At 71.0% G+C, this 114,068-nt stretch carries 100 protein-coding genes, 2 other RNA genes, 1 pseudogene and 1 riboswitch (2 of these 104 running past the window's edge); of the genes and pseudogenes, 45 read left to right on the top strand and 58 right to left on the bottom strand.

Translation table 11 applies throughout. The features are described 5' to 3' along the window. A protein-coding gene (gene pglW, locus ABT137_RS17925) for a BREX system serine/threonine kinase PglW (RefSeq protein WP_351709597.1) crosses the window boundary here: on the bottom strand, window positions 1–646 show its 5' portion. Its footprint begins 3,797 nt before the window's first position; only the first 646 of its 4,443 coding nucleotides appear in the window; it begins with the start codon at window positions 644–646; its stop codon lies beyond the left edge, outside the window. Window positions 647–943: 297 nt separating this feature from the next. Here pglW and ABT137_RS17930 point away from each other — a divergent pair, with 297 nt between their 5' ends. Beyond that, window positions 944–1,909 (top strand): hypothetical protein, encoded by a 966-nt coding sequence (locus ABT137_RS17930; protein ID WP_334580650.1) that lies wholly within the window; start codon window positions 944–946, stop codon window positions 1,907–1,909. Between the two features lie 35 nt (window positions 1,910–1,944). After that, on the top strand, window positions 1,945–2,496 hold the full coding sequence (locus tag ABT137_RS17935) for a hypothetical protein (RefSeq protein ID WP_351709599.1): 552 nt from the start codon (window positions 1,945–1,947) through the stop codon (window positions 2,494–2,496). Window positions 2,497–2,575: 79 nt separating this feature from the next. Here ABT137_RS17935 and ABT137_RS17940 read toward each other — a convergent pair whose 3' ends face one another. Genes ABT137_RS17940 through ABT137_RS17955 form a run of 4 tightly spaced genes read right to left on the bottom strand, consistent with a single transcriptional unit; the run spans window position 2,576 to window position 7,546 of the window. Further along, window positions 2,576–3,859: a hypothetical protein gene (locus ABT137_RS17940; protein ID WP_240634507.1), complete on the bottom strand. Its 1,284-nt coding sequence runs from the start codon at window positions 3,857–3,859 to the stop codon at window positions 2,576–2,578. Beyond that, entirely contained in the window at window positions 3,856–4,089 is a 234-nt protein-coding gene (locus ABT137_RS17945; RefSeq protein WP_351709602.1) for a hypothetical protein, read from the bottom strand. Before ABT137_RS17945 ends, ABT137_RS17940 begins: the two co-directional genes overlap by 4 nt. Window positions 4,090–4,118: 29 nt before the next feature. Further along, window positions 4,119–6,773, bottom strand: a complete 2,655-nt coding sequence (locus ABT137_RS17950) for an SUMF1/EgtB/PvdO family nonheme iron enzyme (protein ID WP_351709605.1) — start codon at window positions 6,771–6,773, stop codon at window positions 4,119–4,121. Next, window positions 6,770–7,546, bottom strand: a complete 777-nt coding sequence (locus ABT137_RS17955) for a class I SAM-dependent methyltransferase (RefSeq protein ID WP_351709608.1) — start codon at window positions 7,544–7,546, stop codon at window positions 6,770–6,772. The genes ABT137_RS17950 and ABT137_RS17955 overlap by 4 nt, the downstream gene beginning before the upstream one ends. A gap of 308 nt (window positions 7,547–7,854) precedes the next feature. Here ABT137_RS17955 and ABT137_RS17960 point away from each other — a divergent pair, with 308 nt between their 5' ends. Next, window positions 7,855–8,241 (top strand): hypothetical protein, encoded by a 387-nt coding sequence (locus tag ABT137_RS17960; RefSeq protein WP_351709611.1) that lies wholly within the window; start codon window positions 7,855–7,857, stop codon window positions 8,239–8,241. A 25-nt stretch (window positions 8,242–8,266) separates the two neighbouring features. Here ABT137_RS17960 and ABT137_RS17965 read toward each other — a convergent pair whose 3' ends face one another. Both ABT137_RS17965 and ABT137_RS17970 read right to left on the bottom strand, forming a co-directional pair. Then, on the bottom strand, window positions 8,267–8,971 hold the full coding sequence (locus ABT137_RS17965) for a restriction endonuclease (RefSeq protein ID WP_351709614.1): 705 nt from the start codon (window positions 8,969–8,971) through the stop codon (window positions 8,267–8,269). Window positions 8,972–9,283: 312 nt separating this feature from the next. Further along, window positions 9,284–9,901 carry an NYN domain-containing protein gene (locus ABT137_RS17970; protein WP_351709617.1) on the bottom strand — a complete coding sequence of 206 codons (618 nt, stop codon included), beginning with the start codon at window positions 9,899–9,901 and terminating at the stop codon, window positions 9,284–9,286. Window positions 9,902–10,072: 171 nt separating this feature from the next. Between ABT137_RS17970 and ABT137_RS17975 the strand changes: the two genes are divergently transcribed. Together ABT137_RS17975 and ABT137_RS17980 are read left to right on the top strand one after the other, a co-directional pair. Next, entirely contained in the window at window positions 10,073–14,107 is a 4,035-nt protein-coding gene (locus ABT137_RS17975; protein WP_351709620.1) for a helix-turn-helix domain-containing protein, read from the top strand. A gap of 273 nt (window positions 14,108–14,380) precedes the next feature. Next, the gene (locus ABT137_RS17980) at window positions 14,381–16,165 is read left to right on the top strand and encodes a hypothetical protein (protein ID WP_351709623.1); all 1,785 of its coding nucleotides are present in this window, start codon (window positions 14,381–14,383) and stop codon (window positions 16,163–16,165) included. Between the two features lie 169 nt (window positions 16,166–16,334). Here the strand turns inward: ABT137_RS17980 and rnpB (ABT137_RS17985) are convergent. The 11 genes and pseudogenes from rnpB (ABT137_RS17985) to ABT137_RS18035 all read right to left on the bottom strand — a co-directional run bounded on the left by rnpB (ABT137_RS17985) (window position 16,335) and on the right by ABT137_RS18035 (window position 28,748). After that, window positions 16,335–16,739, bottom strand: an RNA gene (rnpB, locus tag ABT137_RS17985) — RNase P RNA component class A. 52 nt (window positions 16,740–16,791) lie between these two features. After that, window positions 16,792–18,750: a zinc-ribbon domain-containing protein gene (locus ABT137_RS17990; RefSeq protein WP_351709626.1), complete on the bottom strand. Its 1,959-nt coding sequence runs from the start codon at window positions 18,748–18,750 to the stop codon at window positions 16,792–16,794. Window positions 18,751–19,247: 497 nt separating this feature from the next. After that, on the bottom strand, window positions 19,248–19,811 hold the full coding sequence (locus ABT137_RS17995; protein ID WP_351709629.1) for a hypothetical protein: 564 nt from the start codon (window positions 19,809–19,811) through the stop codon (window positions 19,248–19,250). 9 nt (window positions 19,812–19,820) lie between these two features. Next, on the bottom strand, window positions 19,821–24,257 hold the full coding sequence (locus tag ABT137_RS18000) for a DUF6531 domain-containing protein (protein ID WP_351709632.1): 4,437 nt from the start codon (window positions 24,255–24,257) through the stop codon (window positions 19,821–19,823). A gap of 7 nt (window positions 24,258–24,264) precedes the next feature. Continuing rightward, window positions 24,265–24,576: a hypothetical protein gene (locus tag ABT137_RS18005; protein WP_351709635.1), complete on the bottom strand. Its 312-nt coding sequence runs from the start codon at window positions 24,574–24,576 to the stop codon at window positions 24,265–24,267. A gap of 321 nt (window positions 24,577–24,897) precedes the next feature. Continuing rightward, an RNA gene (gene rnpB, locus ABT137_RS18010) (RNase P RNA component class A) lies at window positions 24,898–25,299 on the bottom strand. Window positions 25,300–25,414: 115 nt separating this feature from the next. Then, window positions 25,415–26,200: pseudogene (locus ABT137_RS18015) on the bottom strand (DMT family transporter); the annotation flags it as partial. A 16-nt stretch (window positions 26,201–26,216) separates the two neighbouring features. Further along, on the bottom strand, window positions 26,217–26,984 hold the full coding sequence (locus ABT137_RS18020) for an AraC family transcriptional regulator (RefSeq protein ID WP_351709970.1): 768 nt from the start codon (window positions 26,982–26,984) through the stop codon (window positions 26,217–26,219). Window positions 26,985–27,062: 78 nt separating this feature from the next. After that, entirely contained in the window at window positions 27,063–27,581 is a 519-nt protein-coding gene (locus ABT137_RS18025; protein ID WP_502984535.1) for a TetR/AcrR family transcriptional regulator, read from the bottom strand. Between the two features lie 31 nt (window positions 27,582–27,612). Further along, entirely contained in the window at window positions 27,613–28,035 is a 423-nt protein-coding gene (locus ABT137_RS18030) for a DUF4260 family protein (RefSeq protein ID WP_351709638.1), read from the bottom strand. 92 nt (window positions 28,036–28,127) lie between these two features. Continuing rightward, window positions 28,128–28,748 carry a TetR/AcrR family transcriptional regulator gene (locus tag ABT137_RS18035; protein ID WP_351709641.1) on the bottom strand — a complete coding sequence of 207 codons (621 nt, stop codon included), beginning with the start codon at window positions 28,746–28,748 and terminating at the stop codon, window positions 28,128–28,130. Window positions 28,749–28,795: 47 nt separating this feature from the next. Here ABT137_RS18035 and ABT137_RS18040 point away from each other — a divergent pair, with 47 nt between their 5' ends. From ABT137_RS18040 to ABT137_RS18050, 3 genes are all read left to right on the top strand, one after another. Then, window positions 28,796–30,394 carry an FAD-dependent monooxygenase gene (locus ABT137_RS18040; RefSeq protein WP_351709644.1) on the top strand — a complete coding sequence of 533 codons (1,599 nt, stop codon included), beginning with the start codon at window positions 28,796–28,798 and terminating at the stop codon, window positions 30,392–30,394. Between the two features lie 75 nt (window positions 30,395–30,469). Beyond that, window positions 30,470–31,222, top strand: coding sequence for a MerR family transcriptional regulator (locus ABT137_RS18045; RefSeq protein ID WP_351709647.1), 753 nt, complete (start codon window positions 30,470–30,472; stop codon window positions 31,220–31,222). Beyond that, entirely contained in the window at window positions 31,219–31,905 is a 687-nt protein-coding gene (locus tag ABT137_RS18050) for a hypothetical protein (protein WP_351709650.1), read from the top strand. The genes ABT137_RS18045 and ABT137_RS18050 overlap by 4 nt, the downstream gene beginning before the upstream one ends. Here the strand turns inward: ABT137_RS18050 and ABT137_RS18055 are convergent. Beyond that, window positions 31,796–33,232, bottom strand: a complete 1,437-nt coding sequence (locus ABT137_RS18055; protein WP_351709653.1) for an RNB domain-containing ribonuclease — start codon at window positions 33,230–33,232, stop codon at window positions 31,796–31,798. The genes ABT137_RS18050 and ABT137_RS18055 overlap by 110 nt on opposite strands. A gap of 123 nt (window positions 33,233–33,355) precedes the next feature. Between ABT137_RS18055 and yaaA the strand changes: the two genes are divergently transcribed. Then, window positions 33,356–34,138, top strand: a complete 783-nt coding sequence (yaaA, locus tag ABT137_RS18060) for a peroxide stress protein YaaA (RefSeq protein WP_351709656.1) — start codon at window positions 33,356–33,358, stop codon at window positions 34,136–34,138. Window positions 34,139–34,212: 74 nt separating this feature from the next. Then, window positions 34,213–34,863 carry a bifunctional 4-hydroxy-2-oxoglutarate aldolase/2-dehydro-3-deoxy-phosphogluconate aldolase gene (gene eda / locus ABT137_RS18065; RefSeq protein ID WP_351709659.1) on the top strand — a complete coding sequence of 217 codons (651 nt, stop codon included), beginning with the start codon at window positions 34,213–34,215 and terminating at the stop codon, window positions 34,861–34,863. Here the strand turns inward: eda and ABT137_RS18070 are convergent. From ABT137_RS18070 to ABT137_RS18080, 3 genes are read right to left on the bottom strand one after another with little or no spacing between them, the layout of a single operon-like run. Then, window positions 34,835–36,088, bottom strand: coding sequence for a bifunctional RNase H/acid phosphatase (locus tag ABT137_RS18070; protein WP_351709662.1), 1,254 nt, complete (start codon window positions 36,086–36,088; stop codon window positions 34,835–34,837). The two genes, eda and ABT137_RS18070, sit on opposite strands and share 29 nt — an antisense overlap. Window positions 36,089–36,107: 19 nt before the next feature. Beyond that, entirely contained in the window at window positions 36,108–36,851 is a 744-nt protein-coding gene (locus ABT137_RS18075) for a zinc ribbon domain-containing protein (RefSeq protein WP_351709976.1), read from the bottom strand. Next, window positions 36,848–37,687 carry a Nif3-like dinuclear metal center hexameric protein gene (locus tag ABT137_RS18080; protein ID WP_351709665.1) on the bottom strand — a complete coding sequence of 280 codons (840 nt, stop codon included), beginning with the start codon at window positions 37,685–37,687 and terminating at the stop codon, window positions 36,848–36,850. The genes ABT137_RS18075 and ABT137_RS18080 overlap by 4 nt, the downstream gene beginning before the upstream one ends. 187 nt (window positions 37,688–37,874) lie before the next feature. On the opposite strand from ABT137_RS18080, the gene ABT137_RS18085 reads away from it, so the two are divergent. Beyond that, a complete protein-coding gene (locus tag ABT137_RS18085) occupies window positions 37,875–39,089 on the top strand; it encodes a hypothetical protein (RefSeq protein WP_351709979.1) in 1,215 nt (404 codons plus the stop codon). A gap of 95 nt (window positions 39,090–39,184) precedes the next feature. Continuing rightward, complete coding sequence (locus ABT137_RS18090; protein WP_351709668.1) at window positions 39,185–39,337, top strand: hypothetical protein; 153 nt, start codon at window positions 39,185–39,187, stop codon at window positions 39,335–39,337. Window positions 39,338–39,433: 96 nt separating this feature from the next. Here the strand turns inward: ABT137_RS18090 and ABT137_RS18095 are convergent, their stop codons facing one another. Genes ABT137_RS18095 through chsH3 form a run of 3 tightly spaced genes read right to left on the bottom strand, consistent with a single transcriptional unit; the run spans window position 39,434 to window position 42,361 of the window. Continuing rightward, complete coding sequence (locus ABT137_RS18095) at window positions 39,434–40,378, bottom strand: 3-oxoacyl-ACP reductase (RefSeq protein ID WP_351709671.1); 945 nt, start codon at window positions 40,376–40,378, stop codon at window positions 39,434–39,436. An 11-nt stretch (window positions 40,379–40,389) separates the two neighbouring features. Next, window positions 40,390–41,466 (bottom strand): Zn-dependent alcohol dehydrogenase, encoded by a 1,077-nt coding sequence (locus tag ABT137_RS18100; protein WP_351709674.1) that lies wholly within the window; start codon window positions 41,464–41,466, stop codon window positions 40,390–40,392. A 37-nt stretch (window positions 41,467–41,503) separates the two neighbouring features. After that, the gene (chsH3, locus tag ABT137_RS18105) at window positions 41,504–42,361 is read right to left on the bottom strand and encodes an enoyl-CoA hydratase ChsH3 (protein ID WP_351709677.1); all 858 of its coding nucleotides are present in this window, start codon (window positions 42,359–42,361) and stop codon (window positions 41,504–41,506) included. Window positions 42,362–42,681: 320 nt separating this feature from the next. On the opposite strand from chsH3, the gene ABT137_RS18110 reads away from it, so the two are divergent. Then, the gene (locus tag ABT137_RS18110; protein WP_351709680.1) at window positions 42,682–43,953 is read left to right on the top strand and encodes a sensor histidine kinase; all 1,272 of its coding nucleotides are present in this window, start codon (window positions 42,682–42,684) and stop codon (window positions 43,951–43,953) included. Here ABT137_RS18110 and ABT137_RS18115 read toward each other — a convergent pair. Beyond that, window positions 43,931–45,502 (bottom strand): alpha-L-arabinofuranosidase B, encoded by a 1,572-nt coding sequence (locus ABT137_RS18115; RefSeq protein ID WP_351709683.1) that lies wholly within the window; start codon window positions 45,500–45,502, stop codon window positions 43,931–43,933. The two genes, ABT137_RS18110 and ABT137_RS18115, sit on opposite strands and share 23 nt — an antisense overlap. A gap of 259 nt (window positions 45,503–45,761) precedes the next feature. Here ABT137_RS18115 and ABT137_RS18120 point away from each other — a divergent pair, with 259 nt between their 5' ends. Beyond that, entirely contained in the window at window positions 45,762–46,394 is a 633-nt protein-coding gene (locus tag ABT137_RS18120) for a response regulator (RefSeq protein WP_351709982.1), read from the top strand. Between the two features lie 19 nt (window positions 46,395–46,413). Here ABT137_RS18120 and ABT137_RS18125 read toward each other — a convergent pair whose 3' ends face one another. The 4 genes from ABT137_RS18125 to ABT137_RS18140 form a co-directional block, all read right to left on the bottom strand. After that, window positions 46,414–47,232, bottom strand: a complete 819-nt coding sequence (locus tag ABT137_RS18125; RefSeq protein WP_351709686.1) for a hypothetical protein — start codon at window positions 47,230–47,232, stop codon at window positions 46,414–46,416. Then, entirely contained in the window at window positions 47,232–47,771 is a 540-nt protein-coding gene (locus tag ABT137_RS18130) for a SigE family RNA polymerase sigma factor (protein ID WP_351709689.1), read from the bottom strand. The genes ABT137_RS18125 and ABT137_RS18130 overlap by 1 nt, the downstream gene beginning before the upstream one ends. Before the next feature lie 94 nt (window positions 47,772–47,865). Continuing rightward, the gene (locus tag ABT137_RS18135) at window positions 47,866–49,287 is read right to left on the bottom strand and encodes an MFS transporter (protein ID WP_502984532.1); all 1,422 of its coding nucleotides are present in this window, start codon (window positions 49,285–49,287) and stop codon (window positions 47,866–47,868) included. Window positions 49,288–49,383: 96 nt separating this feature from the next. Then, window positions 49,384–50,583 carry a lipid-transfer protein gene (locus ABT137_RS18140; RefSeq protein ID WP_351709695.1) on the bottom strand — a complete coding sequence of 400 codons (1,200 nt, stop codon included), beginning with the start codon at window positions 50,581–50,583 and terminating at the stop codon, window positions 49,384–49,386. A 195-nt stretch (window positions 50,584–50,778) separates the two neighbouring features. Here ABT137_RS18140 and ABT137_RS18145 point away from each other — a divergent pair, with 195 nt between their 5' ends. After that, window positions 50,779–52,530, top strand: coding sequence for an MFS transporter (locus tag ABT137_RS18145; RefSeq protein ID WP_351709698.1), 1,752 nt, complete (start codon window positions 50,779–50,781; stop codon window positions 52,528–52,530). 118 nt (window positions 52,531–52,648) lie between these two features. On the opposite strand, the gene ABT137_RS18150 is transcribed toward ABT137_RS18145, so the two are convergent. After that, window positions 52,649–53,701 (bottom strand): aldo/keto reductase, encoded by a 1,053-nt coding sequence (locus ABT137_RS18150; RefSeq protein ID WP_351709701.1) that lies wholly within the window; start codon window positions 53,699–53,701, stop codon window positions 52,649–52,651. Window positions 53,702–53,881: 180 nt separating this feature from the next. Between ABT137_RS18150 and ABT137_RS18155 the strand changes: the two genes are divergently transcribed. The 4 genes from ABT137_RS18155 to ABT137_RS18170 all read left to right on the top strand — a co-directional run bounded on the left by ABT137_RS18155 (window position 53,882) and on the right by ABT137_RS18170 (window position 57,547). Beyond that, window positions 53,882–54,535: a class I SAM-dependent methyltransferase gene (locus tag ABT137_RS18155; RefSeq protein ID WP_351709704.1), complete on the top strand. Its 654-nt coding sequence runs from the start codon at window positions 53,882–53,884 to the stop codon at window positions 54,533–54,535. 22 nt (window positions 54,536–54,557) lie between these two features. Continuing rightward, entirely contained in the window at window positions 54,558–55,490 is a 933-nt protein-coding gene (locus ABT137_RS18160; RefSeq protein ID WP_351709707.1) for an N-acetylmuramoyl-L-alanine amidase, read from the top strand. A gap of 144 nt (window positions 55,491–55,634) precedes the next feature. Continuing rightward, entirely contained in the window at window positions 55,635–56,441 is an 807-nt protein-coding gene (locus ABT137_RS18165) for a hypothetical protein (protein ID WP_351709710.1), read from the top strand. A gap of 95 nt (window positions 56,442–56,536) precedes the next feature. Continuing rightward, window positions 56,537–57,547, top strand: coding sequence for an LLM class F420-dependent oxidoreductase (locus tag ABT137_RS18170; RefSeq protein WP_351709713.1), 1,011 nt, complete (start codon window positions 56,537–56,539; stop codon window positions 57,545–57,547). 22 nt (window positions 57,548–57,569) lie between these two features. Here ABT137_RS18170 and ABT137_RS18175 read toward each other — a convergent pair whose 3' ends face one another. The 4 genes from ABT137_RS18175 to ABT137_RS18190 form a co-directional block, all read right to left on the bottom strand. After that, window positions 57,570–58,349 (bottom strand): hypothetical protein, encoded by a 780-nt coding sequence (locus tag ABT137_RS18175; RefSeq protein WP_351709716.1) that lies wholly within the window; start codon window positions 58,347–58,349, stop codon window positions 57,570–57,572. After that, window positions 58,336–59,931 carry a substrate-binding domain-containing protein gene (locus ABT137_RS18180; protein ID WP_351709719.1) on the bottom strand — a complete coding sequence of 532 codons (1,596 nt, stop codon included), beginning with the start codon at window positions 59,929–59,931 and terminating at the stop codon, window positions 58,336–58,338. The genes ABT137_RS18175 and ABT137_RS18180 overlap by 14 nt, the downstream gene beginning before the upstream one ends. Continuing rightward, window positions 59,928–61,205 carry a hypothetical protein gene (locus tag ABT137_RS18185; RefSeq protein WP_351709722.1) on the bottom strand — a complete coding sequence of 426 codons (1,278 nt, stop codon included), beginning with the start codon at window positions 61,203–61,205 and terminating at the stop codon, window positions 59,928–59,930. The genes ABT137_RS18180 and ABT137_RS18185 overlap by 4 nt, the downstream gene beginning before the upstream one ends. A 128-nt stretch (window positions 61,206–61,333) precedes the next feature. Next, a complete protein-coding gene (locus ABT137_RS18190) occupies window positions 61,334–61,897 on the bottom strand; it encodes a hypothetical protein (RefSeq protein WP_351709724.1) in 564 nt (187 codons plus the stop codon). A gap of 136 nt (window positions 61,898–62,033) precedes the next feature. On the opposite strand from ABT137_RS18190, the gene ABT137_RS18195 reads away from it, so the two are divergent. Continuing rightward, window positions 62,034–62,321 (top strand): hypothetical protein, encoded by a 288-nt coding sequence (locus ABT137_RS18195; RefSeq protein WP_351709727.1) that lies wholly within the window; start codon window positions 62,034–62,036, stop codon window positions 62,319–62,321. An 83-nt stretch (window positions 62,322–62,404) separates the two neighbouring features. On the opposite strand, the gene ABT137_RS18200 is transcribed toward ABT137_RS18195, so the two are convergent. Genes ABT137_RS18200 through ABT137_RS18210 form a run of 3 tightly spaced genes read right to left on the bottom strand, consistent with a single transcriptional unit; the run spans window position 62,405 to window position 65,666 of the window. Continuing rightward, window positions 62,405–63,475: a prenyltransferase/squalene oxidase repeat-containing protein gene (locus ABT137_RS18200; RefSeq protein WP_351709730.1), complete on the bottom strand. Its 1,071-nt coding sequence runs from the start codon at window positions 63,473–63,475 to the stop codon at window positions 62,405–62,407. Further along, window positions 63,472–64,251 carry a class I SAM-dependent methyltransferase gene (locus ABT137_RS18205; protein WP_351709733.1) on the bottom strand — a complete coding sequence of 260 codons (780 nt, stop codon included), beginning with the start codon at window positions 64,249–64,251 and terminating at the stop codon, window positions 63,472–63,474. Before ABT137_RS18205 ends, ABT137_RS18200 begins: the two co-directional genes overlap by 4 nt. Continuing rightward, window positions 64,245–65,666 (bottom strand): glycosyltransferase family 4 protein, encoded by a 1,422-nt coding sequence (locus ABT137_RS18210; protein WP_351709736.1) that lies wholly within the window; start codon window positions 65,664–65,666, stop codon window positions 64,245–64,247. Before ABT137_RS18210 ends, ABT137_RS18205 begins: the two co-directional genes overlap by 7 nt. Before the next feature lie 220 nt (window positions 65,667–65,886). Between ABT137_RS18210 and ABT137_RS18215 the strand changes: the two genes are divergently transcribed. Next, window positions 65,887–66,516, top strand: coding sequence for a TetR family transcriptional regulator (locus tag ABT137_RS18215; protein ID WP_351709739.1), 630 nt, complete (start codon window positions 65,887–65,889; stop codon window positions 66,514–66,516). 301 nt (window positions 66,517–66,817) lie between these two features. On the opposite strand, the gene ABT137_RS18220 is transcribed toward ABT137_RS18215, so the two are convergent. Next, window positions 66,818–67,681: a tetratricopeptide repeat protein gene (locus ABT137_RS18220; protein WP_351709742.1), complete on the bottom strand. Its 864-nt coding sequence runs from the start codon at window positions 67,679–67,681 to the stop codon at window positions 66,818–66,820. Between the two features lie 124 nt (window positions 67,682–67,805). Between ABT137_RS18220 and ABT137_RS18225 the strand changes: the two genes are divergently transcribed. Beyond that, window positions 67,806–68,441 carry a maltokinase N-terminal cap-like domain-containing protein gene (locus ABT137_RS18225; RefSeq protein ID WP_351709745.1) on the top strand — a complete coding sequence of 212 codons (636 nt, stop codon included), beginning with the start codon at window positions 67,806–67,808 and terminating at the stop codon, window positions 68,439–68,441. Here ABT137_RS18225 and ABT137_RS18230 read toward each other — a convergent pair. The 4 genes from ABT137_RS18230 to ABT137_RS18245 all read right to left on the bottom strand — a co-directional run bounded on the left by ABT137_RS18230 (window position 68,438) and on the right by ABT137_RS18245 (window position 73,168). Further along, entirely contained in the window at window positions 68,438–68,671 is a 234-nt protein-coding gene (locus ABT137_RS18230) for a ferredoxin (RefSeq protein ID WP_046728337.1), read from the bottom strand. The genes ABT137_RS18225 and ABT137_RS18230 overlap by 4 nt on opposite strands. Window positions 68,672–68,677: 6 nt before the next feature. Next, on the bottom strand, window positions 68,678–70,135 hold the full coding sequence (locus tag ABT137_RS18235) for an aldehyde dehydrogenase (RefSeq protein ID WP_351709748.1): 1,458 nt from the start codon (window positions 70,133–70,135) through the stop codon (window positions 68,678–68,680). Window positions 70,136–70,303: 168 nt separating this feature from the next. Beyond that, the gene (locus ABT137_RS18240) at window positions 70,304–72,424 is read right to left on the bottom strand and encodes a S9 family peptidase (protein ID WP_351709751.1); all 2,121 of its coding nucleotides are present in this window, start codon (window positions 72,422–72,424) and stop codon (window positions 70,304–70,306) included. 201 nt (window positions 72,425–72,625) lie between these two features. Then, window positions 72,626–73,168, bottom strand: coding sequence for a GNAT family N-acetyltransferase (locus ABT137_RS18245; RefSeq protein WP_351709754.1), 543 nt, complete (start codon window positions 73,166–73,168; stop codon window positions 72,626–72,628). A gap of 164 nt (window positions 73,169–73,332) precedes the next feature. Here ABT137_RS18245 and ABT137_RS18250 point away from each other — a divergent pair, with 164 nt between their 5' ends. Continuing rightward, the gene (locus ABT137_RS18250; RefSeq protein ID WP_351709757.1) at window positions 73,333–74,412 is read left to right on the top strand and encodes a Strvi_7410 family MBL fold metallo-hydrolase; all 1,080 of its coding nucleotides are present in this window, start codon (window positions 73,333–73,335) and stop codon (window positions 74,410–74,412) included. 89 nt (window positions 74,413–74,501) lie between these two features. Here ABT137_RS18250 and ABT137_RS18255 read toward each other — a convergent pair whose 3' ends face one another. The 4 genes from ABT137_RS18255 to ABT137_RS18270 all read right to left on the bottom strand — a co-directional run bounded on the left by ABT137_RS18255 (window position 74,502) and on the right by ABT137_RS18270 (window position 78,447). Continuing rightward, entirely contained in the window at window positions 74,502–75,920 is a 1,419-nt protein-coding gene (locus ABT137_RS18255) for an FAD-dependent monooxygenase (protein WP_351709759.1), read from the bottom strand. Continuing rightward, window positions 75,913–77,190 carry an MAB_1171c family putative transporter gene (locus ABT137_RS18260; RefSeq protein WP_351709762.1) on the bottom strand — a complete coding sequence of 426 codons (1,278 nt, stop codon included), beginning with the start codon at window positions 77,188–77,190 and terminating at the stop codon, window positions 75,913–75,915. The genes ABT137_RS18255 and ABT137_RS18260 overlap by 8 nt, the downstream gene beginning before the upstream one ends. After that, window positions 77,190–77,762: a M10 family metallopeptidase domain-containing protein gene (locus ABT137_RS18265; protein WP_351709765.1), complete on the bottom strand. Its 573-nt coding sequence runs from the start codon at window positions 77,760–77,762 to the stop codon at window positions 77,190–77,192. Before ABT137_RS18265 ends, ABT137_RS18260 begins: the two co-directional genes overlap by 1 nt. Before the next feature lie 103 nt (window positions 77,763–77,865). After that, window positions 77,866–78,447, bottom strand: coding sequence for a helix-turn-helix domain-containing protein (locus tag ABT137_RS18270; protein ID WP_351709768.1), 582 nt, complete (start codon window positions 78,445–78,447; stop codon window positions 77,866–77,868). A gap of 266 nt (window positions 78,448–78,713) precedes the next feature. Here ABT137_RS18270 and ABT137_RS18275 point away from each other — a divergent pair, with 266 nt between their 5' ends. Further along, complete coding sequence (locus ABT137_RS18275) at window positions 78,714–79,754, top strand: ATP-grasp domain-containing protein (RefSeq protein ID WP_351709771.1); 1,041 nt, start codon at window positions 78,714–78,716, stop codon at window positions 79,752–79,754. Between the two features lie 98 nt (window positions 79,755–79,852). Beyond that, a complete protein-coding gene (locus ABT137_RS18280) occupies window positions 79,853–80,233 on the top strand; it encodes an antibiotic biosynthesis monooxygenase family protein (RefSeq protein WP_351709774.1) in 381 nt (126 codons plus the stop codon). 28 nt (window positions 80,234–80,261) lie between these two features. Here the strand turns inward: ABT137_RS18280 and ABT137_RS18285 are convergent, their stop codons facing one another. Continuing rightward, the gene (locus ABT137_RS18285) at window positions 80,262–80,912 is read right to left on the bottom strand and encodes a phosphotransferase family protein (RefSeq protein WP_351709777.1); all 651 of its coding nucleotides are present in this window, start codon (window positions 80,910–80,912) and stop codon (window positions 80,262–80,264) included. 37 nt (window positions 80,913–80,949) lie between these two features. Then, window positions 80,950–81,092: riboswitch (cobalamin riboswitch) on the top strand. Between the two features lie 114 nt (window positions 81,093–81,206). On the opposite strand from ABT137_RS18285, the gene ABT137_RS18290 reads away from it, so the two are divergent. The 6 genes from ABT137_RS18290 to ABT137_RS18315 all read left to right on the top strand — a co-directional run bounded on the left by ABT137_RS18290 (window position 81,207) and on the right by ABT137_RS18315 (window position 87,533). Then, a complete protein-coding gene (locus ABT137_RS18290) occupies window positions 81,207–82,430 on the top strand; it encodes an SCO2321 family membrane protein (protein WP_351709780.1) in 1,224 nt (407 codons plus the stop codon). Beyond that, entirely contained in the window at window positions 82,427–83,053 is a 627-nt protein-coding gene (locus tag ABT137_RS18295) for an SCO2322 family protein (RefSeq protein WP_351709783.1), read from the top strand. The genes ABT137_RS18290 and ABT137_RS18295 overlap by 4 nt, the downstream gene beginning before the upstream one ends. Before the next feature lie 94 nt (window positions 83,054–83,147). Further along, a complete protein-coding gene (locus ABT137_RS18300; protein WP_351709786.1) occupies window positions 83,148–84,356 on the top strand; it encodes an energy-coupling factor transporter transmembrane component T in 1,209 nt (402 codons plus the stop codon). Next, window positions 84,353–85,975 carry an ABC transporter ATP-binding protein gene (locus ABT137_RS18305; RefSeq protein ID WP_351709789.1) on the top strand — a complete coding sequence of 541 codons (1,623 nt, stop codon included), beginning with the start codon at window positions 84,353–84,355 and terminating at the stop codon, window positions 85,973–85,975. The genes ABT137_RS18300 and ABT137_RS18305 overlap by 4 nt, the downstream gene beginning before the upstream one ends. Then, a complete protein-coding gene (locus tag ABT137_RS18310; RefSeq protein ID WP_351709792.1) occupies window positions 85,972–86,781 on the top strand; it encodes an ECF transporter S component in 810 nt (269 codons plus the stop codon). Before ABT137_RS18305 ends, ABT137_RS18310 begins: the two co-directional genes overlap by 4 nt. A gap of 338 nt (window positions 86,782–87,119) precedes the next feature. Continuing rightward, window positions 87,120–87,533 carry an aggregation-promoting factor C-terminal-like domain-containing protein gene (locus ABT137_RS18315; protein WP_351709795.1) on the top strand — a complete coding sequence of 138 codons (414 nt, stop codon included), beginning with the start codon at window positions 87,120–87,122 and terminating at the stop codon, window positions 87,531–87,533. Between the two features lie 294 nt (window positions 87,534–87,827). On the opposite strand, the gene ABT137_RS18320 is transcribed toward ABT137_RS18315, so the two are convergent. Next, the gene (locus ABT137_RS18320) at window positions 87,828–89,063 is read right to left on the bottom strand and encodes a cytochrome P450 (RefSeq protein ID WP_351709798.1); all 1,236 of its coding nucleotides are present in this window, start codon (window positions 89,061–89,063) and stop codon (window positions 87,828–87,830) included. Between the two features lie 287 nt (window positions 89,064–89,350). On the opposite strand from ABT137_RS18320, the gene ABT137_RS18325 reads away from it, so the two are divergent. After that, a complete protein-coding gene (locus ABT137_RS18325) occupies window positions 89,351–90,520 on the top strand; it encodes a steroid 3-ketoacyl-CoA thiolase (RefSeq protein ID WP_351709801.1) in 1,170 nt (389 codons plus the stop codon). 150 nt (window positions 90,521–90,670) lie between these two features. Here ABT137_RS18325 and ABT137_RS18330 read toward each other — a convergent pair whose 3' ends face one another. Further along, entirely contained in the window at window positions 90,671–92,722 is a 2,052-nt protein-coding gene (locus ABT137_RS18330; protein WP_351709804.1) for a bifunctional glycosyltransferase 87/phosphatase PAP2 family protein, read from the bottom strand. Between the two features lie 383 nt (window positions 92,723–93,105). Here ABT137_RS18330 and ABT137_RS18335 point away from each other — a divergent pair, with 383 nt between their 5' ends. The 4 genes from ABT137_RS18335 (at window position 93,106) to ABT137_RS18350 (ending at window position 97,932) form a co-directional block, all read left to right on the top strand. Next, entirely contained in the window at window positions 93,106–94,488 is a 1,383-nt protein-coding gene (locus ABT137_RS18335; protein ID WP_351709807.1) for an MFS transporter, read from the top strand. Window positions 94,489–94,662: 174 nt separating this feature from the next. Beyond that, on the top strand, window positions 94,663–95,835 hold the full coding sequence (locus tag ABT137_RS18340) for a DUF2330 domain-containing protein (RefSeq protein WP_351709810.1): 1,173 nt from the start codon (window positions 94,663–94,665) through the stop codon (window positions 95,833–95,835). Window positions 95,836–95,944: 109 nt separating this feature from the next. Continuing rightward, complete coding sequence (locus ABT137_RS18345; RefSeq protein WP_351709985.1) at window positions 95,945–97,198, top strand: RNA-guided endonuclease InsQ/TnpB family protein; 1,254 nt, start codon at window positions 95,945–95,947, stop codon at window positions 97,196–97,198. Window positions 97,199–97,260: 62 nt separating this feature from the next. Further along, window positions 97,261–97,932 carry an O-methyltransferase gene (locus ABT137_RS18350; RefSeq protein WP_351709813.1) on the top strand — a complete coding sequence of 224 codons (672 nt, stop codon included), beginning with the start codon at window positions 97,261–97,263 and terminating at the stop codon, window positions 97,930–97,932. 58 nt (window positions 97,933–97,990) lie between these two features. Here the strand turns inward: ABT137_RS18350 and ABT137_RS18355 are convergent, their stop codons facing one another. Then, window positions 97,991–98,380 carry a hypothetical protein gene (locus ABT137_RS18355; protein WP_351494300.1) on the bottom strand — a complete coding sequence of 130 codons (390 nt, stop codon included), beginning with the start codon at window positions 98,378–98,380 and terminating at the stop codon, window positions 97,991–97,993. 91 nt (window positions 98,381–98,471) lie between these two features. Between ABT137_RS18355 and ABT137_RS18360 the strand changes: the two genes are divergently transcribed. Further along, entirely contained in the window at window positions 98,472–98,915 is a 444-nt protein-coding gene (locus ABT137_RS18360; protein ID WP_351709816.1) for a DnaJ family domain-containing protein, read from the top strand. Window positions 98,916–98,943: 28 nt separating this feature from the next. On the opposite strand, the gene ABT137_RS18365 is transcribed toward ABT137_RS18360, so the two are convergent. Then, the gene (locus ABT137_RS18365; protein ID WP_351709819.1) at window positions 98,944–99,459 is read right to left on the bottom strand and encodes a hypothetical protein; all 516 of its coding nucleotides are present in this window, start codon (window positions 99,457–99,459) and stop codon (window positions 98,944–98,946) included. A 5-nt stretch (window positions 99,460–99,464) separates the two neighbouring features. After that, window positions 99,465–100,112: a hypothetical protein gene (locus tag ABT137_RS18370; RefSeq protein WP_351709822.1), complete on the bottom strand. Its 648-nt coding sequence runs from the start codon at window positions 100,110–100,112 to the stop codon at window positions 99,465–99,467. Window positions 100,113–100,288: 176 nt separating this feature from the next. Between ABT137_RS18370 and ABT137_RS18375 the strand changes: the two genes are divergently transcribed. Then, the gene (locus tag ABT137_RS18375; protein ID WP_351709825.1) at window positions 100,289–100,786 is read left to right on the top strand and encodes a GNAT family N-acetyltransferase; all 498 of its coding nucleotides are present in this window, start codon (window positions 100,289–100,291) and stop codon (window positions 100,784–100,786) included. On the opposite strand, the gene ABT137_RS18380 is transcribed toward ABT137_RS18375, so the two are convergent. Next, window positions 100,779–102,815 (bottom strand): MDR family MFS transporter, encoded by a 2,037-nt coding sequence (locus ABT137_RS18380; protein WP_351709828.1) that lies wholly within the window; start codon window positions 102,813–102,815, stop codon window positions 100,779–100,781. The genes ABT137_RS18375 and ABT137_RS18380 overlap by 8 nt on opposite strands. A 170-nt stretch (window positions 102,816–102,985) precedes the next feature. Here ABT137_RS18380 and ABT137_RS18385 point away from each other — a divergent pair, with 170 nt between their 5' ends. Continuing rightward, entirely contained in the window at window positions 102,986–103,921 is a 936-nt protein-coding gene (locus ABT137_RS18385) for a peptidoglycan-binding domain-containing protein (protein WP_351709831.1), read from the top strand. A 213-nt stretch (window positions 103,922–104,134) separates the two neighbouring features. Here ABT137_RS18385 and ABT137_RS18390 read toward each other — a convergent pair whose 3' ends face one another. Next, window positions 104,135–104,794: an HAD-IA family hydrolase gene (locus tag ABT137_RS18390; protein ID WP_351709834.1), complete on the bottom strand. Its 660-nt coding sequence runs from the start codon at window positions 104,792–104,794 to the stop codon at window positions 104,135–104,137. Window positions 104,795–105,013: 219 nt separating this feature from the next. Further along, entirely contained in the window at window positions 105,014–105,595 is a 582-nt protein-coding gene (locus tag ABT137_RS18395; protein ID WP_351709837.1) for a TMEM165/GDT1 family protein, read from the bottom strand. Window positions 105,596–106,016: 421 nt separating this feature from the next. Here ABT137_RS18395 and ABT137_RS18400 point away from each other — a divergent pair, with 421 nt between their 5' ends. The 4 genes from ABT137_RS18400 (at window position 106,017) to ABT137_RS18415 (ending at window position 111,349) form a co-directional block, all read left to right on the top strand. Then, on the top strand, window positions 106,017–106,661 hold the full coding sequence (locus ABT137_RS18400) for an HNH endonuclease family protein (RefSeq protein WP_351709840.1): 645 nt from the start codon (window positions 106,017–106,019) through the stop codon (window positions 106,659–106,661). 174 nt (window positions 106,662–106,835) lie between these two features. Beyond that, window positions 106,836–108,461 carry an alkaline phosphatase D family protein gene (locus ABT137_RS18405; protein WP_351709843.1) on the top strand — a complete coding sequence of 542 codons (1,626 nt, stop codon included), beginning with the start codon at window positions 106,836–106,838 and terminating at the stop codon, window positions 108,459–108,461. A gap of 139 nt (window positions 108,462–108,600) precedes the next feature. Next, window positions 108,601–110,589: an FAD/NAD(P)-binding protein gene (locus ABT137_RS18410; protein ID WP_351709846.1), complete on the top strand. Its 1,989-nt coding sequence runs from the start codon at window positions 108,601–108,603 to the stop codon at window positions 110,587–110,589. A gap of 190 nt (window positions 110,590–110,779) precedes the next feature. Continuing rightward, a complete protein-coding gene (locus tag ABT137_RS18415) occupies window positions 110,780–111,349 on the top strand; it encodes a DedA family protein (RefSeq protein ID WP_502984533.1) in 570 nt (189 codons plus the stop codon). A 27-nt stretch (window positions 111,350–111,376) separates the two neighbouring features. Here ABT137_RS18415 and ABT137_RS18420 read toward each other — a convergent pair whose 3' ends face one another. Next, window positions 111,377–111,619: a DUF2277 domain-containing protein gene (locus ABT137_RS18420; RefSeq protein WP_351709852.1), complete on the bottom strand. Its 243-nt coding sequence runs from the start codon at window positions 111,617–111,619 to the stop codon at window positions 111,377–111,379. Between the two features lie 91 nt (window positions 111,620–111,710). On the opposite strand from ABT137_RS18420, the gene ABT137_RS18425 reads away from it, so the two are divergent. Continuing rightward, window positions 111,711–112,631 (top strand): ketopantoate reductase family protein, encoded by a 921-nt coding sequence (locus ABT137_RS18425; RefSeq protein ID WP_351709855.1) that lies wholly within the window; start codon window positions 111,711–111,713, stop codon window positions 112,629–112,631. Here the strand turns inward: ABT137_RS18425 and ABT137_RS18430 are convergent. After that, on the bottom strand, window positions 112,628–113,203 hold the full coding sequence (locus ABT137_RS18430; protein WP_351709858.1) for a phosphoribosylanthranilate isomerase: 576 nt from the start codon (window positions 113,201–113,203) through the stop codon (window positions 112,628–112,630). The genes ABT137_RS18425 and ABT137_RS18430 overlap by 4 nt on opposite strands. Window positions 113,204–113,677: 474 nt before the next feature. Here ABT137_RS18430 and ABT137_RS18435 point away from each other — a divergent pair, with 474 nt between their 5' ends. Beyond that, on the top strand, window positions 113,678–114,068 hold the beginning of the coding sequence (locus ABT137_RS18435; protein ID WP_351709861.1) for an alpha/beta hydrolase family protein. Its footprint extends 956 nt past the window's final position; 391 of the gene's 1,347 nt are visible here — the first part of the coding sequence; its start codon is at window positions 113,678–113,680; the stop codon falls past the right edge of the window.

A 114,068-nucleotide genomic window follows, 5' to 3' on the forward strand; every position in this document is an offset into this window, starting at 1 on the left:
AAGCCCGCACCCCGATCTTCTGCATCAGCTTCGGGAGGTATCTGGTGAAATCCTCACGAACACGCCAATTTTCACGCTCCGGGGGCTGACTGAGCAGATCCCCCCAGATCGCGGGAAGGCCTGTCTCGTATCCGTCACGTCCGTAGACCCGTGTGCGCTGCACCATGTCGAGCTCGCTGCGCAGCTGCGAATCGGACAGGAAGACCACCGGCTCTATACGGGGAACACGGAGCTCACGGCCTTCCGGTCGCAGATCGTTCAGTGCCCACTGGAGCCGGTACCTGAGCTCCTTGGACTTCAGGTCCGTGAGATGCAGCGGGTTCCTGATGGTACGGATCCGGCCATCCGGAGCGTGGAAAGACCAGGTGTCGCCGTTGTTGATCACCCGCCCCGGGTGCCCCTTGAGCTCGACGAGATACAGGCCACGCGGCACGGCGATGAAGAGGTCGCACTCGTTTATGCGGCCCGAAGCCGCGGTGAAGGAGAACGTCGCCCACGCGTAGTGCGGAGCGGTGGCGGGCATCAGCCGACGAATGTGGTCGAGGGCGGTCTGCTCCCAGAGGTACGGCGACTGCCGGGTCTGGTACCAGCGCTTCACCTTGGGTGGACCTGGCTTGGGGATCGCCGAGCCACCTGTTGCCGCCACCGTGTTCACCGCACCTTTCCACCGCCGCGGATCCGCTCATCGTCCGGATCCGTGTCGGCTGATGGTATGAGGCGAATCGTGGCTTCCAGAAATCGTCGTAGTCGATCCGGACCCGGCAATCCTGCCAGGCGGAGCGCGACGGCGCAGCGGTCGGGGCGAACATCGGAAAGATGGGGCCCGCGACGGTATGGCGCGTGACACTGTCGGATCAAGCCATTGCCCAGAGCATGTGCAGCGCCTCACAGGAACGCACAGTTACGATCACAAAGACGATGAGCGGAACGGCAGGGGGCGGACATGGCTGGGACGGTGCGGAAACGCACGGTGTTCTTCTTCGAGATCGTCGAGGCGAAGAACGGTCAGCCGCGTATGGAACCCCAGCCGTGGCGGTCGTTCCTGGACGGAATAGCAACCGCGCAGCCACACGAGCGTGTTGTGCAGAGCGGAGACGACAGACTGGTCGGAGTCGTAGATCCGGCCAACCCCGCCGATCATCTCCAGCTCGCTAAGATCACCGGTGAGGTGCCCCACCAGCTGGACCACAGCAACGGCACCATCGAGGCACTGCAGGTCGCCGTCGGCAAGGACGTCGTTCATGTTACGACGATCTGCTTTCTGGAATTCGGCAACATCATCGGCACCCTGCACGGCGGCTTCTCTGCACCCCGCGTCAGCGCCATCACCAAGTGGCTGAACGGTGTCGGCCTGCCGTGTGGCGAAGTTGCGCTCAAGCCGGTCATCCACGCGCGGGCACGCGAGAAGCTAAACCGTATCGAGGCGGTGTCGGAGTTCACCGTCAGGCTGGAAGGCGCCCCGGCGGACACCATCAGCGCGCTGCGGGCGAGCAGCGAGGTCGGGGACTCCCTGCAGCGGGTCGGTAGGCGTCATCCCGACACCGACATCACTCTCACCATGAAGGTGCCCAGGCGCGGCGGCCGGCTGAGCCGGATCCGCAGAAACCGTGCCCTGACCGAGCTCCGACGTGACGTCCTGGAGTTCATCCCCGACCTCGACGAGTGGGTCGACGAGTCCGGAGTGGTACGTGACGTCAATGGTCGGGTCGCGATCCGCGACCCCCACCGGCAGTCTCTCCAGTACGAGCCGCTCGATTTCCTGGCCCACCGCATCACGGCCCAGTGTGACGTACCTATCGGCTTCACTGACGGACGCTCGGTGGACCTGGGCTTCGCGGTCAACGCCGTCTTCGACGCCGCTGCCGATCATCGGCAGGAGCTGGAGGACGCTGTCAGACCGGGCGGCTAACCTGAGCAGCAGTTCAGGGGAGGCTGGGGGACGTCGTGTATGAGGACACTCTGCTGCGCCGGCTGTGGACCCGCTGGCTGGGGCGGCCAGGCCTGGACTGGCTGATTGTCCTAGTGATCACCGGGACGCATCTGGGCGCCGTGTTGATCAGCGGTGGTGGGGATGTACTCGCCTGGCCGGGACGCGAACAACGGATCACTGTCTACACCGGGATCGCCACGGTCGCAGCCCTCGTCGGCAGTTTCATCACCGCTGCCATCGCCCAGTACGCCTCCTCCACCGGCGTGCGCATGCAGACATTGCGCGCCCATCCCAGGCAAGGAGCCCAGTTCCGTCGCAACTGGGTCGGCATCCTCGGTGCGACGCTGGTCGTCTCGGGGCTCTGTCTGCTGGCTGCGATCCTGGACACCACAGAGAAAGACCCCGGCGGCGTGCACTGGCTGGCAGAGGCCGCACTTCTTCTGGGGACGGTGCGCGCGATACGACTGGTGTGGTTGTTCGGCCGTGTCATCGCGGCCGCGGACGTGGACCTCGCTGACACGCCGGCGCCATCGCCCCCAGCGCCGGTGAGACGACCTGGATCATAGGGCGAAACGAGAGGCCGCCAACTTCGATCCGGACCCGCAGGCGACCTGCTACTGATGCAGCCGATCACAGTGTCGCGTCCTAAGCCTTGCCCTCCCCACCCCGCAAGGATGATACGACCAGGCGCCCATATCGTGTGGTGAGGGCTCCGGCTGTGGCGGCGACCGACAGGGTGAGCGCGATGAGCAGGTGTGTCACAGCGTGGTCGTCGAGCACTTGCAGGATGCTGAGGGCCGTCCCGAGTGGCAGGCCGAGAATGGTGAGGACGCCCAGGGCCCCGCTGATCTGCTGGCTTTCCTGGGTCTGTACGAGTCTGCTGTAGTCGGCTGCTTCGTCGAGGATTTCGTCAAACCGTGCGGGGAGCCGGTGCTGATTCTGGAAGGCGAGCAGCAGGTCGTTGGCTGCGCCGTGTGCGGTGAGGTGCTGTCGCCAGTAGGTGCTGCGGAAGACGGCGATGTTCCGCTCCAGTGTGGCGACCCGGTGTGCCAGCCGTGAGGAGTTGAAGACCTCGGAGAGTTCGTCGGTGAGTTCGTCGATGTGGTCGCGTTGGAGTGAGCCGAGGAGCAGGGCGTCGAGATAGACGGTGCGGGAGTGCAGCGCGCCGAACTCGAAGAAGTCGCCCGCTCCGGTGTCGGTGCGGTGGCCGAGGAAGGCGGCCCCTTGGCGCAGCACCAGGGCGCTCCAGTCGGCGGAGATCCTTACGGCGTCCTTGAGTTGTTCGTCGGCGGTCTCCGGAGGCAGGGGGAAGTCCTCGGGTGTGGAGCGTGAGGCCAGTTGCCACAGCCAGCGATCCGCGGTAGCGGGCAGTGCCCCTTCCGGGCCGGTGCGGAGGGCGGGGGACTGCTGCGAGGTGGGGGTCATGAAGGCGATCGTGTAAGGCCGGGCGATGGCGAACGGTGCGTCGGGATCTCGGACGTCGGCGATGCCGTCGAGGAGCCCCGCTGGGTCCAACGGCCCGGTGAGGGGCTCGTCGACCAAACTCGATCGCCGCCCGGCCAAGGCCCGCAGTATCGGCAGCAGCGGTCTTTCCACGCTCAAGTGCAGGACGGCGAGGGCGTGTTCCGGGTTGCGAGCGGTGGCCGCGCGCAGAAGTTCCAGGCCCAGCAGGTGCAGGCCGTCCTGCTTGACGTCCAGCGGCAGGTGCCAGCGGCGCGGGCGTCCGGGTGCTCCGTAGAGTGCGCGGGCGGAGGCCGGGGCGAAGTAGGTGGAGCGAGTCTGCGCGTCGGTGCGGCGGTTGCCCAGCTCGAATGGGAAGGGCCCTTCGGGCCAGTTGGGGACACGGAGCAGCCGCACGGGCAGGACGACGGTCAGTTCCTGGCGCGCACCCGTGACATCCTCGAGCAGCGAGGCCTCGTGGGTGGTCACTGGTAGTACTCGGCCGGGTCGGGCTGGTCGAGGCGGATGACGAACTCCGCCCGGTCGGGGCTTTCCGCGCTGACGTGGAAGCGGACGCGTTCGCCTGTGCGGATGGTCCGGAACCCTTCGGTCACGATCTGCCGGTAGTCGAAGCCGTAGTACCGCTCGTCCTCGTCGTCCCGGACGACGTAGGAGCCGAGCGCACCGCTGAGCCCTCCGCCGCTGGGACGCCTGTCCACGATGGTTCCGTGACGCTGACCGCCAGCGCTCATGCCGTCGTCCCTCCTGTCCCGGACGTGTCGATGTCCTGCACGCAGCGGAAGCCGACCGCGTTGCTTCCGCCGCGCTTGCGGTAGATGCCCTTGCTACTGGTCTGCACTGCACGCATCGGGTTGTCGTAGCTGCCGCCGCAGATGACGGCCTCGCCGGGGTCATTCAGGCTGGTGGACGTCCATTCCCAGCAGTTGCCCACCATGTCGAGGACACCGAACGGGGAGCGGTTGCCTGGTCGTTCGTCGGCGGGTGTCGCCCCGGCCCGCCGGACGGCGTCACCAGCGAAATCCCGGTACCAGGCCTGATACGTCACGACGGGCCGCCCGACCCATGTATCGGCGCAGTTGACACGGGTGCTGTCGGGGGTGTCGCCCCACGGGAAGAGACGCCCGTCAGTTCCACGTGCGGCTGCCTCCCACTCGAGGGAGGTCGGCAGGCGCTTGCCCTCAAATGCGGCGAAGGCGTAGGCGCTCCACCAGCTGACACAGGTGGCTGGGTGGGCATCGTAGCGAGGATTTTCGTAGTAGTCGGGACGCCGCAGCCGGTCGGTCCAGGGGCGGTGTGTGACGTCGGCCGGCTGGTCGGGGTGGTCCCACTGCGAGGTGCCGTCCGCGTCAAGGACGTCGAGGAAGCGACGGTAGCGCGCGACGGTCACGGCATGGCGGTCGAAGCGTACGGGGCGCTCGACGCGGTGAATCAGCAGCCGTTCGGCCGGCCCAACCAGATATGCCCCGGCAGGCAGCACGCAGTCGTCGGTCTCCTGGGTGGTGAGTGTTCCGGCGAGGAATGCGCGCACCTGTTCGGTGAGGTAGGCACCGGGGAGAAGGTCGGTTGCCAGGTCCCGGTTCGCCGGCTCGGTCAGGTATCTGGCAGCCAGGAGTTCTTGGTACGCCGTGTGCACGAAGGCGACGTGATCGGGTCCGGCTGGCCGCAGCAACGGTGCGAGGACACAGGCGTCGAGATCGAGGCGTCCGTCCTTGAAGGCGTCGGCCCCCAGCTGCCGGTGGATGTCGAGGAGCGAGAACACGGTGCGGTCGGTGAGGAAGGCATGCCCGAATGCGGTGGGCAGCCGCTGCTCCAGATCGGGCCGCCCGCCCTCGGCCAACGTCCGCGCGATGTGAACGCCGAGGATGTTCGCGAGCGGTTTGCCCGCTGGAAGGCTCAGAGCTGTGGTGAGGCGCTTCTCCAGAGGGGTTGCCTCGGGTTCGGCCAGGCGTACGACGTGGAAGTGCGGTACGCGGGACGGGTCGAGGCCGTTGGCGTACATCTGCTCGACTAGTTGCTCGGAGCGGCCCGCGCCACTGTCCAGCAGCTGACGCACCTGGGGTGAGTCCGCGAGGAAGGACACCCGTGAACTCATGACCACCGCCGATTCGGCGGACAGGACGGCCGCGAGATCGGTGAAGAGGCGTAGGAAACCGGCCGCGCTCGGTTCCTCGACACCTTCGTCGACGGCGTCAAGCACGCACAGCGCGGTCCCGGACCGGATCAGGTAGAGGAAGAGTTCGTAGGCGCGCGAGCGGTCCGCCGTCATGGCCGGCGCGAGGAGGCGGGCGGCGTACTCGGAGAACGGTTCGTCCTTCGGTTTGAGACCGAGATCGAAGTAGAAGCGGAAGCGGCGGATCTCCGAGTCGACGGCTAGCGAGCGCAGGAGCGTACTCTTGCCGCTTCCCGGACGACCGGTGACCAGGACGTTCGCACTGCCGTGCGCCAGGCGGGTCACGAGCTGTGCCGCGTCGCCGGACTGCTCCATAGTCGACTCGCCGGTGCGCGGGTCGATGGTCAGCGCCGCCGCGGCGATCGCGGCCCGTGGCTCCGTCGGGTTGCCGACGGAGTCGAGTGCGGCGAGGTGGGCGTCGAGATTGACGATCGTGTCGACGAAGCCGTCGTACCGCACGATCCGGAAGTCCAGCCCTAGCATCTGATGGAGGGCGCCGGGCTGCGGGCCACCGTCGTCGTCCAGAACGACGAACCGGGTGAGCTTGGGCAGCCTGGTGCGCAGCAACTCCCCGCCGCTGGAGGCAAGGACGGTACTCAGGTCGTCGGCGTCACGGGAGAGCATCAGCTCCACGTACTCCAGCCGCATTCCCGACTCGCGGCAGAACAGCTGGTACACGGTGTCCGGGCTGAGGACGAACCGCTTGGCCTGCCGATATCCGAGGGTGACGTACACCCCGGCGAGAAACTCGCAGCGGCGCGCGACCTCGGGCGCCATGTCGAGCTCACCACCGAGAAGGGCCGCACTGCCGGTGTCGGTGAACCAGACCAGGACGTCCACGAGCCTGCGGACCGCGAGCAGCCCGTCCTCGTCGCTGATGTCGTATCCGTCGTGCGTGGACCGGTTGCGCAGTCGTCGGATGTCGTCGAGGGCATCCAGCACCGTGCTGCTGCGAATGTACGGGCGGCATCGCTTGACCAGGTCGTTCAGGGCCTTCGTCGCAGGGTCGCCCTCGACGCCGTGGTGGCGCCACAACTCCTTGAGTAGCTTCTCGGTCAGTTTCCCGACCAGGGCGACTGCGTTCTCGGGGTAGCCATCGTTGAGGGACCGTAACGGTCGTTCCAGATCGAGGCCCAGTCGATCAGCGATCCGCGAGTGGTCGTCGAGTTCACTCCGCAGGCGCCGCAGCCGTTCGTCGACCACGGCGTTCACGCCGACTCCCCACACCGTCGGCCGAGGACGAACGCGAACCGGTCGGGAAACACCAGCACGGGCTCCGGATGAGCGACTCGCATCTCGTCGATGCCCTTCTCGATCTCACTCTCGCTGAAGGTGGAGAGCAGGGACATGTAACGGGCGCGCACCATACCGAAGTACTTGTCCCGGTCGATGCGCAGCTCATGCTCGACGTGGCTGAGACCGGCTTCCAGCCCGGCCGCCCGCAGATGGCCCTCAATGAGGGCCGGGTCCGGCTGCAACTCCTCGAAACGCGCGAGGGCCGCCTCGAACAGGGGGTACTGGATGCTGGCCGGCAGCATCACCACCAGCAGCCGTCCTCCGGGCGCCAGCCGATCGGCCAGGCCGCGAAGCGTGCGCGCCGGATCGGCCACGTGGTGCACCGACTCTTTCAGCCACATCGCATCGAGCTGCTCGTACGGCAGACGGGTGCTTCCTTCGGCGATGTCCTCGGCGGAAGCAACGATCGGCGTCAGATCCGCCGGGGGCGGCGTGCCGAGCTGCCGGAGCATCGCCTCGGACGGATCGACGCACAGAACGGGATGGCGAGGCCGTAGATGCTTGGCCACTTCCTTGGCGAACAGGCCCGTGCCGGAGCCGATGTCGGCGATCCGGTCCGTGGGATCGAGCCGCAGGGCAGCGGCAATCCGGCCGGACATCCAGGGAACATGATCAGGGCCGTAGATCCAGTGCTCGTCGTACTCGGCCGCCAGCTCCTCGTAGTGTCCTCGCACGTCGCGCCGCTCCACGATCCCCCTCGTGTCCTCGCGTGTCGCCGGTTGTACTGGACAGGTAGGTTATCGCGGGTGCTTGGGCGACAACAGTGTGTAATTCGACGACTGTTGGAGCTGGCAGACCGGTCGTGGGCGCACGCGTAGTCGTAGACGGCAAGCTGGGGACGTGATGGCGATGGTCGTCGAAATCCCGGAGGTGAGCGCGACGTCATGGTCTTCTCCCTCGTCGCTGGTGAAGGAATGCACGACAGCGCGATCGGCTGGGTCCACTGCCAGCTCAACCTCTGGAACGTCGCCATCACCCGCGCCCGCAGCACCTCATCGTGGTCGGCGACATGAACCTGTGGCGCAAGTGGGGCGGTGTCGCCACCGAACTCCTGACCGCCGCCACCACGACCGGGCCTCGCATCGAAGAGCATGCGGCAGACGACCTGCTGCAGCGCCTCTACCAGGTCATGTCCACACAGCCGGGAACAACAGCAGCACTCGGCGAGAGCGTCCACGGCCACCCCGTCGACGTCCTGGTACGAACCCAGGATGCTGCCCGTCCACAGGCCGTGCTGCTCGACCGCGGGCTGGACGAAGGCGCTGACGAAGCTCGCCACCTGCGCCTGATGCTCCATCGTCGTCAGCTCGTGGGCTGCACCGAAGAAGGCGGTCAGGCCCTGCGGTATCCGGCGTGGCGACTGTACGACACGAGCACCCGCTGACCGGTGAACGGCTCTTGGACGCCGGTCACTTCCCGTAGGCCTGCTTCCAACGCGCCCGGTGACGGGAGTCCCCCTGGCCGCGACCGTTCACACGGCTCAGCGCCAGAAGGGACGCTCCGTTGTTCCACAAGCCGAGGTGATCGCGGTGCACAGCGAGAATGCCGTGCTCCACGGCAAACCTCTCGGAAGGACGGCTGAACCTGGTGGTCGTCACAAACACCGCCACGTCGGCTTGGAAGTGGACCTTGGCACCCAGCAGATCACGTAGCTCACGGCTGGCGATGGTGCTGCTGGGCGCGTACCGCTTGCACTGGATCACGAACGTCCGACCATCCGGCAGACGACCGACGACGTCGGCACCGTTGTCGTGCGAACCGCCCACCCGCCGGACCTCCGTACACCCGTCCCTACGGCACAAGTCGGCGACCAGCTCCTCGAACTCGGTGCCCGTCATCGCATCCACCTCGGCCAGGGTCCGCCGACCGGCCTTCACCGCCTCGTCCTGGCGCCAACGGCGGTCCCGAGCACGCGCCCTCCGGTCGGTGCGCCACAGCCACCAGCCCACGGCTCCGATTCCGCCGAGGACTACACTCCCAACGACGTACGACCACACCTCCGACCAGAACACCATCATCACGATGAGCAGGCCGCCTCCGCCGAGCACGATCGGCTTTGCTCCTGTGGCCCGCCCGCGACGACGAGCCGGATTCCGTCCACGTTGAACAGCCATCTCACTCTCCCCCGAACCTTCCTGAAGCGAGAGTCTCGGCAACGCAGGACAGTCCCGGAAGAGCGCAAGTCAGTCATGACCGATTCCGCTCAGCCGGATCGAGCAGCCGATGCGACCATGTGCTGATGCAGCAGCGTGGCTGTCAGTGCGCTACTCGTAGAGCGGGGAGAAGCTGATGCTGCCGTATGCCGGGACGGGTCCCGTGACACTGAAGCCGGAGCGGGTGTCGACGAGACGGGCCGGCCCCTGTGGGACATAGGACTGGTTCGCCGGCCCAGCCGACGAGAGTTGGCAGACGCCACCCTGGGTGCCCTACTGCCAATAGGCAGGGCGCAAGTACTTGGCCCCCGTGACAGAGTCTGTTACGACGGGAGGCAGCTGGGACTGTCGCAGCTTCGTCTCGCTGATCGTGAAGGCGGACGGCAGCAGCGCCCTCAGCTCGCCTGAGCGCCGGTGCGGCGGAAAGGCTGGGACGATGGTCAACTGCGGATTCACCCTACGAGCCGACCGAACAGCCGGGCACAGGTCACTGTCTGCGCTGACGACGAGCACCGTGTCGACCGTGGGCAATGCCGCGATCTCCATAAGGGCGACGGCGATGTTGACGTCCGTCTCCTTCTCCTCGTAGCTGATCCAGTACGTACCACAGGCATGGCAGTGCATGCGCTTGCGCTGGTATCGGCCCTCCACGACGGTCAGCACTCCGGGGTTGTGGGCCTTGAGCGCTTCCAGATAGGTCTGCTGGCGACCGGCCGCCGCGGCATCGTCCAGCACGGGAGCGGTGAAGTAGCGGACGTCGACAATCTGGTCCCGTCGCCGCAGACGCGAGGCCAGCGCAACGTGGTCCAGCCACAGATGGCGACGCCCGCGCTGCTTCTTCATACCGTGGTACAGGTTGAAGCCGTCGACAAGGACAGCCGTCCTCCCCATGCGCGCTCCCTCGCGTCAGCCATGCCACGCTGGAGAGGGCTTGTGCTAACATGCAGCCATACCCCCCCGAGAGCGCAAGCACTCGGGTTGACGGCCCCGCAAGGGGCCGTTTTTGTTGCGCCACCCACAGTAGCAGAAGAATCATACGCAGAGACTGCGTATGATTCCTTCATGGGTGACATTTCGGCTGGCGAGATCCGAGCCGCACGCGAGGCACGAGGTTGGGACCAGGCAGAACTGGCCCGTCGGCTCGGCATCGGGCAGCAGACGGTGAGCCGCTGGGAACGCGGACAGACCGCACCAAGAGGAGAGCGACTCCAGCTTCTGCGCGCGACGCTCGGCATCGACGGTGCCGCCACCCCTCCGCGCCGTCCACTTCTGGAGGAGCTGCCCTTCAACCGCCTCGACGCCTACCAGTTCGAGGCCTTCTGCGACGCTCTCGCCTCGCGGGTGTATCCGGACGCCCGGGAGGTCCTGCGGTTCGGGGTCAGCGGAGACAAACAGCACGGCATCGACATCCGCGTCGTCACGGCCAGTGGGGAACGCATCGGCATCCAGTGCAAGAAGTACGAGAAGTTCCAGCCCGCCTCGTTCACGAAGGCCGTGGCAGAGCTGGACCGTGCTCAAGCCCGGGTCGACCGCTGCGTCCTCTTTCTTTCCACTCACGCGACCGCTGCCGTAGTGAAAGCCTGCGACGAGCTGGAAGAGTGGGCGATCTGGGACTCCCGTGTCCTCTCCCGTGAGGTCAGCAAGCTCCCCTGTGACCAGGCACTGACCCTGATTGACCGCTTCTTTCCGGACATGCGGGAGGAGTTCTTGGGGGTACGGAACTCCAGCGTCTGGCAGACCGCGGACGAGGCGTTCCCGAGCTCCCTGCCCAGCCCGGTCTACTCCCACGAGTTCCAGCTCGTCGGCCGGACCAACCTTCTGGAGGCCATGACCGCGTTCGCTGCCAGCAGCGAGGGCTCGCGGATCGGCGTCCTGACCGGTGTCGCGGGACAGGGCAAGAGCCGTCTGCTGTGCCAGCTGGCACGTGAATACGCTGCCGGCCACGGAGGGAGCATCCGCGTTCTGCAGCCCGGCCCGTTCACTCCGGAGGAGTTCGACCATCTCCCGATGAGCGATCGACTGCTCGTGCTGATCGAGGACGCGCACGAGCGAGTGCACGACCTCGCCCTGGTGGTGACCGGAGTACTCCGCGCGAGGCCCGGCGCCCGCTTGGTGATTGCGACCCGACCATACGGCAGGCATGTGGTCCAGCAGGCTCTTCGCGCTGCGAAAGTGGATGAAAGCGAGATTCCGCGATGGGAGCTGTCGGCGCTGGGCAGTGACGAGGCACTCGTGCTCGCCTCCGAGATCCTCGGAGAGGGGCAAGAACACGCCGCTCGCGTCGTGGCGCACGTGGCCGCTGACTCGCCGTTGTTGCTCGTGAATGCCGCGAGTGCCCTACGGCGAGGGAGGCTGGACATCCATGCCTTGCAAAGCAGTACCGACGTGCACCGGCTGCTCCTGGACGTGTTCGTCCAGTCCGCCCTCTCACAGTCGCAGCAGCCCGAAGACGACCGGGCGCTACTGCATGCCCTGGCAGCCCTGCAGCCCGTCGCGACGGACGTGCCGCAATTCCAGAACGCCCTGTCGAGCATCTTGCAGATGCCGTTCTCCAGGATCAGCCCTCGGCTCCTGCACCTGGAGGGCACAGGCATCGTCGTGCGGCGCGGCGCCTCGATCCGGATTTCCCCCGACCTGCTCGGCGATGTCCTTCTCGCCGAGGCGGCCCTGAATCCGCACGATGGCTCTCCCAATGAGTACCTCAGGGAGCTCCGTGAATCCGCCGACGGTGACGCGCTGGCGAATGCCCTCCTCAACGCCGGCCGTGTCGACTGGCAGTGGAACGGTATGGGCTCCCACCGTGGGGGTGTACTCGATCCCTTGTGGGCCGTCTTGAGTGACGAGTTCAAACAAGGCGGTGCGTACACCCGTACGGCGCTTCTGCGTCTCCTGTTGCGAATCGCACCCTTCCAGCCTCAGCGCGTTCTCGCCTTGACGCGATGGGCTCTGGACAACCCGACGGACCAGGACGACCGGCCGAGCAGCATCGATTGGATGCCCGGCAAATACAGTCAGGCCGATGTCTTGCGCGAAGTACCGCGTGTGCTGGAGGCAGTGGCCGTCGACCTGGACCAGCTGCGCGGCGTGTACGACCTCCTGTGGTCCTTGGGCCGGGACGACGAACGGCCGCTCAATCAGAACCCCGACGCCCCCCTGCGTGTTCTCCTCGACCTGGCCTCGTACGGCCCGGGCAAGCCGGTGGAGTATCAGGAGATCTTGCTCGACGCGGTGTCGGACTGGATGGACGAGGCCGCACCGAACCCCGCGAACCGTATGCCCCTCGCGCTGCTCGATCCGTTGTTCTCCAGCACGGCGGAGGGGCGAAGGATGGAAGGCTGGACTCTCACACTCAGCCGGTATCCGGTCCGAGTGGAGGTAGTCGCGCCGGTCAGGCAGCGTGCGGCAACAACCCTCCTCGACCAGTACACGTCCGGGCATGAGCGGCGGGCAGCCGTGGCCGCCGCGTCTTTGGAAGAAGTCCTTCGCGATCAGCGCGAGGAATTCGAGCCGTACAACATCGAGTTGCTCCGTGAACTGGCCACCAGGGTTGCCGCGACGCAGCCGGGTCCTGTGGTGTCGCTCGCGACCCGGCGCTCGCTGAGCTGGGCCGTCAAGCACGGTTCCGCTCCGACGCGTGAGGCGGCGCAGACAGTGGTCGACGCATTGCCGGACAACACCGAAGACCGTCTGGCACTCCTGCTTCACACAAGTCCCTACGACGAATCTCTGGTGCCCGGCTCTGAAGACACTGAATCCCTGGAAGACGTTCAAAGTCACTGGGCGGCGCTGCGCCACCAGACGGTCGGTGAGTTGCGGAGGCAGCCTGCCGGCCAGGCAGCTGACCTACTCGTATCGCTGATCGAAGCGGGCCACCGGGTGCTGGCCAGTCACTCAGAGGGAGCCCACGTGGTAGTCACGGAAGCGCTACAAGGATTCCCTGACCTTGTCCCGGCTCTTCTCGACCGGCTCGCCCGCGCGGAGGAGGGAGCTGCCTGTGTCATGCTGCCCTCGGTGCTGCACGCATCATTCGAACAGGACGTGCCCCGCACTATGGCGACATGCCGTGGGCTCGTTGCCGACGGGAGGACTGTCGGAGTCCGGGCAGTCGCCGAGGCTCTCCAGCAGTACATCCCAGAACCATCGGTGCGGGAGGCCGGTGCACTCGCACTCGCGCGCGCCCTGGCCGACCATCCCGACCCCACAGTGCGCGCGGGAGTCCTCGGTATGGCCGTGTCGATGCTGCCCACCTCGAAGGACACGGCTCTGGAATTGCTCACCTCTGTGCCATTCGGTGAGACGGGGGCAGTGCCTTATCGCCTCTGGTGGGCCTTCACGATGGATCGCCTCCTGTCCTGGGACCAAATCACGGACAGCCAGCGCAGCTTCTTCCTGTCCCAGTTGACCGCTCTTCCCACACTGAATGATCACACGGTGCAGCAGTTCGTGGCTCATCTCGCCGAGGCCGACCCGGAAGCAACAGTCGGGCTCCTGCGCGGACGGATCGAGCGCTGGGAGCAGGACCCCGCAAAGAAGCGCTTCGACCCCCTGCCCTATCAGTGGAGTGTTCCGCTCCCCTTCTCTGGCAGTCCTGCACGGCTTGACCTGATGCGATCGGTGCTGAACTGGCTGGCACAACCCCGCGAAAACCCATGGCGCCGTGAACTGCACGCGCCGGAGCTCTTCTGGACTGTCGCCGGCCCGGCCGATGATCTGGCCCTCAGTCTCCTCCTCGAGCCTTACCAGGAAGGGAATAGCGATCTGGCGCACGCCGCCGCCCCACTTCTGAGCAAGTTGCCCAAGTACATCGTCTGGGAACACGTCGACTACGTGACCGTACTGCTGCAGACAGCGTCCCGGCTGTCGGAAGATCTCTTCCGCCGTACCGCGGGAAACCTGCACGCCGCAGTCGTCTCCGGCTTCCGGTCCGGCACACCGGGCCAGCCCTACCCGGAAGACCTCGACATCCGCGAACGCGCCCAGCGCATCCGTGCCAGCCTGCCACGAGGTTCTGCCGTCGACCTCTTCTACAAGGCACTCGTGGACAGTGCGCAGCACAACGTCGACCGCGCGATCGCCGACGACTTCAGCGACCGCTAATCGCTCCGTCAGCCAGCCCCTACATTAGGAACGGAGGGGATAAATCGCTCGCGGAAGCTTGCACGCAAGATCCGCATGCAATCCAAGCAAGGTCAGCAAGGCCCGAGAATGCGGTGCCGAACGCCTGGCGGTAACCGCCTCCACCGCCAGAGGTGGATGAACGCAAGTGTCCCAGGCCTGATAGAACTCGGCATACCAGGATAGCGCCTGCACCTGTTCGTAAACGCAGATAGTCGGATGCTCCTCACCGGAAGCGCGGTATAATAATCCATTATGGATTCAAGCACAGAGGACGGCCGAATCGGCGATGCAGCGCGACACGTTTCGGCGCTTGAGGTTGTTTCCCTACCGTGGGTATTCACTCAGCATCATCCGCTTGATTCAAAAGATTTCATCAGGCAAGCCAAGGATCGCGGCGTCAACCTGGATGAGCGCAAGTTGCGCGAGTTGTACCGGCAAGGGCTTCTGATTCCAATAGTGGCAGTCACATCCCGCCGGAAAATTGAACCTCGGTTCATGGAAGAGCCTGAACCGCAGCGCGCGGGAACTCTTCTCCACGAACTGCGAAAAGCCCGTGAACGTGGCCGACTGCTTGACTTGAAAACCGAGCCGTTCCTGCCGAGGCTATACTTCACACCCCCAAAGCCCAATCAGCCCCACTGGTGGAATGGACTGATCTACTCCCAACATCAGCTCGCCGTTCTACCAAAGATTGACCCACTACTCGCGAAGTTCCGTTACTCATATCGAAATCGTCAAAGCTATCCGCGTCTTCCAGAACCCAACTCTTTCCTTAAGTATTGGGCCAGCTGGTATCACCGGATTGCACTCATGGCGACAGCTCTCGAAGCCCGATATCTGCCAGTCCTTGACCCAGAGTGGGTACACCTGGTGAATGCGGACTTCGAAGCCTACGATCACTACCGACGTGACTTTGATCCTAGGGCGATGAGCGAGCACCTCAAGTATCCAGTCGAGCAAGTACGCAAGGATGCGGAGGAGTTGCTGCTATTGGCTCATTCTATCGATCCGATGGGCGGGAGGTGGAGTCAACTCTTGCGGCGCGCCCCGCGCAACAAGTGGAAGGATCTTAAGGGTGCCGCTCGATCAGCAATGGATTTGCGCGAGACCGCGGAGATCTTGCTCCGATTCTATGAGGACCTGACCGAGCGCGGCCACGCACAGCCATTGCCCGGGATCCCAGAATATTCCTGGCATCCTCTCCACGAAAGACTGAGCACCAAGAGCGAGACGCTCGACCAAGACTTGATGCACTTGGGCCTCTCGCCCCATCCGCGAGTAATCTTTGCGGTTGAAGGTGAAAGCGAAGCTCTTCACGTGCCACTTATCTGGCGCAAGCTAGGTTATCCGGAATCGCCGGAACTGGTGCGTCTCTTGAAGCTCGGAGGCACTAGCAAAGATCTGGCGAAGATTGCTGGACTTGCGGCAACACCCTTGGTTACGCAGAAAGCCCCAGGGGGAAAATACTGGCAGGTGGCCAGACCGCCCACGAGGTTCATGGTCGTTGCCGATCCCGAGAACGACTATTCGGCCACGAGAATTGATCGAACCCGAGAGCTCATGCTAGAAGAGATCAGGAGTGGCTTGGCTGCACAAGGCGCAGGGACAAGCGAAACTGAGCTGAATGAACTTATCGAGATTCGAACCTGGGATGAGTCCTGCTACGAGTTTGCACACTTCAGTGACGAAGAACTCGCCGACGGAATTTCGCAGGTGCACAACACTTGCAATGGCTGGACTAGAGATGAGCTGATCAGTGCACTCGCCTATCGGCGCGGCCGCAACGAAGACATTAAGCAGGTATGGGAGGGCGGGCGTAGAGACGGTACCCGCAAAGGAGCTGCCGAGAAGTGGTCGTACAAGGTAAGCAAGACCAAGCTCGCGGAAGTTTTGTGGCCAGTACTCGAACAGAAGATTGACGCAAACAAGTTGGGCTCTAAGGCCCCTGTCCCTCCTATGGTCCAGGCGGTCGTGGATGCTTTTGTGACAGCACAGAATTGGCGTTACAAGTCGTTTGTCCTGACTGCGGTTGACTAACGGATTTCATCTGGGATTTTTCTAGCGAGGTGCGACCGAAATTGGCACCCAGAACGCCCGGATATGCCGCACGGGCAGTAGACAGAAGCTGCGATACCTACGGGCCGGATTCGACCGTGAGGGCTTGCTTATTCGGTAAGTATCGCCTCTGACCTGCGAAAATACGTGGCAGACGAGTCGGGCTGTACGCCGGATTTTGTCACCCGGTCGCCTCGCGGCGGCCGGGGAGACGGCCATCCATCTAGGGCCAACGTTGCCGCTGGCCTCGTGCGGTCTACCCGCGGACTCGGGCGGGCAGCCCTCAAACGTCCGCGCAGAGCACTTTTTGCGGCGCTCCTTTTGACCTTGCTCCGGGTGGGGTTTACCTAGCTGCCCAGGTCACCCTGGGCACTGGTGGTCTCTTACACCACCGTTTCACCCTTACCCGGCACCGAAGTGCTGGGCGGTTTGTTTTCTGTGGCACTGTCCCGCGGGTCACCCCGGGTGGCCGTTAGCCATCACCCTGCCGTGTGGAGTCCGGACGTTCCTCGGGGAGCCCCTCAAGGGGACTCCACGCGGCCGTCCGCCCGGCTCGTCTGCCGTATCGGCCATGGTAGCCGACCACGCGCGGCTCCTTGTTCCTTCGATCAGCGACCAACTAGCGGATCCGGCGTCTCCGTGGTCTGCGGCTCAGCCGCAAGCTCCTTCGTGGAGTAGTCGAGCCAGAGCTCTCCGGTCAGCCTGCCCCTCACGCCCAGCTGGCGCCCTGCAGACACTGCCCACTCGCGAACGCGTGCCTCGTCGAGCAGCCCGTCCGGGCCGAGCAGGTCGTCGCGCCCGGCTTGGTCGAGCCGGAAGGAAGCCGTGACCCGGTCCGGGACCCGTCCGCTGCCGCCGATGACTATCCGCCGCTGCTGAGCCCAGGCTCGGACGGCGTGCGTCTCAGCTTTGGAGACAGCTGGTCGCGGACGCTGCCTGGCCTGTGTGACCAGACATCCGCAACTACGGGTGTTTCCGGAAGTAACCTGGGACTGGACAGCGGTGAAGACCTCGGGATTGCCGCAGTCGCACCGGTAGTCACGGAGGATGTCATTCGGACTTTCCGGATTCCGGTAGGGCTCGGAAACGGGTGACAGCAGGCTGTCTGCGTGTGGAGCCGTTGGCGAGAGGCGGCGTGGTGTCGGTGAAGCTGCCTTCTTCGGCTTTCGGCGCGGGGGCCGCAGTTCGCCCCAGACCGCGGTGATGTAGGCATCAGCAGCGGCCTGATGCTGAGCCCTGCCGCTGTTGAGGTATGCGGAGAGGCTCGGCGCAGCCTCTGGGAAGCGTGCGCAGAGGGCCGAGGCCACCGCGCTCGCCTGCTGGTACGCCGTGGCTCGTTCGGGCACCGTCACGACCAGAGCGTGGGGAGCCTCCATCTCTGGCAGATTGCCGATTCTCACGTGAATGAGCAGGTCCAGAAGCCCTGCTTCAACCAGCACCCGGCTCTTTTCGTTTTCGTACTGGCGGCGGTCCCGCTGCCTTACCGAGTGGTGGAACGCTCCGTCGTACTCAAGGCCGACGCGGACGCCATGAGGCAGATGGAAGACCGCGTCGACCTCGACGTCCTTGTAGCGCCAGTGGGCCGGCTTGTGCTCCGGCGGGACAGTGAGACGGTGGGAGGCGAAGTCGGGCACACCGTCCGACAGCCTGGGATCCCGGCTCTCCGGCGGTACGAGGTCGATGAGTCCCGCGAGTTCAGCGACCAGCCGTACCTGCTCTTTCGATATCCCGGAAGTCGAGCAGTCGCCGCAGCCGGTGCCCTGGACACGGTTGAGGATTGTGGCCTTCCAGCTGTGGCCGTGACGGCATTTCCAAGGCAGAGTGACATACACCCCGTGGCTCTCCACCTCGGCAGCCTGCTTCCGAGGAATGTTGTGCTGGCTCGTAGGCAGCCGACGTGGGTCGAGGTCCGGTGCATCCAACTCGTCCGCGATTTCCGGGAACCAGGTGAACAGCGAGTTCGTGTCGTCGATCACGTACCCTGCGCAGACCAGACAGCCGTTCCCCTGAAGAGCCCGCTCTTTGACCATCGCTTCGAAACGGTGCTCAACCGGCTGCCACACTCCGGCACTTGGATCGACCGCCCATGTCCGGCAGATCCACGGCACCCTCTCGTGTGACGCGTGAGTGATGTCGCTCGCTGGTATCTGTCCACCGTACTGAGCAGCCAGCGTCGGAAGGTCCGCGAGCCGCGTCAATCGACGGCACTCGGGACACCCGGCGCCCTTCTGGATGCGGTCCTTGGGCCATGCCGGCCACGGCTCATGACCGAAGCCAAGGGGGCATTGCCACAGGTGAGGGCTGGCCTGGCCGCGTCTCTGAGCTGTCGCCGAGACGTTCTTCGGGCGGACTAGGTTGTATTGGTGCCACTGCGCCGCGACCTCAGGTATGTCCGCGACGGTGGCTTCTCCACGTGCACTGGCACGGCTGTTCCACCGGCCCACGACTGTGGACTTGTGTCGATTCCAGTAAGCGGTGACTTCGGCCTGCCGGGCCCGGGCCACTGCGAGTTCCTTCTTGATCTGCTCACGGCGGACCCCGTTGAAGTCGTCCCAGACGGACCGCATCTGACGGAGAATCCTTAACCGGTCCTCGCGCCCACCGCTCCCGATGTCGAGGGGCGTCGGCCGAGGTGGCCAGGCGGCGAGTGCTGCTGCGTCACTCCCGGACGCGTCTGAACCTTGAGTTGCGATCACGGCGTGAGGATACGAGCGAGGTCTGACAGAGCCGTACCGATGTCCAGATCATCCGCATTTAACCGAGCCGGACACGTCGGACGATATTTTTATATCGTCCGACGTGTCCGGCTGCCGGATGCTTTTCCGCTGGTCACAGCACTTTCACCGTTTGGCGCCTCAGGCGGCGAACGTCGCTCTGCGCTCGCACGGCGAAATTCGACCCGGATTCGACCCGGCCTGCCAATCTTGGCTTGCCGTACATGCTCTGACCTGGGCTTATGCCGGACGGGAACGAGACTCGGATGTTACGCCGGGTTCTGTACCCCGGTCCCTCGCGGGAGCCGGGGCGACGGCCATCCATCCAGGGCCGGTGTTGCCACCGTCCGTCACCGACCGCGCACCTCGGACGCCCACGTACCCGTCTTGTGGACTTCCGGTCCCTCGACGTGTGTGGCACCGGCCGTGTACAGCAGCCACAGCAGATCAAGGGAGCCGAAGAAGGACTCCCCCCAGCTGTCGACCCAGACACGGAGCCGCGACGGCCCCACCTGGACCATGTCCCAGAACTCCCAGCCGCGAGAATCCTCTTCCGGGTCGAACCGATAGATCCAGTTCTGCAGGGACCAGGGGCCTCCACCGCTACGGTCCACGTACGCGGTGCGGCCGTGTCGGGCGAATTCCTGTGGCGGCGCCTCACCGTCCCGGACGGAGACCGTCTTGAACCAGTCGGGGAACTCGTCCGTCGGCAGATCTTCGTCGCCGAACTCCGCCGTGCAGGCCAGGTGGAGGGCGGCCGACAGGACGTGACGTACGCGTAGCGCGTACGCCTCGGGGGTCCCCTCGAATACATCGACAGTGAAAGCGGCCAGAACCGGCGGAGCCGAATCGGTCGCGGGGTGCTGCCCAACGCGGTCCAGTTCGGCAGCGACACTCTCCTCGCTGTGAATCATCGCGCGATCCTATCTTTCCTGTACGACATCTCCGGAGCCCTTGAAGATGTTGTCGCGGAGTTCATCGAGGAGCTTGGCCGGGATTCCGTAGAGGTCCTTCCCCTTGGTCGGATCGGAGATTTCCGGGTACTCCTGGAGCAGGCCTTTCCATTCCGTGCGGGTGAAGGCATCACCATCAGGATGATCATCCTTGTTCTGCGGCAGAGCGGACTCGCGGATCTTGATCAGGTAATCTTCGGGGATCTTGAAGGTGACAATCTGACCGTCGGCACCCCGGTATTCCAACGTGTGCTTGATATTGCCGCTCATGTTCAGATAGAGCTTGCCCTTGCCGGTGATTGTCACCTCGCCGTTCTCACCGATGTGAATCCGCTGGCTCAGCGGGTGGTCGGTCTGTTTGCGGTAGACCGAGATCAGGTCCTCGCCGCACTCTTCGAGACCGAGTGGATCGGTCCTGGTGTACGGGTTGTGGACGTAGGTGTTGGGGTTGGGGGCGGGAGCGAGACCGAGGGGGTCAGGGGTGAGGTAGCGGGCGGTTTCGGGGTCGTAGTGGCGGAAGTAGTTGTAATGGAGGCCGGTTTCGGGATCGTTGTACTGCCCGGGGAAGCGGAGGGGGGTGTAGGTGGTGGCATCGCTGCTCCAGGTGGTGGCGCCCCAGAGGGTGCTGCGGGCGCGCCAGGCGATGTCCCCTTGTTCGTCGACGAGTTCACGGGGAGAGCCCACGAGATCCGTGACGATCGCGAAGAAGCGGGAGTCGATCTCCTGTTGAGGTGCATCGGCCGCGGTGATGCGTTCGGTCTGGGCGATGGGTTTGAGGCCCTGGTGATCCCAGGTAAGGGTGACGGGGTTCGGGAGGTCGGCGGATTGCGTGGTCTGTTCGCAGAGTGTCGCGCCGTCCCACGTGAAGTCGACACGCTCCGCGACGGTTTCGCCGTCCGTCGCGAGGCGGAGTTTGGCAGTACGGCGGCCCAGAGGGTCGTAGGTGTAGCGCCAACGGGTGCCGTCGGGGGTGGTGACCTGGGTGAGGCGGTCTTCCGCGTCCCATTGGTAGTGCCAGGTGTCGGGTTTGCGGGACAGCCGGGTCTTCTGCCGCAGGGTGATGCGGCCGAGGGCGTCGTGTTCATAGCGGACGTTGCCCGCGCGGGTGATCCGGGTGCCGGTGTAGGTGCGGGCGCCCGTGGCCTCGTGGCCGGGGTGTTGGGCGGGCCAGGTGGCGTGTGTCTGGTTGCCGGCGCTGTCGTAGGCGTAGGTCTCGGTCCAGTCGTGGGCGTGGACTGCGGTGACGCGGCCGGTCGGGTCGAGGTCGAAGTGGCGGGTGCCGTTGAGCTGATCGTCGATGCTGGTCACATAGCCGTCGGCTCGGTAGCTGTAGGCCCGGTGCTGTAGCGTGCGGCCGTCCGCTCGGGTCACCGACTGGGTGGTCAGGCGGCCCAGGGCGTCGAAGCCGTGTTCAAGGGTGGCTGTCCCGCCGATGCGGCGCATCAGTTCCCGGCCTGCTTCGTCGTAGGCGAAGTCGATACTGCGGCCGGAGACCTGCATCCCGGTGGGGCGGCCGGTGGCGTCGTAGGACCAGGTGGTGGTGGCGCCGGTGGGGGTGGTGCGGCTGGTCCGGCGGCCCAGGATGTCGTAGGTGTAGGTCTGAGTGCGGCCGTTGACCGTCTCCGAGCTCAGGCGTCCATCGCGGTCGTTGAGCAGCGTGAGGGTGGTGCCGTCCGTACCGGTGGCCCGGGCAAGCTGATCGGTCAGGTCGTACGCGTAGGTGGTGTGCCGGCCGGCCACGTCCTTGAGGGTTGTGCGGCCCAGTACGTCACGTTCGAAGCGGATCGTCTCGCCGAGCACGTTGGTGCGACTGGTGAGCTGGCCCGCCGCATCGTAGGTGTAGGTCAGGGTGCGGCCGTCGAAATCTGTCTCCGTGACCAGCCGTCCGGCGGCGTCGCGCTCGTACCTCCAGGTCAGACCCTGGGGGTTGGTGACCCCGGTCAGGCGCAACTCGGTGTCGTAGGCGAAGGTGTACCGAACGCCGTCCGGGCCGGTACGCGCCGACAACAGGTCGAAGTACGTGTACTCGAAGCGGGAGACGGCGCCCACGGCATCGGTGTGGCCGGTGCGGTTTCCCTGGTCGTCGTAGGTCCACGACTCGGTGGTGCCGTCCGCGGTAATGCTGCGAGCCAGCTTCCCCTCGACGGTCCACTCCAGGCGAGTCACGTTGCCGAGCGGGTCGGTGAGTGTGACGGGACGGCCGAACGCGTCCAGCGTGTGCCAGGTCGAAGCTCCGCACGGGTCGGTGATGTGTTCGGGAACTCCGGCGGCGTTGGAGTGGACGCGGGTGGTGTGCCCGAGTGCGTCGGTGACGCTGGTGAGGCGGCCGGCTCGGTCGTAGACGGACTTCCTCACGGCTCCCGACGGGGCTGTGGCCGAGGTCAGATTTCCGCGCTCGTCGTATGCACAGTCCCACTGCCTGCCGTCCGTACCGACGACGGTGACCGGCAGCCCCAGGTCGCCGTAGACGACTTGAGCCGTCCGGCCGTCCGGTCGGCCGGCGGAGACGACCCGCCCGTTCTCGTCCCGTTCGTAGCGGACGGTGCGGCCGAGCGGGTCCGTCTCCGAGAGGAGTTGGAGGTCGTCGTCCCACTCCTGGCGGGTGGAGTTGCCGAGCGGGTCCGTTTCACGGATCAGGCGCAGCGCCTCGTTGTGTTCGTAGGTGCGGACGTGGCCGAGGGAGTCGGTGACGCGGGTCGTGCGTGATGCCTCGTCGTACGCGAGGGTGGAGGCGAGGGCGCCTCCGGTGCCGCCGGTGGCGGTGACTCGGCCTCGGTCGTCGTACCGGTACCAGTAGGTCGTGTTGTTGCGGTCGGTCCAAGAGGTGATGCGGCCTTCGGGGTCGTAGGTGTAACGCCGTGGCAGGCCAGAGGAGTTGGTCTCCTCGGTGAGGTGGCCGTCCTCGTAGCCGAAGGTGACCAGGGTGGTGCCGGGCCGGTCCGGGTGGGCGGGGTCCGTCAGGCGCAGGCCGGTGATGCGGGAGCGAGCGGGGTCGTGGTCGAGAACGATGCGGTAGCCGCCGGAGTGGACGACGGCTCCGGGGATGTCACCCGCCTTGTACTCGATGGTGACGCGGTTGCCGTTGCGGTCCTGGATGTACTGCAACGGCAGGTCGACGGCCATGCCGTCGGCCGCGGGCACAGGGCTGTGGAAGACGTGGTCCAGGCCCGCGTCGGGGTCATGGACGCGGATACCGCCGTCGGTCTCGGTGTCCCAGGACAGCAGCAGGCGGGAGCCGGGGGTGTCCGGTCGGACGGGTTCGCCGGTGTCGGGGCCAGGGACCGGGAAGCAGAGACGTGCGCCGTCCGCGGCCGCGTAGACGAAGCCCTCGTCGTCGGCCTGGACGCGCTGGTCGAGGGTGGAGGCCCAAGTGGGGCCGAACCAGCCACCATGGCGGTAGGACGATACGTGCGTGCGCTCCAGGACCAACGGCAACACGCCCGGAAGGATCACGTCGGTGCGGGGCAGGGCCATGTCGCCGGTGGCCACGTCGATCGGGTCCCGCACGAACGTCTTGACCATGTTGCGGACCGAAGCGGGCAGCTTGTTGAAGCCCGGGTTCAGCTTCAGCCGTTCGAACGCGGCGCAGTCCAGCCCCATCGACTTGCTGAGCCTTGCCAGCGCCGCCGGCCCCAGCGCCTTGAGCCCCTTGCCCAGCGCCTTGCCCAGCACCCCGAACCCGACGCCCATCAGCGCGCCCTCGGCGAGGACGCCGGCCAGTTTCTCCGGGTCCTTGAACGCGCCGGGATCCTCCAGCAGCGTGGTGAACGCGGAGAAGGCCGCGCCCTGCTTGGCCAGCTTGGCGACCTCGGCGACCCCGCGGATCTCCTTGAGCGCCTTCAGCGCCCGCTCCACGTCCCGGATGACCTCCATGATCCCGCGCACGGCGGTCCCGAGGGCGGTGCCCTCCTCCTCGATCCGGCCGACCAGCGCCACCACCTTCAGCGCCCGCTCGCCCGCCATCAGCGTGGCGGCCACGTCCGAGGCGCCCGCGGTCAGCACCGACAGCGCCAGTCCCGCGATCTCGAACTCGGCGATCTCCGCCAGCATCACGCCGATCTCGGACAGCAACTCGTGCGCCTTGTCCGCGAAGTCGTCCAGCGCCTCGGCACCCTCACGCAGCGCGTGCGCCATCTCCGTGGCCTGCTTACGGGCCGCCTTGGAACGCTTGTCGAACGCCTTGGCGGTCTTGCCCTCCCACGCCACGCCCCGCAGCGCCCGCTCGGCCGCGGTCGCGGCGTCGTCCAGTCCCGAGGCCAGGCTCCGCCACTTCTTCGCGATCTCCCGCACCCCGTCCGGGTCCACCGCCGGATCCGAGATGCCCAGGAACTCAAGACCACTGGCGACCGAGTCGCCGAACATGTGATTGAACTTGCTGATGTAGTGCAAAGGGTTGAGGTCGACCACGCCCGGGTCAGCCCTTCTTTTCCTGGGCCGCGGCCGCGATCAACACGTCCAGCAGATCGAAGGCATCGGAAACCTCGCCGATCAGCTTCGCCTCCGCGTCCCACTCCTCGCCCAGCTGCTTGGTGAGCTTGGCCAGGGTGGTCATGCCCTGCTCTATCTCACCCTTCGCCCCCAGCAATGAGCCGAGTGCTCCCAGCGCGCCCAGGTCATGGGACTGCGCCTCGAACTGCTGCAACGGCTTCGCCGTGTGATGCCCCACGCCACGCAGCCCCGAGGACGCCTTGTGCATGGATGCGGCTTCCTTCTTCAGGTCCGACATGCCGCCCACCCCCGTACTTCACTCTGTGCACATGCCAACCCAAGAGACTATGGAGGGCGGTTATGCGGGAGGTATGGGTGACACCAAGGGACGGCAAAGATCGGCAGGCGCGCCGGGCTGCAGTCGCGAGACTCCACGTCTCTCGCGACTGCGGCCGCACAGGACCCGTTCCCACAGCGGCCGCGCGGCAACTCGTCTCAGCCTGCGGGGTAGCGCGTTCCCCCAGTGATCGGCACCGTGGCCACCTGGTCCCGCCGAGCAGAGGGCAATCCAAATGCCAGGGACTTTTCGCTGGCTTCAAGGAAAAGCTGCATGTAGCGGCAGACGAGTCGGGCTGTACGCCGGGTTCTGTACCCCGGTCCCTCGCGGGAGCCGGGGCGACGGCCATCCATCTAGGGCCGGTGTTGCCACCGGCCTCGTGCGGTCTACCCGCGGACTCGGGCGGGCAGCCCTCGAACGTCCGCGCAGAAACACCGGGGTGTTTCCTCTTGACCTTGCTCCGGGTGGGGTTTACCTAGCTGCCCAGGTCGCCCTGGGCACTGGTGGTCTCTTACACCACCGTTTCACCCTTACCCAGCGCCTGAGCGCTGGGCGGTCTGCTTTCTGTGGCACTGTCCCGCGAGTCGCCTCGGGTGGCCGTTAGCCACCACCCTGCCCTGTGGAGCCCGGACGTTCCTCGGGAAGCCCCCTAAGGGGACTCCACGCGGCCGTCCGCCCGGCTCGTCTGCCGTGTCGACCATGCTACCCGGCGTGCCGCCCCCTTCGGTGCCGAGGCCATCGTCGCCAGCACCGACCCCGTCAGGATCAGCGCGAAGGACACGGCGATCGTCGGGGTGAAGCTCTCGCCCAGGAAGAGGGCACCCGCCGCCACCGCCACCGCCGGGTTGACGTACGTGATCACCGTCGAGCGGGTCGGCCCTATCTCCTTGATCAGCTCCAGGAAGGCCACGAAGGCCACCGCCGTGCACAGGACGCCCAGGGCGAGGAGGGAGAGCAGCGCGTTCGTCGAGGGCATGGCGGAAGGCCAGGTGGCCGCTGCGGCCGGCGCGTAGACCAAGGTCGCCAGGGTCAGGCACGGTGCTATCAGCTGCAGCGTCGGGACGTCCTTCAGGCGGCGGGCGGCTATCAGGGGCGCCGTCGCGTAGCCGATCACCGTCAACAGGACTTCGCCCAGCGAGCGGGCGTCGCCGCCGGTCAGATGGGGGACGGTCAGGACGCCCACTCCCGCGAGGCCGATCAGGAGGCCCGCGATCCGGCGTACGCCCAGGTGCTCGCGCTCGCCGCCGAAGTACCGCGCCGCCACCACGCCGACGATCGGTACGCCCGCTATCAGCAGGCCCGCCGTGGAGCTGGACAGGTGGCGTTCCGCGTCGGTGAGCGTGAACCACGGGCCCATGATCTCTATGCACGCGAAGGCCAGCATCGGGCGCCAGTGGGTGCGGATGGTGAGGAACAGGCCGCCCTGGCGGATCGCCAGGGGGAGGAGGAGCAGGGCGCCCACCGCGCACCGCGCGAACACCACCGTCGACGGGGACACCTCGTCCACCGCCACCTTGATCATCAGATAGGGGATGCCCCAGATCACTCCCATGAGGGAGAACAGGAACCAGCCGCGTGCAGTCATGCGGACAGCTTCGCTGTCAGTACCGTGCCGCGTCTTGAACGCTGTTGCGGTAGGCCGCCGGGGTCACCCCCAGCACCCGGCGGAACCAGCGGGTCATGTGGGCCTGGTCCGCGAAGCCCACCAGCGTGGCCGCCTCCGCGGGGCGCAGGCCCGCCTCCAGCAGGCCGCGGGCGCGGTTCACCCGGTACTGGGCCAGCCAGGCGTACGGCGGGACGCCCATCGTCGTACGGAAGGCCCGCAGGAGCTGGTAGCGGGAGAGGCCGAGGTCGGCCGCCAGGTCGGCGAGGGTCGGCGGGGAGGTGAGTTCGTCGGCGAGGCGGTCCCGGACGAGGAGGGATATGCCGTGGGCGCCGGGGATCTCGTCCCTCGCCGGTCGCGCCGTGGAGTGGCGGTGGGACAGAGCGGTCAGCAGCCAGGGGAGGCGGGTCTCGGCCTCCAGGGGGTCCGGGCAGGCGGCCAGCTCGGTGTGGGCCTGGCGGAAGGCCGCGGCCAGTTCCGGGTCGTCGACGACCGGGTCCCGGAAGTGCGGTACGGCGTCCAGGGTGCCGTCCGCCAGCAGGGACGGGTCCGCGTACAGGGCGCGGTAGGCGTAACCGTCGGTCGGGGTGGCCGGGCCGCCGGTGTGCATCTCGCCGGGGGCCAGGACGACGATGGAGCCGGGGCCGGTGTGGATGTGGCCGCCCCGGTAGGCGATCACCTCGGAGCCGTCGACGCACACTCCGATCGTGAACTCGGCGTGCGCGTGCGGGGCGTACACGTGTTTGTCGAAGCGGGCCGTCAGCATGTCGAGCGGCGGGCCGCAGCGACCCAGCCGTGCTCGTGTCCACCGTGCGTGTTCAGCCACCTTCGGCACCCCCTTGCGCTAAGGGTGCAACGACTTCAGGCCCCGTTTCCATGCCGCGTCCAGGTCGGCGTCCTCCGGGAAGCGGCCGTGGATCTCCAGGACCACCATGCCGTGGGCGAACGCCCAGGTGGCGCGGGCCAGGTCCAGGTCGCCGCCGCAGGCCCGCAGCAACGGCGCGGCCGCCCGGTCCTCCAGGCCGGCGGGCAGCGCGGCACGCGGGAGGGGGCGTTCCGTGGCCAGGCAGTAGAGGTGGGGGTGGGTCAGCGCGTACATGCGGTAGGCCCTGGCCAGCGCCTCCAGCGAACCGGGGGTGCGGGACTCCGCCGCCTCCGCCGCCTCCAGTGCCTCGGCCGACTCCTCCAGCATCCGCGCGGTGAGTTCGACCTCCACGGCGTGCTTGTCGGGGAAGTGCTTGTAGAGCGACGGCGCCTTGATGCCGAGGCGGTCGGCGAGGGTGCGCATGGTGAGGACGGCGGGGCCGGACTCCTCCAGCAGGTCCCGGGCCGCCGCCACGATCTCCCGCGCCCTCGGCGTCAGCCGGTCCGTCACGTGGGTCACGTGGGTCGCGTCAGTCACGCTGGAAGCCCTCCTTCGTCCGCAGCCCGTACCCGAAGGCGCGATCGTACGAGATGTGGGCCAGCCAGCCGCAGAGCGCGGCGAACGCCGGGGGCCAGGAGAAGAGGGGCTGCACCGCGTACGCCGTGAGCAGTCCCAGCGGGACCAGCGCCCGGTGCATCGCGTTGTAGTACGGCACCGCGCGCGGCGCCAGCTGCCCCTTCGCCATCCGGGGCGCCTCGTCGAGGGCGACCAGGAAGGTGAGGTCCGGGAGGATCAGGAAGAGCAGGGCGAGGGAGCCGGCGAGCCAGCCGTGGTTCATGCCCTCCAGGATCGCGAACGCCGTCCAGAACAGGGCACCGGCCAGCCAGGCCGTGCGGCGGGCCACCGTGGTGGCGGTGCGGAGGGAGGGGGTGACGTTGGTGGTGCTGGTCATGGCTGCCTCCAGTGGGCAATATTCAGCTAACGCCGTTAGCCACAACGGTAGGGCTAACGGCGTTAGCCGTCAAGGGAGGGCGGGCAGGCCGGTTACCGCACCATCCGCTCCAGCGCGTCGAACGCCGCCCCCATCCGCTCCCGGTGGTCCTCGACGATCTCCGCGAACGGGTCGCCCGCCAGCTGGCGGCTCACAGAGGTGACGCACACCGAGCGGTACGCGGCCACGGTCACGGCGGCCACCAGTTCCGGGTCGGCGAGCCCGGCCTCGGCGAGCGCTCCGGCCAGCGCCCGCTCCACCTCCTCGACCGCCTCACGGGCACGGGCCCGCAGCGCCGGCGAGTCCGCGACGACCGGCCAGAAGCCCACGAAGTTCTCACCCACACCGCCCAGCGGATGCCGCGCGTCGACGAACCGGAAGGCCAGGCGGCGCAGGGCCGCGAGCGGCGGCTCGCCGGGCGCGCGGTCCCGCACCGCACCGGCGAAGGCCGCGACGGCCTCCGGGATGCGGTCGAGGAACAGGTCCTCCTTGCGCGGGAAGTAGTTGAACACGGTCATCGCCGACACCCCGGCCGCCCGCGCGACCTCCGCGACCGTCACCTGGTCGAAGCCGTGCTCCCGGAACATCACCGTCGCGACGTTCGAGATCCGCTGCCGCGTCTCCCGCTTCTTGCGCTCCCTCAGGGACTCCCCCGGCCTGTTTTCATCGATCACGAGAAAAACTATAGCGGCTCGAAAGTTTTAGTGACTACAGTGAAGCCATGAGCGAAAGCATCGAAAGCATGGCGACGGCAGACAGCAAGAACGGCACCGACTACGACGTGGTGGTGGCCGGCGGTGGGCCCGTCGGGCTCTTCCTCGCCGGCGAGCTGCGGCTCGGCGGCGCGAACGTGCTGGTCGTGGAGCGGCTGGCCGAGGTGGACGAGACCATCAAGGCGGGCGGGATCAACACGGCCGGCGCGGTGAGCCTCTACCGGCGCGGGCTGCTGCCCGACCTCGTGGCGGCCTGGGAGCGGAACCGGTGGCGAATGCGGGCCTTCCTCGGGGACCGGGACCGGGACCGGGAGCAGGGCGCCGACGCGCCCCGGACTCCCCCGAAGTTCGCCGGGCACTTCGCCGGGATCATGATGCGCGGCGACCTGTTCGACGACTCCGACCCGGCGTTCGCCGACATCGGCCCCGCCGACGGCGTCGGCCTCGGGGTGCCGCAGGTGGAGCTGGAGCGGATCCTGGGGGCCCGTGCCGAGCGGCTCGGTGTCGAGGTGCGCCGGGGCGTGGAGCTGACCGGCTTCGACGCCGACGAGGACGCCGGCGAGGTCGTCGTACGCCTCGGAAGCGGCGAAGACGTCCGCGCCGGGTGGCTGGTGGGCTGCGACGGCGGCCGGAGCACCGTCCGCAAGCTCGCCGGGTTCGACTTCCCCGGGACCGAGCCGGAGATCACCGGCTATCAGGCGGTCGTCGAGATGAGCGGGGGCGAGCGGCTGGGCGTCGGGTGGAACACCACCGACGTGGGGACGTACGTCAACGGGCCCTTCCCCGGCCGGATCCTCACCGTCGAGTTCGACGGGCCGCCCGCCGACCGCTCCGCGCCCGTCACCGCCGGGGAGTTGCAGGCCGCCCTGCGCCGGGTGTCGGGCGTGGACGAGGTGACCATCCACGAGGTGCACTCCTCGACCCGGTTCACCGACAACGCCCGGCAGGCGAGCGGCTATCGCAAGGGCCGGGTGCTGCTCGCGGGGGACGCGGCGCACGTGCACTCGCCGTTCGGCGGGCAGGGGCTCAACCTCGGGCTCGGCGACGCCATGAACCTCGGCTGGAAGCTGGCCGCCGTGGTGCGCGGGACGGCCCCCGGCTCCCTTCTCGACAGCTACACCGCCGAACGGCACCCGATCGGCGCCTGGGTGCTGGACTGGACCCGCGCCCAGATCGCCGTGATGCGCCCCGACCGGCACGCCCGCGCCCTGCGCCGGGTGGTCACCGATCTCGCGCTGACGGCGACCGGGACGACGTACCTCGTCAAGCAGATCTCCGGTGTCTGGCAGCACTACGACCTGCCCGGCGACCACCCGCTGACCGGCCAGAGCGCCCCGGACCTGGAACTCTCCGACGGCACCCGGCTCGGCGACCACCTGCACGCCGGCCGTGCGCTGCTCCTCGACCTCGCCGACGACCCGAAGCTGCGCGCCCGCGCGGAGGGGTACGGCGACCGGGTGGACGTCGTCACCGTGGCCTGCCCGGGGCGGCCGGAGCTGACCGGTCTCCTCGTCCGGCCCGACGGGTTCGTGGCCTGGGCCGCGGACGGAAGCGACCAGGGAGACGATCTCGACACCGTCCTGACCCGCTGGTTCGTCGCAGCCTGAGCCCGCGGACCGGCGGCTCCGGCCCGCGGACCGGCCGCTTGACCCTGCCGCAACGTCAACGTCTCTACTGGTCCCATGCGGATCGGAGAACTCGCCGCCGCCGTCGGCGTCACCACGCGCACGGTGCGGCACTACCACCATCAGGGCCTGCTGCCCGAGCCCGAGCGGCTCGCCAACGGCTACCGGGACTACACCCTCCGGCACGCCGTCGTCCTCGCCCGGATCCGGCGGCTGACCGAACTGGGGCTCGGGCTCGCCGAGGTGCGGGACGTGCTCGCGGATGACGCCGGCAAGGACCTCGTCGAGGTGCTCACCGAACTCGACGAGGACCTTGCCCGGCAGGAGGCCGGGATCCGGGAGCGGCGGCAGCGGCTGCGGGCCCTGCTGGACGCGGGCGAGCTGCCCGCCGAGGGGCCCGTCTCGCCCGAGCTGGCCGCCCTGTTCGCCGAGACGGCCCCGCGGTTCGCCGGCTCCCCGATGGCGGCCAGGGACCGTGAGGTGTTCGCCCTGATGGACACGGTGGCCGACCCGGCGGCCCGGGAACGGCTGATGTCCCTCGCCGGCGCCATCGCCGGGTCGCCGCAGGCCACGGCACGCGTGAAGGAGGCCTACGCGCTGCTCGACGCGCTCGCCGACGCGGACCTCGGCGACCCACGGGTGGCCGAGGCCGCCCACGTCCTGGCCGGCTGCATCCCCCAGGACATGGTCCCGGGCGGCGCCGTCGACCACGAGGACGGCTTCCTGCGCGCCCTCTACGCCGACCTCGCCCCGGCCCAGGCCGCGGCGATCCGCCGGGCCCTGGACATCGTCAGTGGCGAGCGGCCGTGAGGGCAGCGTACGCCGTCGTCCGGCACGAGGTACGGCTGCTGGCCAGTCTGGTGCTGTGGGCCGCCCGGCGGACCAGCGGGACGGGGGTGCGCTTCGGGTACGCCCAGGGGCAGGGCGCCATGATCTTCGGGCTCGCGTTCGTGTGCGTGATCGAGACGATCGGCATGTCGGTCCTGCTGCGCGGCTGGCCGGCCGTGCACCTCGTCGTCCTCGTCCTGGACGTCTACACGGTCCTCTTCGTCGTCGGCCTGCACGCCGCCGCCGTGGTCCACCCGCACCTGCTGACCCCGGACGCGCTGCACGTCCGCGGCGGTGTCCGGCTGGACCTGCGCATACCGCTGGACGCGATCACGGCGGTACGGCGCGAGACGCGCTACCGGCACGAGAAGACGGCCGGCGAACTCGACGTGCCCATCGGCTCGCAGACCTCGGTGACCCTCGAACTGGCCGAGCCCGTCGCCCACTTCAGCCTGCTGGGCCGCCGGCAGGAGGTGCGCGTCGTCCGCTTCCACGCAGACGACGCCACCGGCCTCGTACGACAGCTCAAAGCACAGCAGTTGACGGCACAGCAGCTCACGCAGGCGCGAACCGTACCTTCGTCGTCCCCGGGTCGGCCTCCGTCAGCCGCACCGGCAGCCGCTCGCCCAGCGGAAGAGGATCGGCGGCCTCGATCCGGCCTATGACGGCGGGCTGCTGCAACAGCACCTTCCCCACGGTCGGCCGGCGCGCCTCGACCTCCACCACGCACCCGTCGAAGACCTCCCCGACCCGGTCCTTGAGCAGGGCCGCCTCCACGATGTCGACGCACTCCCGCTCCACCGTGCCCGAGCGCCGCGCCCCTTCGGCCATCTGCTTGGGAAGCGTGTCCAGCGCCATCAGCACCCAGTCGGGCGGGTCCTCGCCCGCGGCCGCCGCCAGGCACAGCTCCGAGGCGTAGCGGTCGGCCAGCCGGCGCAGTGGCGCGGTGCAGTGGGCGTAGGGGGCGGCGACGGCCGCGTGGGTGGTGTTCGAGGGGAGGACACCGTCCCGGAAGACCGTGTAGCCGGCGCCGCGCAGCAGCGTGGTGCACTCCTGGAGGAAGGCCGCGTGGCGGGGGCGGCGCGGGTTCAGGGAGCGGATCAGCGCGGCGTACGAGACATGGTGCGGCCACTCGATGCGCAGCGCGTGCGCGGTACGGCGCAGGCGGGCGACCGCGCCGTCGGGGGCGGTCGGCAGGGTGCGCAGCACGCCGGTGCCGTGGGCCAGCATCATGTCGGCCGCGGCCATGCCGGTGAGCAGGGAGATCTGGGCGTTCCAGGCGTCGGCGGGCAGCGGGGCGCGGTAGGTCAGCTCGTAGGTGTGGTCGTACTCGACGATCTCCTGTTCCGGCACGTTGAGGGAGATGCCGCCGCGCGCCACCTCCAGGCGTTCACGGGCCTCGCCGATCTCCCTGAGCAGGGCGACGGGCTCCTCGGCGGTCCCCTCGTCGATCCGCTTCTGCACGCCCGCGTAGTCGAGCTTGGCCCGGCTGCGGACGAGGGCCCGGCGGACGTCGGCGGCCACGGTCCGCCCGTCCCCGTCCAGGTCGATGGTCCAGAGCACGGCCGGGGTGGTCTGGCCGGGCAGCAGGCTGGCCGCGCCCTCGCTCAGCACGGGCGGGTGCAGGGGGACCTTCTCGTCCGGGAAGTAGAGCGTGGTCACGCGGTGGTGCGCCTCGGAGTCCAGCGCGCCGCCGGGTACGACGAAGGCGGCGACGTCGGCGATGGCGTACCGGACGCGGTAGCCGCCGCCGTGCCGGGACAGGTGCATCGCCTGGTCCAGGTCGTTCGCGGTGGGCGGGTCGACCGTGAAGAAGGGGATGTCGGTCGCGTCGTGGCCGGGCACGGCCGGGAACCTGGCGGTGCTCTCGGCCTCCGCGAGGACCTCGGACCGGAAGGTCTCGGGGACGCCGAGGTCGGCCCGGAGGGCGGCGAGCGCGGCCCGGAGGGGAGCCTCGGGGGCACCCTTGACACGGATGTGGCGGCTGGGCATAGGACGAGCGTAGTCACATCGCACCGCTCAGGCGCTTTACGCTGGCGCGAAGCGTTGATGATGAACGCCGATGAACGGCGTTGGTGAAGTCGTTGGTGAAGTCGTTGGTGAAGAGGAGTACCCGTGCTGGTCCTGCTGCCGCCCTCGGAAGGCAAGGCGTCCTCGGGCCGTGGTGCCCCGCTGAAGCCGGAGTCGCTGTCCCTTCCGGGGCTCGCGGCGGCGCGCGAGGCGGTGCTCGGCGAGCTGGTCGACCTGTGCGCCGGTGACGAGGAGAAGGCGCGCGAGGTGCTCGGGCTGAGCGAGGGGCTGCGTGGCGAGGTCGCCAAGAACGCGGCGCTGCGGACGGCGGGCACTCGGCCGGCCGGGGAGATCTACACCGGGGTGCTGTACGACGCCCTGGGCCTGGCCTCCCTGGACGCGGCCGCGAAGCGGCGGGCCGCGCGGTCGCTGCTGGTCTTCTCGGGGCTGTGGGGTGCGGTCCGGGTGACGGACCGGATCCCGTCGTACCGCTGCTCGATGGGGGTGAAGCTGCCGGGTCTCGGCGCGCTGGGCGCGCACTGGCGCGGGCCGATGGCCGAGGTGCTGCCGGAGGCGGCCGGGACGGGGCTGGTGCTGGACCTGCGGTCGGCGGCCTACGCGGCCGCGTGGAAGCCGAAGGGCGAGGTGGCCGGGCGGACGGCGACCGTGCGGGTGCTGCACGCGCCGACGCGGAAGGTGGTCAGCCACTTCAACAAGGCGACGAAGGGGCGGATGGTGCGGAGTCTGCTGGCCGCCGGGATCGCGCCGGCCGGTCCGGGTGAGCTGGTGGAGGCGTTGCGGGAGCTGGGGTACGAGGTGGAGGCGGAGGCGCCCGCGAAGGCCGGGCAGGCGTGGGCGCTGGATGTGCTGGTGACCGAGGTCCACTGAGGCGTCCGTAAGTCCTGTTGCAGCATGTGCAATGCCCTTTGCGTGCTCTGCATCGCGTGGGCAGGATGTTCGTCATGCCCACCTCCGTGCTGGATCTCGCGCCCGTCGTGCCCGTCGTCGTGATCGAGGACGCCGCCGATGCCGTGCCGCTGGCGCGGGCGCTGGTGGACGGCGGGCTGCCCGTCATCGAGGTGACGCTGCGGACGCCGGCCGCGCTCGACGCGATCCGGGCCGTCGCCGCCGCGGTGCCGGACGCGGTGGTCGGTGCGGGTACGGTCCTCACGCCCGCGCAGGTGACGGAGTGTGTGGCGGCCGGGGCGCGGTTCCTGGTCAGTCCCGGGTGGACGGACGGGCTGCTGACGGCGATGACCGCGTCCGGGGTGCCGTACCTGCCGGGGGTGTCGACCGCCTCGGAGGTGGTGGCGCTGCTCGAACGCGGGGTGCGGGAGATGAAGTTCTTCCCGGCGCAGGCCGCCGGCGGCACGGCCTACCTCAGGTCGCTCGCCGGTCCGCTGCCGCAGGCCCGCTTCTGTCCCACCGGAGGGATCGGCCCGGACAACGCACCGGAGTACCTCGCCCTGCCCAACGTCGGCTGCGTCGGCGGCACCTGGATGGTCCCGGCGGACGCGGTCGCCGCCGGGGACTGGGCCCGGGTCCGGGAGCTGGCCCGGGCCGCGGCGGGGCTGCGGACCGGGCTCAGGGACGCAGGTGGGACGTGTCGTTGAAGAGCCGTACGCTCGCGTTGCCGTCCGCGTAGTACGCCACCGCCGACAGCGAGGCCGCCGACAGTTCCATGCGGAACAGGGACTGGAGCGGGGCGCCGAGGGCGAGTTGCACGAACGTCTTGATCGGCGTGACGTGCGTGACGAGCAGGACCGTGCGGCCCGCGTAGGCCGCGATCAGCTTGTCGCGGGTGGCCGCGATGCGTGCCGCCGTCTCGGCGAAGCTCTCGCCGCCGCCGGTGGGGTGGGCCGACGGGTCGGCCAGCCAGGTGGTCAGGTCGTCGGGGTAGCGCTCGCGGACCTCGCCGAACGTCAGGCCCTCCCAGGCGCCGAAGTCCGTCTCCTTGATCCCTTCCTCGATCGTGACGTCGAGGCCGAGGCGTTCGGCGACGGCCGCGGCGGTCTGCCGGGTGCGGGTGAGGGGGGAGGCGAGGATCGTCTCGATCGTGCCGCGCCGGGCGAGGGCCTCGGCGGCGCGCTGCGCCTGCTCCAGGCCGACGGGAGACAGTTCCGGATTGGTGCCGCCGCTGCCGGAGAAGCGTTTCTGGGGGGTGAGGGGGGTTTCGCCGTGGCGGAGCAGCACGAAAGTGGCGGGAGCGCCGAGGTCGGGGGCGGAACTCCAGCCGGGGCTGGCTACGTTGCGCGCGGCGCGTGAGTCGAGGCCGACTGCCTCCGCGGTCGTCACAGTGCCGGCCGGTGGGGGCTGGTCGCGCCCACGCGGCGGAGCCGCAAATGTCTCAGCCCCGCGCCCCTTACGGGGCGCTGTGGCGCGGGCGTCGAATTCCGCAGTAGACCCCGAAGCCGACCACTGCTCGCCCCGCTTGCCCGCGTCCATCGCCTCGTTGGCCAAGCGGTCGGCGTGTTTGTTCTGCTCGCGCGGGATCCACTCGTACGTGACCTGGGCCGCCGGTAGCACCCGGGCCGCCTCCGCCGCCAGGGGCTTCATGTCGGGGTGCTTGATCTTCCAGCGGCCGGACATCTGCTCGATGACCAGCTTGGAGTCCATGCGGACGTGGACGGTCGCGGCGGGGTCGAGGTCCCGCGCGGCGCGCAGGCCCGCCAGCAGGCCCCGGTATTCGGCGACGTTGTTGGTGACGACGCCGAGGTACTCGGCCGCCTCCGCCAGCGTCTCGCCGGTCGCCGCGTCGACGACCACCGCGCCGTAGCCGGCCGGCCCCGGGTTGCCCCGGGAGCCGCCGTCCGCCTCGACGATGAACTCCCTTGCCACGTACGCCCCTTAAGTGTTCCTACAGACCCGACTCGGACGTGCGCACCAGGATGCGACGGCAGTTCTCGCAGCGCACGACCGTGTCAGGCGCGGCCGAGCGGATCTCGGCCAGCTCGGTGATGGCGAGTTCCTGGCGGCAGCCCTGGCAGGTGCGGGCGTAGAGCCTGGCCGCGCCGATGCCGCCCTGCTGCTCGCGCAGCTTGTCGTAGAGCTTGAGGAGATCGGCCGGGACCGAGCCCGCGATGACCTCGCGCTCCTTGCCGACCGTCGCCGCCTCGGCGTCGATCTCCCCGGACGCGGCGTTGCGGCGGCCGGTCGCCTCGTCGATCCGGCCCTGGACCGCGCCGACCCGCTCGGTCAGCTCGGCGACCCGCTCCTGCGCGGACTCCCGGCGCTCCATGACCTCCAGGACGACGTCCTCCAGGTCGCCCTGGCGCTTGGCGAGGGAGACGATCTCCTTCTGGAGGTTCTCCAGGTCCTTCGGGGAGGTGACCGCGCCGGAGTCCAAGCGCTGCTGGTCACGGGCGGCGCGCTGGCGCACCTGGTCCACGTCCTGCTCGGCCTTGGTCTGCTCGCGGGCGGTGTCGCTCTCCTCGGTCTGCGCGGCCACGAGCAGGTCGCGCAGCTGGGTGAGGTCCTTGGTCAGCGACTCGATTTCGGCGTGCTCGGGCAGCGACTTCCGCTTGTGCGCCAGCTGCTGGAGGCGTACGTCCAGGGCCTGGACGTCGAGGAGTCGGATCTGGTCGGCGGGCGCTGCGTTCAGTTGGGGGCTCCAAGGGAGGGAGAGTGGCCGGTCCAGGGGTCGGTGACCGTCTTGGAGACGTGCACGCGAAGGTCCCAGCCGTGGCGGTCGGAGATTTCGTCGAGCTGGGTCGCGGCCAGCTCGCACCAGGGCCATTCGGTGGCCCAGTGCGCCGCGTCGAGCAGCGCGAGGGGGCTGTGGGCGACCGCTTCCGACGCCGGGTGGTGGCGCAGGTCGGCGGTGAGGAAGGCGTCCACGCCGGCGGCGCGTACGACGTCGAAGAGGCTGTCGCCGGAGCCGCCGCTGACGGCGACCGTACGGACGAGGGCCTCGGGGTCGCCGGCGACGCGGATGCCCTGCGCGGTGGCGGGGAGGCGGGCCGCGGCCCGTTCCGCCAGCTCCCGGACGGTGACGGGGTGGTCCAGCTCGCAGACGCGGCCCAGCCCCCGGCGGCCCTCCGGGTCGGTCGGGTCCGCGACGAGGGGCCGTACGACCCGCAGGTCCAGGGCGCCCGCGAGCGCGTCGGAGACGCCCGGGTCGGCGGTGTCGGCGTTGGTGTGGGCGACGTGCAGCGCGATGTCGTTCTTGATCAGGGTGTGCACGACCCGGCCCTTGAAGTGCGAGGCCGCGACCGTCGTCGTACCGCGCAGGTAGAGCGGGTGGTGGGTGACCAGCAGGTCGGCGCCGAGCTTCACCGCCTCGTCGACGATGTCCTGGACCGGGTCGACGGCGAAGAGGACCCGCGTGACCTCGTGGTCCGGGTCGCCCACGACCGTACCGACCGCGTCCCAGGACTCGGCCCGCTCGGCGGGCCACAGGTTCTCCAGCGCGGCGATGACTTCTGACAGACGGGGCACGGGGAAAAGGCTACCTGCCTGTTCCGCGGGGCCGTACCTGCTCACCCACGGGAGGCAACGCGCAGCACACCCGTCCCCGTTTCCTCAGGCGAATCGCCGAGTGTGCACCCGTATGTGTGAAGTCGGCGTCTGCCGGTCCCCGCCTGTGCGTACGAAAACTAGCTTCGTGGCCGGAGGTGACCGGACGATGACGGCCTGTGCGATCGAACCCCCGGCAGCGGACGAGGACGACAGCGCGCCGGGGGCGGGCTGCACCATCACGGTGGACGGGTCGTACGCGGCCCGGCTGGCCCAGCAGGAAGGTTCCTGGTACCCCGAGCGGTGGACGCTGGACGGCCCCGAGCCCTACGCCGTACCGCTCCCCGGCAACCAGCCGGAGGAGCCGGACACGGAGGTGCAGCCGCTGGGCGACGGGCGGGTGCTCATCCGCCGGCTGGTGGACGGGCGGCACCACTTCGCCCTCCTCTATCCGACCGGGCCGGTCACCGGTGAGCTGCCGCTGGGCGCGGTGGAGTGCCCGGACGAGGGTGCCTCGCTACGGCTGCTGCCGCCGGCGCCGGGGGGTGCGCACGCCTACGCGCTCGCCGTGGGGCCGCGCTCCTCCGCCGTCTTGCTGGTGGCGGGCGGGGCCTTCGGGCCGGAGCAGCTCGCGGTGGTGCCGGGGCGGTGTTCGGGCGGGGTCTGGCTGGACCGGGCCGGGCGGATGCTGGCCGTGGACCGGGAGCTGGGCGGGCGGACCAAGGCGGTCGTGGTCGATCTGGAGCGCGGGGGCGAGGTGTCGCCGCTGCTGCAGATCGCGGCGGACAGCGACGACCGGCTGCTGCTCGCCGACCTGGACAGCGGGCTGATCCTGGTCGGCTCGGACGCGCCCAGCCCCGGGCAGGAACGGTTGGGCTGGGGTGTCCTCGGCAGCACGCTGCCGGTGCGCTTCCCGGAGAGCCTGCGGGTGCCGGAGTGCCCGGACTGCGTGGTGACGCCGTTCGCCGTCCAGCCGGGGCAGGTGCTGGTGCCGGAGAACTGCGGGGTGGCGCTGCGGATCGACGGTGCGCTCGGCAGCTGGGTGGGGGCCTGGCGGCCGAGAGCCCGCAGGATGTGTCATCTCCCGGCGCCCGAGGGGTGGTTGACGGGTGCCGGGGTGTGGACGCAGGACGGGGTGCTGCGACTGCCGTACGCCACGGGGGAGGTCCCGTGCGGTGTGGCGGCGGTGGCGGTGCCCTGGGGGGAGACGGGGGAACACGGGGGGCCGCGGGACGCGGGCCCGGGGGATCCGGTTCGGGACGGCGCGGCTGCCGGGGCGTCGGGTACGCCCGGGGAGCCGACGGAACCGGACCCTCCGGGACCTGTCGTGGCCCGGCCGGTGCCCCTCCAACAGGCCCCGCTGGCACGGCTTGTAACGAACTAGCAGCGGTCGGCGTGCCCGCCTGGATTCGCCCCGTGGTGGGCCCGATAAACTCACCGGGCTGTAGAAAGATCATGTTGACGGGGTGAATTCTTCCGATGAGCGACGCCAGCACGTCCCAGCCGCTGTCCGCCGACCTTCAGGAAACGGACGGCCACGGCAAGCACCGCGGTCATGTCTCGGGGCAGGACAGCGAAACGGCCCCCAGCGGCCGGCACCGCAAGCCGGAGCCGGTCGAGGCGGCGGCCTGACGGTAGGTAGGCAAGGGGAGGGGCCCACCGGGTGACCGGTGGGCCCCTCTTCTGTGTCTTGTGCGCGGCGGCACACCACCAGTGGTATGTCACATGTCACTGCCTCTTCAGCCCCAGCACCTCCGCCGCCGCGAACGTCTCCCCCACCCCCCGCTCCGCATAGTGCGGCGTGAGCACGGCGTCGAGTTCGGCGTAGTCGAAGGTGTCCTGCTTGCTGTCGAACTTGGCCTGCACGCGCGGGCGTTCCACGATGGCGACCATGCCGCCGTGGACCACGAGCAGCTGGCCGTTGATTCGTTCGGCGGCCGGGGAGGCCAGGTAGCCGACGAGCGGGGCGACGTGCTCGGGGGCGAGGGGGTCGAGGCCGTCGGCGGGCTGTTCGAAGCCGGCGAAGACGTCCTCGGTCATCCGGGTGCGGGCGCGTGGGCAGATCGCGTTGGCGGTGACGCCGTACTTGGCGAGGGCGAGGGCCGTGGAGGTGGTCAGGCCGACGATGCCGCCTTTCGCGGCCGCGTAGTTGGGCTGGCCCGCGGAGCCGGCGAGGAAGGCCTCGGAGGAGGTGTTCACGATCCGGCCGTAGACCATCCGGCCGCCCGCCGCCTTGGCGCGGTCCCGCCAGTGCGTCGCCGCGAAGTGAGTGGTGTTGAAGTGGCCCTTGAGGTGGACCCGGATCACCGAGTCCCACTCGTCCTCGGTCATGGAGAAGACCATGCGGTCGCGCAGGATCCCGGCGTTGTTGACGAGGATGTCCAGCTTTCCGTAATGGGTTGTCGCAAGCGTGAGAAGGTCCCGCGCCTGGGAGAAGTCGGCGATGTCCCCGGTGTGGGCGACGGCCTGACCGCCCGCCGCGCGGATCTCCTCGGCGACCTGCTCGGCGGGCGCCGCGGAGGCCGCCCCCGAGCCGTCCCGGCCCGGCTGACCGAAGTCGTTGACGACGACGGCCGCGCCCAGCCGGGCCAGTTCGAGCGCCTCGGCCCGGCCGAGACCCCGACCGGCCCCCGTGACGACGGCGGTCAGCCCTTCCAGTGGCCTCTCCTGCATACGGCGGCCCCTCAGATCTCTATGCAGGTACGCAGGGCGGTGCCCGTGCGCATCTGGTCCAGGGCCTCGTTGATCTCGGCCAGCGGCACCCGGTGGGTGATCAGGCCCTCCAGGTCGATCCGGCCCGCCCGCCACAGGGCGATCGTCCGCTCGTAGGAGCGGACCACGTCCCCGCCGCCGTACATGGACGGCAGGATCCGCTTCTCGTCGAAGAACAGCTCGAACATGTTGAGCTGGAGGAAGTCGTCCATGGCGCCCGCGCCGACGACCACGAGGGTGCCGCCGCGCCGGGTGTTCTCGTAGGCGGTCCGGGCGGTGGCGGACTTGCCGACGACCTCGAAGACGTAGTCGAAGCCCTCGCCCGCGGTGACCTCCTGCTTGGCGCCGGGCAGCTCGTCGGGCGAGACCGCCTTCGTCGCCCCGAACCTGAGCGCCGACTCGCGCCGCGACTCGACCGGGTCGACGGCGACGATCTCGGCCGCGCCCTTGAGCCGCGCCCCCTGGATCGCCGAGATCCCGACGCCTCCGCAGCCGATGACGGCGACCGACGAACCGGCCTCCACGTCGGCCGTGTTGAGGGCCGCGCCGAGTCCGGTGGTGACCCCGCAGCCGATCAGCGCGGCGATGTCGAAGGGCACGTCGTCCGGGATCGGCACCGCGCACCCGGCGTCGACCACGACCTCCTCGGTGAAGGTGCCGGTGCCCGCGAAGCCGAAGACGTCTCCGCCGGGGCGCCGGAAGTTGGGGGTGCCGGCGTTCATGAACCCGGCGAGGCAGAGCTCGGTCTGCCCGCGCCTGCAGGCGGGACAGGCACCGCAGGCCGGGAGCCAGCAGACGACCACCCGGTCGCCGGGCTTCACCCGGGTGACGCCCTCCCCCACCTCCAGGACCTCGCCCGCGCCCTCGTGGCCCGGCACGAACGGTCCCGGCTGCGGCAGCACCCCGCTCATCGCCGACAGGTCCGAGTGGCACAGCCCCGTGGCGCGCACCCTGATCCGCACCCTGCCGGGCCCGAATCCCACCGCCTCGACGTCGTCGAGGACGTCCAGCTTCTCCTGGCCGATCTCGTGCAGTACGGCTGCGCGCATGGTGCGGCTCCCCTCAACTGCTCAGCTGCTCAACTGATCAAGAGTGTTCGACGATCGTGTCGGCGAGGACGGGCGCGTCCTCGCGCTCTACGGCGCTCACGGCGACCCGGACCTGCGAGTCGCCCTGCCACATGCGGATGCGCAGGGTCTCCCCCGGGTACACCACCCCGGCGAACCGCGTCCCGTACGACCGCACCCGGCTCACGTCCCCGCCGAGCACCGTGTCCACGACCGCCTTGAGCGTGATCCCGTAGGTGCACAACCCGTGCAGGATGGGCCGGTCGAAGCCGGCGAGCTTGGCGAACTCGGGGTCGGCGTGCAGCGGGTTGTAGTCGCCGGAGAGGCGGTACAGCAGGGCCTGGTCCTCGCGCACCGGGCGCTCGACGGTCCGGTCCGGCTCGCCGGTGGGCGGCTCCAGCCGGGTCGAGGGGCCGCGGTCGCCGCCCCAGCCGCCCTCACCGCGTACGAAGATCTGCGCGTCGTTGGTCCACAGCGGGCCGTCGGCGTCCGCGACCTCGGTGCGCATCACCAGGACGGCCGCCTTGCCCTTGTCGTACACCGCGGCGATGCGCCCCGTGGCGGTGGCGGTGCCCGCGGCCGGGATGGGGCGATGCAGGGTGAGGGACTGGCCGCCGTGCAGCACCTTGGCGAGGTCGACGTCGATGCCGGGCATGGACAGTCCGCTGATCACTCCGGGGGAGCCGGCGCCCGCGACGGTGGCGAAGCTGGGCAGGACGTGCAGCCGGGTCTCCAGGGTGTAGCGGAGTTCGTCGGGGTCGGTGGCGGGGCGGCCCGCGCCGATGCCGAGGTGGTAGAGCTGGACGTCCCGGCGCTCCCAGCGGATCTCCCCGGACCTGGGTTCGGCGGCGAGGGCCTTGGCTGCGTCGATGGGCATACGGCTCCTGAGGTGTCTCAAGACCTCGGCACGGCCGTCCGCACCGTCGGCCGCACCGAGGTCGTCCACGGGTGCAGATCTAGAACGCGTTCCATTCCAGCGCACCTTGTATAGCCCAGCGCTCCGTACTTGTGAAGGCTCCTGACGTCGTGTCAGATGCGGCAGCGCCGGACCATGACATTTGTCCTGCCCGCGGCCGTACATCCGCCTCTGCCGAACCGGCGCCGCCTTCCGTAGGGTCGTACCGCTGGACAGTACGGCCGGACGGAACAGGGCGCATCAGATCGTTGTAGATCGCATCAGATCGGGGGAAGAGTGGCATGGCGTGGTGGCAGCAGGTGAAGTGCCAGGCGGACGGGTGGCGGACGGCGCGTGCCCAGTGGCGGGAGGACATGGCCCGCTTCAGGGAACAGCAGAAGGCCGCTCGGAAGAATGGTGCGGTGCCCGAGCACGCGGGTCCGCCGCCCTCCGGGTTCGCCCTGCTCCCGTGGCTGCTGATGGGGCTGGGCTCCCTGTCCAACCTGCTCCAGGGCAAGACGGCCAACCCGTGGATCGGCGGGTTCGGCCTGCTCGCCTTCAACTCCCTCTACATCTACGTGACCTTCCGCTCCTTCCACAAGGAGGCCCGGGAGGCCGTCTCCACCCGCGTCGCGCTGCTGCTGATGGGCCTGCTCACCACCGGCCTGGCCCTCGGCTACGGCGGCAACTGGCTGATGTTCTTCCCGCTGCTGGGCCTCGCCACCGGCGCGGTGCTGCGCGGACCCTGGCTGGGCCGGACCGGCATCCTGCTGGCCTGCTTCGCGGGCGCGGTCTCCTGGTACCGGGACGGCTCCGACGCCATCACCATCGCCTACGGCACCTTCCTGTCGACGATGATCACCGCCGCGATCCTCTCCCTCTCCGAGGCGGTGCGGGAGCTGCGCGCCGCCCGCGAGGAACTGGCCCGGCGGGCGGTGGAGAAGGAGCGGCTGCGCTTCTCGCGGGATCTGCACGACCTGCTCGGGCACACCCTCTCGGTGATCGTCGTGAAGTCGGAGGCGGCCCGGCGGGTCGCTCCCCGGGACCTGGACGCGGCACTGTCGCAGATCTCCGACATCGAGTCGGTCGGCAGGCAGGCGCTGACCGAGATCCGCGAGGCGGTGACCGGCTACCGGGAGGGCAGCCTGGCCGCGGATCTCGTCCGGGCCCGCTCGGCCCTGACGGCGGCGGGCGTCGAGCCGGTGGTCCGGCAGTCGGGGGCGCCGCTCGTCCCGCAGACCGAGACGCTGCTCGGCTGGGTGGTGCGCGAGGCGGTCACCAACGTGGTCCGGCACAGCGACGCCACGCGCTGCGAGATCACCGTCGACAGCGCCGCCGGACGGGCCCGGCTGACGGTCACCGACGACGGCTCGGGCGCGGTGGCCGCCGAGCCCTGCCGGGAGGGCATCGGCGGCACCGGCCTGAAGGGGCTGACCGAGCGCCTCGCGGCGGCGGGCGGCTCCCTCCGGGCCGGCCCGTCACCGCGCGGCGGCTTCACGGTCACCGCGGAACTTCCCACCGAGGCGCTGGAACTGCTGGCCCCGGTGGCCGCTACGGCGCCCAGGGCGAGCTGACGACCCAGCTGACGTCGTCGGTCCAGGACGTGGCGCTGTCCCAGGCGTTGGAGCCGCCGTCGCTCGCTATGTAGAGGTTGTAGTTGTAGTGGCGCAGGTATTTCGTCGGATAGTTGTACGAGGCGAAGGACGTGCCCGTGCCACTCTTGCCGGTCGTCGGACAGAAGGTGGCGTCCTGCCTGAACGTGGTGGTGCCGTCCATGGGCTGCCGGTAGATCTTGTAGTTGTAGTGGCGCAGGTAGTCGCCGGGGTAGTTCCGGGACTCGAAGGAGACGCAGGAGCTGTCGGCGAGGCCGGGGCGGACGATCCAGGTGGCGTCGTTCTTGTCGAGGGTGGAACTGCTGGAGGTGATGGCGGACAGCACGCCGGCGTTGTTCTGGTGGCGGACGTAGTCGGTGCTGCAGCAGGAGGTGGTGGCCCGGAGGGAGATCTCCGAGGCGGAGTTGAGGGTGCCGGTGGAGCCGGTCGCGCCGCCGTAGCCGACGGAGACGATGTTGGACTGGACGGTGTCGTCGGCGGCGTCGGTCGGGATGCCGGAGGTCATCACGCCCTCGAAGAACGAGCCGATGGAGCCGTTGCTGTTGTCGCCGCCGGTACCGAGGACGATCGCGCCCTCCTGGTGCATCGGCGAGTAACCGCTGCTGGTGCTGGGCTCACTGCCGGAATAGGTGGTGGTGAGACCGCCTGATTGCGCGTTTCCCCATTTCAGTGCGAAATGGTCCTGCCCGTTGTTCTTCAGCAACGCGGTGACGAACGGTATCGCGCCGGTGCCCGTGTTGGACGAGTTGGTGCTGTAGCCGAGGTTGGACTCGAACAGCCCGTTCTCCAGGTCCGCCTGGACCCAGGGGCCGGAGCCGTAGCAGGGCGAGAACCAGCACTCGGTGCCGAAGTTGATGGCGTCCATGTGGCCGTTGCCGGTGTCCTTGTTGTTCGTCTCGGCGTTGCCGTAGTCGAAGCAGCAGCTGCCGTTCACGTGGGTGCCGGAGGTGACCATGTACATCCCCTCGGCGGCGCCGTTGGTGGCGACCCCCGAGGTGGCGTCGTTGCGGTAGCCCATGCCGGCCGAGATCTCCAGGCCGTAGACCTGGTGCCCGCCGACGGTTACCGGCAGCGCGTCCGCCGGGGACCCGACATCGGCCGCGCCGGCCCCGCCCGCGCCCTCGACGGTGAGGTCGTTGTGCTTGCTGGACTGGTCGTAGATCCTGGTGATGATGCAGGTCGTACCGGCGCAGAAGGAGTTCTGCGCGGCCGCGTCGGCGTAGCCGCCGGTGGCCAGCAGACCGATGGTGGCCGTGGCGCTGTCCGAGGCGCGCTGCACCTGGTAGAGGGAGCCGCTGTACGACGAGTACAGCGCCCTGACCATGCTGTGCGCGGCGACGCACGGGGTGCCGGCGGCGGCGTAGACGTCACAGGGCAGCGAGCTCGCGGCGGACGCCTCCGGGGCGCCGGCCCCGACGACGAGCGCGGCGACGGTCACGAACGCGGCGAGCGCGGACAGGACGGCTCTCCGGATGCGCGGCGGACAGGAGCGCAGGGCTCGTACAGGCACTGAGAACACGGTGCACCTCTTCTTGGTTCCTCGTAGGGCGGTGCGGGTTCTTGGTCGGTATACCGAACGTCGTTCGACCGAAATACCGAACCTATTCAGCTGTCGAAATACCGACCGTTCGCCGGCCATTCGGGGAATTGCAGAGGTGATTGTTTGAGCACGGTCAACCGCCGTCAAGACCTGCGGCGCGGAACAATAACCACTCTTTAATGGCCGGGCCCGGGGCTACGCTTGGGCTGTGTACGAGCCTGCGAACGAGATGCCCCGGGACCACCGGCCCGCGAAGTCCATCAGGGTGCTCCTCGCCGAGGACCAGGGGATGATGCGCGGGGCTCTCGCCTTACTGCTCGGGATGGAACCGGACATCGAGGTCGTCGCCCAGGTCGGGACGGGCGACGCGATCGTGGACGCCGCGCTGGTCCACCGGCCCGACGTGGCCCTCCTCGACATCGAACTGCCGGGCCTGAGCGGCCTGGACGCGGCGGCGGAGCTGCGCGAACAGGCGCCGGACTGCCGGGTGCTGATCCTCACCACCTTCGGCCGGCCCGGCTACCTGCGCCGGGCGATGGAGGCCGGGGCGGCCGGGTTCCTCGTCAAGGACGGGCCGGTCGAGGAACTGGCCCGGGCGATCCGGCGGGTGCTCACCGGGGAGACCGTCGTCGACCCGGCGCTCGCCACCGCCGCGCTCACCGCCGGGCCGAACCCGCTCACCGCCCGCGAGTGCGACGTGCTGAAGGCGTCGGTGGACGGCGCGACCGTCGCCGACATCGCGGCGAAACTGCATCTGTCGGAGTCGACGGTCCGCAACTACCTCTCCGCCGCGATCGGCAAGACCGGCACCCGCAACCGGGCGGAGGCGGTACGGGAGGCCCGGCAGCAGGGGTGGCTGTGACCTCCCGCCACGGCTTCCGCTACTTCGTCACCTCCGCCGACGCGTAGGACGTGCCGACCGGTGCCGTGCACACGAACCAGTTGGCCCCCTGGAAGCCGTCGACCACGCGGATCGCCGATCCCGTGTCGTGGGCGGAGAACCCGGCAGTCGGCACGGCCACGGCCGTCGTGCCGTCCTTCCAGCGGCAGGTGACCTGCCGGGCGGACTTGGCGACCTTGCCGATCACCAGTCGTCCGGAGCTCTCACCGCCGATTCCCAGACGGGTCGCCATGGACTCCATGTCCGTGCCCGAGAAGTGCTCGAACTGCTCGACGGTGTCGAACATGACCTGCTGCGGGTGCTCCTCGCCCCAGCCCCGGGTCGCGAAGTACGAGATCTTGCCGATCAGATCGGCGGGCACACGGACATCCGCCGGCTTCAGCCCCATGGCGTCCATGGCGTCGAACTGCCGATCCGCCTCGGCCTCGTTGCGCGGTGCTCCCCAGACCTGGACAGCGACGCTCCATTCCCCGCCCTGGTAGGTCCCCCGGGCCAGTTCGGTCCGCTGCGGGTCGTACACGTGCCGCGCCTCCGCCGATGCCGGCGGCTTCGCCACGGTCGCGTGCCGGTCCCCGCCGCCCGGCAGCCCCGTCACCGCCAGCGTCGCCCCCGCCGACCCCGCCAGCACCGCCACCGCCGTGGCCGCCGCCACCGCCCACCGCCGCGCCCGGCGCCGCCGGCCGCCGCGCATCACCGCCTGCACCGGGGCTATACCGATCTCGACCTCGTCCGCGGCGTCCGCGAGGAGGAAGGCGATGTCCGTCTGTGTCATGTCGTGGTTCTCCCGGTCCGCGCTCATCAGTTACGCCCTCCCTGCGTCACCATGTCGGCCAGTCCCGGTATGGCACGGAGTTTCGCGATCCCCTTGGCCGCGTTGCTCTTGACCGTGCCGGCCGAACAGCCCATCGCCTGCGCCGCCTGGGTCTCCGTGAGGTCCTCCCAGTAGCGCAGCACCACCGCCTGCCGCTGCCGTGGCGGCAGTTGGGCGAGTGCCTTGAGCAGGGCGCTGCGGTCGTCGGCCTGGGCGATCCGGTCCCCCGTGTCCGGCACCTCGCGCACCAGGCCCGAGTCGTCCTTCGGTGCGAGGAACTCCTTGAGTTTCCTTCTGTGCCGGCGCGCGTGCGCGTTGATCATCACGCGCCGTACGTACGCCTCCGGATCGTCGGCCGAGCCGACCTTCCGCCAGGCGACGAAGACCTGTTCGAGCGTCGACTGGACCAGGTCCTCGGCGGCGTGCTGCTCCCCCGTGAGGAGAAATGCCGTACGCATCAGCCGCGGCCAGCGGCCGATCATGAAGCTCTGGAACTCCTCGTTCCGAGCGTCCTTCCGCTCCCCCATGGGCACCTCCTAGATGTAAAGAGGAGTCCACGAGCCACCCGGACCGTTGCCTGCCGCGCCAGAATTCTCCGGCCCACTTCGCGTCGGCCCCTGCCTACTTCGCGGCGGCCCTCCGCCGCGGCAGCCACAGCAGCATCAGCACCGACCCGGCCAGCAGCACCCCCGTGCTGGTGCGGAAGGCGGCCGCGTACCCCTCCGTGAGGGCGGCCGCCCCGCCGTCCTCGCCCGTCCGGGCCGCCGCGATCGTCGACATCACCGCGAGCCCCAGCGAACCGCCCATCGTGCGCGAGGTGTTGATGAGCCCGGACAGCAGTCCGGCCTCCGCCGGCGCCGCCCCGGACGTGGCCAGCGCGGCCAGCGGGGTCGCGGCCAGGCCCGCGCCGAGCATCATCAGGATCCCGGGGAACATGATGGCCGTCGGATAGGCGCCGTGCGGGCCCATCGTCGACTGCCAGGCGAACCCGGTCGCCGCGACCAGCGTGCCGGACACCGCCACCGTCCGCGTCCCCGCCCGCCGCATCAGCCACGGCGCCGTCTTGGAGCCGACGAGCACCGCGACCGAGCTGGGCACCAGGGCGAGACCGGCCTCCAGCGGGGTGTAGCCGAGGACGTTCTGGACGTAGAGCGTCATGAAGTACCACATGCAGAACATCGCCGAACCGGAGATCAGCATGGCCGCGTTGGCGGACGCCACCGGCCGCCGGCCGAGCAGCCTGAGCGGCATCAGCGGGGCCGCCGTACGCGCCTCGACGGCCAGGAACAGGGCGAGCAGCGCGAGCCCGGCGGCGAGCGGGACCAGCGTGGCGGACGCCGTCCATCCCTCCGCCTCGGTCTGCGAGATGCCGTAGGCCAGCGTCCCGAGGCCCGCCGTCACCAGCAGGGCGCCGGGCAGGTCGAGGCGCCGTCCGTCGCCGGCCCGACTGTCCGTCAGCCACAGCACGGACCCGGCGAGGACCAGCGCGCCCACCGGCACGTTGATCAGCAGCACCCAGCGCCAGGACAGCACGTCCACCAGCACCCCGCCGACCAGTCCGCCGGCCGCCCCGCCGCCGGCGCCGACCGCCGTCCAGGTGGCGATCGCCCGTGCCCGGGCCGGCCCCTCCGGCACGGCGGCCGTCAGCAGGGTCAGCGTCGAGGGCGCGAGCACCGCGGCGCCCAGCCCCTGCACGGCGCGGGCGAGCAGCAGCTGCCAGCCGTCCTGGGCGAGCCCGCCGCCGAGCGAGGCCAGCGTGAACAGGCCGAGCCCGACCAGGAACATCCGCTTGCGGCCGTACAGGTCGCCGGCCCGGCCGCCGAGCAACATGAACCCGGCGAAGGCGATGGCGTACGCGTTCACCACCCATTGCAGGCCCGACGCGCTCAGCCCCAGGTCGGTCCGCATCGACGGCAGCGCCACGTTCACAACGGACACGTCGAGCACGACCAGGAACTGCCCGGCACACGCCAGTGACACCACCAGCCAGGTGGGGGGCGCGGTACGGCGGGATATGTGTGAGGTGTCCGCGGCTTCGAGCATGGATGTCATGCTCTCAAGCCGGTTACGGTCCTTGCATCGGCTTTTCGGCCCACGTGGCCCACGCGGCCCTCGGTCGCCGGCCCTCGGTCGTACGGCCTACGCCGCCCGCCGGAACAGCGTGACCACCGCCGCCCCGCCCAGTCCGATGTTGTGCGCGAGTCCCACCCGGGCCCCGGGCACCTGCCGGTCACCGGCCGTGCCGCGCAGCTGCCAGACAAGTTCGGCGGTCTGTGCGAGCCCGGTCGCGCCCAGCGGATGCCCCTTGGAGATGAGCCCGCCGGAGGGGTTCACCACCCACCGGCCGCCGTACGTGGTCGCGCCGGACTCGACGAGCTTGCCCGACTCGCCGACGGCGCACATGCCGAGCGCCTCGTAGGTCAGCAGCTCGTTGACGGAGAAGCAGTCGTGGAGCTCGACGACGTCGACGTCCTCGATGCCGAGGCCGGAGCGGTCGTACACCTGCCGGGCCGCGGCCCGTGACATGGGCTGTCCGACGACGTCGATGCACGAGCCCGACGCGAAGGACTCCTCGGTGTCGGTCGTCATCGCCTGCGCGACGATCTCGACAAGACCGGTGAGGCCGCGCCGTTCGGCGAACCGTTCGGAGACGACCACGGCCGCCGCCGCGCCGTCGGAGGTGGGCGAGCACTGGAGTTTGGTGAGCGGGCGGTGGACGGTGCGGGCGGCGAGGATGCCGGCCACGTCGTACACGTCCTGGAACTGGGCGTACGGGTTGTCCGCGGAGTGCCGGTGGTTCTTGGCGGCCACGGCGGCGAGCTGTGCCTCGGTCGTGCCGTACCGCTCCATGTGCTCACGGGCCGCGTCGCCGAAGATCTGCGCGGTGGGCGGGGTCATCTCGAAGCCGTGCCGGGCGGCCATGACGCCGTAGTGCCGGGCGACGGGCGAGGTGGAGAAGTCACCGCCGTCGGCCCCGCCGCCCAGCGCGCCCCTCTTCATCTTCTCGAAGCCGAGGGCCAGGACGCAGTCGGCCGCCCCGCCCTCGACCAGTTGGCGGGCGAGCATCAGGGCGGTCGCGCCGGTGGCGCAGTTGTTGTTGACGTTGTAGACGGGGACGCCGGTGAGACCCAGCTCATAGGCGGCGCGCTGACCGGCGGTGGAGGGCTGGAAGCAGTAGCCGACGGGAACCTGTTCCACATCGGCATAGGAGACCCCGGCGTCGGCGAGCGCGGAGCCGCCGGCCTCCCGGACCATGTCCCAGTACTGCCAGTCACGACTCTCGGGCTTCTCGAACTTGGTCATCCCGACCCCGGCGACATACGCCTTCACAGCAGCCATGACGCGGGAGACTAGAACACGTTCCACAAACAGGCCAGACCCTGACGGGAGATCAGAAACCCATGGGAGGGTCAAGGATTCGTTAGCAGCTCGAAGCAACGGAATAGTTGCCTGTGCATACGAGGTTTACCGAGCACTTATTCCGCACGCACGCCGTTACTTCCCGTCACTCTCTCGGCCCGGAGGCCTCACTCAATGACGCACACGACGACCGACCAGCCCGCCCGGGGCGCGAGCGGGGCCGTGGTCCCGGTCCTCGCCTTCGCGGGCATCGTGGTCGCGGTGATGCAGACCCTGCTCGTTCCGGTCATCAAGGACCTCCCGCAGCTGCTGGCCACCGAACCCAGCAACGCCACCTGGGTCCTGACCTCGACACTGCTGTCGGGCGCCGTGGCGACCCCGATCATGGGCCGCCTCGGCGACCTCTACGGCAAGCGGCGGATGCTGGTCCTGAGTCTCGCCGTGATGGTGGTCGGCGCGCTGATCAGCGCGCTCACCAGCGACCTGCTCACGATGATCGTGGGCCGGACCCTCCAGGGCTTCGCCATGGGCGCGATCCCGCTGGGCATCGGCCTGATGCGCGACATGCTGCCGCGCGAGAAGCTCGGCTCGGCGATGGCGCTGATGAGCTCCTCGATCGGCGTCGGCGGCGGCCTCGCGCTGCCCGCCGCGGCCCTGGTCGCGCAGCACATGGACTGGCACGCCCTGTTCTACGGCGCCGCCGGCCTCGGCGTGCTCTCCATAGCCCTGACCCTCCTCGTCGTACCGGAATCCCCGATGCGCGCTGAGGGCTCCTTCGACGTGCCCGGCGCGATCGGCCTGTCGGCCGGTCTGGTGCTGCTCCTGCTGCCCATCACCAAGGGCAGCGACTGGGGCTGGTCGTCCGGCACCACGCTGGGCCTGTTCGCCGCCTCGGTGACCGTCCTGCTGCTGTGGGGCGTGTTCGAGCTGCGCCACTCGGCCCCGCTGGTCGACCTGCGCACCACGGCCCGCCCGGCGGTGCTCTTCACCAACCTCGCCTCGATCATGGTCGGCGTCAGCTTCTACGTCGTCTCGCTGGTCCTGCCGCAGCTGCTCCAGCTCCCGAAGGCCACCGGCTACGGCCTCGGCCAGTCGATGGTCAGCGCCGGCCTGCTGGTCGCCCCGCTGGGCCTGACGATGATGTTCACGGCCCCCGTCTACGCCCGCCTCTCCGCCAAGTACGGCCCCAAGACCACCCTGATCCTCGGCATGCTGATCATCGCCATCGGCTACGGCGCCGGTCTCGGCCTGATGAGCGCGGCCTGGCAGAGCCTGGTCATCGCGGTCGTCCTCGGCGCGGGCATCGGCCTCGCCTACTCCTCGCTGCCGGCGCTCATCGTCGGCGCGGTCCCGGCCTCGGAGACCGGCGCGGCGAACGGCCTCAACACGCTGATGCGGTCCATCGGTACGTCCGTGTCCAGCGCCGTCATCGGCATGGTGCTGGCCAACACGGCGAACCACGTGGGCGGCGTCGCCATCCCGACCATGCACGGCTTCCGGGTCTCGTTCCTGATCGCCACCGGAGCGGTCGCGGTGGGTCTGGTCCTCGCCCTGCTGCTGCCGAAGCGGGGCCGGCCGGCCGAGGTCGCCCAGCACACGCAGCTGCGGGCGAGCAGCGAGGAGGAGGCGGTGCTCGCAGGCGCCGAGGAGGTGCTGCGCGGCTTCCGCGGCCGCGTCCTGGACGCCACGGGCGTGCCGGTGGCCCGCGCCAAGGTGACCCTGATCGACCGGCGGGGGCGGCAGGCGGGCGCCACGCTGTCCGGCGAGGACGGCACCTACGCGCTCGCGGTACCGGCCGAGGGGGCGTACGTGCTGGCCGCGAAGGCGGCGGGTCACGGCCCGCTCGCCTCGTCGGCGACCCACGCCGGGGACGACCGGGCGGTTGACCTGGACCTGGCACTCCCCGGGGAGACGGTCAGCGCGTGACACTCCGTGGGGGGCGGCCGCGAGTACGACGCGGCCGCCCCCCACTTGCTACGGGACCCGTCCAGTTTGCGGCGGGGCCCTCCTGCTTGCCACAGGACCCCTCCGGCGTGCGCCCGGGTCAGCCCGCGGCCGCGCGCTCCCCGGTCGGGCGCCTGCGGGCGGCCGAGTCGGTGAGGGACGGCGGCTGCCAGACGCCGTCGGCCCGGTAGAGGTCGGTGCCGGGGGCCACGATCTCGTCGATGCGGTCGAGTACTTCGTCGTCGAGGACCAGCTCGGCCCCCTTGAGCAGCCCGGTGAGCTGGTCCATGGTGCGCGGGCCGATGATCACCGACGTCACGGCCGGGTGCACCAGCGGAAACGCGACGGCCAGCTCCGGCAGGGTGCAGCCCACCTCCTCGGTGAGGGCGATGAGCTGCTCGACGGCCGCGTACTTCGCGGCGTTGCCGGGCGCGGCGGGGTCGAAGCGCTGCGGGGAGAGCTTGGCCCGGCCGGTGGTGAGGTCGACCGGCCGGCCCTCGCGGTGGGCGCCGGACAGGAACCCGGAGGCGAGCGGCGACCAGGTCAGCACGCCCATGCCCAGGCGCTGCGCGGTGGGCAGTACGGCCCGCTCGATGCCGCGGGCCAGCAGCGAGTACGGCGGCTGCTCGGTGCGCATCCGCATCAGCCCGCGCCGCTCCGCCACGTGGTGCGCCTCGACGAGGTCCTCGGCGGGGAACGTGGAGCAGCCGAACGCCCGGATCTTCCCCGCCGTCACCAGGTCGCCGAGGACGGACAGGGTCTCCTCGATGTCGGTGGTGTGGTCGGGGCGGTGCACCTGGTAGAGGTCGATCCAGTCGGTGTCCAGCCGCCGCAGACTGTCCTCGACGGCCTTGAGGATCCAGCGCCGCGAGTTGCCGCTGCGGTTGCGCCCCTCCCCCAGCGGAAAGTGCACCTTCGTGGCGAGCACCACGTCGTCGCGCCTGCCCTTGAGCGCCTTGCCGACGATCTCCTCGCACTCACCGGCCGAGTACATGTCGGCGGTGTCCACGAAGTTGATGCCGGCGTCGAGCGCCGCGTCGATGACGCGGGCACCGTCCTCGTGGTCGGGGTTGCCCACGCCTCCGAACATCATCGTGCCGAGGCAGTGGGTGCTGACCTCGATGCCGGTCTTGCCGAGGACGCGGTAGCGCATGTCGGAACTCCGTTGCAGGTGGGGCGGGTTGGCGGCGTCAGTGTAGGAGTTGGAGTGCGCTTGAGGGCCAGCCCCGCGACCGATTCGGCCGGCGCACACCCCTGTCGACGGGCCGGCAGAGCAGGTACGGCAGCATGGACGCCCGGACAGTCGTACGAGTGAATGAGGGAGAGGACGCCCATGACCGCGGCAGCCCCCAAGCCCGAGATCCTGGCCGCGTTCGAGGCGGCGAAGGGGTTCATGCCCGTCGGCGAGGGACTCGCGTTGTACGCGGCCGCCGTCGAGGCGGGGCGGCTCGGCCTGCCGTTGCTGGAGGTCGGGACGTACTGCGGGCGCTCGACGATCCTGCTCGCCGACGCGGCCCGCGCGGCCGGGGTCACCGCGCTCACCGTCGACCACCACCGGGGCAGCGAGGAGCAGCAGCCGGGCTGGGACTACCACGACCCGGAGACGGTCGACCCGGAGATCGGGCTGATGGACACGCTGCCCACGTTCCGGCGCACCCTGCACCGGGCGGGCCTGGAGGACCACGTCGTCGCCGTCGTCGGCCGCTCCCCGCAGATCGCCGCGTTCTGGAACTCCCCGCTCGGCTTCGTCTTCGTCGACGGCGGCCACACCGACGAGCACGCCACCGCCGACTACGAGGGCTGGGCCCCTCATCTGGCCCAAGGCGGGCTCCTCCTGATCCACGACGTCTTCCCGGACCCGAAGGACGAGTTCACCGGCCAGGCCCCTTACCGCGTCTACCTCCGCGCCCTGGAGTCGGGCGCCTTCACGGAGGTCGCGGCCCACGACTCGCTGCGTGTCCTGCGGCGAACGGGGGCGGGGATCTGAGGGCGCGGTTAGAGTCACAGACGTGTCGTACACAGGCCCGGAATTCGATTCCCCGCAGCAGCGCCGGTTCCGGCGGGCGCCGCTCGCCGTCGGTCTTGCCGCGCTGGTGCCCGGTGCGCTGCTCGGATGGGTGGTGTACGAGGGGGTGGGCAAGCCCGGCGGGAGCTCCGGCGGGAGCGCTGCCGGGCAGGCGGACGCGGCGACGCCCAAGTCGGCGGCCGCGGCGCCGAGCGACGACGCCAAGGTGCCCGGTGCGAGCCCGAGCCCGAGCGCGGCCCGCCCGCTGCAGGGCAAGGTCGTCGTCATCGACCCGGGGCACAACCCGGGGAACTTCCAGCACACGTCCGAGATCAACCAGAAGGTGAACATCGGGACGAACTGGAAGGAGTGCGACACGACGGGCACGTCCACCAACGCCGGGTACAGCGAGGCCCGCTTCTCCCTCGACGTCGCGCACCGGCTGCGTACCCTGCTGGAGCGGCAGGGCGCCACGGTGAAGCTGACGCACGACGGGGACCAGCCGGCCTGGGGGCCGTGCGTGACCAAGCGCGCGGAGATCGGCAACGCCGCGCACGCCGACGCGGCCATCTCCATCCACGCCGACGGAGCACCCGAGGGCGACCGCGGCTTCCACGTCATCCTCCCGGCCTCCGTGCACTCCGGCGCCGCCGACACCCGCCCGATCGTCGACTCCTCCCGCACCCTCGGCGAGCACATCGAGACCGACTTCGCGAAGGTCACGGGCAGCGCGCCGTCCAACTACGTCGGCAACGGCACCGGCCTCGACGTACGCAAGGATCTCGGCGGTCTCAATCTGTCAACGGTTCCCAAGGTGTTCATCGAGTGCGGCAACATGCGCGATAGCAAGGACGCGGCACTGCTGACCAGCGGGGCCTGGCGGCAGAAGGCGGCACAGGGGATGTCTGAGGGAATCGTGAGTTTCCTGCGCGGGTAGGCACCGGCAGGCCCCTCCGGGCGGACACCCTGATCGTTCGGACGATAGTGTCCTTCCTACGATTCCTACGATCGATTCCTAGGACGAGGGGCACACTCCCGCGACGCCTCCTCCGCCGACGAGACGACCCACGAAGGACCTGAAGTGAATATCCGCTCCCTCACTAGAGGCGACGGCGCGGTGATCGGAGCAGCGGTGTTGCTGTTCATCGCGTCGTTCCTCGACACGTTCGACAAGTCCGGCCCGAACGCCTGGGACAACCTCGGCCTCGTGATGAGCATGTACGTCGGCGGCATCGCCGGCGCGGTCCTGATCGTCCTCGCCCGCGCACTGCCGCAGCCGTTCAAGTTCGTCGGGCTCGACCTGGGCCAGATCGGCGTCGGCCTCACCGTGTTCTCCCTGTGGACCGCGTTCTGGTCGACCATCGACCCGCTGGGCGCGTTCTCCGACCAGTTGGGCGGCGCCGACGTCGGTGCGGGCTCCGGCCTGATCCTCGGTCTGATCGCGGCGCTGGTCCTGGCCGCGGCCGCGATCGCCACCCCGCTGGTCCCGGCGCTCCAGGCGGCCCTGGTCCCGGCCCCCAAGCCGCAGGCCCCGCAGCCCTACGGCGCCCAGCCCCCCGGCGGCTACGGCTACCCCGGTGCCGCCGCCCCGCAGCCCGGCCAGCCCTACGGCGCGCAGCCGCAGCCGCAGCCCGGTCAGCCCTTCGGCCAGCAGCAGCCCCCGGCCGCCGCACAGCAGCCGCCGGCCCCCGACTTCTCGCCGTTCTGGTTCGCCGTACCGGTGTCGCGACCGCTGTTCGCGGAGGACGGCTCGACCGCGCCGATCGCCGAACTCGCGCCCGGCACCTGGTACTTGGCGGTCGAGCAGCGGGGCGCCGCCCTGGTGGCGCAGACCCAGGACGGCCGCCGCGGCGTGCTCCAGGACACCTCCGGGATCCAGCGCGGCTGAACAGCCCCGCACGTACGGCCCCTTGCCCTTCCGGGTGAGGGGCCGTTGTCGTACAGTCGCCCGGCGATTGTCTGACGCAACGTCAGGAGGTGGCCATGCGGCTCGGGTTGGCACTCGGCTACTGGGGGCGCGGGCCCTCCGCGGACCATGTGCCGCTGGCGCGGGAGGCGGAGCGGCTCGGGTACGACTCGGTGTGGACGGCGGAGTCCTGGGGCTCGGACGCCTTCACCCCGCTCACCTGGATCGCCGCGCAGACGTCGACGATCAGGCTGGGCACGGCCGTCGCCCAGATGGCGGCCCGGTCGCCGACCACCACCGCGATGCACGCGCTGACCCTGGACCATCTGTCCGGTGGCCGGATGCTGCTCGGGCTCGGGCTGTCCGGGCCGCAGGTCGTCGAGGGCTGGTACGGCCGCCCGTTCCCGAAGTCGCCGCTGACCGCGACACGGGAGTACGTGGACGTCGTACGGCAGGTGCTGCGCCGGGAGGGGCCGGTGGCGGTGGACGGCCGCTTCCACCCGCTCCCGTACCGGGGGCCGGACGCGACCGGTCTCGGCAAGCCGCTGAAGCCGATCACCCACCCCCTCCGGGCCGGCCTGCCGGTACTGCTCGGTGCCGAGGGGCCGAAGAACGTCGCGCAGACGGTCCGGATCGCCGACGGCTGGCTGCCGCTGTACTGGGCGCCGAGCCGGCCCGAGGTGTACGGCCCGGCGGTCGCCGACCTCCCGGAGGGCTTCCTGGTCGCCCCCATGGCCCAGGTCAAGGTCTGCGACGACGTGGCGGCCGGACTCCTTCCCGTCAAGGCCATGCTCGGCTTCTACATCGGCGGCATGGGCCACGCCGCCCGCAACTTCCACGCCGACCTCATGGCCCGCATGGGGTACGAGGAGGAGGCGCGGCGGATCCAGGAACTGTTCCTGTCCGGGCGGCGCGAAGAGGCCGTGCTGGCGGTGCCGGACGCGTTCGCCGACGAGATCTCGCTGGTCGGCCCCCGCGAACGCATCGCCGAGCGGCTGGAGTTGTGGCGCAAGGGCCCGGTGACGGACCTGCTGGCCCTGGCACCCGACCCGCACACCCTGCGGGTGCTGGCCGAGCTCAACTCCTAGGGGCCCAGGAGCTGTCCGGCGCTCAGCGGAAGACGGCGAGCGGGTCCAGGGTCAGCTCCCGGGCCTGGCGGTTCCAGCTGCGCACCTTGCCCAGGCAACGGGCCTGGAACTCGACGCCGTCCGGGTACTCCTCGTCCCGGAACTCCTCACGGACCCCGGAGACCGAGCAGGTCATCTTGACGTGGGCGGGCTCGTCCGGGGCCGCCCCGTAGCCGGCCCGCAGCACGAGGGTGCGGTCGCCCAGCCTGCGGGCGGTGAAGCGGCCGGTGACCCAGACGAACTCCGACATCACGTCGCTCAGCGCGACCCGCTCGGCACGCCGCTCCCGCAGCCGTTCGCCGAGCGCCCGGTTGGGCACGAGCCGGTCGGCGAGCAGGTCGGCGTCCACGACCACGTCCTCCTTGCGCATCGTGTCCATGAGCAGCCGTATCACCGTGATCGGGGTGTTCTGCGTGACGTACGTCGTGACGCGCTCCCGGGTGATGTCCTGGGTCGCTCCCCCGTCCCCGAAACCGAGCCGGCCCTTGAGGCCGAACCCGGTGGTGACGTTGGTGCGGTCGGCGACCTCCTGTTCCAGGGCCGCCGCGAAACCGCCGCTCTGAAAGAGGTCCATCACCCGCTGCTCGTGCAGGTAGAAGCACATGCCGTGGACGGTCCGCCCGCCCCCGCGGCTGCGTTGCCGGCGGACGAAGGCCGTCACGCCGTACCCTGCGAGGACCGCCCAGCCCACTGCCGTCAGCGCCCACAGGAGGGCCCACGGCCACCCCCACGCGCCCCACCACTCGCTGTCAATGGCAGCCACGGATCTCCTTGAACGCCTCGGAGAGGGAGGAGAGCCCGGCGTCGACCATGCGGCCCCCGGTGGCCGTGGCGGCCCGCGCCAGGGCGCCGGCGTCGGCCTCTCCGAACGGAACGGTGAACGTCGGCACCGCCTTGGCCGCGTCGCCGAGCGCGTCGTACCGGCGCCGGAACTCCTCGTAGAACAGGCCCGAGTTGCTCTCGCCGTCGGTCATCAGGACGATCGCCACCGGCCGTTCGGGCTTTGCGCGCACGGCGCCGACGGCGATCCGGTAGCCGCGGTCGAGCGCCGACCACACGGCGGTGGCGTCGTCGAAGCCGCCGTCGGCGACCACCCTGTCGAGGGCGCGCAGATCACCGTCGTCGCGGACGGTCACCGTGCGCTCCTGCAGGACGTGCCCGCCGAAGCGGACCACAGTGAGCCGCTCCCCGCGGTAGAACCGGGTGAACTTGCCGCCGGTGGACGTGTCCGCACCGCTCAACCCGGTGAAGGCGGCGCGCAGTTCGGCGATCCGCCGGCCGCGCATCGAGGTGGAGAAGTCCAGCACGAACACCACCTGGTCGGCGGTCGGGTCGGCGGGATCGCCGTAGTCGTCGACCAGTTGCTCGACGACGGCCAGGCGGTCGGGGAAGGACAGCGCGTTGCCGACGGAGGTGCGCAGGGCGGGTGCCGGGGTGACGTCCGGGTCGACCGGCCGCCGGTAGGTCGTCTCCATCAGCTTCCGCTGCGCGTCGGCGCCGAGCAGCCAGTCCACCACCTTGCGGTACGCCTCCCGTTGCGCCGGGTCGAGGAGCAGCAGCGGGAAGTCGGAGAGCACCATCCCGTCGTCGGGGTGGACGATCTCCAACGGCTCGCGCAGCTTCTCCGTGGCGTTCAGGGCGAGCAGTTCGGACTCGTGGGCGATCAGGGCGTCGGCCCGGTCCTGGTGGGCCGGGTAGCCGGCCAGCAGGTCGCGCGAGCTGGCACCGGTCAGGGTCTGGCCGGAGCGGAAGCCGCGCAACCGGTCGCAGGAGACGTCCTGTGCGCGCAGCGCGCTGCCGGTGCCGGCCGCCGCCGTGGCCACGCCGACCAGGGCGGCCCGCCCGGTGTCGCTGCGCCGCGGGTCGGCCATCCCGAACCGGACGATCCCGCGGGCGGCCGCGTCCGCGATGTCCGCCCAGGTCAGCCGGCCACCGGGCACCCCCTTGCGGAGCCGCTCGGCGACCGAGGGGGTGAGCCCGACCACGACCGGGGAGCGCATGATCGGCGTCGACTCGGGCCGCGCCGCGCTCTTCCCGGACGCCTGCAACCGCAGCAGGAACGACCGGTCCGAGACCGGCCAGGCGAGGTCGTACGACGATGTCCCGGCGGCGGGCGGCTGCCCGGCGAGGTCGGCGGTGGCCTCGTACGACATGTCGAGGCGGACCCCGGTGTCGGCCGCCAGTTCGTCCAGCAGCGGTGCCATGTCGGCGAGTTCGGGGCTGGCGAGGACGCGCAGGGTGACCCGGTCCTCGTCGTTCTGGCCGCACCCGGTGGTGAGGGCGGCGGGCAGGAAGAGGGCCAGGGCCAGACAGGCGGTGCGGACCGCCCGCGGGTACCGCCTCATTCGTCGTCCCGGACCGGCGGCGGGCAGTCGCCCACGTAGGTGATGATGTCCTCCAGGACGTCCAGGGCGGGCTCGTACACCTTGGTCTCGTCGTTGTTCTGCCGTGGCGCCTGGATGCCGTGGTCGCGCAGGTACGCGTTGAGCCGCTCGCTGGTGCCGTCCTCGCCGCTGAACCGTACCCGGAAGCCGAGTTCCACGGCGCGGTCGCGCAGTTCGGGGTCGTTCTGCATCAGCTCGGTGAGCCGGTCGCCCTCGGGGCTCAGGGAGATCAGCTGGGGTTCGGTGAGGGCGTAGGGGGTGGGGTAGAGCAGGACCCGGTCGGTGTCCTGCCGGTGGTGCCTGTCGTGGTACTCGACCTGGTGGGCCAGGTACTGGTGCTCGTAGATCACCGAGACGGGTGCGATGCTCTCGCCCAGGTCGGAGAAGTAGCTGTCGGCCTGTTCGTCGGCCCACATGCCCTGGAGGTCGATCAGGGGCTTGATCTTCTCGGCGAGGCTGCGTACGGCGCCTTCGGGGTTGCCGGTGTCCGTGGTGCCGGGGGTGGTGTTCCCGCCGGCGACGAAGGCCAGGATGCTCAGATAGGTGCCGGCCGAGTTGGACTCGCAGACGCTGGAGGTGCGCACCAGCACCCGGCCGCTGTTGCTGTGCCCGCTGACCTCGCGGTAGCCGATGCCGTTCCAGGTGTCGGCCGTACGGCCGGAGCCGTCCTTGAGGTTCTTCCGGTCGTCCTTGCCGTCGAGCAGGCCCATGAAGCGGCGCATGTCGAGGTCGTAGTAGAGCGTGTGGGCCGCGTCCGAGCCGGGCTGGGGGCGCGCCACCCCGGCCTTCACCAGGGTCTCGGCGTAGTCCCGGAAGGTCGCGAGGACCAGCGGGGTGACGAAGGGGCGGGCGGACTTCGCGGTCATGCCCTGCTGCCGGTCGAGGATCATCTTGGCGGCGGGCTGGCCGGACGGGAAGACGACGTCCATGCCCTTGAGGGACTGGGTGGCGATGCCCCGGGAGCCGAGGCGGTGGATGTCCACCCGGATGCCGTGCTTGAGCAGCAGCCGCTGGACCTCGCGGTCCTTGAAGAAGTCCGACTTGGAGGCCATCTTGGCCTCGATGGTGACGACGCTCCGGTAGGGCCGGGGCACGTCGGCGGGCAGCAGCAGGGAGAGCGGGCCGGCGAGGGCCAGGGGAAGGGCGAGCAGGACGTGGCGGGGGAAGTGACGCCGGGGTCTTCGGCCTATGCCGAGCCGGGGCTCGCCGGCGGTGACGGGTCTGGAGTCGGACACCTGAGCTCCTGCCTCTCCGGGGGCAGGATCATCGGGCACCGCCTCGAACGGTCCCCGCCGGAAGCGTCAACTCCGGCCGAACACGGGGCGAACGGCACACCGGCGCCGCATTCTCCCAACTGTGCTCGCTACTGGGTGAGTTGGGACGCCTTCGGCACCTGGTTGGTGACCGGGGCACCGGCGCTCCTGCCCGCGTCCTTCACGCCGTTGATGACGTCCTGGAACGAACTCGCCGCGTTCGGGTCGCCCTTGCGGAGCTTGGACGGCAGGTCCTTCAGTCCGTCGATCGCGGCGGTGAGCGGTGCGAGGGCCTTGGAGAGCAGCGGGTCGCCCTCGGCGTTCCGCTTGGCGGCCTTGAGCCGGTTGTACGCGAACCCACCCGCGGCAGCGGCCTTGATCAGGGTGAAGGTTCGGCCGTGGGCGCCCTTCTTGAACTTGCCGGCCTTCCACGGTTTCACGATCCACTGGTAGGTCGCGCCGGCGGCGAGACCCGCGTTGGCTACGAACCGCGTCTTGGCGAGCTTCTGCCTCTCCGCGGACGTACTCGGACTCGGCGTGTCGGCCACCGGGGCCACCGCTATGCCGGTGTCGACGGCCTTGCTCCGGGTGCTGCCGGCGCAGGCGGTGACACCGGCGACCAGGGCGCAGCAGAGGGTGAGCGTGACGACGAGGCGCCGTATCGGTACGGGCACAGGTCCTCCCGTGTGTCTCGGTGTCGTCCCCGAGCGGGTTGCTTCTTCCGGCAGCCTCACCCAGATGGCGGCACCTCGCCACTCGGGGAGAACGCGGTTCAGGTTTCAAGGACCGTACAGCGGCAAGCCGCAGGGTATGTCCTCTGAAAGCGGTGCCAATCAGGCCGGTAGGGTCGTCGCGATCGTCGCCGACATCATGGCCCTCATCCTGGGCCTCTGGATCCTGATGTACCTGTTGGACGCGAACCGGGCGAACAGCCTGGTCCAGTTCGTCCACGACGCGGCCGACTGGCTGGCCGGCTGGTCACACGACCTGTTCACCTTCGACAAGGCATGGGCGCGAGTGGTGGCCGGCTACGGCCTGGCCGCGGTGGTCTACCTGTTCGTGGGCCACGCGATCGCCAACCGTATGCACCGCCACTGAAAGAGCACCCCGCAGGGGCGGGGGGAACTGCGCGACCAGCCCCAACGGCGCCGCACCCGCCACCGCGCAGAACCCCCGCCCCCTTAGGCGCAGCAATCCACCTCAAGCCCAGCAGGAAGCTCCCCGCCCCCGAACACCGCACACGTCGCGTCATGCCCCCCGAGCGCGGCAACGGCGAGCAGCAGCGACCCCGCCGTCCACGTCGTCAGCTCCCGCGGCCAGATCGCGTCGTCCTCGAAGACGTACCCCGTCCAGTACAGCCCCGACTCGGCGTCCCGCAGATGCCGGATGGACTGGAGAACCTGCAGCGCCCGGTCGGACTCCCCCACCGCCCACAGCGCCAGCGCCAGCTCGGCCGACTCCCCGCCGGTCACCCACGGATTGGGTACGACGCACCGCACCCCGAACCCGGGCACGACGAACCGTTCCCAGTCCTTCTCGATCCGCGCGCCCGCCTCCGCACCGGTCAACGCCCCGCCGAGGACCGGGTAGTACCAGTCCATCGAGTACCGGTCCTTGTCCAGGAACCGCTCCGGGTGCCGCCGTATCGCGTGCCGCAGCGCGCCCACCGCCAACTCCCAGTCCGGCTGCGGTTCTTCCCGCTGCTCGGCGATGGCGAGCGCGCAGCGCAGCGCGTGGTGGATCGACGAACTCCCGGTCAGCAGCGCCTCGTCGGTCGCCGTGCCGTCGTCCTCGCGCCGCCAGCCGATCTCGCCGCCCGGCTGCTGCAACCGCAGCACCCACTCGACGGCCGCGTAGACGGCGGGCCACATCCGGTCGAGGAACGTGTCGTCGCCGGTGGACAGGTAGTGGTGCCAGACGCCGACGGCGATGTACGCGACGAAGTTGGACTCGCGGGCACGGTCGGTGACGTCGTCGTGCGCGCCGTCGGCGTAGGCCGCGTACCAGGAGCCGTCCTCGTTCTGGTGCCGGGCCAGCCAGCGGTACGCCCGCTCGGCGGCCGCGTGCTCCCCGGCCGCGTCCAGCGCCATCGCGGCCTCGGTGTGGTCCCAGGGGTCGAGGTGGTGTCCCCGGAACCACGGGATCGCGCCGTCCTCCCGCTGCACGGCGAGGATGCCGCGGACGGTCGCGGCGGCCTGCTCGGCGGTGAGGACCCCGGGCAGGACGAGGTGTTCTGTCCGGGGGGTGGTCACTTGGCGGCCACCTCGGCGTCCGACGCGGCCGACGGGGCCTTCGGGCCGGCCTCGGCCCGGGGCAGGTGCGGTTTGGTGGCGTAGACGACGAAGCTCTTGCCCATGACCGGGTTCAGCGCCTGCTCGGCGACGCGCGTGGCCAGCGGCTTCTTCATGATGTCCCAGACCAGCAGCTTGTGGTACGCCCGCACCGGCAGCGCCTTGTCGTTGTCGACGCCGAACGCGCACTTCAGCCACCAGTACGGCGAGTGCAGCGCGTGCGCGTGGTGGCTGCCGTAGGGCCGCAGACCGGCTTCCCTGATCTTCCCGACCAGCTCGTCGGCCTTGTAGATGCGGATGTGGCCGCCCTCGACCTCGTGGTAGGCGTCGGAGAGCGCCCAGCAGACCTTCTCGGGGCCGTAGCGGGGCACGGTGACGGCGATCCGGCCACCGGGCTTCAGTACCCGCACCATCTCGGCGAGCACGCCCTTGTCGTCGGGGATGTGCTCCATCACCTCGGAGATGATGACGACGTCGAAGGACTCGTCGGGGAAGGGGAGGGCCAGGGCGTCGCCCTCCATGGCGGTCGCGGTCGCGCCCGCCGGGGCCTCGCCGGCCTCCTTCATCGCCGCGAACCACTTGGCGACCTCGCGGATCTCCTCGCCGTTCTGGTCGAGGGCCACGACCTGCGCGCCGCGCCGGTAGCACTCGAAGGCGTGCCGGCCGGCCCCGCAGCCGAGGTCCAGGACGCGGTCGCCCGGCGCGAGCGGGAACCGGGAGAAGTCGACGGTCAGCACGTGGCCCTGCTTTCACTCTCGTGACGAACACCAGCTGAGGCCGCGGAGCGGCCGGGATCGCGGGGCGCGGAGCGGGCCACGGCCTCGGCCGCGGAGCGGTCCTTCGCGCTGCCGGCGGAGCGGGCGATCGCCTCGCGGTAGCGGGCCACCGTGCCCTCCGCGGCGCGCGCCCACGTGTAGTGCCGCAGCACCCGCTCACGGCCCGCCCCGCCGAGCCGCAGCCGCAGCTCCGGGTCGCCGAGCAGCCGGCTCAGCCCGGCCGCCAGCGCGCCCGCGTCGCCCGGCGGTACGGCCAGGCAGGTCTCCCCGTCGCGCCCGGCGACCTCGGGGATCGCGCCGCCGGTCGTGGCGACCAGCGGGGTGCCGGTCGCCATGGCCTCGGCGGCGGGCAGCGAGAAGCCCTCGTAGAGCGACGGCACGCAGGCGACCTCGGCCGAACGGACCAGGTCGACGAGTTCGGCGTCGGAGATGCCCTTCACGAACTCGACGGCGCCGTCCAGGCCGTAACGTTCCATCGCCTGCGCGACGGGCCCCTCGACGGGCCGCTTGCCGACGACGACGAGGTGGGCGGCGGGGTGCTCGGTCCGTACCTTGGCGAGCGCCTCCACGAGGTACACCAGCCCCTTGAGAGGCACGTCCGCGCTGGAGGTGGTGACGATCCGGCCGGGCACCTGGGGGACGGCGGGATTCGGCGCGAAGAGGTCGGTGTCGGCGCCGATGTGGACGACGTGGATGCGGTCCTCGCGGACGCCGAGATGGTCGACGATCTCCTGGCGGGAGGTGCCGGAGACGGTGAGCACGGAGGGCAGCCGGCGGGCGACCCGCTTCTGCATCCGGGTGAAGGCGTACCAGCGCCGTACGGAGTACCGCCGTTTCCAGCCCTCGGCGGCGTCCAGCTCCAACTGCCGGTCGACGGTGATGGGGTGGTGGATGGTGGTGACCAGGGGGGAGCCGATGTCCCCCAGCAGGCCGTATCCCAGCGTCTGGTTGTCGTGGACGACGTCGAACTCCCCGGCGCGGGCGCGCAGGTGGCGGCGGGCGCGCAGCGAGAAGGTCAGCGGTTCGGGGAAGCCGCCGGTCCACATCGTGGCCACCTCGAGGGCGTCCACCCAGTCCCGGTACTCGTCCCGCCCGGGCGTCCGGAACGGGTCCGGGGAGCGGTACAGGTCGAGGCTGGGCAGCTCGGTGAGGGTGAGACCCGGGTATCCCTCGTCCAGGACGGGGTACGGCTGCGAGCCGATCACCTCGACCCGGTGCCCGAGCCGGGCCAGCTCGCGCGACAGGTGTCGTACGTACACACCCTGGCCGCCGCAGAACGGGTTCCCTTTATAGGTGAGGAGCGCGATGTCGAGCGGTCGCTCGCCGTCGGCGGCGGGTTCCTCGTCGGCACCCGCCCGCCTGGCCTCAGCGGTCACTCTGGGCCCCCTTCTCCCTGCACTTTCCCGTGAGATTACGCCGGGACGGTAATCTAGAACAAGTTTCAGACTTGATCGTTCAAGAGGCTCTGAATCTACCGGCAGGTAGGGGCGGAGTGAGCAGTGGATCGGGTGATTCGCGCCACGGCGGGAACCCCTGCCATGCTGTCTGATCACTCGCCCTGAGCACTGCCCTCACCGACTGTCACGGACGGGACCCATGCCTGCGGAAGCCAAGGTGGACATCGGCGCCAGATCGGCCACCCCGCCGCTCACCGAGCGACAGGAGGCCCGGCGCCGCCGGATCCTGCACGCGAGCGCCCAGCTGGCCAGCCGGGGCGGTTTCGACGCGGTGCAGATGCGGGAGGTGGCCGAGTCCTCCCAGGTGGCCCTGGGCACGCTCTACCGCTACTTTCCGTCCAAGGTGCATCTGCTGGTCGCGACCATGCAGGACCAGCTGGAGCACATGCACGGCACGCTGCGCAAGAAGCCGCCGGCGGGCGAGGCGGCGTCCGAGCGGGTGGCCGAGACCCTGATGCGGGCCTTCAGGGCCCTCCAGCGCGAGCCCCACCTGGCCGACGCGATGGTCCGCGCCCTCACCTTCGCCGACCGCAGCGTCTCCCCCGAGGTGGACCAGGTCTCCCGGCAGACGACGGCGATCATCCTGGACGCGATGGGCCTGACCGACCCCACCCCGGCCCAGCTGTCCGCCGTCCGGGTGATCGAGCACACCTGGCACTCGGCGCTGATCACCTGGCTCTCGGGCCGCGCCTCCATCGCCCAGGTGAAGATCGACATCGAGACGGTGTGCCGCCTGATCGACCTGACGGAGCCGGAGCAGAAGCCGTAGGCGCCGCAGGGCATGCGAACGCCTACGAGACGGGTTCCCTTCGCCGGCATGGTCCGGATCAGGTGTTGGGGGTCGCCGTCCGGCCTTGCTGCTGCCTTCCGGCCTCTCAGCCCGACCGTCGACGTCGGCACTGGCGGATGCTTCTGCATCTGCGTCACGCCTGAGTCGGCTACTCCGCTCGGACTCCCTCACTCGCCTCGTAGGCTGCTTCCAGCATAGAACGTGCAGAGCGAATAAGAACCCCCCAATGGGGGATTTTTTGGACTTTTCATGATATGGCCGATACGACCGCTCCGGCCGCCTACCCCACCGGCGCCAGCCCGCTCCAGCTCCGCCCGGCGGCGCTCTCCCCGGCCCACCGCTCCAGCAGCCGTCGGGCCTCCGCCTCCGGGGCCGCCAGGGAGACCCGCTGGGCGCCCGCGTGAGCCTGGCGCCGCTGTTCGTGGGTGCCCTCGCTGCAGCAGGAGCAGAGCACCTCCAGGCTGCTGGCGGCCTCGGCACCGAAGTCGTGCTCGGTGAAGAGGGCGATCAGCGCCTCCAGGTCGGCGACCTCGCCGGCGCTGACCGTCACCTCCAGGGTCGGCAGCTCGGAGGCGCGGAAGAGGAGCAGTTCGTCGAAGACGGGAAACTCCCGGCCGTCGACCACCCGGTGCCCCTTGGGCTCACCGTCGTGCACGACGATCTCACCGAACCGCCGCCCCGCGGTGACCGGCACGTTCATCACGCGGCCCCGGGTGGGGCACAGCCGGTCGATCCAGACGACCTCGCGTTCGCCGCCGGTGTCGAGCCGTACACAGGCCGCCCCGAACCGCCCCTCGATCTCCCCCTCCCCCGCCGGGAGGTCGATGCCGAAGCCCGCCCAGGCGTCCCGGGCGGTGGCCCAGTCACCCTGGATGGTGGCCGCGATGCCGAGGTTCCAGAACGCCGGGTCGCCCTCCCCGCGCGGCGCCCGGGCGGCGGCCTCGCGGCCCAGGGCGCAGGCCTTCGCCCAGTTGCGCAGGAACTTGTGGGCGAGCGCGGCGTCGTACCACCACACCGCGCTCCGCTCCTCGTCCGGGAACCGTGCGAGGACCTGCTCGAAGAGCCCGGCCGCGGCCAGCCACTCCTCGGCCTCCCACGCCCGGTAAGCCTCCTTGATCAGGCTCTCGGCCTCGGACTCGCGCACGTTTCCCACCCTGTTCGGACCGTCGGACCGCAGGAGCGTACCCCAGGACGGCGGCAGGATTTCGTGGCCGCCGGGGCGGAAAACACCTGGCCGGGCGACCCCGCCCGAACGCAGAATCACCCCCATGGCACTCATCCACCACACCACTCTCAAGCCCACCAAGGTCGAGCTCCTCGCCGGCTGGCTCCCCACCCGCCCCTGGTACCACGGCCCCGCCGTACCGGAGTTGGTGAAGGCCGGCGGATTCCGGCTCGACGACCCGGCGGGCGAGGTCGGGATCGAGTTCATGGTCGTCACCGAGCGCACGGCGGGCCCTGGGGCGTACCTCGTACCGCTCACCTATCGCGGCGCCCCGCTGCCCGGCGCCGAGCACGCGCTCGTCGGCACCATGGAGCACGGGGTCCTCGGCACCCGCTGGGCCTACGACGGCTGCCACGACCCGGTCCTGGCCGCCGGGTTGCTCGCCCTGATCGAGGGCCGCGCCGAGGCCCAGGCACAGAGCATCACCGACACCCCCGACCGTGAGGTCGCCCGGTCCTACGCCGGTGCGGGTCCCGTGCCCGGTCTCGGTGCCCCCGTCGACACCGACGAGAGCACCGAGTTCGCCGTACCGGACGGCGGGCTGGTGCTACGGCTGCGGCGGGTGCTGACCGCCGGTTCGACGGCGCCCGACGGCGCGGTCGGGCAGGTCACCGGCGCCTGGCAGCAGCCGGACGGCACGCGCGCCCGCGCCCTGTTCGCCGCCTTGGGAAGCCGTTAGTCCTCCGGCGGGAACACCGGCTCCCCGCTGTCCAGCAGGGTGATGGTGATCGCCTCCACCGGGCAGTTCTCCGCCGCGTCGAGGACCCTTCCGTTGGCGTCCGTCTCCGGGTCCACGGGGTGGGACTGCATGGCGGAGTCGAGGCGGAAGGCCCCGGTGGCGCGGTGGACGCACTGGGCCGAGCCGATGCAGATCGAACGGTCGACCTCGACGTGCCAGCGGTCCCCCATGCGTGCTCACCCCTCCCAGCCGGCCGGGAGGTGGATCATCTTGTGTTCGAGGAACTCGCTGTACCCCTCCGGCCCGAACTCCCGCCCCAGACCGGAGTTCTTGTAGCCGCCGAAGGGGCCCAGCATGTCGAGGCTGAAGGTGTTGACGGAGTAGGTCCCGGTACGGACCTGCCGCGCGACCTCGATGCCGTGCGCCACGTCCGCCGTCCAGACGCTGCCGCTCAGCCCGTAGTCCGAGTCGTTCGCGATCTTCAGCGCCTCGGACTCGTCGCCGTAGGGGAGGAGGCAGATCACCGGGCCGAAGATCTCCTCGCGCGCGATCCGCATGGAGTTGTCGACGTCGCCGAAGAGGGTGGGCTCGACGTACCAGCCCTTCTCCAGACCCGCCGGCCGGCCGCCGCCGGTGAGGATCTTGGCGCCCTCCTCCTGGCCGATGCGGATGTAGTCCAGGTTCCGCTGCTGCTGGCGGCGGGCGACCAGCGGGCCCACCTGGGTGGCCGGGTCCAGCGGGTCGCCGACCTTCAGGGCGCTCGCCGCGGCCGCGAAGGCGTCGGCGAACTCGTCGTAGCGCGAGCGCGGGACGAGGATGCGGGTCTGGGCGACGCACGCCTGGCCGTTGTTCATCCAGGCCGCCGGGACGATGCCGGCGACGGCGGCCGCCACGTCCGCGTCCGGCAGCACGACGGCCGCCGACTTGCCGCCGAGTTCCAGGGTCACCCGGGTGAGGTTCTTCGCGGCGACCTCCATCACGCGCTTGCCGGCCGCGACCGAGCCGGTGAAGGAGACCTTGTCGACGCCCGGGTGGGAGACGAGGTACTCACTGACCTCGCGGTCCGCCGGGAGGATCGACAGCACGCCCTCCGGCAGCCCGGCCTCCTTCGTGATCTCGCCCAGGATGTACGCGTCCAGCGGCGACTCCGGGGACGGCTTGAGCACCACCGTGCAGCCGGTGAGCAGCGCGGGGGCGAGCTTGGCGGCGGCCACGAACTGGGGCACGTTCCACGGCACCACGGCCGCCACCACCCCGACCGGCTCCCGCCGCACCAGGATCCTGCCCAGCACCCCGTCGCGCGTCTCCTCGTACGTGAAGTCGCGCGCGACCCTGATCGCCGCGTCCCACACCATCATCGCGCCGAGCGCCTGCGCGAGGACGCTCCAGGAGTACGGCGAACCGTTCTCGGAGGAGATCACCCGCGCGATCTCCTCGTGCCGCACGGCGATCGCGTCCTTGATCCGGGTGACGACCTCGATCCGCTCGTCGAGCGTCATCCGCGGCCAGGGCCCCTCGTCGAAGGCCCGCCGGGCCACCGCGACCGCCCGGTCCACGTCCTCCCGCGAGGCATGCGGCACCCGGCCGAAGACCTCCTCGGTGTGCGGAGAGACCACCTCGATGACGTCCTTGCCCAAGGGGTCGGTCAACTCCCCGCCGATGAAGAGCTGTCCGTGTTCCAGGAACTCGGTCATGGCGCCCCGCCACCCTTCCTGACGATGTTTCAGAACTGATACCAGTTCTAGTTGAACTAAGCCAGGGGCAGGGCCGAATAGGCTCCCACCAGGACTTTTGCCGGCACCTTTGACGCCCCGAAGGGGTCGCAATACGTCCTGGGTGTCCTGGCAGGGCACCGTGCCCGGTCAGCCGGCCAGGTGCCGCCGGAGGAACTCCAGTTGGTGCCCCAGCAGCCGGGCGAACGTGTCGGCCGGTGCGGCATGTGTCATCCCGCTCAGCGGCAGCACCTCGTGCGGCTTCCCGGCGGCCAGCAGAGCGGCGGACAGCTGCAGCGTGCTCGCCACGAAGACGTTGTCGTCCGCCAGTCCGTGCATCAGCAGCAGCGGACGGCTGAGCTTCGGAGCGTCGGCGAGCAGCGAAGACCGCTCGTAGTGCTCCGGGTACCGGTCGGGCGGACCGAGGAAGCGTTCCTTCCAGCAGGCGTCGTAGAGCCGCTGGTCGGTGAGCGGGGCGCCGGACACCCCGGCGTGGAAGACGTCGGGCCGGCGCAGCACCGCGGCGGCGGCCAGAATCCCGCCGAACGACCAGCCGCGGATGCCGACCCGGCCGAGGTCCAGCTCCGGGTGGCGCTCGGCCGTCGCGTGCAGCGCGGCGACCTGGTCGTCCAGGGTCGGGCCGATCAGGTCGCCGTAGATCTCCTTCTCCCAGCGCGGCCCGCGGCCGGGCGTGCCGGCGCCGTCCGTCACCAGTACCGCGAAGCCCTGTTCGGCGAACCACTGCGAGACGAAGGCGTGCGAGGCCTGTTCGGCCAGCACCTTCTGCATGGCGGGGCCGCCGTAGGGGTCGACCAGCACCGGCAGCGGGGCGTCACCGGCCTGGTGCCAGGACGGCAGGAAGAGGCGGGTGCGCAGTTCGCGGGGCCCGACGGCGGCGGACTCGGCACGCAGTCGCAGCAGCGGTCGTTGGGCGTGCGAGCCGATCTCGACGGGCGCGGGGCCGTCCGGCTCCGGCCGGCCGTCCCCGGTCAGCCGGTGCACGGTGGTGTGCGAGCCCGGCAGATCCGGCGTGCGCGTGCTGCGCACGAACGTGCCGCCGCCGAACGCGCCGGAGTGCACGCCGGGCTGCTCGGTCAACCGGTGCAGGCCCTGGTCCGGCCGGTACCTCCACACATGGCGCTCGGTGGGTTCCGCGGCCGCCGTGAAGAACACCGTCTCGCCGTCCACCGCGAGCACCTCGTGCAGCTGCAGGCCGTCCGGCGTGACCGGCGTGCCGTCGACGCTCAGGTGCCGGGTCTCGCCCCGGTCGAGGTGGTCGACGAGCCGGCCGGTGGCCGTCCGCGCGGGCACTCCGGGCACCAGCAGCTCCACCCAGCGCTCGTCGTGCCGCTCGGCCAGGAGGCCGGTCGCACCGTCCGCCGGGTCGACGGCCAGCACCTGGAGCGTGCGCTGGTCGCGGCTGAGCACGGCGGCGAACGGACCGTGCCCGTCCCAGCCGGCCACGGGCAGGTACTCGAAGCCGGCCCGGTCCCAGCGGACCTCGGTGCGGTTGCCCGCCAGGTCGGCGATCCACAGCGTGACGTCGGCGTTGGCGGTACCGACCCGCGGGTAGCGCATCGTGCGCGGCGGCTTGGCGGGGTCCGCCGGATCGGCGAGGTACCACAGCCCGACCTCCCGGTTGTCCACCCTGGTGATCAGCAGGCGCTCCCCGTCCGGTGCCCACCAGTACGCCCGGTGGCGGTTCATCGACTCGCTCGCCACATGCTCGGGCAGGCCGAAGAAGACGTCCGGACCTTCCGCCGGCTCGGGCGCGGCCACCGCCCGGTCGCCGCCGCCGTCGGCGCCGATCACCCGCAGCGCGCCGCCGCAGACGTAGGCGACGTACCGGCCGTCCGGGGACGGGCGCGGGTCCACCACGGGCTGCCGGGCGGGCAGTCGCCGCCCGGCGCCGGAGCCCGTGTCCACCACCCACAGGTGTCCGGAGAGCGCGAACGCGGCCACCCGGGCGGCCGCGTCGGTGGCGTAGTCGGTGATCCCGGCGGCCCCCTGCCTGGCGCGCTCGCGCCGGATGCGCTCCTCCTCCGGCACCTCGTCGGCCGCGTCGCCGAGCAGCCCGCCGGGGTCGGCCAGCAGCCGATCCTCGCCGGTTGCCGGGTCGAGCGCCCACAGGCACCCGACCGGATCGTCCCCGGCCCGGCTCCGCAGGAACAGGACACGGGCACCGTCCGGCGCCACGGTGAACCGGGCGGGTGCACCGAGGGTGAAGCGACGGGTGCGGGCCAGCTGTCGCAGAAGCGGGGAAGTCACCATGCCCGGCACTGTGTCATCGGTAAAAGGCCTCACGCGACAGCCCGTTCACCACCACCGCATACGCGCCCCAGCCCCAAGGCGAGGCCCAGGACCTGAGCGGGTCCGGCGAAGTCCGCTGCGGTTCGGCAGCGCTTTGAAGGGGCGCGGGGCCGTATGGCATGTGCGGCTACCGCCGCGATCGCGGCACTTCCGGCGGAGCGCTCAGGCCCTCGAGGCCGGCTGCCACTCCGTGGCCAGAAGCCCCAGCAGCACCTCGTCCACGAACTCGCCCATCACCCACGCCGAGGAGCGCAGCACGCCCTCGCGGACGAAGCCGTTGCGCTCGGCGGCGCGCAGCATCGCGGCGTTGTCGGACAGGGTCTCGATCTGCAGCCGGTGCAGGCCGCGCACGACGAAGCCGTAGCGGCACAGCACCGCGACCACGTCGGTGCCGTAGCCCTTGCCGCGGGCGGCGGGCAGCAGGCCCAGCCCGATGTGCGCGCCGCGGTTGTGGGTGTCGATGCCCCACAGCGTCGCGGTGCCGACCAGCGTGCCGCCCGCCAGCTCCACCACGGAGAACTTGACGCTTCCCTCGTCCTGGTGGTCCACCGAGAGCCGCGGGTCGTCCGCGCCGGGCGAGATCGGCCGCCACGGCCGGCTGTCGGCCCGCGAGGAGTTGACCACGTCGTCCCAGAGCTCGGCCCGCAGAACCGGGATGTCCTCTTCGTACCGGGCCCTGAGCCCGACCGTGTCACCTCTCAGCATGGAGACTTCCTATCCGGCCGGTCCGGCCGGCGGCAAACCAATATGCGGTCGCCCCGGCCGGTGACCACGCTGCCTGACACCGGCTATCTGACGGATCATCAGCTCTGGTTATAGTGGGCAGTGGCCGTGGGGCCGGCGGTACCGGCGGGGGCGGAGGAAGGCTGATGGCGGACGGTCTGGGCGGCACGGCGGGAGCGGAGTCGGGAGCGCAGTCGGGCGTGGCGGTGCGGGATCTCGGTGGGGGTGTCCGGTCCGTGGCCGTCCCCATTCCGGACAATCCGCTCGGCTACACGCTGGTGTACGTGGTGGACACCGACCGGGGGCCGGTGCTGGTCGACACCGGGTGGGACGATCCCGGGTCGTGGGACGTGCTGGTGGCGGGGCTGGCGGCGTGCGGGACGGACGTCGGCGAGGTGCACGGGGTCGTCATCACGCATCACCATCCCGACCATCACGGGCTGTCGGGGAAGGTGCGCGAGGCGTCCGGGGCCTGGATCGCGATGCACGCGGCCGACGCGGCGATCGTGCGGCGGACGCGGGAGACCAGGTCCGAGCGGTGGTTCAGCTACATGGAGGCCAAGCTGACGGCCGCCGGTGCGCCCGAGGAGCACGTGGCGCCGCTGCGCGGAGGCCGCCGCAGCTCTCTGCCCGGCCTCTCCCCCGCCCTCCCCGACCGCGAGATCGTGCCCGGCGAACTCCTCGGTCTACCGGGCCGGCGGCTGCGTGCCGTCTGGACGCCCGGGCACACCCCCGGTCACGTCTGCCTGCACCTGGAGGAGGAGCACCCCGCCCAACTGCCGGGCCACGGACGCCTGTTCTCCGGCGACCATCTCCTCCCCGAGATCACCCCGCACATCGGCCTCTACGAGGACCCCGACGACGCGACGATCACCGACCCGCTCGGCGACTACCTCGACTCCCTGGAACGCATCGGCCGCCTGGCCCCCGCCGAAGTCCTCCCGGCCCACCAGTACACCTTCACCGACGCACCGGCACGGGTCCGGGAACTCCTGGCCCATCACGAGGAACGCCTCGCCGGCCTCCTCTCCCTTCTCCGACAGCCGCTCACTCCCTGGCAGTTGGCGGTGCGGATGGAGTGGAACCGGCCCTGGGACCAGATCCCCTACGGATCGCGGAACATCGCCGTCTCGGAGGCCGAGGCTCATCTACGACGCCTGGTGAAACTGGGGCGCGCCGAGCCGGTGGCGGGGAGTGAGCCGGTCGCGTACGTGGCGGTGCAGTAACGAGCGCATGCAGCCCTGGGAGCAACGTCTCCCCGAACGCGCCTGCGAGCGTCTCGTCATCGACGGCGAGCCGCTGAAGCGGCGCTCCCCTACGTCTCCAACCCGGCCGCTTCCCGTTCCGCGACCGACAGCGGCGCCGCCGCCAACGGCCCCTTCCGTCCCCCGAAGAAGATGTTCCAGAGCATGTCGGGGGCGAACAGCCGCGTCGGCGGCGTCCTGAGGCTCATCACGTCCAGCAGCCCGTGCAGCGCGCGCGGGTTCTCCGAGCCCGCCGCCACCGCCTTGTCGACGTACGCCGTGAGCAGCCGCTCCACCGCCGTCGGTGGCTCCGACGCCGCACCCGGGTAGTACGCGTCCTGCCCCACCGCCAGGTTCCACGCGTTGCCCACCGGGCGGGCGACCGCGCGCTGGATGCGGCGGGCGGTGCCCGCACCACCCACCCCCTGTCTGTCGAGTACCTCGCGGACCGCAATCGCGCTCTGTGCGGCGACCGAGAGGCCGTGGCCGTAGACCGGGTTGTAGCCGGCCACCGCGTCGCCGGTCACCGCGAAGCCCTCCGGCCAGGCGGGCGCGTTCTCGTAGTAGCGGCGGCGGTTGGCCGTGCTGCGGGTGGTCACCGGGTCGGTCAGCGGCTTCGCGTTCGCGATCAGCCGGCCGATGACCGGGTCCTTGAGGCCGGTGAGGGCGAAGTGCTCGAACTCGGCCGGATCGGCGGTCGGTTCGCCGCCCCGCGTGCCGGAGACGGTGACCAGCCAGCGGCCGCCCTCGATGGGAACGAGGACCCCGCCGCGGCCGGGGGCGTCGCGCGGGTCGGCCTGGACGTTCACGACCGGGTAGCGGGGCAGGGCGGTGGTGGCGGGCGGGGCCTCGTAGACGCGGCTGGCGTAGGCCACCCCGGCGTCCACGACACGCTCCACGACCGGCGGCAGGCCCAGCTCCGCCAGCCACTGGGGAGTCCGGGAGGCCCGGCCGCTCGCGTCGATCACCAAGTCGGCGTGTAGAACGGAGAGTTCGTCGTCATCCGCGAGACGGATCCCGGTCACCCGGTCGCGGTCGCCGACCAGTCCTGCCACCCGCGTGCCGTCGCGCAGGATCATGCTCCGCCTGCCGAGCACGTCCGCGCGGATCACCGCGTCCAGCAGGTCCCGGCTGCACACGATCATGCTGTGCCGGGAGTCGGTGAACCGCCGGAACCACTGCCCCGTCGGCGCCTTGCTCACCAGGTCCTTCATCACGTCGATCAGCCCGGCGCCCTTGCCGACCAGCTCGCCGGTGATGCCCGGGAGCAGGTCCTCCAACGCGTCCACGCCCCCGGACCACAGGAGATGGGCGTGCCGGGCCTGTGGCAGGCCCTTGCGGTGTTCGGGGCCCTCGGGCAGCCGGTCGGCCTCGACGACCGTCACTTCGTGGAAGCGGGTGGCGAGGACCGAGGCGGTGAGCAGTCCGGCGGTACTGCCACCTATGACGATCGCGGTACGACGGCCCGCTGCGGTTGCTCTGTCAGACATGGGTGCTGGAACCTTCTGTGGCGGCCGCCTGCCGGCGGAACGTTGCTATGACCGGCGAGTGGACCCGCAGCGCGTACGCCACGGACTCCAGATCGCTGTCGGGGACATCGGTGGGGGCATGGTGATGAGGGGTGCGAGGGGTGTGAGGGGTGTGAGCTGCGGTCGTACCCTCGTCTGCGGCCCGTAACGCGTCCGCCGCGACCAGGATGTCCACCGCCCCGGCGATCCCCCGTGCGGCGGACCCGGTGTGGCCCTCGGCAGCCGCCTCGCGCCGGACCCGCTCCCGCCGCTCCCCGCTCAGATAGGGAGCGAGCTTGAGCAGGCCGTCGTTGATCGCCGCCCTGCGCAGTTCCAGCCGGAGTTCGGCGCCGGAGACGCGGCCGGTGGCCGGTGCCGGTGCGGCGCCCACCGTCAGCATCGCGCGCCACAACGGCTCCAGGCGGCGGTGGGTGCGCCGCAGGCGCCGGCGTTCGTCGCAGTACGGTCCTGCCTGGCCGGCGATGAAGCCGACCGCGACCAGGAACGCCTCGGCGATGGCGAACGGCGGGGCGACATACGTGGAGAGGTAGTCCCAGTCGTGGCCCGCCCAACGGGCCGCGACCGCCGCCACCTTGGCGACGTCGAAGACGAAACCGAGCGCGTAGGCGACCTGGAGACAGACCACGGCCCGGCGCAGCCACCGGTCGGCGATCTCCTGGAACCAGGCCCACAGGATGCCCGCGGCGACCACGGCCGACACCATGTGCGCGAGGAGGTAGAGCATGGTGTGCTCGCGCATCCAGGGGGTGTTGGCGTAGTACGTGTCCAGGTCGCGGAGCCGTTCGACGTGGTGGTCGCCGAGGGCGAAGGTCACCCAGAGGCCGATGATGATGACGGCGTACGCGGTCCACACCAGGCGGGTCCTGCGGCGCCGGGCGGTGGACGGCGGCTCACGCCAGGTGATGATCAGCCAGAGACAGGCGCCGCAGTAGGCCGTCAACAGCGAATACACCCACACCCCGGCGAAGTTGGGCACGCCGGTGAGCACGTTGATGCGGTGCAGGTTGCCCGGCGGGAGCGAAGCGAAGACGATCGCGCCGATGCCGAGCAGCAGTGCGGTGGCGCGCAGGATCGGGTCCTGCCAGGCGCGTCTGAGCAGCGGCAGTTTGATCACGAAGGCCACGGCCATCAGCACCGCCGGGATCGCGTAGGCGGCGAAGGAACCCGCCATGTCCCAGTGCCAGTGCCAGTTCCAGTTCCAGTTCCAGTGCCAGTTCCGGTCCCCGGGCATCACGGGCCACCGATGTTGCCCAGCGAGGACGAGAGTCGGTCGGTCAGGGTGTCCTGGGTGGTCCGGCCGGTCGCCGCGTACGGACCCACGACCTTGCGGAACTTGGCGGCGAGCCGCAGCCCGCACTCCTCGGCCTCCCACTCGGCCTGCGCGGCGGGGGCGGCGGGCGAGCGGGTGGCGAGGGCGACGACCCGGTCCCAGGGGATGTCCTCGTCGGCGCGGGCCAGCAGCCGGCGCGCGGCGGCGGGCATGCCGGCCTGGTAGTGGACGTCCAGCGTGCCGTAGTGGATGTGGCCGATCTCGTGCCCGGCGATCACGAACTTGTGGGCACCGGCGGCCCGTTCCTCGACGACGACGATGTACTCGTCGTCCTTGGCGAGGGTGATCCCGGAGACGTCGAGCCCGGGCGGGAAGGCGACGAACCTGAGCCTGACCGGCCGGTCCAGCGTCGGGCTGAGCGTGGCGCACAGCGCGTGCAGGAAGGTCTCGGGTTTAGTCGGCGGCTCCAGCGCGCGGGCGGTGTCCCGGACGGGCTGGGCGAGGAACCGCTTGGGCGATCGTCTCGGGCTCATGCGTCGTCGTCCTCGCTGGCGGTCGTCTTTCCTGACGGCGTTCCTAACGGCGTTCCTGACGGCATTCGGCGTCCTCGAAGTCGTGAATCAGCCCGTTCGACGCTCAGTTGGCGGCGGTCTCGGAGCTGATGATCATCTCTGCCAGGTCGGCGAGCGTGGCGAGCTGCCGGGGGTTCATCTGCGGTGCGCGGGCGGCGAGCCGGACCAGGCCGCTCTCGCAGAGCCGGGACAGCGGGTCGGCCTCGGCCTGCAGGCCCTGCAGCACCGGCTGGAGCGCCTCGCACAGGGCCTCCGGTTCGTCGGCGGTGAAGAAGCCGGGCGGGAGGCCGAAGAACCGCCGCAGCCGGTCGGTGTGTTCGAGACTCGGCAGCCCGCTCTTGCGCCACTCGCTCAGCCACTGCCTGCTGGTGCCGGCGATCGCCGCGAGCTCGCCCAGCGAGTACCGCTTGCCGTCGGGGCGGCGCCGGTTCTCGCGGATGAAGTCCAGCCGCTGCCGGACCCGTTCGGCAAGCTCCGCCTCGGGTGCGGCCCCGCCCGCGAGGAGTTCGGCGACCACCCCGACCGGGATGCCGGTGCGGTACGACAGGTCGGCCACGTCCAGCACCTCGGGCAGCCGTCCGGGCCGTCCGGTCAGCTCCCCGAGTCGTTCCAGTACGCCGGTCAACGGGGCATGGGCGTCACTCACCAAGGTCCCCCTGGACGCGCGTGGTCGGTCGGCCGCCGGCCGGAGCCGGGCAGACGCGAGGCTATCGAATCACCGGTCCCGCCCACCAGACATGACAAGGCCCACTGCGCAAGAGGGCAGCAATCGTTGACATATGACGGACCGGCAGGAAAGGATCACGTCACCAGGCCACGGTCGAACCGACCCGCCCCGGGTGCCGCCTATGGGGGAGCGGCATCCGGGGCGACCAGCCGCCCCGCCTCCTCCCCAGAAGGTGAGGCGAACCGATGCCGCAGCCCGTCCTGCTGCTCGGTGCCGGTCGCCGGTGCGCGTACGACGAGTTCGTGCTGACGCGTATCGCCTCGGCCCGCCCGGTGCTGCTGGTGGACGCCGCGCCGCCCGCCTGGGCACAGCCGTGCCTGGCCGGTCACCTCGCGGCGGACCCCGGCAAAGGCGGCGCCACGGCGTCGGCGGTGGTGCGGTTCGCGGCCCGGCACCGGGTCCGCGGCGTGCTGACCTACTCGGGCGAGTACGCGGTCGCCGCCGCGAGGATCGCCGGGCAGTTGGGGCTGCCCGGCCCCTCCCTCGCCGCGGCCGAAGCCTGTACCGACCCGCCCGCGCTGCGCGCGTTGCTGACCGGCCACACCGTCCCCACCGGCGACGCCGACGACCCCGGCGCGCCCCGCGTCTCGGCCGAGACGGTCGTCCTCGACGGCGAGATCCGCATCGCCGCCATCACCCGTACCACGCTGGGCCCGGCGCCCGCCCGGCAGCCGCTGCGGCACACCGTGCACGCCCACGACGGCCTGCTGCACAACCGTTTCCTGCGCCTGGCCGTCGACCGCACCGTGCACGCCCTCGGCATCGACCGGGGTGTCCTGCACATCGGCCTCACCCTCACCGACCGCGGCCCCCGGGTCACCGACGTCGCCCCGCATCTCCCGGGCGACCTGATCCCGCTCCTCGTCAGACGGGCCACCGGCGTCGACCTGGCCCGGGCCGCGGCCGCCCTGGCCACCGGCGAGGCGGCCGACACCACGCCCAGCCGGCAGCGGGCGGCCGCGGTCCAGTTCGCCTACCCGGCCGCCACCGGCCGCCTCGACCACCTGGACCTCTCCCCGGACGCCGCCCACGAACCCGGCGCCGACCGCATGCTCCTCACCCAGCACACCGGCAACCACGTCGCCGCCGGCCCGCACGCCACCGCCGCCGACCGGCTGGCCCTCTGGGTCGCGGTCGGCGAGACCCCGGCCGACTGCCACGACGCGCTGCGCCGGATGGCCCGCCACCTGTCGGCGGGCATCGCACCACTCGCCAACGCCGCCTAGCGGCTGCCCAGCGGCTTTGGTCAAGAGTTCGATCCCTTGCGCGTCCCGTTCGGGAAAGACGCTGGATCGCCGGGCGCGTCCCGCCCTACGGTGACGCCATGACCAATCCCCCGGAAGGGCCTGTCGCGCCCGTCGAGGCCCATGAACCCCCCTACTACGTGGCCGTCTTCACCACGGTGCGCACCCAGGACCAGAGCGGCTACAGCGAGACCAACGCACGCATGGAAGAGCTGGTGAAGGACATCCCCGGGTACCTGGGCATGGACCACGCGCAGACCCCCGGCGGGCTGGGCATCACCGTCGGGTACTTCCGCGACGCCGACGCCCTCACGCAGTGGCGGACCGACGCCGAGCACCGCGCGGCGCAGAAGCGCGGGCGGGCCGAGTGGTACGAGAGCTACACCCTGCATGTGGCGAAGGTGGAACGGAGTCACGGTTTCACGCGGGGGCAGTCCGCAGACGCGGCGCCAGAGGCCTAGAAGGCTAGAAGGCTAGAAGGCTAGAAGGCTAGAAGGCGATCGACCGTATCAACTGCCCTGCCGCACCGAGCACTTCGACTTCCCCTCGGCTCATCGTCGGATTGGCCGCCCGTCGGCGCAGGGCCTCCGTCAGCCCCTCCTCGGTGAGCTCGCCCGGATCGGCGAGCAGGGCCGCCAGCATGTCGTGGGCCAACGGGTATGCGCCGAGGGCCACTTGGGCGAGGATCACCGCGGACATGCCCCAGTCGAGTCCGGGCGGCCCGTCCTCCGCGTTGGTCCAGTCGATGACCCGGGGGCCGTCGGGGGTCAACATCACGTTGTCCGGATGCAGGTCGAGGTGGAGGACCCGGGTGCCGGGGTCGGCCGGGTCCCGCCCGGGCACCGCGTGCAGCCGCCGCAGCAGCGAGGCGAGCAGCGCACCGCCCTCCGCCGGGCCCGACTCCCCCGCCAGCAGCGCCGCCAGCATGGTCGGCCCGGACAGCCGCTCCATGACCAGTTCGGTACGGGACCCGGACGGCCGCACCCGGGGCGCCGGGTACCCGTGCTCCCGTACGTACGTCATCACCGCGCCCTCGGCGGCCGCGTCCCCCCAGCCGTCCCGGTCCCGGCGCAGCACCCACGCCTCGTCGATCTCGTACACGTCGGCCGAACGCCCCGACCCGAGCAGTCTCCCCGTCATGGCATGACCATAACGAAACGGTCTCCGCACAGCCCCCTCTCAGCTTCCCGTCGGCGGCCGGTAAGGTAGCCGGGTCGTCATCACCCGTACGGGGGGAAGCCGGTGCAATTCCGGCGCTGACCCGCAACCGTGAGCCACACACCCTGTGGCAAGCCGGACCGCCGCGCCCGGGACGTTGATCGGCTCGTGTGCGCCGGCACCCGTCGTCGCACGGCACCGTCGAGGTTTACGGAGCCGAGCCGCCGGGGTGTCCCGTGCTGCCCGGCTCCCCGCAGGGAGAGGCACCCGCCGACCATGACCGTCCTCCGCCGCACCGCCGGGGTGCTGGCCGCCACCGCCGTCATCGGTGCCGCCACTCCCGCGACGACCGCGCTGGCCACCGGTACCGCGTCCCCGTCGCCGTCCGCGTCGGCGGTGCTCCCGTCGGGGCTGTACGGCAGCTCGGACCCCAAGTTCGACGGCGTCTGGCGCCAGTCCCTCGCCCTGCTGGCCCAGCACGCGGTGGGGGTGACCCCGGCCGTGAAGGCGGTGGACTGGCTGGCCGGGCAGCAGTGCGCGAACGGCTCGTTCGCCGCGTTCCGCGCCGAGCCGACGGCAGCCTGTGACGCCAAGGTGACCGTCGACACGAACAGCACGGCCGCCGCCGTGCAGGCGCTGAAGGCGGCCGGCGGGCACGACGCCGCCGCGGGCAAGGCCGTGACCTGGCTGAAGTCGGTGCAGAACAAGGACGGCGGCTGGGGCTACACCCCGGGCTCCCCCAGCGACACCAACTCCACCGGCGTGGTCATCGGGGCGCTCGCGGCGGCCGGCGCGAGCGCGGACCGGTCGCCGTACGACCTCCTCGCCAAGTGGTCCGTCCCGTGCGCCGATGACGGCGGCGGTGCGCTCGCCTACCAGCCCGACAAGAAGGGGAAGTTGGCCGCCAACGCGGACGCCACCGCGGCCGGGGTGCTCGGAGCCCTCGGCAAGGGGTTCGCGACGGCGGCCGGGAAGGCCCCGGCGAAGGGCTCCGCCTGCGCCGACTCCGGCAAGACGCTCACGCGGGAGGACGTGGCCCGCAACGGCGCCGCGTACCTGGCGGACGCCATGTCCGCTACCGGCCACCTGGTCTCCGCACTCCCCGGCGCCAAGCCGCAGCCGGACTACGGCAACACCGCCGACTCGGTCGTCGCCCTGGCCGCGCAGGGCTGGACCGAGCAGGCGCGGAAGCCGTACGCCTGGCTGGAGGCGCACGCCGCGCAGTGGGCGGAGCAGAGCGGGCCCGCGGCCTACGCCGAGCTGATCCTCGCGGCGCACGCGATGGGCGCGGACCCGCGCGACTTCGGCGGCACGAACCTGGTGACGGCGCTGAACGCGACCGGACCGGCCCCGCGGGCCGCCGCCGCGCAGCACGCCGAGAGGCATGCCGGGGAGAAGAAGTCGGGCAACAGCGTGTGGTGGATCGTCGGCACCGGGCTCGTCGCCGGTATCGGCATCGGCTTCCTGTTCAGCGGCCGCCGGAAGCAGCAGCAGCCGTGACCGCGGTCCGCCGTGCGGCGCTGCTGCTCCTGGCCGCGCTGACGCTGTGCGCGACGGCCGCCGGGCCGGCGGCGGCCACCGGCTACCGCTACTGGTCCTTCTGGGAACGGGACGGCGCGCACTGGACGTACGCCACGCAGGGCCCCTCCACCGCGCAGCCTGCCGACGGTTCGGTCGAGGGCTTCCGCTTCGCGGTGAGCGAGGACTCGTCGGACGCGTCGCGCCCGCGCGGTACGGCGGACTTCGGGACGATCTGCGGGGGCACCCCCGCCGTCGGGGGCCGGAAGCGGGTGGGGCTGGTCGTCGACTTCGGTACGACGGCGGACGCGCCCTCGGGAGAGCGGCCGCCTGCCCGGCGGACGGCCTGCGCGGTGGTGTCCGAGGACGCGACGACGGCGGAGGCACTGGCGACGGTGGCGAAGCCGCTGCGGTACGACACGAACGCGTTGTTGTGTGCGATCGGGGGGTATCCGTCGCGGGGGTGCGGGGAGAAGGTGGCGGCGGGGGCCGGGGGTACGTCGTCGGGCAGCGGGCCGTCGCTCGGGCTGGTAGCGGGAGCGGGAGTTGTCGTGGTTCTCGCAGCGGGGGCTTTCTGGCAGGCACGGCGGCGGAAGAATGCGTGAGCGTCACAGTGCGGGCCGGTGGGGGCTGATCGCGCAGTTCCCCGCGCCCCTTACGGGGCACGTCCTGGCTGCGGGCAGTCGTGCCGCTGGGGCGATGGGGGTCCCCCCGCTCGAACGAAGCCGAGAGTGGGGGAGGGTGGGCGCAGCGGCACCCCGCAAGCGCGGGCGAGCGGCCCTACCCCCGCGCCGGCCCGCACGCGCCCGCGCCCTGCACCCCGGCGCCTGGTGGCTCTGGTCCCTCTCCCTCGCCGTCGCCGCGTCCCGGACCACCAACCCCCTTCTCCTCGCCCTGCTCATCACGGTCACCGGCTACGTCGTGGCCGCCTGCCGCAGCCGAACCGCCCCCTGGTCCCGCTCCTACGCCGCCTTCGCCAGGCTCGGCGTCGCCGTCCTCCTCATACGCCTCGCGTTCACCGTCGTCCTCGGCTCCCCCGTCCCCGGCGCGCACACCCTCGTCACCCTCCCCGAAGTCCCGCTCCCGCACTGGGCCCAGGGCATCCGCCTCGGTGGCCGGGTCACCGCCGAGGCGCTCGTCTTCGCCCTGTACGACGGCCTCAGGATCGCGACCCTCCTCATCTGCGTCGGCGCCGCGAACGCGCTCGCCAACCCGGCCCGGCTGCTCAAGTCCCTGCCCGGTGCCCTGTACGAGCTGGGCGTGGCCGTGGTCGTCGCGCTCACCTTCGCGCCGCACCTGGTGGCCGACGTGCAGCGGCTGCGGGCCGCCCGGCGGCTGCGCGGCCGGCCCGACTCCGGCATCCGCGGCCTGCTCCAGGTCGCGCTCCCGGTCCTGGAGGGCGCGTTGGAGCGTTCGGTCGCCCTCGCCGCCGCCATGGACGCGCGCGGGTACGGCCGCAGCGCCGACGTCCCGGACCGGGTCCGCCGTACGACGGCCGGGCTCACCCTCGGCGGTCTGCTCGGCGTCTGCGCGGGGCTGTATGGGCTGCTCACCACCGAGGGCGGCGGCTACGGGCTGCCGGTCCTGCTGGCCGGGGTGGCCGCCGCACTGGCGGGGCTCCGGCTCGGTGGCCGGCGTTCGCCGCGCACCCGGTACCGGCCGGACCCGTGGGACGCGCGGGCCTGGCTGGTGTCCGGGGCGGGCGCCGCCGTCGCCGCCCTGCTCACCCTGGCGTCCGTCCGCGATCCGGCGGCCCTGCAGCCCGGCGTCGTACCGCTGGTCGCCCCCACGCTTCCGCTCTGGCCCGCGGCCGCCGTGCTGCTCGGCCTGCTGCCCGCCCTGATCGTTCCCAAGGATCCCGTTCCCGAGGATCCCGTTCCCGAGGGTCCCAAGGAGGAGCCGTCGTGATCCGTTTCGAAGACGTCTCCGTCACCTACGACGGCGCCGCCCGACCCGCCGTCCAGGGCGTCGACTTCGAGGTGCCGGAGGGTGAACTCGTGCTGCTGGTGGGCCCGTCCGGCACCGGAAAGTCGACGGTTCTGAACTCCGTGAGCGGGCTCGTGCCGCACTTCACCGGCGGCACCCTGCGCGGCCGGGTGACGGTCGCCGGCCGGGACACCCGTACCCACCGGCCGCGTGAACTCGCCGACGTCGTCGGCACGGTGGGCCAGGATCCGCTCGCCCACTTCGTGACCGACACGGTGGAGGACGAACTCGCCTACGGGATGGAGTCGTTGGGGATCGCCCCGGCCGTGATGCGGCGGCGCGTGGAGGAGACCCTCGATCTGCTGGGGCTGGCCGAGCTGCGGGACCGGGCGATCGCCACGCTGTCGGGCGGGCAGCGGCAGCGGGTCGCGATCGGGTCGGTGCTCACCCCGCATCCCGCGGTCCTGGTCCTCGACGAGCCGACCTCCGCGCTCGACCCGGCCGCCGCCGAGGAAGTGCTGGCCGTGCTCCAGCGGCTGGTGCACGACCTGGGGACGACGGTGCTGCTGGCCGAGCACCGGCTGGAGCGGGTCGTGCAGTACGCCGACCGGGTCGTGCTGCTGCCGGGGGACGGGGCCGCGCCGGTGTGCGGGACGCCCGCCGAGGTGATGGCCGTGTCGCCGGTGTGTCCGCCGGTGGTGGAGCTGGGGCGGCTGGCGGGGTGGTCGCCGCTGCCGATGACGGTACGGGACGCCCGGCGGCGGGCGACGGCGGACGGACTGCGGGAGCGTCTCGCCGGGCGGGTCCCGGAGCGGCAGTCCGCGGCCGGTCCCGGGGCGGACCCCGGAGCTCCCCTCGCCGAGGTCCGCTCCCTCGCCGTCCGCCGGGGCCGGGTCGACGCGCTGCGGGGCGTCGACCTCACCGTCACCGCCGGGGAGACCGTCGCTCTCATGGGGCGCAACGGCGCCGGGAAGTCCACGCTGCTGGGCGCGCTGGTCGGGCTCGTCGAGCCGGGCTCCGGCGCGGTCCGGGTCGGCGGTGCGGTCCCGCACCGCACCCGCCCGCGCGACCTCGTACGCCTCGTCGGGCTGGTCCCGCAGGAACCCCGTGACCTGCTGTACGCCGACACGGTCGGTGCCGAGTGCGCGGCCGCCGACCGGGACGCGGGGGCGGAGCCGGGGACCTGCCGCGGGCTCGTGTCCGGGCTGCTGCCCGGGGTCGCGGACGACACGCACCCCCGTGATCTGTCCGAGGGGCAGCGGCTCGCCCTCGCGCTCGCCGTCGTCCTCGCCGCCCGGCCGCCGCTGCTCCTGCTCGACGAGCCGACCCGGGGCCTGGACTACGCCGCGAAGGCCCGGCTGGTGGGCGTGTTGCGCGGGCTCGCCGCCGCCGGGCACGCGATCGTGCTGGCCACGCACGACGTGGAGCTGGCCGCGGAGCTCGCGCACCGGGTGGTGCTCCTCGCGGAGGGGGAGGTCATCGCGGACGGGCCCACCGACGACATCGTCGTCTCCTCGCCGTCCTTCGCACCGCAGGTGACGAAGATCCTCGCCCCGCAGCGGTGGCTCACCGTGGCCCAGGTCCGCGAGGCCCTGGCATGACCGGCCCGGTGCGGCTCGGCCCCCGCTCCCTCGCCGCCCTCCTCCTCGTCAGCGCGGCCGGGGTGGTCGCGGTCGGCTGGCCGTTCCTCGCCCCGCCCTCCTCCCGGATCGCCTCGCACGCCCAGGACGCGCCCTGGCTCTTCGCGGGTCTGCTGGTGCTGCTGGTCGCCGTGCTGGCGGCGACGATCGCCGAGTCGGGGCTGGGGCCCAAGGCGGTCGCCATGCTGGGCGTGCTGGCCGCGACCGGGGCGGCGCTGCGGCCGGTCGGTGCCGGGACCGCCGGGATCGAGCCGATGTTCTTCCTGATGGTGCTGAGCGGGCGGGTGCTCGGGCCGGGCTTCGGGTTCACCCTGGGTTCGCTCACCATGTTCGCGTCGGCGCTGCTCACGGGCGGGGTGGGACCGTGGCTGCCGTTCCAGATGCTGGCGATGGGCTGGTTCACGATGGGTGCCGGGCTGCTGCCGGGTGCCGGACGGCTGCGCGGCCGCGGCGAGCTGGCGCTGCTGGCGGGGTACGGCTTCGTGGCCGCGTTCGCCTACGGCCTGGTCGTCGACCTGGCCGGGTGGCCGCTGCTGGCGGGCAACGCCTCGAACCTCGCCTTCGACCCGCACGCCGGGCCCGCCGCCAACCTGGCCCGTTTCCTCGCCTACAGCCTGGCCACCGCCATGGGCTGGAACCTGGGCCGGGCCCTGTGCACGGTCGCCCTCACCCTCCTCCTCGGTCCGGCACTGCTGCGGGCGCTGCGCCGGGCCACCCGGCGGGCCGCTTTCGAGACCGCGGTCACATTCGACGGCCCCGGGACGTGAGGCGTCGTACGCGGCCGGTGACGCGCCCGGTGAAGCACCCCACATGACGCACGTCACCTACGATCCGGAACAGTAGTCAGACTTTTCCGTTATGTCCGTTTTGGCGCCCCTGCTGACCTGCGGTTTGAGAGCCACGCCACACAACGGACCAACCCCGCCTATGCGACCACCACTAGTAAAAGGGGTGATTGCGGACGGCTTTCCGGCCTGCTTGTCTGGACGACGTCGCCAGGCGCCACGAGCCCACAGCGGGCCGCGGCGCCGACGCACACGGACAGCCCCCACGGGTGGTTCCGGAGCACACGGCGACTCCCTGTCCCCGACGAACGAGGTTCTCCGTGTCCGCGTCCTTCATCCGCCGCATCGCTTCCCCGAAGAAGGCCCTCACCACCGCCGCCGTGGCCGCTGCCGCCGCCGGCCTGGCCCTGACCGCGGCGCCCGCCCAGGCCGCCACCACGTCGGCCTCCTCCGCCCAGGCGATCGCGCACAAGATGATCCCGGATGCCGCGCAGTTCAACGCGTTCAGCAAGATCGTCTCGCACGAGAGCGGCTGGAACCCCTCCGCCACCAACTCGTCCTCCGGCGCCTACGGCCTGGTCCAGGCCCTGCCCGGCTCGAAGATGGCGTCCGCCGGCTCCGACTGGAAGTCCAACCCCGCCACCCAGATCAAGTGGGGTCTGGACTACATGAACTCCCGCTACGGCAGCCCGACCGCCGCCTGGAGCTTCTGGCAGGCCAACGGCTGGTACTGAGCCGGCCGACCCGCGCGCACCCGCGGTCGATCGCGGCCGAGCCGCGCACCCGCCGCTGATCCCCGGCGCCGCGCGCCCCTGAACCCCGGCACCCTCGCCCCTTCCCCTGGGCGAGGGTGCCGTCGTATGTCCGGACACACCGCCGAAGAGGGCGGTGGCCGGCGTCTCGGGGGAGGCAGGAACGGGGCGTAGGGAGGGGGTGCTCCTGCCTCCCTCGGGACGGGCCGGCGGCGCCGGGAGCCGTCGGCCCGGGTCGGAGGGGTGTGGTGCGGCGTGCCTCGGGTTCGAGGTGCTCTACGACGTGGTGACCTGGAGGTGTTTCACGCCGTTGATCCATGCCGAGCGGAGCCGGTCCGGGGCGCCGGTCAGGCGCAGGTTCGGCATCGCGTCGGCGATCGCGTTGAAGATCAGGTCGATTTCGAGGACGGCCAGGGACTTGCCGAGGCAGTAGTGGGGGCCGCCGCCTCCGAAGCCGAGGTGGGGGTTGGGGTCGCGGGTGATGTCGAAGGTGTCGGGGTCGGTGAAGACCTCGGGGTCGTGGTTGGCGGAGGCGTAGAAGACGCCGACCCGGTCGCCCTTGCGGATCAGCTTGCCGCCCAGCTCGGTGTCCTGGGTCGCGGTGCGCTGGAAGGAGTTGACCGGGGTGGCCCAGCGGACGATCTCCTCGGCGGTGGTCGCCGGGCGCTCGCGCTTGTAGAGGTCCCAGGCGTCGGGGTGGGTCAGGAACGCGTGCATGCCGTGGGTGATGGCGTTGCGGGTGGTCTCGTTGCCGGCCACCGCGAGCATCAGCACGAAGAAGCCGAACTCGTCGGAGTTGAGGTTGCCCTCGTCCTCGGCGGCGACCAGTGTGGAGACGATGTCCTTGGCCGGGCACTGCTTGCGGTCGGCCGCCATGTTCATCGCGTAGGCGATCAGCTCGGTGGCGGACTCGGCGCCCACCTCCTCGGTGATCGCGTACTCCGGGTCGTCGTACGAGATCATCTTGTTGGACCAGTCGAAGATCTTGGCCCGGTCGTCCTGCGGGATGCCGATCAGTTCCGCGATCGCCTGGAGGGGGAGCTCGCAGGCGACCTCGGTGACGAAGTCGAAGGGGCCGGAGTGGGCGCGGGCCGCGTCGACGATCGCCCCCGCCCTGGCCTGCAGCCGGTCCTCCAGGGCGCGGATCGACCGTGGCGTGAAACCGCGCTGGATGATCTGGCGGACCCGGGTGTGCTCCGGCGGGTCCATGTTCAGCAGGATCAGCCGCTGGGCGTCGATCGCGTCCCGCTGGATGTGCTCGCCGAAGCGGATGATCGCCGTGTTGAGCCAGGACGAGAAGAGCTCGGGGTGCGTGGAGACGTACTTGACGTCCGCGTGCCGGGTGACGGCCCAGTAGCCGTCGTCCGCGAAGCCGGCGACGCCGTGCGGCTGTTCGATCCAGCGGACCGGTTCGGCCTGGCGCAGTGCGGCGAACTCCGGGAGCGGCACCCGGTGATGGAGCAGATCGGGGTCGGTGAGGTCGAACCCGTCGGGCAGCGCGGGACAGGGCATGGCGACTCACTCCCACCGTGTACGGACCTGGATGTGTCAGCGTTCCGGCGGTCGTTCCGACAGCCGTTCTGACGGACCATCAGAAATGCCGGTTGCCGTGAAGGTAATAACGGGTTCTACAAGTCGCAAGGGGCACGGTCACCCCAATTGCATGCACCCCTCTTGCGATTGTGGACGGCCTGTCAGCAGACTGCACCCAGAACTAGTACGCGTTCTAGTTCTGCGTGGCGGGCCGGGCCGGGACGCCCCTGCGCCGCGCGGGTGACCGAGGAGAGGACCGAGCCCCCATGGCCGCGGAACCCGTGATCGTCGAAGCCGTACGCACCCCCATCGGCAAGCGCGGCGGCGCGCTCGCCAACCTGCATCCCGCCTACCTCCTGGGCGAGACCTACCGTGAACTCCTCGGCCGCACCGGCATCCCCGCCGACGCGGTCGAGCAGATCGTCGGCGGCACGGTGACCCACGCCGGCGAGCAGTCCATGAACCCCGCGCGTACCGCCTGGCTCACCATGGGGCTGCCCTACGAGACCGCGGCCACCACCGTCGACTGCCAGTGCGGCTCCTCGCAGCAGGCCTCGCACATGACCGCCAACATGATCGCCGCCGGGGTCATCGACGTCGGGATCAGCTGCGGGGTCGAGGCGATGTCCCGGGTGCCGCTGGGCTCGGGCTCCAAGCACGGGCCGGGCAAGCCGTTCCCCGACGAGTGGAACGTCGACCTGCCCAACCAGTTCGAGGCCGCCGAGCGCATCGCCCGCAACCGGGGTCTGACCAGGGAGGACGTCGACGCGCTCGGGCTGCTCTCACAGGAGCGGGCGGCGCACGCCTGGGCCGAGGAACGCTTCAAGCGCGAGACCTTCGCCGTCCAGGTGCCGACGACGGAGGAGGAGCAGCACGCCGGGCAGGGCATGTGGCGCCTCGTCGACAAGGACGAGGGGCTGCGGGACACGTCGGCGGAGGCGCTGGCGGGCCTGAAGCCGGTGATGCCGACGGCCGTGCACACGGCGGGCAACTCCTCCCAGATCTCGGACGGCGCCGCCGCCATCATGTGGGCGTCGAAGCGCATGGCCCGCGCCCTCAAGCTCCGCCCCCGGGCCCGGATCGTCGCCCAGGCCCTGGTCGGCGCCGACCCGCACTTCCACCTCGACGGCCCGATCGACGCGACCCGCGCGGTGCTCGGCAAGGCCGGCATGACCCTCAAGGACATCGACCTCGTCGAGATCAACGAGGCGTTCGCGTCGGTGGTGCTCAGCTGGGCCCGGGTCTTCGAGCAGAACCTGGACAAGGTCAACGTCAACGGCGGCGCGATCGCCCTCGGCCACCCGGTGGGCGCCACCGGCGCCCGCCTGATCACCACCGCCCTGCACGAACTGGAGCGCACCGACAAGGAGTTCGCCCTCATCACCATGTGCGCGGGCGGCGGCCTGGCGACCGGCACGATCATCCAGCGCCTCTGAGAAGCGCCCCGAAGTTCAGCGCCCCGAGGGTCAGCGCCCCTTGGGGCGCTGGGGGTACCCCCAGCCGAAGACCGGGGGAGGAACTGCGCGACCAGCCACGACGGCGCCGCGGCCGAACGACGGCCCATCGCACCCCTTACAACGGGGCGTTCACCCGGGAGCCGACGCCGTCACCGGCTCCCGGGGCTCCCGGTCCTCCTTGTCGGCCCCCGCCGCCCGCAGGGGCCGCGCCCGCGGCCCCTGCAGGAGATACCCGACGCCGAAGCCCGCGCCGACCACCGCCGCGCCGCCCACCGCGTCGAGGACCCAGTGGTTGCCGGTGCCGATGATCGCGGAGACCGTGAAGAGGGGGTGGATCAGGCCGAGCGCCTTCAGCCACCACTTCGGGGCGACGACGGCGATGACGATCCCGCACCACAGCGCCCAGCCGAAGTGCAGCGAGGGCATCGCCGCGTACTGGTTGGTCAGCTGGGTGAGGGTGCCGTAGTCCGGCTTGGCGAAGTCCTGCGGGCCGTGCACGGTGTCGACGATGCCGAGGCCCGGCATCAGGCGGGGCGGGGCCAGCGGGTAGAGCCAGAAGCCGACCAGGGCGAACGCGGTGGCGAAGCCGAGGGCGGTGCGGGCCCAGCGGTAGTCGACCGGGCGGCGGACGTAGAGGACGGCGAGGACGGTGAGCGGGACGACGAAGTGGAAGGACTCGTAGTAGAAGTCGAGGAAGCTCCGCAGCCAGCCGATGCCGTACACGGTGTGGTTGACCCAGTGCTCGATGTCGAGGTGCAGGAACCGCTCGACGTCGTGGATCTGGCGCCCGTGGTGTTCGGCGCGGGCCCGCCCGGAGGTGCCGTTCCCGTCCCCGGCGGCGGCGAGCCGTATCTGCTGGTAGGCGAAGTAGACCAGCCGCATCGCGACCAGTTCGAGGAAGAGGTTGGGGCGGGTCAGCACCCGGCGCAGCGAGGGGGCCAGCGGGACCTGCCGGAAGCGGGCCGGGACCGGCTGCGCGTAGTCCGTCGGGACCGGGCGGGCGAACTCCGGGGCGGTGCGGGACAGGAAGGGGACGAGCGTGGCCGCGGCCAGCGCGGCCAGTAGGACGGCGTTGTCGCGGACGGGCACGAAGAGCGACTGGTTCGGCAGCAGCGCCTTGGCGGGCAGCGTCATCACGAGGACGACCACGACCGGCCACACCGACCGGTCGGCGGCGCGCCGCCCGGCCCTGCCGACCACCGCGAGCAGGACCCACAGCAGCTGGTGCTGCCAGGCGGCCGGTGACACCGCCACCACCGCGCAGCCGGTGATCGCGACCGCGAGCAGCAGCTGCCCGTCGCGGGCGTAGCGCACCGCGCGGCGCAGCGCGACGACGGCCACGGCCGCGCCGAGCGCCAGGAACAGCACGATCTCCAGCGGGCCGCTCAGCCCGAACCGCAGCAGGGCGCCGTGCAGGGACTGGTTGGCGAGCGCGTCCGCCTTGCCGCCGAGGCCGGTGCCGGCGATGTGGTGGATCCAGTAGGTGTACGAGTCGTGCGGCATCGCCGCCCAGGCCAGCGCCGTGCAGGCGGCGAAGGTCGCGCCGGTGGCGACGGCGGCCCGGCGGCGGCCGGTGAACCACAGCAGCGGGGCGAACAGCAGCAGGGCCGGCTGGAGGGCGGCGGCCAGGCCGATGCACAGTCCGCTGTCGCGCTGCCCGCGGGCGGCGAAGCAGCCGAGCAGGACGAGCAGGACCGGGATGATGCTGGTCTGGCCGAGCCAGAGGGTGTTGCGGACCGGCAGCGAGAGCATCAGCAGGCTGATCGCGACCGGCGCGGCCAGCAGCGAGGTGCGGCGGCTCACCGGCTGGGGCAGCGCGCGGGCGGCGACCAGGCCGAGGGCGACCACCAGCAGCAGCGTGCCGAAGGTCCAGCCCCAGCCGAGGGCCTGCTCGGCGGCTCTGGTGAGCGGCTTGAGCACCAGCCCGCCGAAGGGGGTGCCGGTGAACTGCGTCGAGTCGTACAGGGAGCCCTTGACGTGCAGCACGCCCTCGGGGCCGACCCAGGTCTCCAGGTCCGTCAGCCGTTCCCCGCTCGGTGTGCCGAGGACGACGGCCAGCTGCCGTACGAGGAGGATCGCGGCCACCGCCCACAGGCCGAGCCGGACCATCCGGAACCGCGCCCCGGCCGCCGCCCCGCCGAAACCGTCCCCTGCCCGCCCGCTGTGTTCCACGTTCGCCACGCCTCGCCGGCCTCCCGCCCCGTTACGCACACCCGCTGGTCCGCTCGATCGCTCCGAGAACCCTACGAGGCTCCCATCACCTCTGGACAGAGACGCAGGCAACCCCCACTTCACCTGACGTCCGTCCGCCTTTTGTCCGGAAGACGACACTGCCCGGGGGGTGGGGTTGACATCACTGGGCGCGACAAGGATCACAGTGCGCAACGCGCATACCCCCGCGGGAGCGGGCAGACGTCCCTGCGTACAGCACATTTAGCTGCACTATGCACGTAAGCGCGTACGCGACGTAACGCCCCCAAGTGCTCCTATCGTCGCTTTTCGTTCCCGTCCACCGCCGTACGGGCCGCGCCCCTGTCTCCCACGAAAGGTAGGCGAGCCCCGTTTTGGCGACCGCCGCAGCAGTCACCCCGTCCGTCCAGGTCCCCGGCCCCCGTACGGCCGCCGCCCCCGCCCCGACCGTCACCGACCCCGCGCTGGTGAAGCGCGCCGTGAAGGCGGCCGCGCTCGGCAACGCCATGGAGTGGTTCGACTTCGGCGTCTACAGCTACATCGCGGTGACGCTGGGCAAGGTCTTCTTCCCGTCCGGCAACCCGACCGCCCAGCTGCTGTCCACGTTCGGCGCCTTCGCGGCGGCCTTCCTGGTCCGCCCGCTCGGCGGCATGGTCTTCGGCCCGCTCGGCGACCGCGTGGGCCGCCAGAAGGTCCTCGCCCTCACCATGATCATGATGGCGGCGGGCACCTTCGCGATCGGTCTGATCCCCTCCTACGCGACGATCGGCGTCGGCGCCCCGCTCCTGCTCCTCGCCGCCCGCCTGGTCCAGGGCTTCTCCACCGGCGGCGAGTACGCGGGCGCGTCCACGTTCATCGCCGAGTACGCGCCGGACAAGAAGCGCGGCTTCTTCGGCAGCTGGCTGGAGTTCGGCACGCTGGCGGGCTACATCGGCGGCGCCGGCCTGGTGACCCTGATGACGGCCCTGCTGTCCACGGACGACCTGACCTCCTGGGGCTGGCGCATCCCCTTCCTGATCGCGGGCCCGATGGGCATCATCGGCCTCTACCTGCGGATGCGCCTGGAGGAGACCCCGGCGTTCGCGGCGGAGGTCGAGAAGGCGGAGTCGTCCCGCCCGAAGGTCCCCCTCCGCGAGATGATCACCAGCCAGTGGCCGGCCCTGCTCCTGTGCATGGCCCTGGTGCTGGTCTTCAACGTCACCGACTACATGCTGCTGTCGTACATGCCCAGCTACCTGACGAGCGAGCTGAAGTACGACGAGACGCACGGTCTGCTGGTCGTCCTCGGCGTGATGGCGCTGATGATGATCGTCCAGCCGTTCGCCGGCGCCCTGACCGACCGCGTCGGCCGCCGCCCGGTGATCGCGGCGGGCTGCGCCGGGTTCCTGTTCCTCTCCGTCCCCGCCGTCCTCCTGATCCGCCAGGGCAGCCTGCTCGCGGTCGGCCTCGGCATGGGCGCCCTGGGCCTCCTCCTGGTCTGCTTCACGGCGGCGATGCCGGCCGCCCTCCCGGCCCTCTTCCCCACCCGGGTCCGCTACGGCTCCCTGTCGATCGGCTTCAACATCTCGGTCTCCCTGTTCGGCGGCACCACCCCGCTGGCGGTGACGGCCCTGATCGGAGCGACGGGAAACCTGATGATGCCCGCGTACTACATGATGGCCGCGGCGGTGGTGGGCGGCTTCGCCGCCTGGCGCATGACAGAGACGGCGGGCAAGCCCCTGCCCGGTTCAGCACCGTCGGTCGAAGCGCCCCTTTAGGGGCGCGGGGAACTGCGCAAAACCCCCCACTCACCTGCACCGTTCGAACGATCCGCCCCGTCGGCCCGTACCGTCGGTAGACAGACGGTGGCTGTCCGGAACGGCCCCGGGAACCACGCCCTCCGCTATACCGTCTGTAGTCCTGATCAACGGTAGGGCGGAGGGCATCGGTTCATGATCGGCCAGCGGCGACCCCGCCGACGCACACGTGTACTCGCGGTCCTCCTCATCCTCACCGGCATCCAGCTCGGCTGGCTCGCCGCCCCCGCCTTCGCCTGCGCCTGCGGCGCCCTCGTCCCCGACGCCGCCCAGCAGGTCACCGTCGGCCGCGAGGAGTCCGTACTGCGCTGGGACGGCACCCGCGAACAGATCGTGATGCGTCTGACGGTCGACGGCGACGCCGACCGCGCCGCGTGGATCATGCCCGTCCCGCACCGCGCCACCGTCGCCCTCGCCGACCCGGCCCTCTTCGACCAGCTGCACACCCTCACCGCCCCGGTGCACCGCACCCGCCACCACTTCTGGCCCGAGGACGGCGACTGGCCCCTCACCACCGGCAGCGACACCGCCACCGGCCCGCCCGGCGCGGGCGCCACCGCCCCCGGCGTCGGCGTGGTCGACCGCCAGCGGCTCGGCCCGTTCGACGTGGCCCAGCTGACCGCCACCGACTCCGGCGCCCTGGACGGCTGGCTGCGCAGCAACGGCTTCCCCTTCCCGCCCCGCCTGAACACCGCGCTCCAGCCCTACGTCGCCGACCACTGGGAGTACGTCGCGGTCAGACTCGCCCCCGAGACCGCCGACACCACGCTGCACGGCGCCCTCGACCCGCTCCGCCTCGCCTTCGCCAGTGACAGCCCGGTCTACCCGATGCGGCTGTCCAGGCTCGCGGCCACCCCGCAGTCGCTCGGCCTGTACGTCCTCGCCGCGCACCGCATGGAACCGCGCTCGGCGATCGGCGGCGAGCGCCCGCGGGTCGTCTACGCCGGCCGTCTCAGCCGTCCGGCCGGCGAGCTGGGCGAGCTGGCCGCCGGCACCCCGTACCTGACGGCGATCGGCCAGGAGTTCCCGTACCCGTCCCGGATCTCCGCCGACCACGTGCTGCGGAAGGCGGCCTCGGACACGCCGTTCCAGCAGGTCGTCTACGAGGACCGGCTGCGCGAGGTGGCCGGGATCCCGGCGTGGCTGCTGACGGTCGGCGGCGCGCTGCTGCTGGTCGTCACGGTCACCTCGCTCACGGCCGTACGACGCTCCCGCCGCCCGGCCCCGCCACCCCCGCCGGCCCAGCCGCCGACGCCTCCGGTGCAGCCGCCGGCCGGGCCACCGACGCCCCCTGCGCCGATCGGCTGAGTCAGCCGACGGACAGCCGCTTCGGCAGCGCAATGACAGGTTCACTCGGTCGGGTGGACCATGGCGAACACATGATGGACAGCCGTCCGCATGTGCAAGTCTCATGATCGTGAAGCTGGTGGTGCAGGTCAGGTTGCTACCTACGTCGGTGCAGACGGCGGCACTACAGGCGACTCTGCTGGCCTGCAACGAGGCGGCGAACTGGGTCAGCCGTGTGGCGTTCGAGAAAGATGTGAAGACCAATTTCCCGCTGCGTGGGCACACCTACCGTCAGATCAAGGCACAGTGGGGGCTGGGGGCCCAGGCCGCCCAGCACGTCATCAAGAAGACCTGCGACGCGTATGCCACGCTGAAAGCGAACCTGAGGGCCGGGAACCTGGGCAGGCCGGGGTCGAGGCGCTACCGCCAGGTTGTGGAGAAGCCGGTAGCCTTCCGTCCGCAGGGTGCGCAGCCCTACGACGATCGGATGCTGTCCTGGCAAATCGACCGGCGCCGGATCTCGATCTGGACGACTGCCGGGCGGATGAAGGATCTGGCGTTCACCGTCCCACCAGAGCAAATGGCCACGCTGGCCCTGTACCGCAAGGGCGAGTCCGACCTGCTGTGGCGGGACGGCATGTGGTTCCTGAACGCCACCTGCGAGGTCCCCGAGACGCCGCTGGACACCGGCCCAGTGGACTTCCTCGGCATTGATCTGGGCATCGTCAACATCGCCACCACCTCGGACGGCGAGACCATGGCCGGGCGGGAGCTCAACCGCATCCGCACCCGGGAACGCGCGCTGCGCACCAAGCTGCAGAAGAAGAACACTCCGTCCGCCAGGCGTCGGCTGAAGAAACGGCGGCGCAAGGAGGCGCGGCGAGCGAAGGACATCAACCACAAGATCGCGAAACATGTGGTGACCGAGGCAGAACGCACCGGTCGCGGAATCGCCCTCGAGGACCTCACGGGCATCCGCGAACGGGTACGGCTTCGAAAGCCCCAACGGGTCACCCACTCCAGCTGGGCCTTCGCCCAGCTGGGACAGTTCATCGCATACAAGGCCCGCAAGGCGGGGGTACCAGTCGTGTACGTCGATCCGGCGGACACCTCCCGCACCTGCGCCGAGTGCGGGCACATCGACAAGGCGAACCGGGTCTCGCAGGCCCGGTTCGCGTGCCAGTCCTGCGGATTCGTTGATCACGCGGACCGGAACAGCTCCCGCATCATCCGCGCGAGAGCGTGGAAGTTGTGGCGACGCGGGGCGCAGTCAACCGCCCCAGACCCACCTACCGAACCCGGGTGTGGGACAGGACGCAAATGCAGCACCACAGCCAGTGGCGCCCGTTGTGCAAGGTCCGGCCTTTCGGTCCCGGACCGTTGACTAGTGCTATCCAGGTAGCTGTCAGCGGGCAGCTACCCGAATATGCGAAAGGCAGCGTACGCATGAGCGGCTCTCAGCTCTGGGACGACGTCGACTTCTACTTCACCAGCCACCTGTCACCGGACGACGAGTCGCTCCAGGCGGCCCTGCGGGAGAGCGAGGCGAACGAGCTCCCGCACGCCAACGTCACCGCCAACCAGGGCAAAATGCTCCAGCTCCTCGCCCAGATCCAGGACGCCCGGCACATCCTGGAGATCGGCACCCTCGGCGGCTACAGCACCATCTGGCTGGCCCGCGCCCTGCCCGCCGACGGCAGGCTGATCTCGCTGGAGTACAGCGCCCACCACGCCGAGGTCGCGGTCCGCAACATCGCCCGCGCGGGCCTGGAGAAGCTGGTCGAGGTGCGGGTCGGGCCCGCCCTGGAGTCGCTGCCCAAGCTCGCCGACGAGAACCCGGCCCCCTTCGACCTGGTCTTCATCGACGCCGACAAGGCGAACAACCCGTACTACGTGGAGTGGGCGCTCCGGCTCACCCGCACCGGCAGTCTGATCATCGTCGACAACGTGGTGCGCGGCGGCCGGGTCGTCGACGCCGAGAGCGCCGAGCCGGACGTGGTCGGCACCCGCGCCGCGATCGAGCTGATCGCGGCGCACCCGAGGCTGACCGGCACGGCGATCCAGACGGTCGGCAGCAAGGGCTACGACGGCTTCGCGCTGGCGCGGGTCCTCGACTGACCCGGCCGGGTCACCCGGGAGGCGTTGCCCAACCCGGCCTTGCTCAACCCGGCCTTGCTCAACCCTCTTGGTAGAAGCCTACGTTGACGCTGCGCGGGGCGGTGCGGTCCCGGATGACGATCTCGCCGGAGCCGCCCCGGGGCAGCGCGACCGTGCCGCCGTACGCGATGGCCTGGGCGTACTCCCCGACGGTCAGCAGCACCTCGGAGGACGGTTCGGCCTGGGAGCCGCGCAGCCAGGTGACCTGCCAGCCGCCCTCGGGCCCGCACAGGAACTCCAGGTGCACCCGGGAGACGAACAGCCAGTCGTCGGGCGTCGCGAGCCGGCAGGCGGCGGCGTCGCGGCCCACCCGCAGCACGGCACCCGGGTCGCTGGGCGCGTCGGCCATGAGCATTCCGGCCGTCTCGCCCGCTTCTCCGGACACGGAGGCCATGGTGAGTTCGAGCACGTGCGTTCCCCCTGCGCGGTTTCTGAATCCTTCGTGGATCTCCGGCGCATGATAAAACGCCCGGCCGGGCCGCGTCCGGCACAATGGAGTCATGACCGAGCGAAAGCCACCCGGGGTACCGTTCGAGTCCTGGGTCGACAAGCAGATCGAGGACGCGCAGCGGCGCGGCGAGTTCGATCAACTACCGGGCTTGGGCGAGCCGTTGCCCGCAGGCCTGGACTCGTCGTACGACGAAATGTGGTGGATCAAAAGGAAGATGGCCCGGGAGGGCCTGGCGATGCTGCCGCCGACGCTCGCCCTGCGCAAGGAGGCCGAGGACGCGCTGGCGGCCGCCTACGCGGCACCTTCGGAGCGGATCGTCCGCAAGATCATCACGGACGTCAACGTCAAGATCCGCGACATGATGTTCAAGCCGCCGCCCGGACCCCCGCTGGGCAAGAAGCCGTACGACGTCGAGGAGGTCGTACGCGAGTGGCGGGAGCGCCGGGCGGCGGCCGGGGCGGAACGGGACGCGGAGCCGGACCCGCACGGGTGACTCCGGGGACTGGGACGACTCGGCCGACTCACAGGTGCAGCAGTCGGTCCGCCAGTTCGCGGTAGTCGCGCAGGGCCAGCCGGAGCTGCTCGGTGTCGGCGCTGCCGGGGTGGTCCGCGTCGGCGGACTGCCAGCTGCCGCGCAGGGTGCGGCGGCGCCGGTCGACGGCGTCGGTGAAGCGGGCGCTGATCTCCTCGACGGCCCGGTCGGCCTCCTCGACGGCCGTCCGCGGCTCGTCGACGAAACCGGTGACCGCATGCTGGAGACGGCGCTCCAGCTGTCCGCACTCCTCGGTGGGCATCAGCTGTTCGCCGCGGCCCGCGTCCGTGCCGTGGCCGGGGCCGCCACCAACCGCCGGCCCCGCCTGCCCGGCCGCGTCCCGGTCGTCCATGCGTTGCGCTTCCTCCTGTCCGGAGCTGACGCCGCTCGCGGAGACGTCGCTCCAGTCGGTCGCCCTCTCCTCACGTCCCGGCATCGTGGTACCGCCGGGATCCACGTCGCCGCCGACGGGTCGGCGGCCGGATCCGGTCCTGGCGTCGGTCATGTCTGTCAACTCTCCTTCGGGCGGCTCTGGTTGGCGGACCAGGGCAGATGTCCGCCGGTGTCGGCACCGACACCGGCGCGGTGCCGGCCGTGCTCACCGGACGACGGGGTGACCAGGTCGTCGAAGAGGGAGCGGGCCTCGATCACGGCCGCCCGCATCTCCTCGGTCCCGGCCCGGCTCTGCGGCGACCCGCCCACGGGCGCCTGCGCGACGCGGTGGACGCGGCGGTAGCCGTCGACGTGGTCGGCGTGGTGCACGGAGAGCGCGGCCACCTGGTCCTCGTACTCGGCACCGGCCGGGAAGCCGCGGTCGGCGGCCAGTTCGGCGAGCAGCCGGTCGACCTCGGCCACGGACTCCCGGGGCGAGTCGACGAAGTGTTCCTGTGCGGTGGTCCAGCGGGCCGCGTAGCGTTCGCGCTCCGCCGGTTCCAGCTCCCGCTCGTGCAGTGCGCCGTGGCGCTGCACCCGCTCGGTGAGTTCCTGCTCGGCCGCCTTGGTGTCGCCGCCGTGCTGGGCCACCGTCCGCTCGTACTCGGGCCCGAAGCGCCGCTTCAGACCCAGCGGGCCGCTGCCCCTGGAGCGCACGGCCAGCACGGCCGCGACGACGACCACGGCGGCCACGATCACGATTGCGATGATCAAGCCTGTGGACATGGTTGCCTTCCGGTGTCTCGGCCCGACGGGCCGTCTCCCCCGCCGGGTGACCCGCACACCGCCCCGCAAACACAGCCCGGCCGGACGCGGCCGGCCCCGCGGCCGCCGACATCCGGCCCCGCGGCCGCCGATATCCGGTTGCGCGGGCCACCCCGGTCCGCCGGAGACTACGGCCCATGACCTCTTGGACGATCACCCCGGAAGGCCCGGACTCCGCCGCCGCCCTCGCCCTGTGGCGGGCGTACTACACCGAGGTCAGCGACCGCTGGTACCTGCTCCACGAAGGCCGCCGCACCGACCCGGCCGAGCTGGAACGGGAGTTCGGAGCCCGGCCGGGCTCCGAACTGGCCCCGCCCACCGGCCGGTTGCTGATCGCGCGGTACGACGGTGAGCCGGCCGGCAGCGCGGGCGTACGGCTCCTTGACCCGGCCACCGCCGAACTCACCCGGGTCTTCGTGCACGAGGGGCTGCGCGGCAGGGGCGGCGCCGCGCTCCTCGTCGCGGCGGCCGAGGACGCGGCCCGTGCCCTCGGGGCCGCGCGGATCATCCTGGACACCCGCACCGACCTGGTGGAGGCCCGCGCCCTGTACGCGCGGCTCGGCTACACGGAGACCGCGCCGCACAACGACGACATCTACGCCGAGCACTGGTTCCGCAAGGAACTCGTCAGTTGACCTGCCCTGCCGCGGGGTTCTGCGGCTGTTCGCGTTCGGTGCCGCACAGTTCGTCGGTCAACTCCCGCACCAGGCGGTCCAGGTCGGTGGGCCGGTCCGGGCTCCACCAGTCGCCGAGGAGGCCGGCCAGGGACTCCTCCCGGGCCCCGGCGAGCCGGTCGGCGACCTCGCGGCCCTGCTCGGTGAGGGTCAGGTCGAGGCCCAGGCGGTCGGCGAGGTGCCGCTCCTCCAGCTGGCGGGCGCCCTCCAGGACGACGTTCATCGGGACGGGGCCGCGCTCGGCGAGCCGCCCCGGCTCCACCGAGCCGTACTTCCGGATCCGCAGCAGCAGCCACCCGGAGGCGGGCAGCAGGTCGGCGTACCCGGCGCGGGTGTTGATCTTCCGGTAGACCTCCCGGCGCCCCTCCCGGGTGCCGAGCAGGGAGAGCGCCCGGGAGCACTCGTCGTACGACGACCGCTGGACCGGGTTGGGCGGGATGGTCTCGGACGCGTCCGGCGCGGTGACCGAGCCGCGCAGCCGGTCCTCCTTGAGGAACCAGGCGAGGACGAAGCCGAGGAGGGCGACCGGGGCGGCGTACAGGAAGACGTCGGTGATCGAGGACGCGTACGCGTGCAGGGCCGCCGGGCGCAGCGCGGGCGGCAGGGCGGCGATGCCGCGCGGGTCGGCCTTGAGGGCGTCCGGGGTGGCGCCGGGCGGGAGGCGGACGCCCCGGAAGGCGTCGGCGAGCTTGTCGGCGAGCCGGCCCGCGAAGACGGAACCGAAGATGGCGACGCCGAAGGAGGCCCCGATGGAGCGGAAGAAGGTCGCGCCGGAGGTGGCGACGCCGAGGTCCTCGTACGAGACGGAGTTCTGCACGATCAGCACCAGCACCTGCATGACCAGCCCGAGGCCCAGGCCGAAGACGAAGAAGTAGGCGCTCATCTGGGCGGTCGAGCTGTGCTCGTCGAGCCGGTGCAGGAGCAGCAGCCCGATGGTGGTCACGCCGGTGCCGGTGACCGGGAACACCTTCCAGCGCCCGGTACGGCTGACGATCTGCCCGGAGAGCGTGGACGACAGCAGCAGACCGATCACCATGGGCAGCATGTGTACGCCCGACAGGGTCGGCGATATGCCCTGCACGACCTGGAGGAAGGTCGGCAGATAGGTCATCGCGCCGAACATCGCGAACCCGACGATGAAGCTGATCACGGCCGCGAGGGTGAAGGTGCGGATACCGAAGAGCTTCAGCGGGAGCACGGGTTCGGCCGCCCGCCGCTCGACGACGACGAAGGCGACGGCGAGCACCACCCCCACGACCACGAGCCCGATGATCTGCGCCGACCCCCACGCCCACGTCGTCCCGCCCAGCGAGGCCACCAGCACCAGGCAGGTGGCGACGGCGGCGATCAGGAAGGTGCCGAGGTAGTCGATGACGTGGTGGGCGGTCAGGCGCGGGATGTGCAGCGCGGCGGCGATCACCACGAGCGCGACGACGCCGACGGGCAGGTTGACGTAGAACACCCAGCGCCAGCTCAGATGCTCGGTGAGCACCCCGCCGAGCAGCGGCCCGAGCACGCTGGTCGTACCGAACACGGCACCGAACAACCCTTGGTACCGCCCCCGTTCACGCGGCGGCACGATGTCCCCGACGATCGCCATCGACAGCACCATCAGCCCGCCGCCGCCCAGCCCCTGCAAGGCACGGAAGCCGATCAGCTCACCCATGTTCTGGGCCATCCCGCACAGCGCCGACCCGACGAGGAAGATCACGATCGCGAGCTGGAAGAGCCGCTTGCGCCCGTACTGGTCGCCGAGCTTGCCCCACAGCGGGGTGGCGGCGGTGGAGGCCAGCAGGTAGGCGGTGACCACCCACGAGAGATGCTCCAGCCCTCCGAGGTCGCTGACGATGGTCGGCAGGGCCGTCGACACGATCGTCTGGTCCAGCGCGGCCAGCAGCAGCCCGAGCAGCAGCGCGCCGATCGGGACCAGCACATTGCCGGGCACACGCTCCGCGTCCTTCGCCTGGGTGTGCGTCGTTTCCAGGGCCATGGAAACCTCCCGGGGCTTTCGGCCATCTTCCATCGTGGACGGTGTCACCCGGTATGGCCTGTCGAGTCCTTTTCGGTGCCCCTGAGACCAGAGGTTCGGGCGACCGTACGTGTGGGTGCTCTGCATAATCTGTGGAGTTCGTGAGGGGAGGGAGGACCACCGTGGCGGACATGACCGGGAGCGGGGGCCACCAGTGCCCGGAGTGCGGGGCACCGAAGGGGCCGGACGGCTCCCCCTCCTGCGACTGCAACCAGCGGACCGCCGACGCGTTGCGCGACGCGCGTACGGCCGAACAGGCGGCGGCGGAGGACTTCGACCCGCTGCGGATACGGCCGTACGTCGCCCTCGATGCGGACACGGGGGCCGCGACCGGCGCGGCCGACGGCGGGGAGACCGCGCCGCTGCCGGTGGTGGCGGCGCCGTCGGCCGCGCCGGTCACGGCCGAGGCGACCGTGCCGCTGCGGGCGGTGCCCGCCGACGCCCCCGAAGCGGCTCCGGAAGAGCCTCGCCGGCGTCCCCGGTGGGCCCTGCTCCTGACGGTCGCCGGGGCGGTGATCGGGATCCTCGCGGTGGCGGGGTTCGCGAGCGGGTTGTTCGCCCGCGCGACGCCGGCACGGGACGGGGCGGCACCACCGGACGTACGGGCGAGCGTCCCGGACGTGACCCCGAGCACGGCGTCGTCCTCGGCCGCGGCACCGGTCACCTCGCGGGGATCCTCGCCCTCGGCCACACCGTCCGGCTCCGCGAGCCCGAGCGCGTCGCGCTCCCCGTCCTCCCCCTCACCGTCCAGTGCGACCCCGTCCCCGACGCCCTCCCGCGAGGCGACGCCGACCGAGTCGGCGTCGACAGCGGGCGCGGCGGCCTCCGCACAGCCCACCTCGGCCGCGGTCCTCCGCCCCGGCGACACCGGGGCGGAGGTGACGGAGCTGCAGCAGAGGCTGGCCCAGCTGAACCTCTACACCGGGAAGGCCGACGGCCACTACGACCGCAGGACCGAGGACGCGGTACGGACGTACCAGCTGGCGCGGGGGATCCTCACCGACGAGTCGGGGGTGTACGGAACGGCTACGCGGGCGGCGCTTGAGTCGGAGACGACGGAGCCGTAGGGGGTGGGCCGACGGGGGCGTTGCCGGGCGGGCCGGTGAGTGGTGCCGGTCGGGACGGTTGTGGGGTGGGCTGCGGCGGTGGGTGGCTGCGGGTGAGTGGGGGCTGGTCGCGCAGTTCCTCCCCCAGCCTTCGGCCGGGGGTACCCCCAGCGCCCCTTACGGGGCGCTGTCCAGCCGCGTCCTCCACAGCCGCGGGCGGCCGTGCCGGCTCATTCAGCCGCTCACGGTCACCCGGATCGATCCGTCCCCCACCGCCTCCACCCGCACCCCCGTCAGATCCCGCACCACCACGTCCGGCCCGTGCACCCCGGCCCGCGCCCCGACGCCGACGACCCGCATCCCGGCCGCCCGCCCAGCCGCGATCCCCGCGCCCGAGTCCTCGAACACCACACAGTCCGCCGGAGCGACCCCCAGCTCCGCCGCCCCCTTCAGAAAGCCCTCGGGGTCCGGCTTGCTGGCGCCCACCGACTCCGCGGTCACCCGCACCGCCGGCAGCGGCAGCCCGGCGGCAGCCATCCGCACCGTGGACAGCGCGACGTCCGCCGAGGTCACCAGTGCGTGCGGCAGCCCCTGGAGGGAGGCGAGGAAGGCCGCGGCGCCCGGGACCTCCACCACGCCCTCCACGTCGGCCGTCTCCTCCGCCAGCATGCGCGCGTTGTCCGCGAGGTTCTGCTTCATCGGCCGGTCCGGCAGCAGCACGGCCATGGACGCATGGCCCTGGCGCCCGTGCACGACCTTCATGACCTCGTCGCCGTCCAGCCCGTGCCGCTCGGACCAGCGCCGCCAGATGCGCTCGACGACGGCGTCGGAGTTGACGAGGGTGCCGTCCATGTCGAGCAGGAGGGCGCGGGCGGTGAGGACGGTGGCCGTCATCGGGCAGCTCCTATACACAGGCCGAAAGCAGGCCGGGAGGAACAAGGCGGCCCCGCCCGCCGGTCAGGGAAAACGGGCGGGAGCCACTTTGTTTCTCCACGGTACAAAACAGAACGCCGATCCCGCCACCGCCTTCGCCGACCGTTCACCCACTCTTCAGCTCACGCGAGCGAACCGGGGCGGCCCGGAGTGGTGCGGAGCAGCCCGGAGCGCACCCGCTCAGGCCGCGATCGCCTCCCACAGGCTCCACACGCCCAGCGCCAGCATCAGCACCGCCGCGATCTGCGTGATCAGCCGCAGCGGCACCTTCTTCATGAGCGCCTTGCCGCCGACGATGCCGAGTCCGGCGACCGCCCACAGGCCGAGCACGGCGCCGAGGCCGACGGAGAGCGGGTCGTCGTAGCGCGCCGCGAGGTTCGCCGTCATGATCTGCGTGAGGTCTCCGAACTCGGCGACCAGGATGAGCGTGAACCCGGTACCGGCGACCTTCCAGAAGGACTGGTCGGCCGGCTTGCGGATCTCCTCGTCCTCCTCGTCCTTCTTCATCAGGAGCACGGCCGCGCCGCCGAGGAAGAGCACGCCGGTCAGCGCGTGCACGATCTGCTGCGGGAGCAGGGTCAGGACGCTGCCGGCCGCGACGGCGAGCACGACGTGCAGGAGGAAGGCCGCGGCGACACCGGCGAAGACGTACGACGCCCGGTAGCGCGTGCCCAGGACGAGACCGGCGAGGGCGGTCTTGTCGGGCAGTTCGGCGAGGAAGATGACGCCGAAGACGATCGCCGTCACGGTGATGCTGATCAAGGGTCCTCAATCGGTCGGGGCCACCCCACCGAGAGCACCGCACTTCGCAGACGATCACCTCGGCACGGCAGCGCACACGGTCACCCGTGCCGTACGGCACGGGCGTGCACTGCTTGCCGAAGGTCTCGCTGGCGGCCTCGTGACCAAGATGGCCGAGATCCGCCTCCGGGCGCCGGCTCAGACGGGCTGAGCAGTATGTCGACGGTCCGGCGAAGAGCTACTCCCCTTCAACGCCGTCAAGAGTACGTGACTCCGCCATCGATCCCAAGGCCGGAAGCCCCACCTGTGAGTCACGTCGCACATCTTGTCGTGTCATGAACACGTCATTAGTTTCTTACCCAACGCTCACCCAGCGGCAACACGGCGGCGCGAGCATTCCCTCGCTCGCGCTCCAACACCCCACCCCCACCAGGGAGTTCGCATGCCGAAGTTCTACGCGCGTCGACGACTCAGCATACTCGCGGCCTTCACCGGACTCATAGCCTCCGCCGCGCTGTTCAACTCCCCGACCGCTTCCGCCGCCCTCCCCACCCCGGTCAGCGCGTCCACCGCCCGCACCTACCTCGCCTCCCTCACCGTGGCGACCGAGGTCCGGACCGGCTACGCGCGCGACCTGTTCCCGACCTGGGACACGATCAGCGGCACCTGCAACACCCGTGAGTGGATCCTCAAGCGCGACGGTTCGAACGTCGTCACCAACTCCGCCTGCACCGCCACCAGCGGTTCCTGGTACTCCCCCTACGACGGCGCCACCTGGACCGCCGCCTCCGACGTCGACATCGACCACCTGGTGCCGCTGGCCGAGGCCTGGGACTCCGGTGCCCGCAACTGGACCACCGCCCAGCGCGAGTCCTTCGCCAACGACGTCACCCGTCCGCAGCTCCTCGCCGTCACGGACAACGTGAACCAGTCCAAGGGCGACCAGGACCCGGCCACGTGGATGCCGTCCCTCACTTCCTACCGCTGCACCTACGTCCGTGCCTGGGTCCAGGTGAAGTACTACTACGACCTCTCCGTGGACTCCGCCGAGAAGAGCGCGCTCACCAGCTACCTCTCCGCCTGCTGAACCGTCCGGCCGCCGCGGCGTCCCGCTTCCCCCGCGTTCCGGCCACGCGCCGCCCCGTTTCCCGCTCTCCGCGGGTCTCTCTTTCCCGCGTCGGAACCTCCCCGCCGACCTCCGTCGTTCCGTACCGTACGGGGCGACAAAGGCGAACCGACCGAGGAAGAGGGCGGGGCGATCGTGGCCGGACTGCGCCTGGGACCGCTGCTGAGGTACACGGACGGCTCGTCGGCGACCGTCTGGGTCGAGGCGAGCCGTCCGTGTACCGCCGAGGTGCGCTGCTCGGACGGCACCGGCGGCACCGCGCGCACCTTCCAGGTGGCCGGCCACCACTACGCCCTCGTCCCGGTCACCGGGCTGACCCCGGGGACCGCACCGTCGTACGACGTCCTCCTGGACGGCACGCGCGTGTGGCCGCCGCCCGACTCCCGTTTCCCGCCCTCGGTGATCCGCACCCGGGCCGCCGGCGACGCCCTCCACGTCGTCTTCGGCTCCTGCCGCTGGGCCGCGCCGCCCGCCGACGGCCACGACCCGGTCGGCCCGGACGCCCTCGACAGTCTCGCCGTGCGCATCGCCGCCGGTGGCGAACGGCCCGACGTGCTCCTGCTGTTGGGCGACCAGGTGTACGCCGACGAGACCTCGGCGGCGACCCGGCAGTGGCTGGCCGCCCGCCGCGGCCTCGCGGACCCGCCCGGCGCCGAGGTCGCGGACTACGAGGAGTACACCCGCCTCTACTACGAGTCCTGGCTCGACCCGGAGGTGCGCTGGCTGCTCTCCACCGTGCCCAGTTGCATGATCTTCGACGACCACGACGTGATCGACGACTGGAACACCTCCGCGGCCTGGCTGGCCGACGTGCGCGCCACGCCCTGGTGGCAGGAGCGGCTGCTGAGCGGGCTGATGTCGTACTGGGTCCACCAGCACCTGGGCAACCTCTCCCCGGCCGAGCTGGCCGCCGACCCGCTGTACGCCGCCGTCCGCGACACACCGGACGGCACGGACGAGTTGCGCGCCTTCGCCGCCAAGGCCGACGCCGATCCGGCCTCCGTACGGTGGAGTTACCGGCGTGACTTCGGGCGGGTGCGACTGCTGATGGTGGACACCCGGGCGGCCCGGGTCCTGGACGAGCAGAGCCGCGCCATGCTCGACCCCGGCGAGGCCGAGTGGCTGCGCGAACAGGCCCTGGACGGCCGGGAGTCGTACGACCACCTCCTCGTCGGCACCTCGCTGCCCTGGCTGCTGCCGCACCTGATACACGACCTGGAAACCTGGGACGCGGCCCTGTGCCGGGGCGAACGGGGTGCCCGCTGGGCCCGGTTCGGGGAACGGCTGCGCCGCGCGGCCGACCTGGAGCACTGGGCGGCCTTCCCGGCGTCCTTCGCCGAACTGGCCGGCCTGTTCGCCCGGACCGGCTCCGGGCCCGGGGCACCCGCCTCCGTCTGCGTGCTCTCCGGAGACGTCCATCACGCCTACGTCGCCGAGCCCGCATGGCCCGCCGGGACCGCGCCGGACTCCCGTGTGCTGCAACTCACCTGCTCCCCCGTCCACAACTCCGTGCCGCCGACGATCCGGGCCGGCTTCCGGTTCGGCTGGAGCGCCCTGGCCCGGTTCCTCGGGCGGCGGCTGGTCCGGCACGGGCGGTGCGCGCGGCCGCCGGTGACCTGGCGGAAGAGCGGCGGGCCGTGGTTCGGCAACCAGCTCATGACACTGATGCTGCACGGCCGTTCGGCCCGGCTGCGGCTGGAGCGGGCCCGGCGGGACGGGACCCTGGAGACCGTGACGGAGTCCGTCCTCACCACCCGATGAGGACAGCTGAGTGACAACTGTGTTGCGTGGGGCGCGCGTTGGCAACTGTTAACCGCGACGGCATGATGAGGCGGACCGTCCGCTTCCTGTTCCCGTGCGGGCGGTGTCCCTGCCCTGCGCCCCCACTCGCCCGGGAGTCATGTCGTTGTCCTCCTCCCCCCAGGAGTCCGTCCAAAAGTCCGCCCAGGAGTCCGTCCAGAAGTGCGTCCAGGAGCCCGTGCCGGTCTCCGTCGCCCTGGTCGGCGCCGGCCCGCGCGGCACCAGCGTCCTGGAACGCCTCTGCGCCTCCGCCCCCGAACTGCTGCCCCCGGGACGGCGTCTCACGGTCCACGTGATCGACCCGGCGCCACCGGGCCCGGGCCGGGTCTGGCGTACCACGCAGTCGGCGGAGCTGCTGATGAACACCGTGGCGAGCCAGGTCACCCTGTTCACCGACGACAGCGTGGACTGCGCGGGCCCCGTCCGGCCCGGCCCCAGCCTGCACGCGTGGACGGCCGGTACGGCCGGTACCGCCGGCAACGAGCTGGGTCCCGACGACTACCCGACCCGCGCCCACTACGGCCGCTACCTGGAGTGGGTGTTCGCGCGGACCGTCTCCAGGGCACCGGCGGCCGTCCGCGTCGAGACCCACCGCACCCGTGCCGTACGGCTCGACGACGACCCCGACGGCCGTCACCAGACGCTCACCCTCGACGACGGCCGCACCCTGCGCGGCCTGGCGGCGGTGGTGCTGGCCCAGGGCCACCTCCCGGCGACGCCGTACGCCGCGGAACGCCGGCTCTCCGCCCACGCCGCCCGGCACGGCCTCCGGCACATCCCGCCCGCCAACCCGGCCGACGTCGACCTCACCCCGCTCGCGCCCGGCGAACCGGTGCTGCTGCGCGGCCTCGGCCTCAACTTCTTCGACCACCTGGCCCTGCTGACCACCGGCCGGGGCGGCCGTTTCACCCGCACCCCCGACGGCTCCCTGCGCTACACCCCCTCCGGCCGCGAGCCCCGCCTGTACGCGGGCTCCCGGCGCGGCGTCCCGTACCAGGCACGCGGCGACAACGCGAAGGGCCCGTACGGCCGCCACACCCCGCTCCTGCTCACCCCCGAGGCGATCGCGGGCTTCCGCGAACGCGCGGCATCCGGCGCGGCACCCGACTTCCTCGCGGAGATCTGGCCGCTGGTCGCGAAGGAGGTGGAGACGGTCTACTACTCCGCCCTGACCGGCGACCCGGAGTTCACCGCGCGCTTCCTCGCGGCCGACGGCCGGCGCGCGGAGACCGCCGTACTCGACGCCCACGGCGTGCCGGAGACGGACCACTGGTCCTGGGAGCGCCTCCAGCACCCGTACGGGGACCGGAAGTTCGCCGATCCCGCGCAGTGGCGGGCCTGGCTCCTGGCGTACCTGCGCGAGGACGCGGCACAGGCCGCCCTCGGCAACGTGCGCGGCCCGCTCAAGGCCGCCCTGGACGTGCTGCGCGACCTGCGCAACGAGATACGGCTGATCGTCGACCACGGCGGCCTGGCCGGCGCCTCCCGGCGGGCCCACCTGGACGGCTGGTACACCCCGCTCAACGCGTTCCTGTCCATCGGCCCGCCCCGCCGCCGCATCGAGGAACTGGCCGCGCTGCTGGCGGCGGGCGTGGTGGAGGTGCTCGGCCCGGGGGTGGAGGTGAACCACACGGACGGCGCGGACGGCGCCTGGGTGGCCCGCTCTCCCGAGGTCCCCGGCTCGGAGGTCCGCGTGACCACCGTCGTCGAGGCCCGCCTCCCGGAGCCGGACCTGCGCCGCACCGCCGACGAACTGCTGGCCGGCCTGCTCCGCGAGGGCGCCTGCCGCCCGCACGTGGTGGACGGCCACGAGACCGGCGGCGTCGACGTCACACCCCGCCCGTACCGCCTCGTCGACCGCCACGGCCGTCCGCACGCACGCCGGTTCGCCTTCGGGGTGCCCACCGAGGGGGTGCACTGGGTGACCGCGGCGGGAGCCCGGCCGGGCGTGGACTCGGTGACCCTGTCGGACGCGGACGCGATAGCACGGGCGGTACTGCGGACGGCGGCGGCCGAGGGGGAATCACGGACGGAGGCGCAGCGGGACCAGCCGGCGGCGGCCGAACGGCACACGCCGGTCGCCGTATGACGCCGCGTGGCACACGCATGACCATTCCCCGATAACCGTTTGCCGAACATACGAGCCCCCCGTGACACTCCTGTCACACCCCCCGCGTACGCTGTATGGCTGTCGTCGGGGGGCGCAACAGGACAATCGCGGGGGAACCGTCGTGTGGGAAAGCATGGGGTCGCTGGAGGCCGGGCCATGGATATACGCCATGGTCGCCCTCTCTGTGCTGCTTGACGTGTTCCTCCCGGTCCTGCCGAGCGGAGTACTCGTCATCACCGCGGCCACGGCAGCGGCGGCGGGCACCGGCGCGTCAGCCGGACGGGTCCCGCCCCACGCCCTGCCGGACATCCTGGCGCTGACCCTCTGCGCGGCCACCGCGTCGGTCCTCGGCGACCTGTTCGCCTTCCGGCTGGCCCGGCGCGGCGGAGCCCGCCTGGACCGCGCCATCGCCCGCTCCCGACGGCTGAGCAGCGCGCAGGAACGTCTCGGCGAGGCCCTGTCCCGGGGCGGCGGCGCGCTGGTCGTCCTGGCCCGTTTCGCCCCGGCCGGCCGCTCGATCGTCTCCCTCGGCGCCGGCGCGACCCACCGCAGCGTCCGCGACTTCCTCCCCTGGTCCGCCCTGGCAGGCCTGACCTGGGCGATCTACAGCGTCGCCCTCGGCTGGCTGGGCGCCCAGTGGCTGGGCGCGACCTGGATGGCGACGGCGGTGTCGGTGGCGGCACTGTTCGGCGCGGGGGCCGGGGCCGGGTACCTGATGCGAAGACGCCGGCCGACGTAACAGCCATTACAGCCGCGGGCAGCACGCTCAGCCCCCGCCCACGGCCCCCGGCGCAGCCGCCTGCCCCCGCACCTCCAGTCCCCCCAACAACGCGGCAGTGGCCTCCGCAACCGCGTCCACCGCCCGCTCGAACACCTCCCGGTTGTGCGCGGCCGGCGCCCGGAACCCGGACACCTTCCGCACGTACTGCAACGCGGCAGCTCGGATCTCCTCCTCAGTGGCCTCCTCGGCCAGCTGAGGCGGACGCAGGGTCTTGATACTCCGGCACATGTCCCCAGTCTCCCGCAGACCCCCTCCTTCCTGCGAGGATCTTCCAGAGGCGGCCACCGCTCCCGGGGCCGACCGACGAGAGGACAACTCCATGCCGAACACCCCGAACGCACCCATCCCCCGCCTTACCGTCGCCGTCCTCGGCCCCGGCGGTGTCGGCGGCCTGCTCGCGGCCCTGCTCTCCCGCTCCGGCCACCGCGTCCTCTGCCTCGCGGGCGAGGAGACGGCACACACGCTCCGTACCACCGGAATCCAGGTCCGCAGCGCGCAGTTCGGCGACTTCACGGCCCCCGTCGACGCCGACACGGCCCTCCGCGAACCCGTCGACGCCTGCCTGGTCACCGTCAAGGCCACCGCCCTGGACGCGGCCCTCACCCGGATCCCGCCCGCGGCCCTCGGCGACGCCCTCCTCGTCCCGTTCCTGAACGGCGTGGAACACCCCGCGCTGCTGCGCGCCCGCTACGCCCCCGACCGCGTGGCCCCGTCCGTGATCCGCGTCGAGTCGACCCGCACGGCCCCCGGCGTGATCGAGCACACCAGCCCGTTCGCGGAGATCGACCTGACCGGCGCCAAGGTCCCCCGCCCCCGCCTGGAGGCCCTCGCCGAAGCCCTGACCGCCGCCGGCCCGGCCACCCGCGTCCTGGACGACGAGACCACCGCCCTGTGGGCGAAGATGGCGTTCCTCGCCCCGTTCGCCCTCCTCACCACCCGCTACGCCCTCCCCCTCGGCGAGGCCCGCACCCGGCACCGCGAGGAACTGGCGTCTCTCGTGGCGGAGACGGCAGCCGTCAGCCGCGCCTGCGGCGCCCCCGTCGACCCGGCCCAGGCCCTGGCCCGGTACGACGCCTTCCCGCCCGCCGCCAAGTCCTCGATGCAGCGTGACGCGGAGGCCGGACGCCCCCTCGAACTCGACGCGATCGGGGGCGCGTTGCTGCGCGCGGCGGACCGGCACTGCGTACCCGTGCCGGTGACGGCCCGCATCGTCAGGGAGTTGCGCGAGGCCGGACGCTAACCGGCGTGCCGCCCGGGGGTGCGGGCTGCGGCGACGAAGGCAGCCATCTTCTCGCGGCTCTTGACCCCCGGCGCGGTCTCGACGCTGCTGGAGACGTCCACGCCGTAGGGCCCGAACTCCTCGATGACACCGGCCACGTTGTGCTCGTCGAGGCCCCCGGCGATCACCACCTTCCCCGGCACCTCACCGACCCAGTCGGGGATGTCCGCGAACACGCCGCTGCCCGCGCTGGCGTCGTAGAAGAAGTACCGGAGCGCCTCCGGCTTCTCGGGCGGGGTGCCGGAGGCGAGGGCGAGGTTCGGGATGTCGGCCGGCTCGTAGATCTGGATGACGTCGAAGTGCTCGGCGACGGCGGCCGTCTCGGCGTGGGTCAGGGCCACGGCGAAGACAGGGATCCGTCCACGGGCGTATCCCGCGAGCGCCACGGCCCGTTCGGGCGGGCAGTACCGCTTGCTCTTCGGCGTCACGACGATCCCGACGGCGTCGTACCCCAGCTCGACGGCCCAGTCGATCTGCTCCTCCCGGGTGAGCCCGCACACCTTCACGAACGCCGGCTGCCGCTGCCCGCTCATCCTGTCCTTGCTCCGTTCTCCCGCCCGGCGGGAACGTGATCGTGCCCTCGCCCCCAGGCTCTCATCGCGGGCCGGGGCCGGGCGGGAGCCCCGACGGATCGCGACCCCTCTCCCCCGGCCTCGCCGCCTCCCGGGCACCCGCGGCGTGCGGCGCTGACCTGCGTGCGCGCCGCGCAGTGCGGACCCACGAGCCGACAGGTCGTCAGACCGCAGTTCCCCGTGTGGTCACCGACGCCGGCAACCGAGTCAACCTGCCGCCGAGCGGCTTGACTTGACGCGTGTGCTCGGCCGCACCACAGGGGCGCGGCCGACGCCATGGAGCGCCGGATCAGCGGCCCGTGACAGGGCTCGGTATCCGGTACGTGAGGTCACCACGGGGTCATCCGGGGCGCGTGGGTCCGTGGGCGGCTGTCGCGGTACGGTGTGCGGCAGTCGATCGCCCGTTCTGTGATCGCTGACCCACGAGGGGGTTTCATGAATCACCGCCGCCTGCGCCACCGTCGCAGATTGATCGCCGTAGCGGTCGGCTCTGCGGGTGCGCTGGCCGTTGCACTGGGTGTGGGGCTGACCTCGGCGATGGCCACCGGGACGTCGTCCGCCACGCCTGCGCCCACCGCGTCCTCGTCCGCCACGAGCACGCCCTGGGCGCCCGAGAACGACGAGAAGCCGCTGGGCCACCAGAAGGCCGCCCTGCACCCTCAGACTCTCTCGGCCGGCCGCAAGGCCGCGTCCGCTCTGCAGCTCAAGATGCCCGCACCGAGCGGGAAGTACAGCGTGGGCATGGTCGGCCTGCACCTCGTCGACAAGTCCCGTACGGACCCATACGTGTCCGGCAGCAAGTCCCGCGAGCTGATGGTGTCACTCT

This window comes from Streptomyces sp. NPDC001980, assembly GCF_040296885.1.
Lineage (GTDB): Bacteria > Actinomycetota > Actinomycetes > Streptomycetales > Streptomycetaceae > Streptomyces.

Bases quoted from the DNA above. Each gene is read 5' to 3' on its own strand.
- ABT137_RS18100 (WP_351709674.1), bottom strand. From the start codon at position 41,466: ATGCGCGCAGCCGTACTGCACGAGATCGGCCAGGAGAAGCTGGACGTC.
- ABT137_RS18360 (WP_351709816.1), top strand. From the start codon at position 98,472: ATGACCGAGCGAAAGCCACCCGGGGTACCGTTCGAGTCCTGGGTCGAC.
- ABT137_RS18325 (WP_351709801.1), top strand. From the start codon at position 89,351: ATGGCCGCGGAACCCGTGATCGTCGAAGCCGTACGCACCCCCATCGGC.
- ABT137_RS18130 (WP_351709689.1), bottom strand. From the start codon at position 47,771: ATGGGGGAGCGGAAGGACGCTCGGAACGAGGAGTTCCAGAGCTTCATG.
- ABT137_RS18145 (WP_351709698.1), top strand. From the start codon at position 50,779: ATGACGCACACGACGACCGACCAGCCCGCCCGGGGCGCGAGCGGGGCC.
- ABT137_RS18280 (WP_351709774.1), top strand. From the start codon at position 79,853: ATGACCAATCCCCCGGAAGGGCCTGTCGCGCCCGTCGAGGCCCATGAA.
- ABT137_RS18095 (WP_351709671.1), bottom strand. From the start codon at position 40,378: ATGCAGGAGAGGCCACTGGAAGGGCTGACCGCCGTCGTCACGGGGGCC.
- ABT137_RS18265 (WP_351709765.1), bottom strand. From the start codon at position 77,762: ATGAGCCCGAGACGATCGCCCAAGCGGTTCCTCGCCCAGCCCGTCCGG.
- ABT137_RS17990 (WP_351709626.1), bottom strand. From the start codon at position 18,750: ATGCGGTCCGTCTGGGACGACTTCAACGGGGTCCGCCGTGAGCAGATC.
- ABT137_RS18225 (WP_351709745.1), top strand. From the start codon at position 67,806: ATGGCACTCATCCACCACACCACTCTCAAGCCCACCAAGGTCGAGCTC.
- ABT137_RS18400 (WP_351709840.1), top strand. From the start codon at position 106,017: ATGCCGAAGTTCTACGCGCGTCGACGACTCAGCATACTCGCGGCCTTC.
- ABT137_RS18245 (WP_351709754.1), bottom strand. From the start codon at position 73,168: ATGCTGAGAGGTGACACGGTCGGGCTCAGGGCCCGGTACGAAGAGGAC.
- ABT137_RS18370 (WP_351709822.1), bottom strand. From the start codon at position 100,112: ATGTCCACAGGCTTGATCATCGCAATCGTGATCGTGGCCGCCGTGGTC.
- ABT137_RS18120 (WP_351709982.1), top strand. From the start codon at position 45,762: ATGCCCCGGGACCACCGGCCCGCGAAGTCCATCAGGGTGCTCCTCGCC.
- ABT137_RS18150 (WP_351709701.1), bottom strand. From the start codon at position 53,701: ATGCGCTACCGCGTCCTCGGCAAGACCGGCATCGAGGTCAGCACCCAC.
- ABT137_RS17970 (WP_351709617.1), bottom strand. From the start codon at position 9,901: ATGGGGAGGACGGCTGTCCTTGTCGACGGCTTCAACCTGTACCACGGT.
- ABT137_RS18285 (WP_351709777.1), bottom strand. From the start codon at position 80,912: ATGACGGGGAGACTGCTCGGGTCGGGGCGTTCGGCCGACGTGTACGAG.
- ABT137_RS18235 (WP_351709748.1), bottom strand. From the start codon at position 70,135: ATGACCGAGTTCCTGGAACACGGACAGCTCTTCATCGGCGGGGAGTTG.
- ABT137_RS18350 (WP_351709813.1), top strand. From the start codon at position 97,261: ATGAGCGGCTCTCAGCTCTGGGACGACGTCGACTTCTACTTCACCAGC.
- ABT137_RS18055 (WP_351709653.1), bottom strand. From the start codon at position 33,232: ATGCCCAGCCGCCACATCCGTGTCAAGGGTGCCCCCGAGGCTCCCCTC.
- ABT137_RS18020 (WP_351709970.1), bottom strand. From the start codon at position 26,984: ATGCTGACGGCCCGCTTCGACAAACACGTGTACGCCCCGCACGCGCAC.
- ABT137_RS18425 (WP_351709855.1), top strand. From the start codon at position 111,711: ATGCCGAACACCCCGAACGCACCCATCCCCCGCCTTACCGTCGCCGTC.
- ABT137_RS18135 (WP_502984532.1), bottom strand. From the start codon at position 49,287: ATGCTCGAAGCCGCGGACACCTCACACATATCCCGCCGTACCGCGCCC.
- ABT137_RS18170 (WP_351709713.1), top strand. From the start codon at position 56,537: ATGCGGCTCGGGTTGGCACTCGGCTACTGGGGGCGCGGGCCCTCCGCG.
- ABT137_RS18030 (WP_351709638.1), bottom strand. From the start codon at position 28,035: ATGACCAGCACCACCAACGTCACCCCCTCCCTCCGCACCGCCACCACG.
- ABT137_RS18275 (WP_351709771.1), top strand. From the start codon at position 78,714: ATGCCGCAGCCCGTCCTGCTGCTCGGTGCCGGTCGCCGGTGCGCGTAC.
- ABT137_RS18040 (WP_351709644.1), top strand. From the start codon at position 28,796: ATGAGCGAAAGCATCGAAAGCATGGCGACGGCAGACAGCAAGAACGGC.
- ABT137_RS18180 (WP_351709719.1), bottom strand. From the start codon at position 59,931: ATGAGGCGGTACCCGCGGGCGGTCCGCACCGCCTGTCTGGCCCTGGCC.
- ABT137_RS18045 (WP_351709647.1), top strand. From the start codon at position 30,470: ATGCGGATCGGAGAACTCGCCGCCGCCGTCGGCGTCACCACGCGCACG.
- ABT137_RS18390 (WP_351709834.1), bottom strand. From the start codon at position 104,794: ATGACGGCCACCGTCCTCACCGCCCGCGCCCTCCTGCTCGACATGGAC.
- ABT137_RS18310 (WP_351709792.1), top strand. From the start codon at position 85,972: ATGACCGGCCCGGTGCGGCTCGGCCCCCGCTCCCTCGCCGCCCTCCTC.
- ABT137_RS18375 (WP_351709825.1), top strand. From the start codon at position 100,289: ATGACCTCTTGGACGATCACCCCGGAAGGCCCGGACTCCGCCGCCGCC.
- ABT137_RS18430 (WP_351709858.1), bottom strand. From the start codon at position 113,203: ATGAGCGGGCAGCGGCAGCCGGCGTTCGTGAAGGTGTGCGGGCTCACC.
- ABT137_RS18420 (WP_351709852.1), bottom strand. From the start codon at position 111,619: ATGTGCCGGAGTATCAAGACCCTGCGTCCGCCTCAGCTGGCCGAGGAG.
- ABT137_RS18290 (WP_351709780.1), top strand. From the start codon at position 81,207: ATGACCGTCCTCCGCCGCACCGCCGGGGTGCTGGCCGCCACCGCCGTC.
- ABT137_RS18380 (WP_351709828.1), bottom strand. From the start codon at position 102,815: ATGGCCCTGGAAACGACGCACACCCAGGCGAAGGACGCGGAGCGTGTG.
- ABT137_RS18230 (WP_046728337.1), bottom strand. From the start codon at position 68,671: ATGGGGGACCGCTGGCACGTCGAGGTCGACCGTTCGATCTGCATCGGC.
- ABT137_RS18140 (WP_351709695.1), bottom strand. From the start codon at position 50,583: ATGGCTGCTGTGAAGGCGTATGTCGCCGGGGTCGGGATGACCAAGTTC.
- ABT137_RS17930 (WP_334580650.1), top strand. From the start codon at position 944: ATGGCTGGGACGGTGCGGAAACGCACGGTGTTCTTCTTCGAGATCGTC.
- ABT137_RS17980 (WP_351709623.1), top strand. From the start codon at position 14,381: ATGGATTCAAGCACAGAGGACGGCCGAATCGGCGATGCAGCGCGACAC.
- ABT137_RS18005 (WP_351709635.1), bottom strand. From the start codon at position 24,576: ATGTCGGACCTGAAGAAGGAAGCCGCATCCATGCACAAGGCGTCCTCG.
- ABT137_RS18195 (WP_351709727.1), top strand. From the start codon at position 62,034: ATGTCCTCTGAAAGCGGTGCCAATCAGGCCGGTAGGGTCGTCGCGATC.
- ABT137_RS18300 (WP_351709786.1), top strand. From the start codon at position 83,148: ATGGGGGTCCCCCCGCTCGAACGAAGCCGAGAGTGGGGGAGGGTGGGC.
- ABT137_RS18320 (WP_351709798.1), bottom strand. From the start codon at position 89,063: ATGCCCTGTCCCGCGCTGCCCGACGGGTTCGACCTCACCGACCCCGAT.
- ABT137_RS18255 (WP_351709759.1), bottom strand. From the start codon at position 75,920: ATGTCTGACAGAGCAACCGCAGCGGGCCGTCGTACCGCGATCGTCATA.
- ABT137_RS18090 (WP_351709668.1), top strand. From the start codon at position 39,185: ATGAGCGACGCCAGCACGTCCCAGCCGCTGTCCGCCGACCTTCAGGAA.
- ABT137_RS18250 (WP_351709757.1), top strand. From the start codon at position 73,333: ATGGCGGACGGTCTGGGCGGCACGGCGGGAGCGGAGTCGGGAGCGCAG.
- ABT137_RS18085 (WP_351709979.1), top strand. From the start codon at position 37,875: ATGACGGCCTGTGCGATCGAACCCCCGGCAGCGGACGAGGACGACAGC.
- ABT137_RS18215 (WP_351709739.1), top strand. From the start codon at position 65,887: ATGCCTGCGGAAGCCAAGGTGGACATCGGCGCCAGATCGGCCACCCCG.
- ABT137_RS18155 (WP_351709704.1), top strand. From the start codon at position 53,882: ATGACCGCGGCAGCCCCCAAGCCCGAGATCCTGGCCGCGTTCGAGGCG.
- ABT137_RS18415 (WP_502984533.1), top strand. From the start codon at position 110,780: ATGGTCGCCCTCTCTGTGCTGCTTGACGTGTTCCTCCCGGTCCTGCCG.
- ABT137_RS18260 (WP_351709762.1), bottom strand. From the start codon at position 77,190: ATGCCCGGGGACCGGAACTGGCACTGGAACTGGAACTGGAACTGGCAC.
- ABT137_RS18340 (WP_351709810.1), top strand. From the start codon at position 94,663: ATGATCGGCCAGCGGCGACCCCGCCGACGCACACGTGTACTCGCGGTC.
- eda (WP_351709659.1), top strand. From the start codon at position 34,213: ATGCCCACCTCCGTGCTGGATCTCGCGCCCGTCGTGCCCGTCGTCGTG.
- ABT137_RS18365 (WP_351709819.1), bottom strand. From the start codon at position 99,459: ATGACCGACGCCAGGACCGGATCCGGCCGCCGACCCGTCGGCGGCGAC.
- ABT137_RS18240 (WP_351709751.1), bottom strand. From the start codon at position 72,424: ATGGTGACTTCCCCGCTTCTGCGACAGCTGGCCCGCACCCGTCGCTTC.
- ABT137_RS17995 (WP_351709629.1), bottom strand. From the start codon at position 19,811: ATGATTCACAGCGAGGAGAGTGTCGCTGCCGAACTGGACCGCGTTGGG.
- ABT137_RS18125 (WP_351709686.1), bottom strand. From the start codon at position 47,232: ATGAGCGCGGACCGGGAGAACCACGACATGACACAGACGGACATCGCC.
- ABT137_RS17965 (WP_351709614.1), bottom strand. From the start codon at position 8,971: ATGGCTGTTCAACGTGGACGGAATCCGGCTCGTCGTCGCGGGCGGGCC.
- ABT137_RS18110 (WP_351709680.1), top strand. From the start codon at position 42,682: ATGGCGTGGTGGCAGCAGGTGAAGTGCCAGGCGGACGGGTGGCGGACG.
- ABT137_RS17975 (WP_351709620.1), top strand. From the start codon at position 10,073: ATGGGTGACATTTCGGCTGGCGAGATCCGAGCCGCACGCGAGGCACGA.
- ABT137_RS18385 (WP_351709831.1), top strand. From the start codon at position 102,986: ATGACCGGGAGCGGGGGCCACCAGTGCCCGGAGTGCGGGGCACCGAAG.
- ABT137_RS18410 (WP_351709846.1), top strand. From the start codon at position 108,601: ATGTCGTTGTCCTCCTCCCCCCAGGAGTCCGTCCAAAAGTCCGCCCAG.
- chsH3 (WP_351709677.1), bottom strand. From the start codon at position 42,361: ATGCCCATCGACGCAGCCAAGGCCCTCGCCGCCGAACCCAGGTCCGGG.